Origin of the sequence: Rhodopila sp. (assembly GCF_035548095.1) — a bacterium.
Lineage (GTDB): Bacteria > Pseudomonadota > Alphaproteobacteria > Acetobacterales > Acetobacteraceae > Rhodopila.
Genome location: NZ_DASZUV010000004.1, coordinates 115344 through 228016 on the forward strand (window position 1 = coordinate 115344; position 112673 = coordinate 228016).

Genomic DNA, 112673 nt, shown 5'->3' on the forward strand with positions numbered 1-112673 from the left:
GTTTGTGAAATGGAGCGTTTTCAGCATGGCGGTCGCCTATAGCAACTCCATCTGGCTTAGAGAGGACTGGCTGCCCGGCAATGCCTGGGACGCCGCCGCCAGTTCTTCCAGCTTTGGCCATTCTTGCGCGAGTTCATTGTAGACGAGCGCCTCGGCGGCCCATCCTTTCTGGGTGGCGATCTCGAACAGGCGATAGGCGAGCGCACGCGCATCGGCTGCCTTCGGTCCCATTACAGAAACGATCCGCGCGGCCGCCTCCTCGCCCAGGCCCCAGGCGACCGAGCGCGCGATCTCCCAACGCGCCTCATTCAGGATCGCCTCGTTGTTCGACGCCTCCCAGGGAACCATTCGCTCGATCACCTTGTGCATGCGCTTACGCTCGGCATCCTGCGCCTCATACCGGCACCGCCACCGTGCGACGGCACTTCCAGCACTCGATGCGAAACTGCCACCCAGCAACCTCATAGAGAAGCACCGGGAGACCGCACGCCGGTCATGACACCTGCTTCCACGAGCCGCCCGCAACCTTGCACCACGTGAACCGGTAATTCTGCGGCACCGGCTGACCTCGGAATGAGATCGCATAATCCAGCGCGTGGCACGGCATGCCATCCCGCCGGCTCATGCCCTGGATCGCCACTGTCCCGGCATTGCCGGATGCGGGATTGGTCCAGGACCGGGTGTCACCGACCGTCGCCCTGGGCGAGTGGTTCAACGCCGAGATGGCCTTTCCCAGCAAGGCATAGTCGCGATCGGTCAGCCGAGCATTGTTGGGCCCCCAGCCAAATGCGCCGGTCTGAGCAAACACCGCTCCCCCCGGCACAGCCAAAGCCAACACCACAGCGGTTACACACAGAATACGCATCAATGCATCCTACACCGTCAGCAACGCCTGCGCACAGGCGTCCAGGATTGCGTCCGTGTCCAGACCGTAGGCCCGGTACAGGTCGGGGATGTTGCCGCTCTGCCCGAACCGGTCGGGACCCAGCGGCATGACCCGATGCCCGCGCACCCCGCCCATCCAGGCATGCGTCGCCGGGTGGCCGTCCAGCACGGTGACCAGCGCGGCCCCCGGGGCCAGCGGCGCCAGCACGGTCTCGATGTGCGCCCGCGCCGCGCGGTCACCCGCCCGCCGGGCCCGCTGCGCCGCCAGCCAGCCGGCATGCAGGCGGTCGGGGGACGTGATGGCCAGCAGTCCGGCCCCCGGTTCCTCGGCACGCAGTTCCTCGAATGCCGCCTCGGCCTCCGGAGCGATCGGTCCCTGGTAGCCGAGGGCTATCGGAGCACCCTCGGCCGGCGGGACGACCCAGTGGGCGCCGGCGATGACGGCATCGGCGTCCAGGGTTCGCACCTTCTGTTCCAGGCCGCGTGTCGACAGGCGCAACCAGACGGCCGACCCGTCCGGCCGCTGCATGAAGTCGAAGGCGTGCCGCAACAGGATTGCCAGCTCATCGACATAGGCGGGTTCAAAGCTCGCCAGGCGATCAGCGGCCATGCCGATCAGCGGCGTGTTGACCGACTGGTGCTGCCCGCCTTCGGGCGCCAGCGTCAGGCCCGAGGGCGTGGACACCAGCAGGAAGCGCGCGTCCTGGTAACAGGCGTAGATCAGCGCATCCAGACCGCGATTGACGAACGGGTCATAGACCGTGCCCACCGGCAGCACCCGCGCGCCGGTCATCGCCGGGGCCAGGCCGGCCGCGCCCAGCAGCAGGAACAGGTTCTGCTCCGCGATGCCCAGCTCGATATGCTGGCCCTTGGGCGACATGCCCCAGCGCTGGGCCGATGCCAGCTTGGCGTCGCGGAACACGTCGTTGCGGGTATGCCGGTCGAAGATCCCACGCCGATTGACCCACGGACCCAGGTTGGTCGACACGGTCACATCCGGGGATGTCGTCATGATGTGGGCGGCGAGGTCCTTCAACTCCCCCTGCCCGCGCCCGATCTCGGCCAGGATGTCGCCGAAGCCGCCCTGCGTGGACATCTTGCGCCCGGCGAGCTTCGGCGTCGGCAGCGCGGCCGGCACCGACACCACCGGCGCGGTCAGCGCCCGCCCTTCCGGCGTCAGCTTCGTGCCGAACGGGCAGTCGCGCAGGAAGATGCGCAGCTCGTCCTCGGGTACGTCCAGCCCCTCGAACATGTCCCATTCGTGGTCTGGGCGGATGTTCATGCCGTGCCGGAACTGCTCCATCTGCTCCTTCGTCATCAGCCCGGCATGGTTGTCCTTGTGGCCGGCGAAGGGCAGACCCATGCCCTTGATCGTGTAGGCGATGAAGCAGGTGGGCTGATCGCCCTCGGCCGCCGCCGTGCGGAACGTTTCGATCAACGTCTCGATATCGTGGCCTCCCAAGTTCGTCATCAGGGCCGCAAGCTCGGCGTCATCCAACTCATCGACGATGGCGCGCGCCTTGGAGCGGCCGAGATCGGCCAACAGCGCCTGCCGCCAGGCCGCGCCACCCTGGAAGGTCAGCGCCGAATACAGGCTGTTGGGGCAGTCATCGATCCAGGCCCGCAGCTTGTCGCCGCCTTCGCGCGCGAACGCGGCCTGCAGCTTGCGGCCGTATTTGATGGTGATGCAGTTCCAGCCCATGTCGCGGAACAGGCCTTCGATGCGGCCGAACAGCCGGTCGGGCACCACCGAATCCAGGCTCTGGCGGTTGTAGTCCACCACCCACCAGACGTTGCGGACATCGTGCTTCCAGCCCTCCAGCAGAGCTTCGTAAATGTTGCCTTCGTCCAGTTCCGCATCGCCGGCGATGGCGATGTGCCGGCCTGGCGGCAGGTCCACGCGGCCCATGTCATGCAAGCGCGTATAATCCGCCATCAGCGCGGAAAAGCTGGTCATCGCCACACCCAGGCCGACGGAGCCGGTCGAGAAATCAACTTCCGGCCCGTCCTTGACGCGCGACGGGTAGGGCTGGATCCCACCGAACTGGCGCAGCCCTTCCATCTTTTCCCGCGTCTGCCGCCCGAACAGGTAGTTGATCGCGTGGAACACCGGTCCCGCATGCGGCTTGACGGCAATGCGGTCCTGCGGCCGAGCGATCTCAAAATACAGGGCCGCGAGGATGGAGATGCAGGAGGCGCAGGACGCCTGGTGGCCACCGACCTTCAGCCCGTCCAGGTTCGGGCGGATATGATTGGCGTTGTGGATCATCCACGCGGACAACCACAGGAGCTTGCGTTCGAGCTGATTCAGGATATGCGTGTGACGAACGTCGGAGGCGACCTGCGTCTTCAGTTCGGTCAGCGGCGCGTTCATGGATCCTCCCGCGATCAGCCGGATGGTTCGGCTTCGAAAACCGGGTTTTGCCACCGTTCGGCCCGCAAGTCACCGCTGCCGTGCCGCCTGGGCGGCGGCCACTCTCCTCGACGACGGGCGGCCGGACCCGGCGCATGACGGGTGTGCGTCGGGGCCGGCCGTTATGCTGGTTTGCGCCGGACGGCGGTCGCCCGGACCGGGAACCCCGGGCCGCCGCGTCAGAAAAGCGCGTTCAAGTTCCGGCGCTAGTTCTCCAATGCCCTGTCGATCTTCCGGCCGGCCGCCTGGGCGGGGCCTTGCGGCGGGTTCAGCGTATCGGCAATCGACTGGCCGGCCTTGTCGATACTCTGTCCGGCCTGTTCAGCCGGTCCCGGCTGGTGGCAGGCCGACAGCCCGAGCAGCGGGCAACCCAGCAAGGCGATCGTAAGCGGCAGACGCATAGACAAATCCTCTTGTTGCGAAGTCAGCCCGACCATAACGGCTGATCAACGCCAGGGTCCCGGCACCGCGTGACCATTGTTGCACTGACGGACGCGTGATGCGATCCGTTTCATTAGCGCATGATCCTCGCAGCCGATCGGACCCGTCATCCAACAGTAGCTCCACGATCATGGCCATCCGCCTGACGTGCCACACGTGTGAATACGTGAAAGGTGTGAATACGTGAAAGGCTGGGCCAGCTTCGCCTCCAGCACATGCGTGCGGATATCGACGATTTTCAGGCGCCCGCCTTCCGGCGCAGTGCCTCGGGTGCCGAATGGCGGATGGGCCGGACAGCGCGGGGTAGCGGTACTTCCACTTCCCTGCCCGGCCGTGCATGGTCCGTCCGGCTTCCTTGTCCTTGCCGGAAGGTTAGCGCATTGTGGAGACCTCGCAACAGGATCCGCGATGCTGCTGACCGCTGATGATCCCACGCCCGTGCGCGTGCTGCGCCCAGATGGCGCCTCCGATCTGTTTCTGACCGCGGACCATGCCGGGCAGGCGATCCCGAGACTGCTGGGCGATCTGGGGGTGCCGGCGCCGGAGCGTGCCCGGCACATCGGCTGGGACATTGGCATCGCCGGCGTTACGGAGCGGCTGTCGGCCCTGCTGGACGCGACGGCGGTGCTGCAGGCCTATTCGCGGCTGGTGATCGACTGCAACCGCGATCCATCCTGGGCCAGCGCGATGCCGGCTGTCAGCGAGCACACCCCCATCCCCGGCAATGTCGGCCTGACATCAGCGCAGCGCCAGGCTCGCGTGGACGCGATCTTCACCCCCTATCACGACCGTATCCGGACGCTGCTGGACGCTCGGGCCAGCCGGCGCACCGTGCTGGTGGCGATGCACAGCTTCACGCCGCGGTTCAAGGGCGAAAGCCGCGCGATGCATGTCGGCGTGCTGTTCTACCAGAAGACCCAGCTGGCGGAGATCATGCTGGACCTGCTGCGGCAGGAAGGCGACCTCGTGGTCGGGGAGAACGCGCCGTACGCGATCACCGAGAACAGCGACTATTCCATCCCCACGCACGGCTCCGGCCGCGGCCTGCCGCATGTGGAGATCGAGATCCGCCAGGACCTGATCGAAACGGCCGCCGGGCAGGCCGCCTGGGCCGATCGTTTCGCCCGACTCCTGACCGAGGCGAACGCTCGGCTGCCGGCATGAAGGACCAGGCCGCCATCGGCGCCAAGCCGGCCCTCAAGGCGTCGCCTACAGCGCCGCTGATGACGCGGGCGCAGGTGCGTGGCTTCCTTGAGGCGCTGGCGGCGGCAAACCCCCATCCGCGCACGGAGCTGGAATACCAGAATCCGTTCACCCTGCTGGTGGCGGTGGTACTGTCGGCGCAGGCGACCGACGTATCGGTGAACAAGGCGGGCAAGACCCTGTTCGCGGACGCGCCCACCCCGCAGGCCATGATCCGGCTGGGGGTGGACGGTGTCGCCAGGCACATCCGCAGCATCGGCCTGTGGCAGACCAAGGCGCGCAATGTCATCGCTCTATGCGAGGCGCTGGTGGAGAAATACGGCGGCCAGGTGCCGCATGATCGCGAGGCACTGGAATCGCTCCCGGGCGTCGGCCGCAAGACCGCAAATGTTGTGCTGAACGTCGCGTTCGGCGAACCGACCATGGCGGTGGACACGCATATCTTCCGCCTGGGCAACCGCACCGGACTGGCCCCGGGAAGAACCCCGCGCGAGGTCGAGGACGGATTGGTCAAGCGCATCCCGAAGGAGCTCCTGCGGGACGCGCATCACTGGCTGATCCTGCACGGGCGCTATGTCTGCAAGGCCCGCCAGCCGGAATGCTGGCATTGCGTTGCGGCGGAATGGTGCCGCTATCCGGCGAAGACCCTGGTCGCGCCGCTGGCGTTGAGGGCCGTGCCGGCCTGACCTGTTCACGCGCGACCCTGGGTTCGTGCCCTTCGTCCGCGCCGCGATATCGGTCACGCGTCCGGCTTCGGCGTCAAGCAGCGGCGCGCCACGGCCTGAATGTCCTGGCGGCGGACCTTGCCCGTTCCGGTGCGCGGAAACGAAGGCAGCACCAGCAGATCGTGACGCGGCACATGGCGGCGCAGGATCGCGGTGACGTGTCGCGCCGTCGTCTCCGGCAGCACACCGGGCGGGTATTCGACAGCGGCGAGCAGCATGTCCTGGCCCGTCTCATCGCGCAGGCTCAGGATGGCCGCGTCGGTGAGACCGTCCAGCAGCCTGATCTCATCCTCCAGCGGCTGCGGCGGTATCTTGATGCCGCCGATATTCAACATGTCGTCTGCCCGGCCCAGCACGACGAGCCTGCCGGGCCCGGGCATGAACCCGATATCGTTGCTTTGGTACCATCCGCCGATGAACGCGGCCCGGGTCTGTTCCGGATCGTTATGATAGCCCTCCGCCATGGTGTCGGTCTTGATCCGGATGCGCCCGGTTTGCCCCGCCGGCACGGGACGCCCGGCATCGTCCACGATCGTCACGCTGACACCGGGGAACAATGTCCCGACATCATCATCGCCAACGTCGGAAATGCTGTTGGTCTCGTTGGATGCATAGGGCGTGCTGATCCGCGCGCCGAGCCGGCCGCGGACGAGACCGCGAAGGCGGGCGTCGGCGCGGGCGCCGATCATTTCGATCACCGGTGACAGGGCCGGAGCCGTCGCCACCCGCGCGACGCGTGCCGCATCGCCAACCAGCAGAAGAGCAAAATTGACCAGGCCGGTGCTTAAAAGTTGCGCGGCATGCTCCTCCTTGGCCAGCACGGCGATGCCGCCGCAGCGCAGCGTGCCGAGGACGCGCGTATAGGCGGCGCGCATGCCAAAGTTGTAGATACAGAGGAACCGTACGTGTGCCAGAACGTCAGGCGGCAGTCGTGCTACCAGGTTGGTGGCAATGCGCGCGAGAATCCGCGCAGTGACGGGCACTGCCTTGCGGCGGCCGGTGGTGCCGGAGGTGCGGGAGATCAGCGCGACCGCATCCGGATCATGCCGTCGTTCGAGTAAACCGAGGGCATCCGCCGGCAAGGTGACCCCGGCCAGAACGTCGAGAAAATCCGCCGGTATGATACTCGCCCGGCGAGCCGGGTGCGGCGCGGCCAGCAGCAGCACCTGGCAATCGGACAGCACCGGGTCATCCGTATCCAGATCCGGCCGCTGCACCAGGGTGATCGCAGCCCCCAGCGCGTGACAGGCAAGCGCCAGCAGCAGCACGAGATAGCGCCGCGGCTGGGTTTCGATGGCAACCAGGCCGCCGGCTCTGACGCCCATTCCTTCCAGGGCGACGACGCACCGGGCAATGTCCTCGGCGACTGTCTGATAGCTGAAGGACTGTCCGTCCTCCACCACCGCGGTTGCCGCCGGATGCCGCCGGGCCTGCCCGGCGATCAGGGCCGGGGTGGGCACGGCCGCCGCAGGCGGGAGGCGATCATCACCGTTCATCGGCAGCAGCCGTGCAGGCGTCAGCGACGCGCGCTCAACCAGCCGAGCATGATGCGGTTGAAGACGTCGGGATGTTCGACATTCGGGAAGTGGCGGGCATCGGCGATCTCCTCATAACGGGCGCCAGGCACCAGGCTGGCGATGCGCTTGTTCTCGGCCGGCGGCGTGCCGGCATCGCCGTCGCCGCAGACGACCAGTACCGGCAGGCGCAGCGATGGCAGACGCGGCACGAAGTCGTAATGCATGATCGCCTGGGCACAGCCCAGATAGCCCGCCGCCGGTGTTGTAATGATAGTGTCATGAATTTGCTGCCAACGGCGCGGATTGCGTGGCTTGAACGCGTCGGTGAACCAGCGCTCCATCGTCGGCCCGCCCAGCGCGGTCAGCGCGCCCGACTCGCGCACCATCCGCATCCGCGGACCCCAGACCTCGGCCGCGCCGGGCGGGCTGCAGGGCATCGTGTCACACCACATCGCCGAAGCCAGTCGGCCCGTGTGGTTCAGCGCGAATGCCTGCCCCAGCATGCCGCCAATGGAGAGGCCGATGTAATGGACGCGGGCGATGCCCAGGGCATCCAGCACGGTGGCGACATCGTCGCCCAACCCCTCCATCGTATAGGCATCACCATCCGGATCACTGCCGCCATGACCGCGCATGTCCAGCCGCAGCACGCGGAAGCCGGCATCGAGCAAGGGGGGCACCTGTTCCGCCCACATCCCCATGTCGGAAGCCAGTGAGTGACAAAAACAGACGACCGGTGCGTCCTGGGCGGAGGCGTCCCCTGGCCCGATCAGGTCATAGGAAATCGCGCGTCCTGGTAACGGCAGGCGCATGGCTGGGGCCCCCCGAGTATGGTTTCAAGGGATGTAGCATGCCCGCAACCGGCCAGCGTGTCACACCAATCGGCGTGTCACACCAATCGGCGTGTCACACCAGCCGGCGTGTCACACCAGGCAGCATCAATGCCGGCCGCCCCGCCATGGCCCCGGCCATGACCAACCGGTTCGGGAGGAGGCGAACGCGGCGGCGGCCGGTGTCAGCCCCGGGAGACCGCAAGCCGGCCCGCCCCGTTGGCGACAAGCTGAAGCAGCCCGCCGGCCATGCAGAGATTTTTCAGGAAGTGGATCATCTGCTGCTGGTCGCCTGGATGGTAGTGCACCTTCAGCGCCGTGATCGCACACCAGGCGGCCAGGATCAGCGCCACCAGCCGGGTCCGGTAACCGGCCAGCAGCGCCAGGCCGCCGGCCAGTTCCACGACGACGGTCAGGGCATAGGCTGCCCCGACCAGCGGAATACCCCATTTCGACAGCAGGGCCATCGTCGCCGCCGGCGTGGTGGCCTTGAGGAAGCCGGCCTGGATGAAGATGGCGCTCATGAGCAGGCGGCCGGTCAGGCTCACCCAGTCCATCGCGCCGGCCTTCATCCGACGATATCGGTGCCGGCGAAGAAATAGGCAATCTCGGTCGCCGCATTCTCGGGGCTGTCCGAGCCGTGAACGGAATTCGCCTCGATGCTTTCGGCGAACAGCTTTCGGATGGTGCCCTCGGCGGCATTGGCCGGATTGGTGGCGCCCATCACCTCGCGGTTGCGCGCGACGGCGTTTTCACCCTCCAGCACCTGCACGACGACGGGGCCCGACGTCATGAAGGTCACCAGGTCGCGAAAAAACGGCCGTTCCCTGTGCACGCCATAAAAAGTCTCGGCCTGCTGCGTGGTCATCCAGATACGGCGCTGGGCGACGATGCGCAGGCCGGCGCCTTCCAGCACGGCATTGATCTTGCCGGTCAGGTTGCGGCGCGTGGCGTCGGGCTTGATGATGGAGAAGGTGCGTTCGATGGCCATGGGTCTGTCCTTGTCACAGATACGGGATCACACATACGGAGTCACGGATACGGGGTCGCAGGCGCGGGTCGAAGGCGTCGCAACGCAACGGGCCGCGATGAGCGGCCCGGTGTCGGCGCGCTGGGTAACGGTTCGGCGCGGCAAGGGCAAGGTGCCGTGGCTGGTCGCCGCGTTCAGCGGGTCAGCGCGAAGGTGATGGGCACGGTGACGGTGATCCGCTCGCCCGCCATGTCGCTAGTGAAGGCTGGCGCACGGGCGCCGCGGAGGATTGCCAGCGCCGCCTGGTTCAGGATCGGTGCATCGCTGCCGCGCGCCACCATCACATCGCCGATCGTGCCATCCCGCGCGATGCTGAAACGAACGACGACGCGGCCCTGAATCCCCTGGCGGCGCGCCTCCTCCGGATAGATCGTGCGGCCATGCAGCCAGGCGAGCAAGGCAGCTTGCCAGTCCGGACTGGCCCGGACCGTTTGCTGCCGGCCTTCAGCCGCCGCCGGGTGCGCCGTCCCGGCATCCGACGCGAGCGCCGCCGCGCCGGGGGGGATCGCCGGGGGAACGGCGGAGGAGACGGCCACCGGGGCCGCAACGGCCCGCCGGGGCTGCGCGGCCGGTGGCTTCGGTGCCGGCCGCGCAGCACGCGCGGGTGGTGGCGGCGGAAGCGGCAGCGCCCCCTCCTCGGCTGGCGCCGGCACCCGCTCGGATGCCGGTTCCGGCGGCGTCGGCCGCTGCTCCACGGCCGGTGGCGAGGGCTCGGCCAGCGGTGGTCCGGCCGGCGGCGGTTCGGCTGCTGGCGGCGCGGGCGGCGGAGGATGCGGGATCAGGGCCTGCACCGGGTCCGGCGGTTGCGCGGCATCGGCCTGAAGCGGCATGGGCGGCGGCCCTGCATCGGCCGCCGCCGCGTCCGCGGATGCCGCCGGCTCCGCGACGGCCGCTTCAGGAGCGAACACCAGCTCGATACCGGCCTCGGCCGGTTCGGGAACCGGCGTCGCCGGCAGGTAGGCGGCCACGGCGACAGCCAGCAGGCCGAGCAGCAGATGGAATAGCGCGGAGCCAAGCAGCGCGGCCGGAAACCGGGAGCCGGCACCGCCGCCACGCTCACGCGGCGGCGGCGAGCGTTCCGCCGCACTGATGGGCACCAGGCGGGACGCAGGCACCTCGGGGGGCGCATCCCTGCGCGCCACGATCCCGTGCCGGTCGGCTATTGCGGCGTCTCCGCCGGTATCAGCAGCAGCGACGGCGCGGGATAGCGCACGTCGCGGCTGTTTTTGCCAGCAGGCGGCACCTGATCCCACCGGGTCTCCCCTTGCTCACACACCTGCCGCACCGGGAAATACAGCCGGCCAGGCGTCTCCGGCAGCCGCAACATCATGGTGAAGGTATCATACTCGTCCGCCGGCAGCTTGCCTCCCTGCCACGTGACCTGGCTGACCCGCCGGGTGATCTCATGCCCCTCGTTCAGCAACGGCCGGGTCAAGGCCTCTTTCTGGATATCGAGCGTCCAGCCCGGCTTGGGCATCGGCCTGGCGATGACGATCCCAGGCGGCAGCTCCACCGCCAAGGCCGTGGTGGCGGCCTCGTCGCACCCATGCGGCACGACGAATACTGCCTTGAAGTAGGTGCCGGCCGTGGCCTGCTGCAGTTCCAGCACGACATGCGCGCTCGCAGCTGGGACGCGGCCGAACAGGCCGCCGGCCAGCAGGGTCATGATGACCCCGGATCGGATGATGGTTCGCATGGATCAGGATCTCCGTGTCAGAAGCGGGCGCGCATGCCGGCGAACACGCCGGGGCCGTCGCCGGGATAGAAAACCGCCGTGCTGACCGTCCTGGCATCCGTGATGGTGCTGAGGTCGCTGACATAGCGTGCATTGTTGATGTTTCGCGCGTCGACGAACACCGCCAGGCCGTTGCGGAATTCCCAGCCCGTCTGAAGGCTGACGACCACGTAGCCCGGCGTCTTCAGCGTGTTCGCGTAGTCGGCGAAGGCACCGTCCGGCACCCAGTCGACGATCGGCGTGAAGTAGAACCCGGACGGATGGTTATAGGACACCGTTGTCCGCAACACGTTCACCGGCGTACCGGCAATGCGGTTGTTGCCGTACTGGGGATCGTTCTGGAAGTGATAATTGCTGAGGTTCCAGACCTGCGCGATCGTCAGCGTGTCGCCGACACCCCGGCCGATCACGTCTTTCAGGACGCGGACGCGGGCACCGAATTCAATGCCCTGATGGATCGTCGCGTTTGCGTTGAAGGTCGAGGCCGGGATCGAGGCATTCGTCGTGTATTGCAGCAACTCCCCGTTCAGCCAGGACTGGTAGGCCGTGACGTCCCAGTCGAACACGCCATGGCTGCCGCGGGTTCCTATTTCCAGCGTCCATGCCCGGGATGCCGCCAGCGGCACGAAGCTGGTCGTCGCCGCCGTCGTCTGGGTCAGGTCGCCGAAATCCGGCACATCCTGGCTGCCCGTGAAGTCAATGAAGGCCTGGATGTTCTTCGCCGGTTCCCACAGCAGCCCCACCTTCGGGTTCAATCCGGTATAGGTCTTCTTGTCGGAGAAGAAGCCCGGACCGCCGGAATACCCGCCCTCATTGATGTAGTCACGCTGGTCGATGAAGCCTTTTGCCCCCAGCATGAACGCCCATTGCGGCAGGAAGTAGAACCGGTTCTCGGCAAAGACTTCATAGTTGTAGGCGTTCTGCCGGGAATTCAGCGTCTGCGCGCCACGCGAGCCGCCGATATTGAGGAATTGCAGGGCCCGGTTATTGCCGGTGATGATGCGCGCGCCGGCCAGCACATCGTTGCGATAGCCACCAAGGTCCAATGACGCCGTGTAGCGCGGCGCGACGCCGAAGGTGAACCCGTCCTGATCGATGACCTGGAAGATAGGATGGAACAGGGATTTGTAGATGATCCACGTGGATACATCGACCTGCCCGACCTCCAGTTTCGCGGTCGTCTTGTTGGCGAGCCGCTGGACCGACACGTCACGTGCCTGGTTGCCCGACAGCGCCGCGGGGTTGGCCTTGCGGGGATCGTGCAACGCGTCATAGAGGCTGAGCGCGCCCGGCAGTTTCTGGGCAACGAGGTAGGACCCGACATAGAATCGCGTCTCCACATCCGGCGTGACACGATAGCCGAGGTTGACGTTGAATTGGCCGTACTGACCGCTCATGTGGTCGCGATACCCCTGGCTGGTGCTGCCGGTCGCATTGATCATGAAGTCGGCGCCGCCCAGCACGCGGGAGAGCTGGGCATTGAGCCGAGCGGTGCCGAAGCTGCCGCCAAGGGCGGTGACGCTGTTCGGGGTAACGGCAGTGAAGGCGGTGGGCGAAACGAAGTTGACCGCCCCGCCCAGGGTGGAGGACCCGTAAAACAGCCCGTTGCCGCCGCGATAGATTTCGACGGCGCGCGCCGCCAGCGGGTCGATCTGATAGAAGTCGCCGCTGCCATCGGCCATGTTGACGGGGATGCCGTCCATCAACACTTCGATCCCGCGCAGGTGATAGCCCCGCGCGATACCGGACCCGCGGATCGACAGGCGCAATTCCTGGCCATAGCGGTTCTGCACATAGACGCCGGGCGTATCCGCCAGCGTGTCGCGCAGGTTGAAGGCGGCGCGGTCCTTATAGGCCTCGCTGTCGATGAACCCGACGGAACCGACGGTCTGCATCAGCGTATCGCGCTGCTGTTCCACGCTGGGAACGGTCAGCGATCCGTCCGGACGGGCCGTGACCGAGACCGGCGGCAGGACGGTATCGCCGGGTGACGAGGTGACGGCCTCTTCCGAGACCGCCGTGGTTTGCGCTCGGATACCCGGCGCGGCAAGAACGGCGGCGAGCGCAACGGCGCTGACGCCTGCCAGGGCAGGACTTTTCATGGCACGGCTTTCCTGAGGCCAAGCCCGCGATCACGGGCCGGCAGGCTTCGCGTATCGACGAATCGGGAGACGCCCATGCGCGGACGCATGGCTCGGCGGCCCGATCAGGCGGAGGCTTGGTTCAGGAAAGCGATGGCGGCCCGCGAGCCCGGGATGTCAGGGCCGGCGGCCCGCGTGGCGCCGCGATCTCGGCATGCGGGTGCCGCAGCGGGACGCTGAGCGACGATGGGATCGGAATGGACTGCTCCGGCAACAGCGCGTGCTGGCCGACCGCGGCGATGTGGCAGATCGGGCAGACGAGGTGCTTCGTCTTCGCCGGAGCGGAATCGTCCCGCGGCGCGTGATCGACGCTGCAGATCGCGATGCCGTCCACCGTGACCGCCTGGCGCGCCATCGCCACCGCCGCCCAGCCCGGTGCAAACACCTGCAGCAGGATGGCGATCAGACCGCCAAACAGGAACGATGGCCGGGCCAGCCGACGCATGACGGGACAGGAGCCTTGAATCAATGAGACGATGCCGTCAGTAGCCCGCATCGTTGTGAACGGCAACGGTTCGGCCGGCTGACGCCGGCGCCGGCGGCTTGTTTGCGATTTGCCAAAACCGCCCGCCGGCAAGGATCGTTTCGAAATGAAGCCGGGCGGCTGAACGCGCGCGGTGGCCGCGGCGCGGCCACCCGCATTGTCCGGCCCGCATTGTCCGGATTGCGCGGCCAAACAGCGGCGATTAACATACCAATCAGTAGGAGGAGCCGATCCGATGGATCTTCGATTTACCCCGGAAGAACTCGCATTCCGCCAGGAAGTGCGTGCCTTCATTCAGGAAAACCTGCCCGCGGACATCCGCGACCACATGAAGCTGGGCCATCCGCCCCGCAAGGAAGATACGGTGCGCTGGCAGCGCATCCTCAACCAGAAGGGCTGGGCGGCCTATTCCTGGCCGAAGGAATGGGGCGGCCCCGGCTGGACCGCGATCCAGCGCATGATCTTCCTGGAGGAGAATCTCAGCGCCCCGGCGCCCGAGCTGCTTTCGTTCAACATCACCATGCTGGGGCCGGTATTGATCCAGTTCGGGACGGAGGAGCAGAAGAAGCGCTTCCTGCCGCGGCTCGCCAACCTGGATGACTGGTTCTGCCAGGGCTTCTCGGAACCCGGCGCCGGATCGGACCTTGCCTCGTTGAAGACGGCGGCGAAGCTGGAAGGCGATCATTACGTCGTCAACGGCTCGAAGATCTGGACCTCCACCGCGCACAACGCCGACTGGTGCTTCCTGCTGGTGCGCACCGATCCGAATGCCCGCAAGCGGCAGGAGGGCATCTCCTTCCTGCTGGTCGACATGAAGACGCCCGGCATCACCGTGCGGCCGATCATTTCGATCGACAACAGCCACCACCTGAACGAGGTCTTCTTCGACGACGTGAAGGTGCCGCTGAACATGCGCGTCCATCAGGAGAACAAGGGCTGGGACGTGGCGAAGTTCCTGCTGGGCAACGAACGCACCGGCATCGCCCGCCTGGGCAAGTCGAAGGAACGGGTCCGGTCCGCCGTGGCGATGGCGCATCAGGTCAACATGCATGGCCGTCCGCTGATCGAGGACCAGACGTTCCGCCAGCGCGTCGCGCAGCTTCAGGTCGATATCAAGGCGCTGGAGATCACGCAGTTCCGCGTCGTGTCCGCCTATGACAAGGCGAAGGGCGCCGGCAAGCCGGACCCGCTGTCCTCGGTGCTGAAGGTGAAGGGCACGGAACTGCTGCAGGGCACCAGTGAGCTGGCGATGGATGTCGCCGGCCCGATGTCGACGCCGATCTGGGCGCAGGAACTCGCCGCGATGAATGAGCCGGACGACATGCTGGAAGCCAGCAGCGCCGCCACCGCGAGCTATCTGATGCTGCGGGCCGCCTCGATCTACGGCGGCACCAATGAGATCCAGAAGAATATTCTCACGAAAGCCGTGTTGGGGCTGTAATGGACTTCGAACCATCGGAAGACCAGCGCCTGCTGGTCGAAAGCGTTACGCGCATGCTGGGCGACACCTACAGCTTCGCCCAGCGGAAGGGTTATATGGCCCTGCCCGGGGGCTACTCGCCCGACATGTGGTCGAAGTTCGCCGAGCTTGGACTTCTGGGCCTGCCGTTCGCCGAGGAGTACGGCGGTTTCGGCGGCGGACCGCAAGAGGTCATGCTGGTGATGCAGGCCTTTGGCCGCGTGCTGGTGCTGGAGCCCTATCTGCCGACCGTGGTGCTGTGCGGCACCGCGATCAACGCGGCGGGGACGGCGGCGCAGAAGCAGGAATTGCTGACGGCGATCGCCGAAGGCAGCCTGAAGATGGCGTTCGCCCATGGCGAGCGCCAGGCCCGCTACGATCTGAACGATGTCGTGACGACCGCGAAGAAGAACGCGTCGGGCTGGGTGCTGGACGGATCGAAGACGGTCGTCTCACATGGCGAGGCGGCCGACAAGATCATCGTCAGCGCCCGTACCAGTGGCGACCGGCATGATGAGGATGGGATCACCCTGTTCATCGTCGATGCCAAGGCCACCGGGCTGGCCCGTCGCGGCTACCAGAGCCGCGACGACTCGCGGGCGGCCGACATCGCGCTGTCGAACGTGTCGGTGCCGGCGGACGCGGTGCTGGGGGAGGTCGGCAAGGGCTTCCCGATCATCAAGAAGGTCGTCGAGGCCGGCATCGCCGCCACCGCCGCCGAAACGGTCGGCGCGATGGAGGCGATGAACGAAATGACGCTGGAATACAGCAAGACCCGCGTCCAGTTCGGCAACCCGATCGGCTCCTACCAGGTCGTGCAGCATCGCATGGCCGACATGTTCATGACCCAGGAGCAGGGCCGCAGCATGGCGATGCTCGCGACCATCGCGCTGGAGAATGAGGACGAGGCGGAACGCACCCGCGACATTGCCATGGCCAAGGTAGGCATCGGCCAGGCCGGGCGCTACGTCTCACAGAGCGCGGTGCAGATGCACGGCGGTATCGGCATGACCGAGGAATACGCGGTCGGCCACTACTTCCGCCGTTGCCTGGTGATCGAACGGCTGTGGGGCGACCCGGCCTATTACCTGAACAAGCTGGCCGAAGACGTGGGCTGAAAAAACGCCTGTTCCGGAAGCGAAGCCCGGCTGCCGCGCAGGCGGTGGCCGGGTTTTTCATTGTCTCCCGGCAAGGTGTCTGCCGGCAAGGTGTCTGCCCGCGTGGTGCCGCCCGACACGGTGTCTCCCCGCATGGTCCTGACCGCGGCGGCGACCATCCGCGGCAACCAGGCGGAGGAGAGTCATGCCCGGACTTGCGTTGACACCGGCCGTTCCGCCACCCCCTTTCGCCATGACGACGGGGGCGCATGACGGGTCACACGCCGCACCGCCGGGATATCACACCACGTGATCCGGCCGCAGATCACACAGCACAGCGGTCTCATCCGTCTCCAGCTGGACGGTGACATGCCCGATTCCGAAACGGTCCCGCACCTCGCAGTTGATCCGCTGCAGCAGCGCGACGTCGCCAGCGACATCGGCGCGCACCAGATGGGCGGTCATCGCCGTCTCGGTCGTACTCATGGCCCAGATGTGCAGGTCATGCACTTCCGTCACGCCCGGCAGGCCGCGCAGATAGCCGCCCACCGCCGCCGGGTCGACACCGCGCGGCACACCGTCCAGTGCGAGGCTCACCGAGTCCCGCAGCAACGACCAGGTGCCGACAACGATCACCACGCTGATCGCCAGGCTGACCACGGGATCGACCCATAGCCAGCCGGTCAGCATGATCAGGCCGCCCGCGATCGCCACGCCCAGCGACAGCGACGCGTCGGCGGCCATGTGCATGAAGGCGCCACGGATGTTCAGGTCGCTCTTGCGCCCGGCCATGAACATCCAGGCGGTGATGCCGTTGACCGCGACGCCGGTCAGCGAGACGATGACAATGGTCAAGCCGGCCGATGCCTCGGGCGCGAACAGGCGGCGTACCGCCTCCCATGCGATGCCGCCGGTGACGAGCAGCAGGATCAGCGCATTCGCCAACGCCGCCAGGATGGAGGAGCGGCGCAGTCCATACGTGTATTGGCCGCTGGGTTGGCGCTTGCTGAGCGAGGCCGCCAGCCACGCCGCCAGCAGGCTGATCACGTCCCCCAGATTATGCCCGGCATCCGCCAGCAGCGCCATGGACTGCGCGGCAAAGCCGTAGAACACTTCCGCAACAATATAGGCGCTGTTCAGCGCCACACCGATGGCGAAGGCACGGCCGAAATCCGCCGGCACATGGTGATGGCCGCCTGGACCATGGCTGTGATCATGGTGATGGCCGTGCCCGCCGGCGGGATCGTGATCATGCGCATGCGTGTGGGGGAGATCATGCGCATGTGAATGGTCATGGTCGTGCTGATGATTGTCGGCCATGCGGCGACCATGACGGGCCACGTTGCACCGCGTCAATCGCGTTCTGGGTGACGGGCGTGGGGCTTCGCGTCGGCGCCTTGATGACGCATCATGGCGACGGCACGCCAAGGCGTGACCCGTTGAGTCCAAGGAGCAGAGACATCATGATCCACGTTGTTGCGGTCATCACCGCCAAGCCCGGCAAGCGGGCCGAGATTCTGGCGGCCTTCAAGGCCAACATGCCGGCGGTCCATGCCGAGGCCGGCTGCATCGAGTACGGTCCGGTGGTCGACGCCGAGGGCGTCGGCCCATTCCAGACCAAGTACGGGGAGGACACGTTCCTGGTGCTGGAGAAATGGGAGAGCCTGAAGCATCTTGCCGACCACGCCGCCTCTCCGCACATGAAAGCCTATGGCGCGAAGACGAAGGACCTGATCGCGAATCGCGTCATCCACGTGCTGTCGCCGGTGGCCTGATCCGGTGGCCGGGCCGGGGTCATGCCCCGGCCCTTCCGGTCTCCCCCAACAGCCGCTCGTGCGACCGGGGCCGTTCCCAGGGCTGTTCCTCCTTGGCGCGGGGCGCGGACCTTAACCCCTGGCCCTCGCCCATCGCCTGCGGCTAAATACGCGGGCCGATCGGATTTGAGAGGAAGACGTCCATGGCCAAGGTCATCATCAGCTGCGCCGTCACGGGGGCCATCCACACCCCCAGCATGTCGCCTTATCTGCCGATCACGCCGGAGGAGATCGCGAAATCCTCGATCGAGGCCGCGGAGGCCGGCGCCGCCATCATCCATCTGCACGCGCGCAACCCGGTGGACGGATCGCCGACGCCGGACCCGGCGGTGTTCATGCAGTTCCTGCCGCGGATCAAGCAGAACACCGACGCGGTGATCAACATCACCACCGGCGGCGGCCTGACCATGACACTGGATGAGCGGCTGGAGGCGCCATTGCTGGCAAAGCCGGAGATGTGCAGCCTGAACATGGGCAGCATGAACTTCAACATCTCCCGCGCCGGCGACCGGATCAAGGAGTGGAAGTTCCCCTGGGAAAAGCCCTACCTCGACAACACCGACAACTTCATCTTCCGCAACACGTTCAAGGACATCGAGGGCATCGTGGAGCGGCTGGGCAAGGGCCACGGCACCCGCTTCGAGTTCGAATGCTACGATATCGGCCACTTGTACAACCTGGCCTACATGCTGGACCGCAAGGTGGTGGAAGGCCCGCTGTTCGTGCAGTCCATCTTCGGCATCCTGGGCGGCATCGGCGCGGAGCCGCGCAACCTTCTGTTCGCCAAGGAAACGGCCGACAGGCTGTTCGGTGACCAGTATGTGTGGTCCGTGCTGGCCGCCGGCCGTCACCAGATGGCATTCACCACGATGGCCGGCATCAATGGCGGCAATGTTCGCGTGGGGCTGGAGGACAGCCTGTATATCGGCAAGGGCCAGCTGGCGAAGTCCAACGCCGAGCAGGTGGCGAAGATCCGCCGCATCCTGGAGGATCTGAGCCTGGAGATCGCCACCCCGGCCGAGGCGCGGGAGATCCTGAAGCTGAAGGGCGGTGACCGGGTCGGGTTCTGACAAGGAGTGCCGGCGCCTGGACCGTCCACGCCTGCGCGCTGGGCGCCGAGACCGGCGAAGCGGAGATCAACGTCATGGCGGCGTCGGTGTTCAATTCATTCCGCAAGCCGGCCAGTGGTGGCGATGCCGGCTTCAGCGACATGAACAGGGTGGTCAGGACTGTCACCGCGCCGGTCCGGCGGCTGGATGACATGGTGCCGAACGACACCGGTCTGCGCCGAGGACAGGCACCATGTCGCCATGGAGTTCGACTGCATCATGGTCCGGTACACTGAATCGCCGGCACACTGAATCGCCGCACGCTGAATCGGAGGAAGCGCATGTATGACATGCACGAACTGAAGAACAAGGTCGCCGTCATCGGGGTCGGCAACACGAAATACGGCAACTTCCCGCAGTTCGACGAGTATGGCCTGGCCGCCCAGGCCTTCAAGAACGCGGTGGCCGATTGCGGTATCGACAAGAACCGGATCGACGGCCTCCTGGTCTCCCGCATCCCCTATTACGCTCGGATGGGTGAGGTCCTGGGGCTGAACCCCGGGTGGACGATCACGCTGCCGGCGCATGGCCGGATGTCCGGCATGGGCATCATCGAGGCAGCCTCCGCCGTCGCCTCCGGCCTGTGCACCACTGCCGTGCTGCTCTACGCCAATATCGGCCGGTCCCGCCGGGTGAACTACGGCGGCGACGAAAGCCCCGGCACCTGGGACCCGTGGGGGTTCACCTCTCCCGGCGCGGCGCACGCCATGGCTTTCCGCCGACACATGGAGATGTACGGGACCACCACCCGCCAGCTCGCCGAGGTTTCGGTGGCGATCCGCCATCATGCATCGCTGAACCCGGACGCCGTCATGCGCACGCCGATCAGCATCGACGACCATGAGAATGCCCGTTTCATCACCGCGCCGCTGCGGCTGCTGGATTACTGCCTGATCAACGATGGCGCGGTCTGCCTGATCCTGACATCGGCCGAGCGGGCGAGGGATTTCAAGAAACCGCCTGTGCTGATCTCGGGTTTTGGCGGCATGGATACATTCGCGCCATCCTCTATCGCCAATTTCGACATGGATTTCTGGTACCCAGCGATCGATACGTCCGGGAAACAGGCTCGCGCCATGGCCGGCGTTTCCCACCAGGATATCGATGCGCTGATGTGCTACGACAATTTCTCCCCCACCGTGTTGTTCAGCCTGGAGGGCCTGGGCTTCTGCGGCCGCGGCGAGTCGGGCGCCTTCGTCCAGGACGGCGCCCTCAAGCTCGGCGGCAAGCTGCCGGTGAACACCGATGGCGGGCACCTGTCCAACTCCTACATGCAGGGCTGGGCGCTGAACGTGGAGGCGGTCCGCCAGTTGCGCGGCGAATGCGGCGCGCGGCAGGTACCGGACTGCGAGGTGGTGCAATACGTGCAGTCCACGCCGTGCACCCGGTCCATCATCTATACGCGCGGCTGAGGGAGGCCGGTCATGAGCTACAACAAGCCGCTGCCCAAGCTGGACACGCTGAACGGCCCGTTCTGGGAAGGCGCCAGACAGGGCAGGCTGATGCTGCAGAAATGTCCGGCCTGCGGCGATATCCGTTTCCCGCCCGGCCCGGTCTGCCCGAAATGCCTGGCCGACGGGCAGGTATGGGTGGAATCCTCCGGCAAGGGCACGCTGGAATCCTGGGTGGATATGCACCGCGCCTACTGGGACGGCTACAAGACTGACCTGCCCTATCGCGTCTGCCTGGTGAAGCTGGCGGAAGGGCCTGTGCTGGTCAGCAACCTGGTCGACAAGACGGATAATCTGCGCATGGGCCAGCCAGTGAAGGTGGTCTTCGATGCCGTCACGGATGACGTGACGCTGCCGAAATTCTCGCTCGAATAACCGGTCATGGACAGCGGCAACGCCGTCGGCTGGTTCGTCGACCGCCATGTCCAGGCAGGCGGCGGGGACCGCCTGGCGTTCCGTGACCCGTGGCGAGACCTGACCTACGCCGCCCTGCAAGCCGGGACCCGCTGCTTCGCCGCGGCCTTGCGCCGCGCGGGGATCGGGCAGGAAAGGCGGGTGGTGCTGCTGCTGCAGGATACGATCGATTTTCCGGTCGCGTTCTGGGGCGCGATCCGGGCCGGTGTCGTTCCGGTGCCGATCAATACGCTGCTGACGGCGGAGACGGTTGGCTACATCCTGGACGACAGCCGAGCGGCGGCGGTCATCGCGTCCGCGCCGGTGGCCGCGTCGCTGACAGCGGTGTTGGCGGCGGCGGGTTCCGACCGGCTGCTGGTGATTGCGCAGCCGGACGGATCGGCCGGCGCGCCTGCCCTGCCCGGCGCGATCGATCTGCAGTCCTTCCTGGTCGGCGCCGACGCGGCCTGCGCCACCACGCCGGCATCGGCGGATGAAGTTGCCTTCTGGCTGTATTCCTCGGGTTCGACCGGCGCGCCGAAGGGTGTGCGCCACGTCCACGGCAGCCTGCGCGTCACCGCCGAGACCTACGGTGCCCGGGTATTGGGAATCCGACCGGACGACGTGATGTTTTCTGTTGCGAAGGCGTTCCATGCGTACGGACTGGGAAACAGCCTGACGTTCCCGCAATCGGTCGGCGCGGCGACGGTGCTGCTGCCCGACCGGCCAACGCCGGACGCGGTCATCGCCATGATGGCCCGGCACCAGCCGACGCTGTTCGCCGGCGTCCCGACGCTCTACGCGGCAATGCTCGCCAACCCGATGCTGATGCCCGGTGCCGGATCACAACGCCTGCGCCGCTGCATCTCGGCCGGGGAGGCACTGCCCGCGGATATCGGCCGGCGCTGGAAATCCATCGTCGGCGTCGACATCCTCGATGGCATAGGCTCGACGGAGATGCTGCACATCTTCATCAGCAACGCGCCCGATGACATCTGTTATGGCACGTCCGGCAAGCCGGTGCCGGGCTATGAGGCGCGGATCGTCGACGAGCACGACCGGCCGGTGCCGCATGGCGAACCGGGCGAACTGGTGGTGCGCGGCGACAGCGCCGCCGAGGGCTATTGGAATCAGCGCGCCAAGTCCCGGCGTACATTCCAGGGGGAATGGACCTATACCGGCGATACCTATACGCGCGACGAGCACGGCTATTTCCGCTTCAACGGCCGCCGCGACGAAATGCTGAAGGTCAGCGGCATCTGGGTCTCGCCGTTCGAGGTCGAGGAAGCGCTGATCTCCCACGCCGCCGTGCTGGAAGCTGCGGTGATCGGCAAGCGCGATGAGGCCGGGCTTGTGAAGCCGAAGGCGTTCGTCGTCCTGACACCGGAAGGCGCCGCGCGCGATCCATCGGATCTTGTGCCGGAATTGCAGGAACACGTGAAGGCGCGGGTCGGCGTGTGGAAATATCCGCGCTGGATCGAGATGACGGAAAACTTGCCGAAGACTGCCACCGGCAAGATCCAGCGCTTCCGGCTGCGAGACGCGGAATGACGCCCGGCGTCATCACGCTCCCGGACGGCACGCTGGAGATGGCCTGGTGGGGCGATCGTTCTTCCGCTGCGCCTGCGCTGGTGCTGCTGCACGAGGGGCTGGGATGCGTCGAGCTATGGCGCGACGTGCCAGCCCGCCTGCACGACCTGACCGGTTGTCCGGTCTTCGCCTATTCCCGTTTCGGTTACGGCCGCTCCGACCCGGTGCCCCTGCCCCGGCCGCTGGATTACATGCAGCGTGAGGCCGCCGAGACGCTGCCGCGCGTGCTGCGCGCCGCCGACATCAAGCGCCTGGTGCTGATCGGCCATTCCGATGGCGGCTCGATCGCCGCCGCCTATGCCGGCCGCGCGCCGGCGGAGCCGCGTCTGCTCGGCCTTGTCACCATCGCCGCGCATTTCTTCGTCGAGGATCTGAACATCCGCTCCATCGAGCAGATCGGCCGCGACTATGACACCACCGACCTGCGCGCCCGGCTCGGCCGATACCACACCCATGTCGACGTGGCGTTCCAAGGCTGGCACGGCGCCTGGCTGGACCCGGGATTTCGTGCCTTCGATCTGACCGAAGAGCTGAGGGGGATCCGGGTGCCGGTACTTGGCCTGCAAGGCGCCGACGATCCGTACGGGTCGGAGGCGCAACTGACCTGCATGCGCACCCATGTGGCCGCGCCGGTCGAGACGCGGCTGATACCCGGCGCGAAGCACGCGCCACACCTGGAGGCGAAGCCGGCCACGCTGGCCGCCATCGCCGATTTCGTGGCTGCCATCAACCCGCGAGTCTGAAAGGACCCTGCCATGCCGGACGGCACCCAGATCGACTATGATGGCTTGATCCCCAACAACGTCGGCCTGAATGAGGATCTCCGCCTGCGCAAGGCGCTGGAGACCTGGCATCCCGGCTATATCGACTGGTGGAAGCAGATGGGGCCGGACGGGTTCCAGGACTGCCCGGTCTATCTGCGCACCGCGGTCGGCGTCGGCGCCGAAGGCTGGGCGAAGTTCGACTTCGTCCGCATGCCGGAGTACCGCTGGGGCATCCTGCTCGCCCCACAGGTCGAGGGCCGTACCATTCCGTTCGGCGAACACAAGGGCGAGCCCGCCTGGCAGGAAGTCCCCGGCGAGTATCGCGCCATGCTGCGCCGGCTGCTGGTGATCCAGGGCGACACCGAACCCGCCAGCGTCGAGCAGCAGCGTCACCTCGGCGCCACCGCGCCGTCGTTGTACGATCTGCGCAACCTGTTCCAGGTGAATGTGGAGGAAGGCCGCCATCTGTGGGCGATGGTCTATCTGCTGCAGAAATATTTCGGGCGCGACGGGCGGGAGGAAGCCGCAGACCTGCTGCATCGCCGCTCCGGCGACCAGGACTCGCCGCGCATGCTGGGCGCGTTCAACGAACAGACGCCGGACTGGCTGTCCTTCTTCATGTTCACCTTCTTCACCGACCGCGACGGTAAGATGCAGCTCGCCGCCCTGGCCCAGTCCGGCTTCGATCCATTGTCACGCACCTGCCGCTTCATGCTGACCGAGGAAGCGCACCATATGTTCGTCGGTGAGACCGGGGTGCAGCGGGTGATCCAGCGCACCTGCGAGGCGATGCGGGAGGCCGGGATCAGCGATCCGTATGACATCGACGCGGTCCGGGCGCTGGGCGTGATCGACCTGCCGACGATCCAGAAGAAGGCGAACCTGCATTTCTCGCTGACCCTGGACCTGTTCGGCAACGAAATCAGCAGCAACGCGGCGAACGCATTCAACGCCGGGCTGAAAGGCCGGTACCGGGAGGACAAGCTGACCGACGATCACCGGTTGACGAACGACACCTATCCGGTCCTGCGGCTGAAGGATGGCGCGATCATCCAAGAGGACGTGCCGGCGCTGGCAGCCCTGAACATGCGCCTGCGGGATGATTTCGTCGTCGATACGCAAGCCGGCATCAACCGATGGAATCGCGTTCTGGAACGGTCCGGTATCGAATTCCGCATGGCGCTGCCGCATGTCGCGTTCAACCGCCGGATCGGCGAGTTCGCCGCGATCCGCGCCGACACCAAAGGCCGGCTGCTGGACAATGCGGCGTGGGAGGCACGCAAGGAAACCATGCTGCCGTCGACCGACGACAACCTGTTCGTCACCGGCCTGATGAAGCCGTCGCTGGAAAAAGGCACGTTCGCACGCTGGATCGCCCCACCGCGCCACGGCATCGACAACAAGCCGGGAGATTTCGAATACGTCCACATCGCGCGGTAGTGTTCTTCCCCCGGCATCCGTCCCCCGGCATTCGGCCCTGCCCGCAACGGTCGGGACACGGCAGGGCCTGGCGGAAAGTGGAGAATGAAAGTTTCCCGCACGGCTGGTATCAGCCGGCATGGAGTTTGACTGATCTCGGTCCCGCCTTGTCACGAGCACCCATCGTTACGAGCTCCTATCGCCGCAAGTCCCCCTTCGCTACGCCCCCCTCGTCACCAGTCCCTCTCGTCATGGCGGTCTCGGTCTCCACCGCCAGCGGCACGCTGCCCTGGCTGCCCGACCGCGTACAGCACAGCGCCGCCGCGGCGCTGGCGCGATCGACCGCCTGACGCAACGTTTCGCCGCGGTCCAGCCGGTGCGCCAGCACGCCGGCGAAACAATCGCCGGCCGCCGTCGTATCGGCCGCCTCCACCGGCCAGGCCGGCGCGTGCCAGGCCGCATGCGATGCCGCGACCTCGGCCCCGTCGCCACCGCGCGTCAGCACCACGGCGACGCCCCCCAGCCGATCACGCAGCGCCCCGGCTGTCGCGGCGCAGCCCAGATCGGCCGCCAGCCACGCGCCCTCGGTTTCGTTCACCACCAGAACGTCCACCGCCCGCAACGTCGCTTCCGGCAGCGGCGCGGCCGGGGCCAGGTTCAGCACGATCCGCGCCGCCGCCGCCCGGGCGCGCGCAACCAGGGCCACCGTCTGATCCGCCGGCACTTCCATCTGCAGCACCAGCGTGGTCGCCGGCCCCAGCAACGCATCCTCCACCTGGTCGGCCCGCGCCAACAGGTTGGCGCCGGACCCGACACAGATCGCGTTCTCACCGCCGGGATCCACCGCGATGGCGGCGCAACCGGTGCTGGCCTCGACAGCGGCGACGCGGGACAGATCGACCCCCGCCTCACGCAGCAGACGCAGCGCGCCATCCGCGAGCGCATCGCGCCCCACCGCGCCGGCCATCACCACCCGAGCCCCGTCCCGTGCCGCGGCCACCGCCTGGTTAGCCCCCTTGCCGCCCGGCTCGATCCGTGTGGTGGGCCCCAGCACCGTTTCGCCCGGCGCCGGAAGGCGCGGCAACGCGAAGATCAGGTCCAGGTTGATCGATCCGAACACCACGACGGCCATGGCCGTTTCCCTCCTCGCCTCAGCCGCGTCACGGCTCCGCGAGGAAGGAGCGCACCTCCCGCAGGAACAGGTCAAGCCGGTCATGGTGCACCCAATGGCCGGCCCCCTCGACGGCCAGCACCCTGGCATTCTGGAAATAGCCCAGCCTGCCGTCGGTTTCCGGATTGGTGGCCCAGCTTTCCTTGCCCCAGACCAGCATCGTCTTGCAGGTGATGCGGCCCCACAGCCCGGCGATCTCCTCCCGCGTCATGTCATAGGGCGGCCATAACCGGACATAGTGGTCGAACTTCCAGCTATAGGTGCCGTCTTCGTTCTGGTTGGCGCCGTGCTGGGTCAGGTGCCGCGCCTGCTCCGCGGTCAGATGCGCATTCGCCTCCTGCATTCGGGCGTACGCGTCTTCCAGGGTCGGATAGCGGCGCGGCTGCTGACCGGCGAGTGCCCGCTGCTCATCGATCCACCAGCGCATGCGGTCCGGCATCGCCATCTTGTCGGCCTTGGCGTGAGAGCGCGGGCCCGGCCCCAGACCCTCGATCGCCACCAGGCGGTGGACATTGTCCGGATAGATGCCGCTGTAGCGCAGCGCGATGTTGCCCCCGAGCGAGTGGGCGACGATCGCCACCGGCGCCAGTTTCTGCTGATGGATCAGTTGCGCGAGGTCGTAGATGTAGTTGGACATCGCGTAGCTGCCCGACGCCGCCCAGGCGGAATCCCCGTGGCCGCGCAGGTCCGGCGCGATCACGTGGTAGTCCCGGCGCAGGTCCGCCGCCACCCAGTCCCAGTTGCGGCAATGGTCCCGTCCGCCATGCAGCAGGATCAATGGCGGCGCGTCCGGATTGCCCCAGTCCACATAGTGCAGCCGCATCCGCTGAGAGAAGAAGTGACGGGAGACCGGCCCCCCCTCCATGGCGCTCATCCGATCGGTGGCTTTTTCGCTGACCATTTCGTCGCCCTCTCATAGCCGGCGGCGACACGCAAGACCGTGGCGTCGTCGAAGTAGCGCCCGACGAACTGGACGGAGACGGGAAGCCCATTGCTGGCCAGCCCCGCCATCATCGCCAGCGCCGGATGGCCGGTGACGTTGAACGGCGTGCGCGCCTGGCGCGGATAGGTGCGCGCCGTCTCCTCGGCGTCATCGATCCGGCTGGCCGGGTCCATGGAGCTGGCACACATCAGCACGTCGCAATCGCGCAGCCGGTCCTCGACCGCCGCGATCACCTGCAAGCGCCGCCGCTGTGCGCCGACATAGTCGCCGGCAGTCATGAAGGCACCCGGCAGCAGGCGGCGGCGGGCGAGCTGCCCGTAGTCACCCGGCCGCTCGCGCAGCCAGGGCGCGTGGATCGACCACGCCTCGGAGCACAGGATCACCCGGTTGATCGCCGCGAATTCCGTCAGGGAGGGCAGCGTCACCGTGCGTATCTGCGCACCCTCGGCTTCCAGCACCCGGGCGACGTCGTCCAGGGCAGCCGAGACTTCCGGGTGGGCGGGGAGGTCGCGTTCGTGGAAATGGCGGATAAACCCGATGCGCAGGTCACGCACACCGCGATCCAGCAGGCGGCCAAAATACCGGGCCTGGGTGGCGGCGCTGCCGGGGTCGCCGGGGTCGTGGCCGGCGATCGCGTCCAGCAGCAGCGCGTTATCGGCGACCGTTCGGGTCAGCGGACCGACATGGTCCAAGGTGAAGGACAGCGGAAACACGCCGCGGCGGGACACCAGCCCATAGGTCGGCTTCAGTCCGACGATGCCGCAGGCGCTGGCCGGGTTGCGCACCGATCCGCCGGTGTCGGTACCCAGCGCCAGCGGGAAGAGCCCGGCCGCCACACCGGCGCCGGACCCGGATGAGGAGCCGCCCGGATGATGGTCCGGATTCCACGGATTGCGCGCCGGCGGAAACGGCAGATCGAAGCTCGGTCCGCCGATCGCGAATTCGTGCGTCGACAGCTTGCCGATGATGATCGCCCCGGCCTCGCGCAGTTTCTCCACCACCACCGCGTCCGCCTTGGCGATGGTGTCGAGCAGAATTTTAGAGTGGCAGGTGGTCGGCAGCCCGACCACGTCGATGATGTCCTTGATGCCGACCGGCACGCCGTGCAGCGGACCGCGGATGCGGCCAGCGGCGATCTCGGCCTCGGCGGCTTTGGCGGCTGCCATCGCGGCGTCCGCGTCCAGGCGGATGAAGGCGTTCAGCCGCTTGTCCAGCGTCCCGATACGCTCGAGCAGGGCCGTCATCAGCTCGGCCGGAGACAGCGTCCTGGCCGCGAACGCCCTTGCAGCCTCGGCGGCGCTGAGCCAATGCAGAGCGGTCATAGGCCGGTCCCCGCGCGCATCGGCGGCCAGGGTTCCGCGGCCGGGTCGGTCGGGACCTGCACGCCATGCGCATTGTTCAGCGCCTGCGCCGCCGCCGCCTTCACATCGTCCGGAAACGCGGCCAGCGCCTTGTCCAGACCAGCCGCCTTCGCCAATGCCTCGATGATCGCGTCCATGCACCCACCCTTCTGCCAGGGGCCGGCGCGGCCGCCCGAAGCCTTGGGCGAAGCACGCCTGACCAGGAACGGATCATGCTGCGCGCGCGAGAAGAGCGAAAGAGGCACGGCCACGCGGCGCGGCAAAAGCGCGACCGCCCGCCGTGGTAAAAAAAGCGGTACGACCCGGGGGGATGGGCCGTACCGCTGAAGGTGTCGCGGGCATTGCCGCGATTGCGGGGAGGAAACAGGACACCGCCTGAGCGGCTCCGGGCTCGTTTATATGGGCGAATCCTTTATGAGAGGTTAACGGCGCCCGCCGCGATCGGATATTTGGGCGAAATTTTCTGTCTTTCTTCTACCGGAAGTAGTGTCGCATGAGCACACCCCCGTTGACCGGCCTGAAAGTGCTGGAGATCGGCCACTATATCGCCGCGCCGTTCTGCACCCGCATTCTCGCCGACCTCGGCGCCGAGGTGATCAAGGTGGAACCGCCCGGCGGTGACCCGTTCCGCGGGTGGGGCGCGGCGAAGGACGGACACTCGGTCTGGTTCAGCATCCATGGCCGCAACAAGCTGTCGGTCGAGCTTGACCTGAAGTCGCAACGCGACATCCTGCTGAAACTGGTGGAACGCGCCGATGTGCTGGTGGAGAATTTGCGGGCCGGCCAGCTGGAACGGCTGAAGATTGGCCCCGACGTGCTGCGGCAAGCCAACCCGCGGCTGGTGATCGCCCGGATCTCGGGTTACGGCCAGGACGGCCCGTATCGCGACAAGCCTGCCTTCGGCGCGATCGGCGAAGCCATGGGCGGGCTGCGTCACTTGACCGGGCATCCCAGCGGCAGCTCCGAGCTGCCGCCGCCGCGCTGCGGGATTTCGATCAGCGACGATCTGGCGGGGATGTACGCGGCGATCGGCCTGCTGGCCGCGGTGTGGCAGCGCGACGCTGCCGGTACCGGCGTCGGGCGGGTCATCGACGTGAACCTGGTGGATTCGGTGTTCAGCCTGATGGAGGGCATGCTGCCGGAATATGCGCTGGACGGGCGGGTGCGGCAGCCCATCGGCGCCGCGATCGAGACGGCCGCGCCGACCAATACCTATCCCTGTGCCGACGGACGCTGGCTGTGCATCGCCGGCAACTCCGATCTGATCTTCCGCCGTCTGATGGCGGCCATCGGCCGGCCGGAACTCGCCGACGCCCCCGAATACGCCACCAACGGGCTGCGCTGCGCGAACCGGAAGGCACTGGATGCCGCCATCGCCACCTGGACAAGGACCCTGCCGGCCAAGCAGGCCGAGGCGATCCTGGAGGCGGCCGAAGTACCCTGCTCGCGCTTGTACGACATCGCGGATTGCGCAACCGACCCGCATTTTCTGGCCCGCAAGGCGGTGCAGGCGGTCGATGATCCGCTGACCGGCAGGACGCTGCACCCAGGCCCGGCGATCCGCCTGGACGGTGAGAGGCCGGAGGACGTGGTGCGTTGGACCGGCCCGGCGGTCGGGGCGCACACGGACTACGTGCTGCACACGCTGTTGGGGCTACCCAAGGCAGGGTAGCGGCGAGGACACTGGCCGCGAATCGGCTTTGCGCGTGCATGATGCCGACAAGATCGCGCATGCACCGATGAGCCGCCGCCATGTCTTGTCTCGCCGCCCGCCTGCTGCCACTGCTCTGCCTGGTGCTTGCGGCCTGCGGGTCGACCCGCCCTTCCCCGGAGTCGGGGAGCTATGTCGGCGGCAGCGTCGCCATCGAGTGCGCGCCATTCGCACGCGCCCTGACCGGTGTGAACCTGACCGGCGACGCGGCTGATTGGTGGCCGCAAGCCGCCGGGCGCTATCAACGGTCCGCCAATCCGGATGTCGGCAGCCTGTTGGTATTCAGACGCTCATCCCGTTTGCCCTCGGGCCATGTCGCCGTCGTGTCGCAGGTGCTGTCCGCTCGGCAGATTCGCGTCAGCCAGGCGAACTGGGTGCATCATCGGGTCACCAGGGACCAGTCGATCGTCGATGTTTCGCCGGCCGGCGACTGGACGCAGGTGCGGGTGTTCTGGCCGCCCACCGGCCAGTTGGGCACCACCGTCTATCCGACATTCGGGTTCATCCATCCCGATCGGCCGCCAAGCAGCGGCGCCATCGCACAGCGGACACCCGAGGCGATCCGGACCGCCCAGGCCGGGTGGTGAGCCGGCCTTGGCCTATCCCTCCGTCCGGCCCTTGAATCCCAGCGCCACAACGTAAAGTTCGCTGGATTCCTTGCGGCTGGCCGGGGGCTTGGCATGCTTTACCTGGGCGAAATGACGCTTCAGGTTGTCCAGCATCTGCCGTTCCGATCCACCCTGGAACACCTTGGCCACGAAGCCGCCGCCGGGGGTCAGGACCCGGATGGCGAAATCCACCGCCATTTCGGCAAGCGCCACGATGCGGATGTGATCCGTGGCGGCATGGCCGGTGGTGTTGGGCGCCATATCGGACAACACCAGATCGGCTTCCCCGCCAAGCAGTGCCACCAGCCGCTCCGGCATGTCGGCATCCGTGAAATCCGCCTGCAGGATGGTCGCGCCCGGCAGCGGATCGACTTGCAGCAAATCCACCGCCAGCACCGATGACGCCCCGCGACGCACCGCCACCTGTGTCCAGCCGCCCGGCGCCGCGCCCAGGTCCAGCACGCGCGCACCGCGCTTGATCAAGTGAAACCGGTCGTCCAATTCCAGCAGCTTGAATGCCGCGCGCGATCGCCATCCCTGCTGTTTCGCAGCCGTGACATAGGGATCGTTCAACTGGCGCGCCAGCCACCGAGCCGAGGCGGCAGAGCGGCGTTTCGCCGTCTTCACCGAAACCGACAGCCCGCGCGAGGACGGGATGGACGGGCGCTTCATGGCAGGCGTTTCATTGACGGCAGGAATCCCGCCGCCGCCCGTCGTGACGGCCCTGCTTCTGGCGGTCCGCGCGCATCAACCGAAGCAGCACGCCTTCCCGCAATCCCCGATCCGCGACGATGATGCTGGGTGCCGGCCAGAGCCGCGTAATCGCGGAGAACACGGCGCAACCCGGCAGCACGAAGTCGACACGATCCGGCCCGACACAGGGATGCTGCAGCAGGCCCTCGCGGCCGAGTGCACGGAGCGCGGTGAGGGCGTTGTCGGCCTCGTGGTCGGCGAGCTCCACACCGTCCACCGCCGGGCGGCGATATCGCTCGAGATTCAGCGCGACGCCGGCCAGCGTCGTCACCGTCCCGCTGGTTCCCAGCAGCCGCACGCCGCCGGCGGCGATCTCTCGCCCGATGCAATGCACACGCTCAAATGGCAGGAGTCGCTGGACCACGTCGTCGACCATCGCTTCAAACCCGACGGCGCAATACCCGGCGTCGCCCCAGCGCTCCGCCAGGTTCACCACGCCGACCGGCAGCGAATCGAAGCCAATCAGCTCCGGCCGGCCGCCAGTCAGCCGCACCCAGGCAAGCTCCGTCGAGCCGCCGCCGATGTCGAACAGCAAGGCACGCCTGCCATCCGTCGGCAGCAGCGGGGCACAGGATTCCAGGGCGAGTTCCGCTTCCTCCCGTCCCGAGATCACACCGAAATCGAACCCTGTCTCCTGCTTGACCCGCAGCAGGAATTCACGGCCGTTGACGGCCTTGCGGCATGCCTCGGTCGCGATCGCCCGCACCTGCCGCACCGGGCGCCTGGCCAGACGGGTCGCACAGGCTTCCAGGGCGCCGATCGCGCGGTCCATCGCTTCGGGACACAGGCGGCCGGTCGCCTGCAGCCCCTCCCCCAGACGGACGATGCGAGAGAAGCTGTCGAGGACGCGAAAACCCTCGGCATGCGGCGTCGCCACCAGCATGCGGCAATTGTTCGTCCCCAGATCCAGGGCCGCAAAAGCCGGACCGTGATTGCGGCGCGCCATCGGGTAACGCGGCAACGTGGTCTGCGGCAGCACGGCCTGGCCGACGGGCTCTACCTCGGACGTGTCGTGCAACAGCGTCATTGCTGGATTGTCAACCGACTATCATCCGTCGGCAAGCGCCGAATCGGCCGTGCACACACTCTGACTACGATTTCATATCGTCAGGCCGCCTGGGGAGCAGGGGGACACCGCGCGAAACCCGCCAGCCGCCGGCTTCCTGCCGCCGCAGTTCGGCAACCTCGGCGATGGCCCGCTGCAACAGGGCGCGCACGTCCTCGGCACTGTCCGCCGCGCGTGCCGCGATCCCGATCGCCAACCGCGGTACCATGCCGGAGGGCATATCCGGCGGCGGCGGCTCCGTACACAGTTCATGGGCCCGCTCCGCCGCCGTCAGATGGTCCATCGCCGGTTGCCATAGCCCGAACTGGGCGGTGTCGACGCGCGCCACGGCGTCGCCCGGCCGGACCCTTGCACGCAGCTGGGCGGCGAGGCGAACAAGGAAGGTCTGCGCGACGTCGCGTCCCGATGCGGCGCGGATCTGGGCGAAATTGGCCACCTCGATGACGGTCAGTGTGCCGATGCCGCCGCCAAACAACATCCGGTCCAGGTGCCGGTCAACCTCATCGAGAAACCATCGCCGGTTCGGCAGGCCGGTCAGCCGGTCGATGCCGACCTGGCCGTTGCCCGTCGCCAGAAACGTGCGCAACAGCACGGCCAGGCCGCCCGCCAACGCATGATCGCTCTCTCGCCACCGCGCGCCCCGCGGCGCGCGCCACAAAACGGCCCCGCCTGCCCGCGCGGGCGGCGTCGTCCAGGGACAAACCAGGATCGGCCGCCGGTCCGACGCGACGCCATGGGCCGGGGCATCCGGGTTCAGCATCAGCAGCGTCCGCCCCTCATCCATGACGCTGGGGCTGCCGAATCCGCTGCGATGCACGACCACGGGCGCGCCGCCGCTGCCCCCCAAGTCCAGGACCACCAGACCTTCGAGTCCCGCGGCGGCACAAAACTCCTCCAGAACCGGATCCACCGTTCCATCAAACTCGAACTCGTGCGGCACCACGTCACTCAATTGTCTGCTCTCAGGAGAACCTTACAACCTTACGGGCGTGAATGATGGCAATTTTTCGCCACCGAGGCGAAATTGCACCACTGCCTCGTCCCGCTAGACTGGCCTGAATAGGTCTCTGGAGGAACGAGCGATGCGGGCAGTCTGGTACGATCGGCAAGGGCCGGCGGACGAGGTTCTCATGACCGGCGAACTGCCGACGCCGGACCCGAAGCGGCGCGAAGTGAGGGTCCGACTGGAAGCATCGGGCGTCAATCCGTCGGACACCTATCGCCGCCGTGGCGCCGTGCCGGCGGAACATCCCAGGGTCATTCCGAATAGTGACGGTGCCGGGATCGTCGACGCGGTGGGAGACGAGGTGGACCCTGCCTGGGTCGGCAAGCGTGTCTGGCTGTACAACGGCCAGCGAAACGGCCGCTGGATGGGAACCGCCGCGGAATACATCGCACTGGATGTCGACCTCGTGCGCGCGTTGCCCGGCCACGTCTCCTTCGCCGAGGCGGCAACGCTGGGGATTCCCGGCATGACCGCGCATGGGTGCGTCTTCGCGTTCGGATCGGTCCAGGGCCGGACGATCCTGGTAACCGGCGGCGCCGGCGCCGTGGGACACTATGCCGTGCAGCTTGCCGCCTGGGCCGGCGCCCGGGTGATCGCCACCGTCAGCTCCGACGAAAAAGCGGAACGCGCACGCCAGGGCGGCGCCGAATGGATCATCAACTACCGCACGGAAGACGTGGCCGCCCGTGTCGCCGACATAACCACGGGTGTTGGCGTGGACCATGTCGTGGACGTGGACCTGGGCGGCAATCTGCACCCGGTTCTCGCCTCCGTCCGGCATGGCGGCACCATTGCCTATTACGCGACCAATGGAAACCAGGAGCCACAGATCGATCTGCGCGCGCTGATGTTTCGCAACGTCGCCATCCGCGCCTTCGTGCTGCCGACCAGTCCGGTCGCCGACCGGGTCCGCGCCCAGGATGACCTGACCGCGTTCATCCGGACACCCGGCCGCATCCTGTCGGTGGCGGAGCGGTTCCCCCTGTTGCAGACCGCCGCCGCCCATAAGAGCGTGGAGGCTGGTGGCAAGGTCGGCACGGTGGTGGTCGAGTGCAGCCGATAGGCCACCCCGGAAGCCCGCCGATGGCGCTCGACAGCGCGGCGGGCGCGCGAACGTTCGATCCCGGCTCCAGCGGGCCGGCCCGATGAAAAGGAACTGACATGGCGGAACACAGGCTGGCGCTCGTCGTGGGTGCCAATCGCGGCATCGGCCTGGGCGTGGTCAAGGCGTTCCTCGCCCGTGGCTGGGATGTCATTGCCACTGCCCGCAAACCGGCCGAGGCAATCGCGTTGAACGCGCTGGCTTCCGGCTCGCCGGGCCGCGTCACGGTCGCGGCCCTGGAGCTGAACGACCCGGCGTCCCTGGACGGCTTCGCCGCCGCCTTCGACAATGGGGCACTTGCCGGCAAGGTGCTGGATATCGCCCTGATCAATGCCGGCGTGGCGGGCCCGGCCCATCGCAGCGCCAGCCAGGCGACCGAGGCCGAGACCGGTGCGTTGATGATGACCAATGCGATCGCCCCGATCCGGCTTGCCCGGGCGGTGGCGCCGCGCGTGCGTGCCGGAACCGGTGTGATCGCCTTCACCTCCTCGGTCATGGGCAGCGTTGCGCTCAACCCGGGCGGGCATGAGCTGTATCGCGCCAGCAAGGCCGCGCTGAATTCGCTCACCCGTGGGCTGTATGCCGAGGTGAGCGGTCGCAAGCTGACCGTGTTGTCACTACATCCCGGCTGGGTCCGGACGGACATGGGCGGGCCCGGCGCCGCGGTCTCGGTCGAGGACAGCGCCCGCGGCATGGTGGACGTCATGCTGGCGCAGCAGGGCAGGCACCATCATGTCTACCTGGATTACCAGGGGAAAGAGATCGCCTGGTAGCGGCGGCAGAAGATCGCCGCGCCCGGCCCCACCGGCGCGGCCTTCGCCTGACCGAGCACTCGGCTGGATCGAACGGTCAGCCGACCGGGCGCTCGGCTGGGTCGAGCATTCGCCTGAGCGGGTGTGCGACTGAGCGGGTTGCGGCTGACCGCGAGCGAGTCCCGAGTCGTGGCGGGCGCCGACCCTTGGGGTCGGCGTTCCCGTATCAGACCTCGACTTCCTGCTCCCGATCGGCGGCGCCATCGTCGTCGCCCTCGGGCTTCGGCAGAGCCGGAAGGGTCGCCTCGGTGATCTCGAACTCGAGCTTGTTGTCCTTCAGCGTGACCTTCACGGCGCCGCCCTTCACCAGCTTGCCGAACAGCAGCTCCTCGGCCAGGGCCTTCTTGATGTGCTCCTGGATCACGCGGCCCAGCGGACGCGCGCCATACAGCTTGTCATAGCCACGCTCCGCCAGCCATTCCTTCGCCGCCGACGACAGCTCGATCGTCACGTTGCGGTCGGCGAGCTGGGCTTCCAGCTGCATGACGAACTTCTCCACCACGCGCCCGACGATTTCCGGCGTCAGGTTGGCGAATGGGATCACCGCGTCCAGCCGGTTGCGGAACTCCGGCGTGAACAGGCGCTTCACCGCGTCCTCGTCCTCGCCCACGCGCGCCTCGCGGCCGAAGCCGATGGCTTCCTTGGCCATGTCGGAGGCACCGGCGTTGGTGGTCATGATCAGCACCACGTTGCGGAAATCGACCGTCTTGCCGTTGTGGTCGGTCAGCTTCCCGTGGTCCATCACCTGCAGCAGGATGTTGAACAGGTCGGGATGCGCCTTCTCGATCTCATCCAGCAGCAGCACGCAGTGCGGGTGCTGGTCGATCGCGTCGGTCAGCATGCCGCCCTGGTCGAAGCCGACATAGCCGGGCGGGGCGCCGATCAGGCGGGAGACGCTGTGCCGCTCCATGTACTCGGACATATCGAAGCGGATCAGCTCGATCCCCATGGTGGCGGCAAGCTGGCGCGCGACCTCGGTCTTGCCGACGCCGGTCGGGCCGCTGAACAGGTAGTTTCCGATCGGCTTCTCCGGCTCGCGCAGACCGGCGCGGGCCAGCTTGATCGCCGCCGCCAGCGCCTCGATCGCCTTGTCCTGGCCGAACACCATCGCCTTCAGGTCGCGTTCCAGGTTCTTCAGCGTCTCCTTGTCGTCGGCGCTGACGGATTTGGGAGGGATGCGGGCGATCTTTGCCACGATCTCCTCGACATCCTTCAAGGTGACGGTCTTCCGGCGCTTGTTCTCGGGCAGCAGCATGCGTGAGGCGCCGACTTCATCGATCACGTCGATCGCCTTGTCCGGCAGCTTGCGGTCGTGGATGTACTTGGCCGACAGCTCCACCGCCGCCCGGATCGCCTCATCCGTATAGCGGACCTTGTGGTGCTTCTCGTAGTTCAGCTTCAGCCCGCGCAGGATCTTCACGCTGTCTTCCAGCGACGGCTCATTCACGTCGATCTTCTGGAAGCGCCGGACCAGCGCCCGGTCCTTCTCGAAGTAGTTGCGGAATTCCTTGTAGGTGGTGCTGCCGATGCAGCGCAGCGTGCCCGACGCCAGCGCCGGCTTCAGCAGGTTGGACGCATCCATCGCGCCGCCCGAGGTGGCGCCGGCGCCGATCACGGTGTGGATTTCGTCGATGAACAGGATGGCGCCCGGCTGGTTCTCCAGCTCGCTGACCACGGCCTTCAGCCGCTCCTCGAAGTCGCCGCGGTAGCGGGTGCCGGCCAGCAGCGAGCCCATGTCGAGCGCGTAGATCGTCGACTTGGTCAGCACTTCCGGCACGTCGCCCTCGACGATGCGCTTGGCCAGGCCTTCGGCGATCGCGGTCTTGCCGACGCCGGGATCGCCCACGTACAGCGGATTGTTCTTGGTGCGGCGGCACAGGATCTGGATGGTCCGCTCGATCTCCAGGTCGCGGCCGATCAGCGGGTCGATCTTCCCGGCCATCGCCTTCTTGTTCAGGTTCACGCAGTAATTCGACAGCGCGTCCTGGTTGCGGCGGTTCGGCTTCTCCTCCCGCTCCTGCTCCGGCTGGCTTTCCGGCTGCGGCGCGTTGGCGCCGGTCACCGGCCGCTGGGCGGAGCGGCCGGGCGCCTTGGCGATGCCGTGGCTGATGAAGTTGACGGCGTCCAGCCGGGTCATGTCCTGCAATTGCAGGAAGTAGACCGCGTGGCTCTCCCGCTCCGAGAACAGCGCCACCAGCACGTTGGCGCCGCTGACCTCATCGCGGCCGGATGACTGGACATGGATCGCGGCGCGCTGCACCACCCGCTGGAAGCCGGCGGTCGGCTTCGGGTCGCCCGGCCGCTCCGTCGCCAGGCCGGCCAGATCCTTATCGAGAAACTCGGTCAGGTCGGCACGCAGCTTGTCCAGGTCGACACCGCAGGCCCGCAGAACCGTGGCGGCATCCGTGTCGTCGGCCAGGCCGAGAAGCAGGTGTTCCAGCGTCGCGTATTCATGCTTGCGCTCGCTGGCGAGGGACAAGGCGCGGTGAAGCGTCTGTTCGAGGTTCCGTGACAGCATATCCGACGCTCCTACACGCTACTGCGGAATCGCCCCGGGAAACCGCTTGCGGGAGGATCGCACGAAGGAGACCTTCCCTGGGCGGCACGCCGACGCGGCGCGAATTCCGCGATTAACCATTCGTATCAGCCGCCTTCATCCCGATAGAACCGGATGAAACCAGCCCGGCGCCCGCTCGGACGCCACTATCGCCACCGCCAGCGATGTGCCCCTGCCAGAGACGTACTCCTGAGAGACATACCCCTGAGAGACGTACCCCTGGCGGTGATTCCGCAGAGTGATCCCGCCCCTGGAAGTGATCCCGGCCGCTCCGCCGGGTCTGCCGCATCTGCCAGGACAACGGCCTACACACCGCGACGTTCATTCCTTCTCGATCGTGCACTGTAGAGGATGCTGGTTCTGCCGAGCCAAGTCCATCACCTGGGTCACTTTTGTTTCAGCGACTTCATAGGTGTAGACCCCGCAGACGCCAACGCCACGGCGATGGACGTGCAGCATGATCCGGGTCGCCTCCTCGCGCGACTTCTGGAAGAACCGCTCCAGCACGTGGACCACGAACTCCATCGGCGTGTAGTCGTCATTCAGCATCAATACCTTGTACATCGCCGGCTTGCGGGTCTTCGGACGTGCCTTGACGACGACGCCGGTGTTTGGCCCCTCTGTCGTCCCGCCGCCTCTCTTGTCGTCGTCACTCATCGCAATCGCATTCCATCACACAAGCCGCTGACCGCCTCGCCTGCCATCCGCCCTGTCGAAGCAGTGCCGACCGGATTTCCCCGCCCGACGGTCCCCGCGGGAGACCCGCCTCCATCACCGAGCAGCCGCCGCAAGGCCGGCCGCCATTATCAGGCAACCATATCGGATGGCCGCGCTCGGATGAAAGGGCCTTGCGCCACCTGAACCGGACCCCGACGATTGCGCCGACTCGCCGCGACCGCAAGAGGCGCTCCGTCCAGCGCAGCGCCTTTCCAGCCGGCGCGACGGGGTCCGGCGCGCGCCCCCGATCGGTTCCAGCAGATCGGTTCCAGCAGATGGGCAAACAAAAAGGCCCGGACAAGGTCCGGGCCCACTTGAAATGCGTCGCCGTGAAAAATGCTTACGCGGCCTTGGCGAACTTCTCGACCGCGATGGTTACGCGGGCGGTCAGCGGCGCCAGCGCCTGCTCCGTGAGCTTGAACGAGGCGTCGGTCAGCTTGCTGGACTCGGCCATCGTCTTCTCCAGCGTCGCGCGGGCGAACGAGCTCTGGATGTCGAGGGCATCCTTGAAGGACTTCACCGTGGAGAGCGCCTTGAAGGTCGAGAACGTCTCATCGAACGCACCCTGCGCCGTGGCGGCAACCTGCTTCGACAGATCCTGAACGCCGGCGGCCCAGATCTGGCCCGCCTTCATGATGGCTTCCAGGTTGCCCTGGCCGAACGCAACGAACTCTTCCGCGGTCTTCATCGCTTTTTCCATTCCTTCCTTCATTGTCTTGCCGGTCGCTTCAAATCCGGCGGTAGCCTTCGTCATGCCGTCCTTCAGGCCGGACATGGTCGTTTCAAACGCTTTGCCGGGGGCCGTGCCGGGGACCGTCTCTTCCGTGACAGCGGTCGATTCAGTGGGTTTCTTCATTTACATCCTCTCCTGCCAAGGCGGGCCCGTTATCAACCGCTCATTCGGCCCGCTGCCCAAATCATCCCTGCGACGCACGATGCTGCACCGCAACAACGCGGCATATAGACAGGCCGACCACCCGGATCAAGCGATTTTTGTGCAGCGCACAAACAATCATGGAGGGTAATCCGGGAGAGGTTTTTCGCCACTTTCCGCGGGGTCTTGGCGACATGTGAGAGTCGCCGTCTAACACATTAAGACTCGGAGGTTTTCATCCGCGTTAGGGCTGGACAATCACCCATGTCCGGCCGTACACTCCCCGCCGTTACGCAGAAGGAGACCCATGGAGATGGCAGGCAATGCATGCCTTCCGCGCAAGCGATCACTGCGCTGGCTGCCATCGGTCGCGACCTGCGTCGGCCTGATATGGGCCGCGTCCGCCCATGCCCAGATCGGGTCGGCCCGCTACAGCTCCATCGTGGTCGATGCCGCCACCGGCAATGTGCTGGAGGACGTGAACGCGGACCAGCCGCGCCACCCGGCCAGCCTCACCAAGATGATGACGCTGTACATGACGTTCGAGGCGTTGCGTGACCGGCGCATCTCGCTGGACGACACGGTCCCGGTAACCGGCCATGCGGCCTCGATGGAACCCACCAAGCTCGGCCTCGTTCCGGGGACGCGGCTGACCGTGGAAGAGGCGATTCTGGGCCTGATCACGAAGTCGGCCAATGATGCCGCCGCCGCGCTGGGGGAGTTCCTGGGCGGAAGCGAGGACCGGTTCGCCCAAATGATGACATTGCGGGCGCGTGCCTTGGGCATGAGCCGCACGACGTTCGGGAACGCGTCCGGCCTGCCCGATCCCGATCAATGGACGACGGCGCGTGACCTGGCGATCCTGGCGCGGCACCTGATCAACGACTTCCCAAGCTATTACAGGTATTTTTCGGTGCCCAGCTTCACCTGGCACCGGCGCGTCATCTTCAACCACGACAACATGCTGCGCACCTATCCCGGCGCGGACGGCCTCAAGACAGGCTACACGGTCGCCTCGGGCCACAACCTGGTGACCAGCGCGGTGCGCGGCGGGGTGCGGTTGATCGGCGTCGTTCTGGGTGCCGGCTCGAACAGCGAGCGCGACATCCATATGGCGGCCCTGCTGGACCAGAGCTTCACGCAGATGGATGTGCCGATCGGCCGGCGGACGGCGCCACAGCCGCGGATGATGCTGATCGCATCGGCGCGGGCCGCCGAGGCACCGGCGCGGCCGCAGGCGCTGCCTCAGCCGCCGGCGCAGGCCGCCCGGCTGCACCAGGCGGCATGGACGATCCAGGTCGGGGCCTTCGGGACGCAGGCTGCCGCCCGCACGGCCGCGGCCAATGCCCGCCGCCTGGCGGATGGCGGGGATATCCGCGTCGAACCGGTGACGGTCAAGCGGAAGCCGGTGTATCGCGCGCAGGTCGTTGGCCTGCGCCCGTCGGACGCACAGGAAGCCTGCACCGCCCTCAATCGCCGCAAAACGCCTTGCGTCATCATCAAGCCCGTACTGCGCGACGTGGCCAGCCGCTGACAGCGGGGGGCACGCCATGGACCGCGCCCGGCTGCCGAGCGGCATGATCGGACACCCCGTTTCGCGTGATGCCCCGTTTTGCCCGACATCCCGCTTTGCCCGACATCCCGCTTTGCCCGACGCCCCGTTTTGCCCGACGCCCTGTTTCCATGATGCCCGCCTCTTGCCAACCACGCCGATAGGTCCGATGTAGCCGTTGTCGTGTCCGGACCTTTGCGGTCCAGATTGAAGAAGCAAGCAGGACAAGCCAGCATGTTCATCGAGACCGAGAGCACCCCCAACCCGGCAACCCTGAAATTCCTGCCAGGCCGCACGGTGATGGAGGTCTCGACCGCCGATTTCGCCGCCGCCGAGTCCGCGGCCCGCAGCCCGCTGGCGCGCGCGCTGTTTGCGCTGCCAGGCGTCGGGCGCGTCTTCCTCGGCGGTGATTTCGTCAGCGTGACGAGGACCGATGCGGTCAGCTGGCAGGCCCTGAAGCCGCAGGTACTGGCAACGATCATGGACCATTTCGTCGCCGGGCTGCCGGTGATCGAGGGCGACGCCGACGATCTGGATGAGGATGTCGATCCCGCCGACCAGGAGATCGTCGACCAGATCAAGGAGCTGCTGGATACCCGGGTCCGCCCGGCCGTCGCCGGTGATGGCGGCGATATCGTCTTCCGCGGCTATCGCGAAGGGATCGTCCGCCTTCACATGCAGGGGTCCTGCTCCGGCTGCCCCTCATCGAGCGCGACCCTCAAGCACGGCATCGAGAACATGCTGCGGCACTACGTGCCGGAGGTGATCGCGGTCGAGCAGGTCGAGTTCTGACGCGCGGCGCCGGAACGAGCGGCGCCATCCCGCTTCGCCTCTCAACCCGGCTCTCTGGCGACCCCGCCCGGTTGACGCTGCGGCGCGCATCCAGGATGCTGCGGCGCAACATCCCTGTTGCATCACGGAGACTCTCATGGCGCTCGACCCTGCCCATCTTGACCTGGTGTTCCGCGAGGCGCGCACCCACAACAAGTGGCAGGACCGCCCGGTGTCAGACGAGACACTGCATGCGCTTTATGAGCTGCTGAAGTTCGGCCCGACCTCGGCGAACAGCTCCCCTGCCCGGTTTGTCTTCATCCGAACCAGGGAAGGGAAGGAGAAACTGGCTCCTGCCCTGTCCTCCGGCAATACCGCCAAGACGATGTCGGCGCCGGTGACGGCGATCGTGGCATATGATCCAAAATTCTATGAGAAACTGCCGAAGCTGTTCCCGCACAATCCAGACGCGGCCGGGTGGTTCACCAGCAATGACTCGCTTGCCGCGACCACGGCCTTCCGGAACGGAACCCTTCAGGGGGCCTACCTGATGCTCGCGGCGCGCATGCTCGGACTGGACATCGGTGCCATGTCGGGCTTCGACAACGCGAAAGTCGATGAAGCGTTCTTCTCGTTCAATGGCTGGCGCTCCAACTTCCTGGTGAATATCGGCTATGGCGACCCTGAGGGGCTGTTCAACCGCTCGCCGCGCCTGGACTTCGACGAAGCCTGCCTTCTCGCCTGACGCGCAGGGAGGTCGCTTGACGCGGACCGGACCGTTCAGCGCATGCGCGTCCTGGCGATAGATTCCGCGATTGGCCGCTGCGCGGTCGCAGCCCTGGTGGACGGCACCGCCGTGCAGGAGCACCAGGACGCGACGCGTGGCCAGCCCGGGGTGCTGGCCGAGATGGCCCGGCGGATTCTGGCAGCCATCGGCATCCCGGTGGCCGGGTTCGACGCTGTCGCCGTCACCATCGGCCCCGGCAGTTTCACCGGCATCCGCGGCGCCTTGGCCTTGGCGCACGGTCTCGGCCTTGCCGGCGGCATTCCCGTGATCGGCGTCACCGTCGGTGAGGCATTGCGGGAGGCGCTGCCGCTGCTGGGTCAGCGAATGCTATGGACGGCTGTGCCAAGCCGTACCGGCCGCGTGTTCATCGAGCAGGATGAGCGCGTCCTGTCCGCCTCGTTGACCGATCTGCCATATCCCGCTGGACCGATCGCCGTGGCCGGCACCGCCGCGCATGAAGTTGCCAGCCGTCTTGCGGCGCGCGGTGCCAATGTGATGCTGACGGACGCCCGCTTCCCCAGCGGATCTCACATCGCCGAGGCGGCGATTCGCCGCCTGCGCGGCAGCATGCCGCCGCGCCGGGCGGAACCGCTATACGTCGACGCCCCGGAAGCCCGCCTTCCGTCACATCCCGTGCCCACGCTGCCGGCCGCGGAGTGATGACGGCATTCGGGATCGAAAGAGTTGGGCGGGAGAGGGCTGCGCTTCTGGCGGATATCCATGCCGCCGCCTTCCCCCCCTCCGACGCGTGGAGCGCCGATATCTTCGGTCTGCAATTGGCCCTTCCCAACGTCATCGGGCTGAGCGACTCGAGGAACGGATTGATCCTGCTTCGGGTCGCCGGCGACGAAGCGGAGATCCTGACGCTTGCGGTACGGCCGGAATCACGGCGGCTGGGCGTGGGGTCAAGATTACTGCAAGAAGCGGTCAGTTACGCCGGCCACCTCGGAGTCACGGTCATATTTCTGGAAGTATCGACGAAAAATACTCCGGCGTTAGAGCTTTACCGACAATCTGGATTCATCCAGGCCGGACTGCGACGCCGTTATTACTCGGATGGGTCGGATGCGCTCGTGCAGCGCCTGGACCTTCCGGCACCAGCGGGCGGAGCGCCAGCCAGCGGTTCAGGGGCCGCGGCGAATCGATAAATGGCTGATTCCCTGGGCATCGGTATCGATCGAGAGCAGTTGATGTCCGAGGGACACAGCGGACCGTGGTACATTCTCCAACGGTTCCTTCCCCTTCAGATGGACAAGAAGAACCTCACCGGGGGCCAGGCGATCCAAGGCCAGCCTCGTGCGGACGAAGGTCATGGGACAGACCTCGGCTGTAATATCGAGTTCATGGGCGACATCTTGCGTGTTCGTCATGAGTCTCTTTCTACTGGATGAATTCAGTCGCAGTTGCGAAACAGCCGGCAAGAATTCATATATAGAGTCGATTCTATCACCCCGAAAGGTTACCGGCATGTCCGAGAAGGAGGCAGACAGCAACCTGCTGGCCCTCACAGCACAGATTGTCGCGGCACACCTCGCCAACAATCCGGTCGAGATCGAGCGGGTGCCGACCGTGATCCGTGAAGTCTACAGAACGCTGTCCGGCATCGGACAGCCTGGGTCGGAGCCTGTGGCCGAACGGGCACAACCCGCGGTGCCGATCAAGAAGTCGGTGTTTCCGGACTATATCGTCTGCCTGGAGGACGGGAAGCGCCTGAAGATGCTGAAGCGCCACCTGGCAACCGCGTTCAACATGACGCCGGAGCAGTACCGCGCGAAATGGGGCCTCGATCCCAGCTATCCGATGGTGGCGCCCAATTACGCCGAGAAGCGGTCATCCCTGGCCAAGCAGATCGGGCTGGGCACGCGGCGAGTCGCGGCCGAGTAACCCTGCGGTCTTTCACGCGGGATCAGGTCGCGTGGAGTCGGGCCGCGCTGAAATCGGGTTCCCTGCCCGACCTCGCCTGCCCCACCTCGCCTGCCCCACCTCGCCTGCCCGGCCTCGCCTATCCTGCCTCGCCTATCCTTGCCTGGGCGGGAATCATCGCGTCCCGCCGGGTATCCGCTTCACGGACGGCGCCGCGTTTGGCCTCTGCCCAGGTCGGGCAGCCGGGACACCCTTGGCAGAGATTGGTCTCCGATCCCTCGCACTTCCCTGTGAGGCTCCCACATTGTATTCCGTGATCGCCTGTCCCCGCGCCGGGATGCTGATGAGCAAGGAGCCGAATGGAATCGCGCATTGAGCGCCTATGCGTCGAGCGCGGCCTGAAAATGACAGGCCAGCGACGCGTCGTCGCACGCGTGCTGTCCGACGCCAGCGACCATCCGGACGTGGAGGAGCTTTATCGGCGCGCCTCGGCGCTGGATCAGCATATCTCCATCGCCACCGTCTACCGCACCGTCCGGCTGTTCGAGGAGCAGGGTATCCTGGAACGGCGCGATTTCGGCGGCGGACGGGCCCGCTATGAGCCAACCGAAGACCACCACCACTACCACCTGATCGACGTGGACACGGGCAAGGTCATCGAATTCCAGGACGCCGATCACGAGGAGCTTTTGCGGGTCATCGCCGCGCGGCTTGGATTTGACCTGGTGTCCATCAAGCTGGAACTGTTCGGGCGGCGGCGCGAAAAAGGTGCCAATGATGTCTCCGACAGGGCATACGATCAGGACGAACCCAACAGCGGCTGATATGCGGTCATCACCAGCCGCGGGGTGCCCAGCCCCCCTGCCTGTCGGTGGAAGCCGGGTATTTCAGACCAAACGCGCCCTCTTGCGTGTCGACGACGCGCTGTAGTCGCGCAGGGAGCATCCAACCATGGCAGGCGCTGTCTCGACCGGAGCCTTTCCCGAACTGACGGCCGGCAATCTGGGGGTCCGCCTGGCGTTATCCGGCGCGGATATCGATGCGGTCCAGGCGCTGCGCTACCGCGTGTTCTACGGCGAGCTCGGCGCGCGCCAGAGCGCCGAAACCAGGGCGACCCAGCGGGACCGCGACCTGTTCGATGCGGTCGCCGACCATCTGGTGGTGGTCGACCACTCTCTGGGCGACGGTGCCGACAGCGTCGTCGGAACCTATCGGCTGATCCGCCGCGATGGGGCACGCCGTGCCGGGCAGTTCTATTCAGCCGGAGAATACGACATCAGCCGCATCGAGGCGCATCCCGGCGCCATCCTGGAGCTGGGCCGTTCCTGCGTGGATGCGGGCTACCGCAATCGGGCGGTGATGCAGCTTCTGTGGCGCGGCATCGCGGCCTATGTCTTCCATCACCAGATCGACCTGATGTTCGGCTGCGCCAGCCTGCCGGGCACCGATCCGGACGCGTTGGCCGAGGAGCTGAGCTACCTCTATTATCACCACCTCGCCCCGCCCGAGATCCGCCCTCGCGCACTGGCGTCCCGCTACGTGCCGATGCAGCGGCTCGACCGCGCGGCCATCCACCCGCCATCCGCGCTCAACCGGTTGCCACCGCTGATCAAGGGCTATCTTCGCCTCGGCGGTTTCGTCGGCGATGGGGCGGTCATCGACGCCGACTTCAACACGATAGACGTGGCCGTCGTGGTGCAGACCGATCTCGTGACCGAGAAATACTATCGCCATTATGAGCGTCAGACGCGCGAGATCGCGGACTGAGCCGACCCGATGGCGCATGGCCTCGTCGCTCGGCTGATCGAGCGGTTCGATGGGTTGCGTGGCTGGCGGGCCGATCTGGTCAGCCTGCTGGGCGGTACGGTTTCGGCCCTGGCACTGCCGCCGGTGCACGCGGTGCCGGTGCTGTTGCTGACGATCCCGGCGCTGCTGCGCCAGATCGGCCTCGCCGCCGGACCGCGCGCGGCGGCACGGCGGGGCTGGTGGTTCGGCCTGGGCTTGTACGTGGCTTCCCTGTACTGGGTGACCGAGGCCATCCTGTTCGAGGCCGCGCGGTTCTGGTGGGTCGTCCCGTTCGCGGTTCCCGGGCTGTCGGCCTTCCTGGCGGTGTTCATCGCGGCGGCCTGTGCGGTGACGCGGCTGGCGCGGTTCGGCTGGCCCCGTCTGCTGACATTCGCCGGCGCCTGGACCTTGGCCGATCTCGCCCGGCAGTTCGCGCTTTCGGGATTCCCATGGAATCCGCTGGGCAGCGTGTGGGCCATGCCGAACCGCATCGGCGACGTCATGATTCAGCCGGCCGCGCTGATTGGCGTGCATGGGCTAACGTTCGCGACCATGTTCGTTGCCGGATTGCCGCTGCTGAGATGGCGATGGCGCGCCGCCGGGATCGGGCTGCTCGCGGCCTGGGCGCTTTTCGGTCTGGTGCGCCTCGATCAGCCGCAGCCCCCAGCCACCGGCGTTACCGTCCTGGTCATCCAGGGCAACGTGGCCCAGGACATGAAGTGGGACCGTTCGCGGATGGTCGCGATCTTCCGGCATTACCTGGCCATGACGCAACAGGCGGTCGCCGGCGTAACCGGTCCCGCGGTGGTGATCTGGCCGGAAACCGCCAGCCCGGCGCTGCTGGAAACGGACGCGCCCGCCCGGACGCTGATTGCCGAGGCAGCCGGGGGTCTTCCCGCCCTGATCGGCGGCATCCGCTTCGACCGCTCCGACCGCCCGCGCAACAGCCTGTTCGTCCTTGGGCCGGGTGGGGCGATCGCGGATCTGTATGACAAATGGCATCTGGTGCCGTTTGGGGAATACCAGCCGGGCTGGTGGCCGTCCTGGTTCGAAATCTTTCCCGGCGGTGGCTTTCGAGCCGGCGATGGTCCTCGCACCCTGGCCATTCCCGGCTTGCCGCCGGCGGGCGCGCTGATCTGCTATGAAGCGATCTTTTCCGGCCAGATCGTCGATCCGTCGATGCGGCCGAGCTGGCTGGTCAACGTGACGAATGATGCCTGGTTCGGCAACTCGTCAGGCCCCCGGCAGCACCTGGCGGCGGCGCGCTTGCGAGCGGTCGAGGAAGGGCTGCCGCTGGTTCGTGCTGCAAACACCGGAATTTCCGCGGTTTTCGATGCCAGGGGCCATGAGGTCGCGCGGCTCGCCCTCAATCAGACCGGGATTTTATCTGTAGTATTACCTCCTGCGATTGTAAGTACGCTCTATGCACGGCTAGGACTTACATTACCGTTGGCACTAGGCGTGATAGCAGTGGCGGTCGGCTTGGTTACACGCTTTCGTATGTTTAACTTGTAAAATCGTCCAAAACAAAATTCCGTTCACGCGTTAATAGCCTGAGCCCTCCCGGTTTTCTAAGTATTAACAATTTTTGGTTGCAACTTTTCGAAAATAGCGTAGAGTTTCGCGCGTCCGCCAGAGGCGGTTGTGCCCAGAGGCGGTTGTGTCCGGGGACCGGACCGAACGATTTGGGCGATGGTGGATATGGAGGGGAATCATCATGGTGGTGGGGGCCGAACAGCTCATGAATAATGAAAAGGAAAGCCGCCCCAGCCCGATCGATGTCCATGTCGGTTCGCGCATACGCCTTCGCAGGACACTGCTGGGCATGTCGCAGGAACGGTTGGGTGATTCCCTCGGCCTGACATTCCAGCAGGTACAGAAATACGAACGCGGCGTGAACCGGGTCGGCGCATCGCGCCTGTTCGATCTCTCGCGGGTTCTGGATGTCCCGATCAGCTTCTTTTTCGATGATATGCCGGACAGCCTGGCGGCGACGTTCGGCGGCACGCCGCAACGCCGGGGCGGGAACAGTCAGGATGCGGCGGACCCGTTCGGCGATGATACCCTCAGCCGGCGCGAAACGCTTGAGCTGGTACGCGCCTATTATCGGATCACCGATCCTTCGGTACGGAAGCGGATATTCGACCTGATCAAGTCGATGGGACCGCCGGAAGCCTGAACGTTACCCCGTCACGCACCGGTCCACATGGCGTTACCGTTCGATGAGCTGCGCATTGTGAAAAGTGGGATGACGCAGGTCATGGACAGCGTCCCTCAACGCCTGACACAACGACTCGCGTTCCGGTTCATGCAGGAACGCGCCTATCTCGAACCCCCTGCCGCTGCTTCGCAGCCATAGCCGCCGGCCACCGGCCGCTGACGTCTCTTCCAAATGCACCTGCAGCCAGGCCACGGGCAGCGTCACGCTGCGATCCCGGCCTTGCGGGTCCGTGCGCACCACCGTGATCTCTGCTTCATTCAGCCGGATGATTTCCCGCCGCCGCGCCTGCCGGCGATGCAGCAGAAGCAGGCCGATCGCCGCGCCGATCTCGACCCCGGAGAACGCCATGACCGGCCAGGCGCCAACCAGAAGGCAGCGCATGGACACGACGAGGCTGACCAGAACCAGTGCCGCGCCCAGCATCATGATGCCACGACGGTTCAGGCTTTGGTACGGCGCGATCACCGCCTCGAACACGGTCTCGGGCTGGTCATCGCAGTTGTGCCGCGCGCTGGAAGCGCGCAGCCCGTCACGCATCGTGGTAGCCGACATCAGGTGCCCTCGACACTGAACGGCCGCCCCACCGCATCATGTCCGAGCAGATCGAAGGCGTCTCGCGGATGCCCGCCGCATCCGGCGGTCCGCGGCTGGATCACGGCCCGCGACTGGATCATAGCGAGGAGTGGACCATGTCAATGATCCTGGACAATAACAGATGGCGGTTTATCAAGCCAGATGCGACCGGCGTACGCCCGCCGCGGCCGGGAAAAAGACCGTGACCGGCGCCGCGGCTATGGCGTGACGCCCTTGTTGCCGACCCCAAAGCCGCCCGCCGCATTCGCCAGCCGCTGTAGATCGGTCCGGGTCACATCCAGCGACGCCGACGTGCCGCAATCCGTGCCCCCCTGCGCCGTATGCTCGCCGGCCCAACGGACCCGGTACAACAAAGTCGGCTGGTCCTGCCGCGCCTCCACGACAAGGCTGCCACCTTTCGCCGCGATGACGTTCGGATCAAGCGTACAGGTCGCCGTCGCCTGCCCGTCCGGTGAGACGACAGTGGCCGGGATCGTCACTTGCCAGCCATCAGCATCCTGGCTGCCGGCCCTGAACACCACCATGTCGCCGACCTTGGGCCGGAACTCATCCAGTTGAAGGACGAGGAACGTGCTCAGGCATCCCGTGGCCATGATGGCGGCCGCTGCCAGCACCGGCAGCCAGGCCGTGAGCGAAGTCCCGGAAGACTTATGCCCGTGCTGATCGGATTGTCTCATGCTGCCCAATCATCCCGTCTTAAAACACGTAAGACACTCAGAGCAGAGTATTGTGCAGCGCAACATCGAATCAAGATTATCGTTCAACAAAAGAAGCAGCCCTGCCCTGTGCCGAGGCCAACGCTGCCGTCGCGGCCGGCCGCGAAAACCGGTGGACTCATCGCCGAAGCCCGACATCGCCCCGAGCACATTGATCGGGCACATTGGTCGGGCACAAAGGTTGAGCACAAAGGTTGAGCACAAAGGTTGAGCACACTGGCCCGCTGCCGGCGAACCGCGTATGAACCGGCCGTGCTGCGATCGCTGCTCATCGGTCTGACACTGGCTGCCTGCTGGACGGTGAACCCGGCCCTGAGCCAAGGCGGCGCGTCGTCGTTGGGCGCCCCCTTGCCCCAGGGCGCCTTCAGCCCGTTGCCTGTCGGGACGCCTGACGCGGCCTTCGCCGGCAGTCCGCTGCGGCTGTCGCCGAACGATCACCGCCTTCTGGCCAGCCGCTTTCGAAACGACAAGGTGCCGGTCATCCCGCAGCCTTTCGCCGGCCAGCTCGACGCGGCTTTGCAGGCCGGCAACTGGACCCGCGTGATGGCCCGCAAGGCGGATCTGGGCGCCTCGCGCGGCGAGCTGGCCATGCTGATGTGGGAACAGACGCGCTTCCTGGTCACCGGCAGCCTGTGGCTGGCGGAACTGCAGGCCCGCGACCTTGCGGCTTCCAGCCTGCCCGGCGCGCGCCAGACGGCGGTGCTGATGTGGCTTTACGCGCTGGCAACCACCATGACCGATGGCCACCAATGCGCCGGTAGCGGGGCGCGCGACGCGCATCTCGCCAGCTTGAGGGGACCCGCCTTTGCCGCGGTTCTTGCCGGTGTGCGGTCCCTGCCGGACGAGGAGCTCGCGGCACAGCGGGATATGGCGATCAAACTGGAAGCCTTGCTGGCGCCGGAGCGGCGCGACGATACCGTCTGCCACACCGGCGGCCGCAGCCTCGCGACCAGGCCGCCGGATGCCTGGCAAACCGCGGCCGCGCGCACCCGGGACATGCTGCCCAGCCACCTGAACGCGTTCTGTGCCCTGGTGCGCGGCAGGCCGATGCCAAAACCGCAACCACCCGCCCCATCCGGGCCAGCGCCGGCGCGGCCTTCCGCCCCGGTGACCCGCGGCTGAACCTCGGCTGGCCGTCGCCAACGCGGCGCTTGCAGACTCGCGTTCGCAGACTCGCGCTTGCAGACTGGCGCTTGCAGACTGGCGCTTGCAGACTCTGGCCCACCCGCCTATGTGGAACCGCCAACAGCGGAAAGGCCACCGCCCATGGCACTCGACTCCCCCCTTCCAGCCGCCTCGGACACACCCCTCACGGATATACCGGCGCAATCAATACATGGTCGTATTGAGGAAGCGCTGGCATTTGACGATGTCCTGCTGGTGCCGGCCTATTCACAGGTCCTGCCGTCCGGCGTATCGACCGTAACCCGTCTGACGAGACAGATTGCACTGAACATACCGCTGATATCCGCCGCCATGGACACGGTGACGGAGGCGGAGATGGCCATCGCCATGGCGCAATTGGGCGGCATGGGCGTGATTCACAAGAACCTTTCGCCCGAGGAACAGGCCGCCCAGGTGCGGCGGGTGAAGAAGTTCGAATCCGGCATGGTGGTGAACCCGCTGACCATCTACCCGGACCAGACCCTGGCCGACGTGAAGGCGCTAATGGCGTCGCATCACATCAGCGGCATCCCGGTAGTCGAGCGTGAAACGAACCGCCTCGTCGGTATCGTCACGAACCGCGACGTTCGCTTCGCCAGCGAACCGAGCCTGAAGGTCTATGAGCTGATGACGCGGGAGAACCTGGTGACGGTGACCGCCGATGTCGGTCCGGACCAGGCACGGCGCCTGCTGCACAAGCACCGGATCGAGAAACTGCTGGTGGTCGACGATGCCTATCGGTGCATCGGCCTGATCACCGTCAAGGACATGGACAAGGCGGAATCCCACCCGCTGTCCAACAAGGACGAGCTTGGACGCCTCCGCGTCGCCGCCGCCACTGGTGTCGGCCCGGACGGGGAGGCGCGGGCGAAGGCGCTGATCGCCGCCGAGGCGGACGTGATCGTCGTCGACACCGCGCACGGCCATTCCGAGGGCGTGCTGCGCGCGGTCGAGGCCATCAAGCGCACCTCCAACGCCACCCAGGTGATCGCCGGCAACGTCGCCACGCCGGAAGGCGCGCTGGCCCTCATATCGGCGGGCGTGGACGCGGTGAAGATCGGCATCGGCCCAGGCAGCATCTGCACCACGCGCGTCGTGGCGGGCGTCGGCGTGCCGCAGTTCACCGCGGTGATGGAAACCGCCGCCGCCTGCCGGGCGAACGGGGTTCCCGCCATCGCCGATGGCGGCATGCGGACCAGCGGCGACATCGTGAAGGCGATCGCGGCCGGCGCCGACGCCGTGATGATCGGCAGCCTGCTGGCCGGCACCGATGAAGCGCCCGGCGAGGTGTTCCTCTACCAGGGCCGCTCCTACAAATCCTATCGCGGCATGGGCAGCCTGGGCGCCATGGCGCGCGGGTCCGCCGATCGATACTTCCAGCAGGACATCAAGGACCAGCTGAAGCTGGTGCCCGAAGGCGTCGAAGGCCGGGTGGGCTACAAGGGTCCGGTGGGCAACGTGGTGCACCAGCTTGTCGGCGGGTTGCGCGCCGGCATGGGCTATACCGGCAGTCCGGACATCGCGTCCCTGCAGACCACGGCACGCTTCCGCCGGGTGACGGGCGCCGGTCTGCGGGAAAGCCATGTCCACGACGTCTCGATCGATCGCGAGGCGCCGAACTACGCCACCCGCCAGGAATGACCGGCCACGCGCCATCCGGCGCCGGTCGCTGATCCATGACCCCCGCGGCCCGGATTGCCGCGGCGATCGACCTTCTGATCGAGATCGACGCCGCCCCGACGCGTCCCGCCGACGCTGTCGCCAATGACTTCTTTCGCGCCCGGCGGTACATCGGTTCGCACGACCGCCGCGCGGTGTCGGAGCGGGTCTGGCACGTACTGCGCGGGCGGCGCCGCCTGAGCTGGTGGCTGCGCGACACGGCGCGGACCGGACGCCTGCTGATCGCCGCCTCGCTGCTCCTCGATGGCTGGTCGCTCGACAGCGTGGCGGAGGTGTTTTCCGGCGGCCGCTTCGCCGCCGCGTCCCTCGACCAGACGGAACGCGCCGCGTTGCGGCCGATCGCAGGCCATGGTTGGGACCATCCGGCGATGCCGGACGCGGTGCGGCTGGAGATCCCGGACTGGTTGCTGCCGCGCCTGCAAGCCCGGTTCGGCGCCTCACTGGCAACCGAAATGGCGGCGCTCGCCGAACCCGCGCCGCTCGACCTGCGCGTCAACCTGTTGAAGACCACGCGTGAGCAGGCTCGCGCCGCCCTGTCCGGCGAAGGCTGGGATGCTCGGCCAACCCGTTTCTCCCCCTGGGGGCTCCGCATCGAAGGTCGCCGGCCGGTGACCAGCGGTCCCGCCTTCCAGCATGGCCTGGTGGAAATCCAGGACGAGGGCAGCCAGCTGGTCGCCCTGATCGCTGGCGCCAGGCCCGGCATGCGGGTAGTCGATCTGTGCGCCGGCGCCGGCGGCAAGACCCTGGCCCTGGCCGCTATGATGGAAAACCGCGGCCAGATCGTTGCCTGTGACGTGTCCGCTGCGCGGCTGGACGGCGCCGTGCGGCGCTTGCGCCGCGCCGGCGCGCACAACGTCGAGAGGCATCTGCTGGTCCCGGGCGATAAATGGGCGAAGCGCCGCGCGGGCGGCTTCGACCGGGTGCTGGTCGACGCACCCTGCACCGGTACCGGTACCTGGCGCCGCAATCCCGATGCGCGGCTGCGGCTGACCGAGACCGACCTCATGGAGCTTCTGACAAAACAGTCGGAGATTCTCGACCTCGCGCAATCGCTGGTTCGCAAGGGCGGCAGACTGGTCTACGCTACCTGCTCGCTGCTCCAAGAGGAGAATGAGGCTCAGGTGTCTGCCTTTCTTGCGCGCCATCCCGACTTTCGGGTCATTCCCCTGGGCGAAGCATGGCCCCTCGCGACGCCCGCCCCGAATCAGGGGGACTACCTGTCGCTGACGCCGGCCGGTCACGGCACCGACGGTTTTTTCACTGCGGTGCTGGAGCGGGCAGCATGATTTCGTTGCGCAAGGCGCGCGTCGCGGATGCGATCGCCATCGGCGCGGTGCATGTCGCGACCTGGCGCAGCACGTACCCCGGCATTCTGCCCGACCTGTTCCTGGCGCGCCTGTCCGTCTCCCGCCAGGCCGCGCATTATGACGCTGCGATCCGGGGCGGCACCGGCGTACTGGTCGCCACCGCCTCCGGCTCCGACGTTCCCTCGGGCAGCGGGCCGCGCATCATCGGCTTTGCCACGGCCGGCCGCGCGCGACATGTCGAGATCGGGGGCAAGCGCCTGGCCGAAGGCGAGGTGGAGACCTTGTACGTGCTGGATGACTGGCGCGACCGTGGCATTGGCCGGCGGCTGATGCGGGCAGCGGGGTCGCATCTGGCCGATATCGGCTGCAGATCGGCCTTCTGCTGGGTGTTGCGCGAGAACCCGAGCCGCTGGTTCTACCAGCGCCTGGGCGGCCGGCCGATCGCCGAGGCGTCGATCCGCATTGGCGGGGAAAAAGTGGCACAGACCGCGTTTGTCTGGGACCCGATCGAGCAGTTGCTGGCGGCGTCGCCCCAGGCGTCCTGAACGAGCGGAATGGGCGCCCATGGCATCAAGCGCACAGCGCCGGCGCATCGACGAAGCGGAGAGCGGCATTCAGAATCCTAAACCATGACAGGGTCGGGCTGACCCTGTCATGGTTCGCCAGCTCCTTGATTCAAAAGATCGATTCACACCTTCTGAGCACCGGCTTCAGACGATCGCGCCCTAAATCCCGAACAGCGCCCGTGCATTGCCGCCGGCGATGGCTGCCCGGTCGGCGTCGGAGAATGCGGTGACCGACGCGATGTGATCCAGCGGGTCATATTCGCCCATGTCGTAGGGATAGTCCGTGCCCAGCAGCACCTTGTCGACCCCGAGCAGGGCGACCAGTGCCGCCAGTTGGTGCGGCGTAAATACGATCGTATCGACGTATATCTTCTTCAGGTAGAAGCTGGGCGGTTTGGGCAGGCTGCCATGCGCGTCGCTGCGCGCGCCCCAGCCATGGTCCATCCGGCCGGAATAGGCGGGCAGATAGCCGCCGCCATGCGCGGCGAGGATCTTCAGCTTCGGATACCGCTCCAGCACCCCGTCAAAGATCAGGTGGTGCAGAGCCACGGCGGTATCCAGCGGATTGCCGATGATGTTGCTGAAATAGAAGCGCCGGAACCTCCGCGTATCCGGAAAGCCGGCCGGATGGATGAAAACCACGGCGCCGAGTTCCTCCGCCCGCGCCCAGAAGGGCTCGAACAGCGGATCGGACAATTCGCGGTCGCCGACATGCGCCAGGACTTCCACGCCCTTCAGCTTCAGGTCTGTCATGCAGTAGGTGAGCTCCGCCGCCGCGGCCTCACCGCCGGCGCCGAGCGGAACAGAACCGAGTGCGGCGGGGATGCGCTGCGGACGCTCCCTGGCGATCGCCGCGATGCCGTCGTTGACCAGCCGCGCGGCCTCGATCCCGACGGCATCAGGGACGTCGTAATAGCATTGCACCGGCGCCGGGCTGATGACCTGGGCGTCCAGCGCCATCGCCTCGAAGTCCCGCATCCGCAGGCTCAGAGTCACCAGGTTCGGCATCCGGTCCTCGGCCTGCCGGCGGGTCAGGATTCGGGTGTCCTCGCTGAGCTCGGCCGCTCGGGGATCAGGCCGCTGATGCGCGCGCACCGCCTCGACCGCCGCCGGCACCATGACATGCGCATGCGCATCCACGGTACGGCTCCGCGGCCTCACCTCCCGGCCCGGCCGCCCGTGGGTCCGGGCAGCCGTCAGGTCGTAGCGGTTGCTGGGTTCGGGCATGGCGATGGTCCTTGGCTTGAATGAGCCCGTCTTATCACTACCTTGCGCGCTGCGCATGCTATCCCCCTCTGGCGGCCCGGTTGCCGTCGCTGCAACGGCAAGGGTTGCAGGCCCTCCGGTGCCGAACCGGTTGCCGCGGGCATGCGCAGGTCCTATGGAGGCGCGACGATGGACCAGACCATCCAATCAATCGACGTCCCCCATAGCCATGTCACCTTCAACGAGGACCTGCCGTTGGAGTGCGGCGCGGTCCTGCACGGGCATACGGTTGCCTATCGCACGTACGGGACGCTGAACGCCGATCGCGGCAACGCCGTCCTGGTCTGCCATGCGCTGACCGGCGACCAGTATGTGGCGGAACGCCATCCGGTCACCGGCAAGCCCGGCTGGTGGGAGGCCGTGGTCGGGCCCGGCAGGCCGATCGATACCGACCGCTTCTTCGTCATCTGCCCGAACGTGCTGGGCGGCTGCATGGGCAGCACCGGGCCGATATCGCCGCGAACCGATACCGGTGAGCGCTGGGGCACGGATTTCCCGCCGGTCACCATCCGCGACATGGTCCGCGCGCAGAAATGCCTGATCGACCATTTCGGGATAGAGCGCCTGTTCGCCGTGATCGGCGGCTCGATGGGCGGGATGCAGGCCCTGCAATGGGCCGCGCTTTACCCTGAGGCCGTTTTCGCCGCCCTGCCGATCGCCACCGCCGCCTACCACTCGGCGCAGAACATCGCCTTCCATGAAGTCGGCCGGCAAGCGATCTTCGCCGATCCCGACTGGCGGAATGGCCGCTACTGGCAGGCCGGCCGCATCCCCGCCCGCGGCCTCGCCGTGGCGCGCATGTGCGCCCACATCACCTATCTGTCGGAGGAAGCCCTTACCCGCAAGTTCGGCCGCCGGCTGCAGAACGCGCCGAAGGCGCCGGCCGAAGCGATCTCCCTGTTCGGGGAGATGTTCGAGGTGGAAAGCTACCTGCGCCACCAGGGCAGCACCTTCGTGCAGCGCTTCGACGCCAATTCCTATCTGACCATCACCCGCGCGATGGACTATTTCGACCTGGCGGCGGATTGCGGCGGCGACCTGGCGGCGGCGTTCAAGGGCACCCGGACGCGCTTCCTGCTGGCCTCGTTTACCTCCGACTGGCTGTTCCCGACGACCGAGAGCCGGGCCATCGCGCGCGCGCTGAACCGCGCCGGCGCCAACGTGTCCTTCGTGGAATTTCCCACCGACAAGGGGCACGATGCCTTCCTGCTGGACGAGCCCGATTTTCATCGCGCCTTGGCCGGTTTCGTGAACGGCTGCGCGATGCATGCCGGCCTGCCGCCCGCGAGGCCGGCGGCGTGACCACGATGGATCCGGTCCGGTTCCTGGCGAAGAATCTCCGCGTCGACCTGGCTCTGATCGCCGGCATGATCGAGCCCGGCTCGCGGGTGCTGGATATCGGCTGCGGCGATGGCACGCTGATCGATCACCTGTTCCAGACCAAGGGCTGCGATGCGCGCGGGATCGAGATCGACATGGCGCAGGTCACCAGCGCCGTTGCCCATGGCTTGCCCGTGATGCACGGGGACGCCGATATCGACCTCGCGCACTATCCGGACGGCGCGTTCGACTATGTGGTCCTGTCGCGGGCGTTGCAGGCGGTCGAGAAACCGCGCGAGGTGCTGGCCCAGATGCTGCGCATCGGCACCCACGCCGTCGTCAGCTTTCCAAATTTTGGCCATTGGCAAGTTCGATGGCAGTTGCTTTCCTCCGGGCGCATGCCGATGACTGCCACCTGGGACCGCCCCTGGTACGAGACGCCCAACATTCACCCCTGCACCATCCGCGATTTCTTCGCCCTGTGCGAACAGGAGGGTTACGCGGTGGAGACCTGGCTGGCCGCCAACGAGCGTGGCCGCCGGGGCCCCTGGCGCCGCTTCCCCTGGCTGGCGAACCTGTTCGGGGAGCAGGGCGTGTTCCTGCTGCGCCGCCGCTGACGCGGACCATGCCCCGGTGACCACGCGACGGCCGCGCACGGAGCCGACGTTCGGACGCGCACAAAAGCAAGCGCCAGAGCAGATCGACGCCACGGCCCACCAGGATGATTTATCGACGGGCACCCGTTCGGCAGGGTCCCTTCCCTCCATCCCTGCACCAGCGGACCGTCCCATGCCGGGACGTTCCCCGCGTCTGCGCCACATCCTGCGAACCCGCATCAGGCGGCGTGGCCGCCAGGCGCTGGAAGCGGGACGGCGCCTGCGCCGGAGCGCCGGTGTGTCGGCCGCGATCCACCTGCTTGTTCTGGTGCTTCTGCTTGTGGTGATCGACCGCCAGGACCGGGAGGAATTTGTCCCGCCAGCTTCTCCGGTACAGATGGTGTTCGAGCGCGGTAGCCGCAGCGGACCATCGGCACCGGAACCCGGCTTGGCCCCGTCGGAGGCTGGCCCGCCGCTGCCCGTGCCCCCGATAGAACCCCCACCGGCAGGACCGGTGCAAGCCGCCCCACCGACACCACCGCCCACTCCGGCAACGCCACCCGAACCGGAAAAGCCGGCGGTCGCGGAGCAGCATCCTCCACAGCCCGCCGAACCGCCGCGTCCCCCTGCGCCATCCGAACAGGCCGAGAGGCCACGGCCGCCAACGCCAATGCCCTCCCCACCCGCGGCCGCGCCGGTGGCACCTGCGCCGTCTCCGTCGCCCGAAATGGTGTCGCCGCAGCCGGAACCCCTGCCGGTACCGCAACCCCTGCCGGTACCGCCGCCGCCGGCACCCATGCCGCCTCGGGAGGCGGCAAAGCCCGCCGCGCCACTTAGACGGCCGCCTACCAAGCCTGCCGCCCAGCCCCGGCCTCGGCCGCCCATGCTGGCGCAACCGGAATCGCGGCCCTCACGGTCGTCCGACTTCCCGATGCCGGAGAACTTCAGCCTCGGCGGCCCCAAGGGGTTGCGGTCGAAGCAGGCCTCGTCAGGCGCTTCTGCGTTCAGCTACGGACCCGTGCGAAAGGGCAGGGACAACCCGTCACCGTTCGGTGACATCGACGATGACAATGGTGGGCCCGATTGGCGGAACATGTTGATCCGGTGGGTCGAACAGCACGCCTATTATCCGCCGGAAGCGCGCGCCAACCTGGAGGAAGGCACCGCCAGGGTGCACGTCGAGGCCAGATCGGACGGCAAAGTCACGAGCGTGGAACTGATTGGCCGTTCCGGCTCTGTCTGGCTCGACATGGCATTGCAGGCGATTTTCCGCGATGCCCGGATTCCGCCCATTCCGGGCGGATCGGATGCCATCCGGTTCAATTTCACGATGCACTATATCATCGTGCGGCGGTAACCGGCGGCCACGGACCGCGCCGGGGCCATCAGCGCCCCGCAGTGTTCTCCACGAGACCTGGCATCCCCACCGCGAAGGCGCGGCAGAAGGTGTCGGTGGCGGCATCGATCTGGCGGTCGACCGCCAGCGGATCGGGGCGCGGCTCCAGCCCCAGCGTCGCGCGCAGGATCAGGTCGCCGGTGAACAATGCCACGAACTGCTCCGCCGCGCATTCCGGATCCTTGCAGGTCAGGCGTCCCCGCGCCGTCTCGGCGGCGATCCAGTCCGCCAGCCATGCCCGGCTGACCCGCGGCCCGTTCTCGTAGAAGGCATGGGCCAGCTCCGGGAACTTCGGCCCCTCCGCCACCACCATCCGACGGACCGCCACGGCGGGCTCGCTCAGCATGAATTCCAGCCAATGGCGGCCGACCAGCCGCACGGTCTCCCGGATCGTCAGCCCGGCGGATTCCAGTGCGCCGCAATGCTCGCGCTCCATCCGCTCACAGGCGCCGGTGATGATGGCGGCAAACAACCGGTCCTTGGCACCAAAATGAGCATACAGCGTCGCCTTGGACACGGAGGCGGCCCGAGCGATGGCGTCCATCGACACGGCGCCGTAGCCCTCGGCCATGAACAGCCGGCTGGCGGCTTCAAGGATGGCCTTCCGCTTTGGCGATTCGGCCTCGGCGGTGCCTGGGCGTTCCGCGATCATCACGACAGCCATCCTGCATCCTTCCCGGCGGAAGTCCACTCCGCCCTTTTTTCGGAGGCCAAACTGAACTGAACCGTTCAGTTCCCCCTTGACGCCGCAGGAGGTATGCGCATCTATCGCGTCACGCAAGACTGAACTGAACGGTTCAGTCCTTTATTTCTCCGGCCATCGAATCACAGGCATGACCGCGATCTCCGACATCAAGCCCGCCCAGCCGCAGGTTTCCGAAGCTCCGGCCACGCCGCCGCCCGCGCGCCGCCGGAAGACCATCCGCCTTGCCCTGCTCCTGGCAGCCGGCATCGGCCTCGTCGTCGGCGGCTCCTGGTACTGGACTGTCGGCCGCTTCCTGGAAAGCACCGACAATGCCTATGTCCAGGGGGATATCGCCGTGCTGTCGGCCCAGGTCGACGGCCATGTCGCCGCGATCAAGGTGACGGACAACCAGCTGGTTCGTGCCGGCGACACGCTGATCGAGCTGGAGGGCACGACATGGCGCGCCGCGCTGGCGCAGGCCGAGGCATCGCTGGCCGAGGCCACCGCCGCACAGGGCACGCTGCATGAGCAGATCGGCGCCCAGGATGCCCAGATCGAGCTGGCACGCGCGCATATCGCGCAGGCGCAGGCGGAGCAGGACCGCGCGACATCCGACGCACAGCGCTACAGCACCTTGTCCGGCCAGGGCTTTGCCAGCCGTCAGACCTATGAGCGGGCGGTGGCCGACCAGCGAAAGGCGGCCGCAAGCCTGGCTGCCGCGGTCGCCGAGGAACAGGCCGCCCGCCGCCAGCGCGCGGTGTTGCAGGCGCAGCTGCTTCAGGCAGCCGCGCGCCAATCCGAGGCCAGCGCGGCCGTGGATCGCGCCAGGGCCGATCTGGACCACACGGTGATCCGCGCACCGTTCGACGGCATCGTCGGCAACCGCGCCGCGCAGCTGGGCCAGTATGTCCGGCCGGGGCAGCAGCTGATCGCCGTCGCCCCGCCGCCCAACCGGCTATGGGTGGTCGCGAACTTCAAGGAGACCCAGTTGCACCGGGTGCGTGACGGTCAGCCGGTCTCGATCACCGTCGACGCGCTGCCGGGCCTGGCGCTCAACGGCAAGGTGGAGAGCCTGGCGCCGGCGACCGGTTCCCTCTTCAGCTTGCTGCCGCCCGAAAACGCGACCGGCAACTTCACCAAGATCGTGCAGCGCGTTCCCGTGCGGGTCGCCCTGGACGGCGATGCCGCGACCCTGGCCCTCCTGCGGCCCGGCCTGTCGGTGGAGGCCGAGATCGACACGCGGACCGATCCGACCCGCCCGCGCGGCTTTCTGCTGGGCGCGCTGGACGGCCTGGCATCGACGTTCACCGCCAGCGCCCACACCGTCGGCCTGCGCCCGGCCAGCCTCCACAACCTCAGCGCACCGGCCGAATAGCCTGCCCGACCACGGCCTTCCCGATCACGGTCTTACAGTGAGTGCCGCTTCATGAGCGCGACCCTGACCGCCGGCTCCTTCGCCCCACCCGCGGTCGGAAGGCGGGAATTCATCGGCTTCATGGCCATGGTGCTGGGGATGTTCATGGCGATCCTGGACATCCAGATCGTCAGCGCCTCCATCTCCGAGATCCAGGCCGGGCTCGCCGCCGGACCCGACGAGGCAAGCTGGGTCCAGACCAGCTACCTGATCGCCGAGATCGTCATGATCCCGCTTTCGGGCTTCCTGTCGCGCCTGCTGTCGACGCGGGTCCTGTTCACCGCCTCGGCCACCGGGTTCACCCTGTTCTCCCTGCTGTGCGCCACCGCCACGACGCTGCCGGCCATGGTCTCCTTCCGGGCGATGCAGGGCTTCATCGGCGGCGCGATGATCCCGACGGTCTTCGCCACCTCCTTCCTGTTGTTCACCGGCGCGCAGCGTGTGCGCATGAGCGTGCTGATCGGCCTGACCGCGACGATGGCGCCGACGATCGGGCCGACCCTCGGCGGTTGGCTGACGGAGCAGATGTCGTGGCACTGGCTGTTCCTGATCAACGTGCCGGTCGGCGCGCTGATCGCGGTCACGGTCTGGAGCTGCATCGATATCGACCGTCCGGACCGCAGCCTGATGCAGCGTTTCGACTGGATGGCGCTGGGCGCCCTGGCCGGGTTCCTGGGCGGCCTGGAATATGTGATGGAGGAAGGGCCGAGATGGCAGTGGTTCGAGGATGACGGCATCCGCCTTGCCGCCTTCGCGTCGGCGGTCTGCGCGATCGTATTCTTCCACCGGACCTTGACGCGGCCCAACCCGTTGGTCGAGCTGCGTGCGTTCCGCAACCGGAACTTCGCGGTGGGTTGCCTGTCCAGCTTCGCGGTCGGCGTCTGCCTGTACGGGTCGGTCTACCTTATCCCGCTGTTTCTCGGCCGTGTCCGTGGCTACGACAGCCTGCAGATCGGCGAGACGATGTTCATCACCGGCCTGGCCATGTTCGGCACCGCACCGGTCATCGGCCGCCTGACCCAGCGGATGGATGTGCGCCTGCTGATGATGGGCGGGTTCCTGATCATGGCCTGGGCGATGTGGCTGACAGCCGGGCTGACCAACCAGTCGTCTTTCGCCGAGATGGCCTTTCCGCTGGGTCTGCGCGGCGTCGGCACCATGTGCGCGATGATCCCCGTCAACCAGATCGCGCTCGGCACCCTGCCGCCCTCGATGCTGAAGAACGCATCCGGCCTCTACAACCTGATGCGCAACCTGGGCGGCGCGATAGGCCTGGCGCTGATCAACACGATGGCGCAGGACCGTGGCTTCCTGCACCGCGTGCAACTGAATGAAGCCGTCACCTGGGCCCGCGCCGGCGCGATGCAGACGGTGGACCAGATCGCCGCGGCGCTGGACGGGCGAATTCCCGGCGACGCGGAGCTGGCGGCGCTGAAGCAGGTCTACGCCATGGTGCAGCGCGAGGCGCTGGTCATGGCCTATAACGACATCCTGGTGGCCATGGCGGTGCTGTTCGTCCTGGTCGCGCCGCTGGCGTTCCTGCTAAAACGGCCGCCGACCGGAGGCGGCGGCGACGCTCATTAACCGCAGAGCATCGGGCATCGACTATCGGGCATCGACCGTGGGGCATTGGCCGATAGGGCATTGGCCGGCAGGGCGGGCCAAGGACCTTGTGCCGCCCTGCCGCTCGCGCTGCGGCCGGCTCAGCCCTTCCGTGCCGCGGCCACCGCTTCCTTCAGGTCATTGAGGTCGACGGCCCCCGGAATCAGCTGCTTGCCGACCACCAGGGCCGGGGTGCCCTGGATCTCCAGGGCGCGCGCCAATGCCAGGTTGTGATCGATGCGCGCCTTTACCGACGGATCCTCCATGTCGCGCGACAGTTTCGGCCAATCGAGCCCGGCCTGTTCCGCGGCGGACTGAATCTGCGCCATGGTGGTGTCGGGCGGCAACGTCATCACCCGCTCGCGGAGCTTTTCATATCCATCCTGCTTCTGCGCCGCGAGCAGGGCCTTGGACCCGAGGACGCTGGCCGGACCCAGGATCGGCAGGTCCTTGTAGACCAGCCTGACGTTGCGGTCCTGCCGGAGGAACGCCTCCATCACCGGCTCGATCCGGCGGCAATAGGGACAGCGCGTATCGAAGAACTCGACGATCGTCACATCGCCCTTCGGGTTGCCGGCGACCGGATCGTCCGCCGATACCAGCTTGTCCTGCAGCCGTCCGATCGCCGCCTGGGTGCTGGCCTGAGTCTTGGCGGCCTCATCCGCCTGCAGCGCCGTCACGGCGTCACGCAGGATCGACGGATCCTGTTTCAAGGCATCCCGGACGATGGCGATGATCTCGGCCCGTTGCTTCGGTGTGAAACCATCGGCCCTGGCATCCGCCCCAGGCAGCAGCGGCACTGCAAGCAGGCCGAGCAGGACCGATGCTTGGCTGACGCGGGTGATGAACATGGGTCGGAAATCCCTTTGCGATCGGCACAGAATAGCCCGCCGCCCAACCATGGCGAAAGGCTTCCCGCGCCCCGGCGGCCGATCATCCAAGCGAACATCCGGGTGACCATCCGGGTGACCATCGGGCGAACATCCGGTTGCCGCTTCTGCCGAACGCGTTTATGGCACGCGACCTGACCACACGGCACCACCAAGCCGCGCGGATGCCGGATTCGGGCGAAGGGACGACGGGACCATTGATGCTTCCTGGCTGGCTGAGTAGAGCGCGATCGCGCCAGTCCGACCCGATCCTGATGGAGGGTCCGATGCCCGTTCCCGAAAGGAACAGGCCCGCGATCTCCCGCCTGGCGCGCGGCCGGCGCCTCAAGGCCCGGGCGATGCTGGCGATGCTGGCGGTGCTGCCGGGCTGTTCGACGCTCAGCAACGTCAGCGACAGCCTGCTGGGTACCGGCGGCCCGCAGCCAGGGACGCCCGGCTACATAAAGGGATTCCTGGGCGGCGTGGCGGCCGATGAGCCGAGGGCCGCGCTGATCGGGCGCGAAGTCCTGTCGGCGGGCGGCAACGCCGCGGATGCCGCGGTGGCGATGGGCTTCGCCCTGGCGGTGACCCTGCCCTCCCGCGCCGGCCTGGGTGGCGGCGGGGCGTGCCTGGCATATGCGGCCGGTTCGAAGTCCATCAACGGCGGCAAACCCGAGGCGATCGTGTTCGTTCCGCCCGCCGCGACGGCATCGGGCGCCAGCATCGACCGGCCGGCGGCCACGCCGATGCTGGCGCGTGGGCTGTTCCTGCTGCATGCACGTTATGGCCATGCACAGTTCGAGGGACTCATCGCCCGCGCGGAGCAGTTGGCCCGCTTCGGCACGCCGGCATCCCGCGCGCTGGTGCGGGACATCGCCACGGTGTCCGGCCCACTGCTGGCGGATCCCGGGGCACGCGCCGTATTCAGCCAGAACGGCGTGCCGCTGACCGAGGGGCAGACCCTGCTGCAGCCGGATCTTGGCGCGACCCTTTCCCGTCTGCGCGTCAGCGGCGTGGGCGACATGTATACCGGCGCCATGGCGAACACGATCCAGCAGCAGATGCCGCTGATCGGCGCCGCGGTCTCCGTCGCGGATCTCCGCGCGGCGCTGCCCAGGCTGGAGACGCCGCTGGTCACGCCCTATCGCAACGACGAGGTGGCCTTCCTGCCGCCGCCGGCGGATGGCGGCCTGGCGGCTCAGGCGGCATTCAACGTCCTGGTGCGCCATCCCGACGACGTGACCACGGCGGCGACCACCGCTCTGGCCGTCGCCGCACGGTATCGGATGGGCGGCATTGACGCGCAGCAGGTGCTGGCGGCCAGCAACCTGCCCGCGGCCACCCTGCCGCCGCTGCCCGCCTCCACCGCGTTTGCCACGCTGGACCGCGACGGCAATGCCGTTGTCTGCGCGCTGACCATGAACAACCTGTTTGGCACCGGGCGCCTCGTGCCGACCATGGGCTTCCTGGCGGCCGCGTCACCGGCCGTCGTATCGCCGCCGCTGCTGGCCGCTGCCCTGGCCTGGAACGACAATCTGAAGGCCTTCCGGGCCGAGGTCGGCGGCTCGGGCCAGGACGGCGCGGCTCTCGCGGCCGCCTACGGGATGATGAACACCTTGCGCAGCGGCCAGCCAATGGCTGTCGAGGTGCCTGAACCCGGTCGGGCGACGGTGATCGGCTGCGGCCGCTACCTGCCCGGCGAGCAGACGGAATGTGGCTGGGCCATCGATCCGCGCGAATATGGCCTGGCCCTGGGCGCCAACTGAGCCGGAGTCCGGAGCGTGACAGGGTCTTGACGACCCATGACCGGCAGATCGTTGTTCGGGTGCGGAGTTCGCGCCGCCTGGCCGCCGGTACCTGGGGTTGCCGGTACCTGGGGTTGCCGGTACCTGGAGTTGCCGGTACCTGGGGTTGCCGGTACCTGGGGTTGCCGGTACCCGGAGGCCGCCGGTACCGGGGGCTCGCGCCCTGCGGGAAAACCGGCTTCGTAAGGAGTTGAGTGCATGGTCCTGAAAGTCGGCAAAGGTGCCAGCGCGCCGCCCTTCATGGTCATGGACGTCATCGCCGCCGCCAACGCGCGGCAGGCCGCCCTGGCGCCGGGGGCGCCGCATGTCATCCGGATGGAAGTCGGACAGCCCGGCACCGGCGCACCGGCCGGCGCCGTCGCGGCGGCGCAGGAAGCCCTGCGTTCCGGCCATCCGCTGGGCTACACCGAGGCTTTCGGCATCCGTTCCCTGCGCGAACGCATCGCCGCGCACGGCAGGGATTGGTATGAGTTCGGGCTGTCCGCCGACCGCGTGGCGGTGACGGTGGGCGCGTCGGGAGCGTTTCCGCTGGCATTCCTGGCGGCGTTCGACCGGGGCGACCGCATCGCCATGGCGGCCCCGTTCTATCCGCCCTATGTCAATATCCTGACTGCCCTGGGCATGCACCCGGTGATCCTGGAAGCCGGCCCCGAGACGCGGTTCCAGCCAAGTATTGCCATGCTGGAGAAGCTGGACCCGCTGCCGGACGGGCTGATCGTCGCCAGCCCCTGCAATCCGGCGGGGACGATGCTCCACGCGGAGGAACTCGCTGCCATCGCCCGCTGGTGCGACCGGAACGGCGTGCGGCTGATCAGCGATGAAATCTATCATGGCCTGGCCTATGACCAGCCGGTCGCCTCGGCGGCCCAGTTCAGCGATAGCGCCGTCGTGGTGAACAGCTTCTCCAAATATTTCTCGATGACCGGCTGGCGGATCGGCTGGCTGGTGCTGCCGCCGGATCTGCTGCGCCCGGTCGAGTGCCTGGCGCAGAATATGTTCATCAGCGCACCCTATATCTCCCAGGTCGCGGCCGAGGCGGCGTTTGACTGCCATGACGAACTGCAGGCGAATATCGCGCGCTACCGCCGCTCCCGCGCGCGTCTGCTGCAGGCGCTGCCGGAGGCCGGGTTCACCCGCCTGTCACCGGCCGAGGGCGCGTTCTACATCTTCGCCGATATCAGCGACCGCTCCAACGACAGCATGGCGTTCTGCGCTCGGATGCTGCGGGAAGCGGGGATCGCCGCGACGCCGGGCCTGGACTTCGACCATGCCCGCGGCAACCGCTTCGTCCGCTTCAGCTATTGCGGGCCGGAAGCAGACATGCTGGCCGCCGCGGACCGGCTGAAAGCGTGGCGATAGGGGAGGACGGTCCCCCTGCCCGTGCCAGCACATCCCGTGTCAGCGCATCCCGTGTCAGCGCATGGGGAAGATCGCGATCCGGTCTGATCGGAAGGAACTCACCCACAGCTCGTTGCCGACCTGGATTGCCCCGGTCCCGGCACCGAAGACACCGTGCACCCCGCTCTTGACCAGAGTGGTCAGCTTCAGCGTATGCGGGTCCACGGCGTAGATCCGCACCGGGATGTCGCAGTTGATGGCCGTCGATTCGAAGCATTCCAGCACCTGCTTCACCGTGGCATCCTGGCCGCCGGCAAAGATGCGCTTGTCGTCAGGCGCCCAGCGCAGGTTATCCGTCAGGATCTCGGTCGGCACGCGATCGACCCTCGGCTTGCCGGGACCACGGCTGATACGGGCGATCTCCTTCCCGGACCACACGGCCACGTAGACCTGCTTGCCATCCGGCGAGACGATCACGCCATTCGGGCCCGACAGCCCCTCGGAACCCGGCACCGCGGTCCACCCCTTTTTCGGATGCCACTCCGACAAGCCGCCGACAGGCTGGCCGTTGGAGAGTTTGTTGACGCGGTCCGGATCGGTCGGATCCCACAGGCTGGTCGCCACGATGCCGCCATCCGGCAGCGACGCGACGGCATCCGGCCAGAAGCCGGTCGGCGCCAGCACGCACCCTTTCCAGACCAGCGTCGGGAACGATTTGGTCAGGTCGACGGTGAAGGCCTCGATCGACTCGCGGCCGCCATGGTTGACCGCGTACAGCGTCGGATGTGAGCCATAGCCGCGGGTCAGGTCCAGGCCATGCGGCGCGAATACATTGAAGTCGGGGGCGCCTGGGCAATCGGGAAAGGCGGCGGTGTCCGGCTTGATGGCGATGGTGGCCGGATCGATCGGTTTCGCCGTGTGGACACTGGTGTCGAACAGGAAGAACGGACCTGGGGTGTTCGGCACGGCCAGGTTGCTGCCGATGACGAAGCGCGTGTGCGAGATCGGCGCGAAATCCTCGACATTATTGACGCCGCAGATGAAACGCGCGCCCCCCGCCGGCGTGCAGGGCGGCGGCTTGGCAGCGACGGCAGCCGGCGACGCGGTCTTGTCCTGCGCCGTCTGGCCTTGGGCGGCATGGCTCGGGACGGCCTGACCTTGGCCGGACTGGCCTGGGACGGTCTGACCCTGGGCAGCCTGGCCTGGGACGGCCTGACCTTGGGCCGTCTGACCTTGAGCGTGGGCCGGTCCGCCATCGAGCATCGCGAAGCCCAGCAGCCCGGCGATGGCGGCCACGGCGCCGCGCCGAATCCATGCGGGAGTGGCAATGGAATGGGACTGAATCATGTTTCCTCCTTTCGCCACGGCTGACCCCGGGCCATGGCGGCGCCAAGCGTCGTCCTGCCCGGCTGCCGCTGTCAATGCGAGGCGCCCTGCGCAACGGGTTTGCACGGGCAGGCACATCCGCTAAGTCTGCCTGCCCTCAACGGATCGCCGATGCCCAACCACGACCGCACCACAGACATGCCCCAGCCCGTTGCCGGGGCCGAGGAGACCGTCACCGAAGATGGCTGGCGCGGCTCCGCGCCACCGCACACCGATCTGGCCGCGCTGCGCGCTGCGCTGGACCGGATCGACGATACGATCCACGACCTGCTGATGGAACGGGCGGGCATTGTGGAACAGGTCGCCAGATCGGGTAAGCCCGCGGCTTTCCGGCCCGGGCGGGAAGCGTCGATCGTCCGCCGCCTGGTCGGACGGCACCGGGGTGCCCTGCCCCGCCTGACGCTGTTTCGGATCTGGCGGGAACTGCTGGCTGGCACGACCGGCATGCAGGCCGGGTTTTCAGTCGCCATCTGCGATCCGGGAAAAGACGCCGCGTTCACCCAGCTCGCGCGGGAGCATTTCGGCGCGATGACGCCTTCCCGGCAGCATCCGAGTGCGGCGCAGGCCCTGGCGGATGTCAGCCATCATCGCGCATCGGTCGCCGTGATGCCGTTTCCGTCTGACACCGAAACATGGTGGACCACGCTGCGCCATCATGAGCCGCGGCTGCATGTGATCGGGCGCCTGCCGTTCTGGCGCCGTCGTCCGGAAGGCACCCCGACGGTCCAGGCGCTGGTGGTCGCCGCCACCGCGCCGGATGCCAGCGGCGATGACCGCACCTTGATCGCCCTGGAATGTGACAGTGAGGCCAGCAGCACGCGCGTGGCGAATGCGCTGGCCGGTGGCGGACTGGGGCTGGAATCGCTGCTGTTGCTGCGCGATCCGCGCGGCGGACCGTCCCAGGCCCTGATCGAGGTCGGCGGGTTCCTGACCGATGGCGATGCAAGGCTGCATCACCTGGATTCGGTCTTGCGCCGCCCTGCCGTCCTTGGCAGCTACGCGGTCCCGTTTCCGGAAGATCTTCGATGACCTCCCCTTCACCCCGGCCCGAGATCCTCGGCATCCACCCCTATGTCGCCGGCGAGTCGGACATACCGGGCGTCAACCGCGTGGTGAAGCTGTCGTCGAACGAAGGCGCATTCGGCGTGCCGCCCTCGGCGAAGAAGGCGATCATCGAGGCGACGGATGAGGTGTTCCGCTACCCGGATGGCAGCGCACGCCATCTGCGCGCGGCGCTGGGCAAGCGCTGGGGCCTGGACCCGGAGCGGATCGTCTGCGGGGCCGGATCGGATGACCTGCTGTACCAGCTCGCGCTCTCCTATGGCGGGCCGGACCGCGAGATCATCATGTCGGCACACGGTTTTTCAATTTACAAGATCGCCGGCGACTATGCCGGCAGCCGCGTGGTGAAGGTGCCGGAGCGGCACATGACCGCCGACCTGGATGCCATGCTGGGCGCGGTGTCGCCGGCGACGCGGCTGGTATTCCTGGCGAACCCGAACAATCCCACCGGCTCGATGATCTCCGGCGACGCGGTTGCCCGCTTCCGCGCCGCGCTGCCGGAGCATGTGCTGCTGGTGCTGGACTCCGCCTATGCGGAATACGTCACCAATCCGGCCTATGAGGTCGGGGTCAAACTGGTCGACGCGACCGGCAACACGGTCATGACCCGGACGTTTTCCAAGATTTTCGGCCTGGGCGGCATGCGGATCGGCTGGTGCTACGCGCCGCCCGCGGTCGTCGATGTGCTGAACCGGGTGCGCGGGCCGTTCAACGTGTCGGTCGCCGCGCAGGCGGCGGCAATCGCCGCCTTGTCCGAACCTGGCTGGGTCGAGGCCGGGCGTGAGCACAACGCCCGATATCGGCCCGTGCTCGCCGCCGGGATCAAGGCGACGGGCGTAAAGGTCTGGCCGTCCGAAGGCAATTTCGTGATGGCCGATTTCGGCACGACCGAAAAAGCCGACGCCGCCGACGCATTCCTGCGCGCGCGTGGCATCATCGTGCGCAAGATCGGCGGTTACGGCCTGCCCCACTGCCTGCGCATCACGGTCGGCACGGCCGAGGAGGTCGGATTGGTGATCGAGGGCTTCCAGAATCTGGCGCGCAGTCAGGCGCGTGCGTCGTCCCATGGCTGAGCCGCTGTTCCGCCGTCTGGCGTTGCTGGGGGTTGGCCTGATCGGTTCCTCCGTTGCGCGTATTGCCCGCCAGCGCGGCGACCTGGCGGCCGAAATCGTGGTCAATGCCCGTACCCAGAAGACATTGGACCGGGTGCTGGAACTGGGCATCGCGGACCGGGTGGAAATCGATCCGGCGAAGACGGTGGAAGGGGCGGACTGTGTCATGCTGTGCGCCCCCGTCGGCGCCTTCGCCGACCTGGCGGCGCGTATCGCCCCGCATCTGATGCCAGGGGCGATCCTGACCGATGTTGGATCCACCAAGCAGTCGGTCATCCGCGATGTCGGCCCGCTGGTTCCGGAAGCCGTGCACTTCGTCCCCGCCCATCCGATCGCCGGCACCGAGCATTCCGGACCGGATGCCGGCTTCACGGAGCTGTTCCAGGGACGCTGGGCGCTGGTGACCCCGCCGCCGGGCACCGATGAGGCGGCGGTGGCGAAGATCGAGGAGCTATGGCGCCGGTGCGGTTCCATGGTCGAGCGGATGGAGCCCAATCACCATGACCGGGTGCTGGCGATCGTCTCTCACCTGCCGCACCTGATCGCCTTTACCATCTGCGGCACCGCCGACGACCTGGCGGATGAAAGCCGTCAGGAGGTGGTGAATTTCGCCGCCTCCGGCTTCCGGGATTTTACCCGCATCGCCGCCTCGGATCCGGTGATGTGGCGGGACATCTTCCTGAACAACCGTGAGGCGCTGCTGGAGATGCTGCAGCGCTTCATGGAGGACGCGCAGGCGATGGCTCGGGCCGTACGCTGGGGCGACGCGAACTATATCGAGGACAAGGTCGAGCGCGGGCGACGAATCCGCCGCAGCCTGATCGAGCGCAAGCAGGCCTGACCCTGTCGGCCCGATCGTGCCGAATCGTGCCGATTACGTCCGCCTATGCCGGCGCGGCCGATGCCGTTTCCGCCACCTGTCCGCGCGGTGCGTGCACCACCCGGTGAACGAAGCCGAGTTTCTCGATCACCGGCGGAGACAGGACAAAAGGATAGAGGTCCCCCTGCCCCATCGTGCGCCCAAGGCTGTTCATGGCGAAGCATAACGGCAACCACGGCGTCACCAGGTCCTCCACGCGCGCGGCCCGATAGGGATCGGCCACCACCTCGGCCGTCAGGCCCGGGTCGTCCGCCACCACCGGATCGACACGCAGTCCAAAGGATTGCGCCATCTCCAGCGTGTCCACCATGTGCAGGTAGTGCGCCCAGGTTTCCGCGAAATCCTCCCAGGGATGGGCGGCCGCGTAGGAGCTGACGAAACTGCCCTGCCAGCCGGCCGGCGGCCCTTCGGCATAATGCCGCTGCAACGCCTCACCGTAGTCCTGCCGTTCGTCACCGAACAGGGAGCGGAATTCGTCCAGCCGGTTTTCGTCGCGGACCAGCAGGTCCCAGTAATGGTGCCCGACCTCGTGACGGAAGTGGCCGAGCAAGGTGCGATAGGGCTCGCCCATGGACACCCGGCGGCTCTCTCGCTCCGCATCGTCGGCCTCGGCCAACGCGATCGTGATCAATCCGTTGTCGTGGCCGGTCATGACCCTCGGTCCCTGCTCGACCGGCGGCGGGTCCGCCAGGAAATCGAATGCCAGGCCATGCTCCGCGTCTTCCATGCGTGTCTGCATTGGCAGATCGAGGCGCAGCAGGGAATAGATCAGCCGGTGCTTGGCCCCCTCCAGCCTGCCCCAGGCCCTGACATTGTCGGGGTTGTCCAAAGGCGGGATGGTCTGGTTGTGACGGCATGCCAGGCATAGCTGGTCGGCCGAGCCGGCCGGAATGACCCAGTTGCAGACACCGTGCTGCATATTGTCGCAAAAGCGGACGGCCTCGAAGGTGGCGGCCTCAGAGGGCTGGCCAAGCGGCCGCCACACGTCACCGTCCGGAGCCAGGGCGTTCAACACGCCAATCTGCGGGATGTAGCCCAGCCGGCTGCCGCAACGCTCGCATTGCGTGTTCTCGAAGTACAGCATCTGACCGCATTTCTGGCACCGGTACAGCTTCATGACCCATCTCTTTCGGTTCGGCCGGCACGGATGCGACTGCGGTGCGGCCCGCCTCCGACCCTCCTGGAGTCCGGCGGGCGCTTGCGGCCTGGCCGGGAGTCGTATAACCCGCCGGGCGCCGATGCCTGCAAGGAAGCTCCGGTCACAATTATGAAAGCGGTATCGCTCGTCGCCCTGTTGCTCGTCGTCGCCATCAGCGCGCTGGCTATGCTGCTGGCGCTTCACGTCATGGCGCTCCCCGCAGGTCTGCAGCCGGTTGCCGGTCCGTTGCAGCTCAGCGCCGCCGCCCTGGGCCTGGCCATCATCGCCCTGGTCGCGGTGGCCGCGCTGCAGCGTGGGCCGACCTCCGTTCAGGCGCCGGTGGCCGAGGCCGTGCGGCCGGCGCCGCCGGAGCCAGCCACGGCGACGAAGCAGGCGGACGCCGAGATCGTTGCCTTTCTGGGCCTGCTGCAGGCCAAGGGCCGGCTGGTGGATTTCCTGATGGACAACATCAACGCCTACAACGATGCCCAGGTCGGGGCCGCGGCCCGTGTCGTCCATGCCGGCTGCCGAGCGGTTCTGGACGAGCATTTCCAGATCGTGCCGATCCGCACCGAGAAAGAGCAATCGCGGATCGAGGTGCCGACCGGTTATGCCGCCGACGAATACCGCCTGCTGGGCAAGCTCACCGGTCAGCCGCCCTTCACGGGCGCCCTTGTGCATCACGGCTGGCGGACCGATGTGGTCAAGCTGCCGGCGATCCTGCGCGGACCAGCGGACCGCCTGCCAGCGATCGCACCAGCGGAAGTCGAGCTCAAATAGCCGGCACCGGGAACAAGCCACCCCGGCCCTGGTTCGCCAGCCGCGCCGGGGCCGCCCAACCAGGATTCTGACCCATGACCGCCCGTTTCAGTCTCGGCATCGACCTCGGCACCAGCAACAGTGCCATCGCGGTGTCGGACCTCGACAGCGACCAGACACGGGTCATCGATGTCGCGCAGATTGTCGGCGTCAACCAGATCGGCACACGGCAGACGCTGGCCTCGGCGCTGTATCTGCCGCATCCGGATGAGTTCCCCGGCGGGCTGGCAACGCCGTGGGCGGACCCGGGCGAGGCCGGCTTTGTCGGGCAGTTTGCCCGCGACCATGGCGCCCTGGTGCCGGACCGGCTGGTCACGTCGGCGAAATCCTGGCTGTCCCATCCGCACATCGACGCCCGCCAGCCTCTCCTGCCCTGGGGGTCGGAGATCGAGACGAAGCTGTCGCCGTTCGACTGCTCCCGCCGCTATCTGACGCATCTGAGGCAGGCCTTTCTGCAGGCGGAACGCGACCAGGGTCGCGAGCGTGACCTGGCGGATGGACAGATCGTGCTGACCGTTCCCGCATCCTTCGACGAGGTGGCCCGCAGCCTGACCGCCGAGGCCGCGCGCGCCGCCGGCCTGGGCGACGTCGTTCTGTTGGAGGAGCCGCAGGCCGCCTTCTATGCCTGGACGGCACAGACCGGCCGCGCCTGGCACGACCTCGTGTCGCCGGGCGATATCATCCTGGTCTGCGATATCGGCGGGGGCACCGCGGATTTCAGCCTGATCGCCGTCACCGACCGGCAGGGCACGCTGGAGCTGGAGCGCATCAGCGTCGGCGAGCACATCTTGCTGGGCGGCGACAACATGGACCTCGCCCTGGCGTACACGGTGCAGTCGAGGCTGGAGGACGCGGGCAAGCCGCTCGACTCCTGGCAGTTCCTGTCACTCGTCCATGCCGCCAGCCGTGCCAAGATCACGCTGTTCGAGGACGCGAGCCTCTCGTCCGCCCCCATTGCGATCCCTTCGCGCGGATCGTCGCTGTTCGCTTCCACGATCGCCACAGAGCTGGATCGGGCGACATTGGATCAGGTGGTGCTGGACGGGTTCCTGGCGCGCACCGGGCTGGAGGACCTGCCGCAGGAAGGCCGCCGAGGCGGTCTGCAGGAGTTCGGCCTGCCCTATGCGTCGGATCCGGTCATCAGCAAGCACCTCGCCCGCTTCCTGACCCGCAGCCTGCAGAACGTGCGGGCCAGCGAGGCATTGTCCGCCCTCGTCGGCGACCGCGCCAACGGCGCGGCATTGATGCCGACCGCCGTGTTGTTCAATGGCGGCGTGTTCAAGGCCGAACCGGTGCGTGCCCGTGTGCTCGACCTGCTGGCGAGCTGGAACAGCGGCCAGCCGATCCGCGAATTGCTGGGCGCCGAACCGGACCTCGCCGTCGCCCGCGGCGCCGCCATCTATGGACGCCACCGCGCCACCGGCACCGGCATGCGCATCAAGGCCGGCGCGGCCCGGTCCTATTATGTCGGCCTGGAAAGTGCCGGCCTGGCGGTGCCTGGCATGAAACCCAAGGTGAAGGCGCTGTGCGTCGTGCCGCAAGGCATGCAGGAAGGGTCGGAACTGCTGATCGAGGGGCGTGACTTTGGCCTCGTCACCGGCCGCCCGGCGGAGTTCCGCTTCTTTTCCTCCGCCATCCGCAGCGGTGATACGCCCGGCCTGATCCTGCCGGACGCTGAGCGCGAACTGGAGGAAACCAGCCTGCTGGAGATCGAAATCCCCGCCCTGGATGACATGCCGGCTGGCCAGGTGGTGCCGGTCCGCATCGACGCGGCGGTCACCGAACTGGGCGTGTTGGAGCTGTGGATGAAGCACGTGAACTCCGACCGGCGGTGGAAGATCGAGTTCCAGGTGCGCACCGAGTGATGGCTCCGCCAGCCACCGCGGCAGGGATGGCGCCCGCCATGGAGCCCGCCGCCATGGAGGCCGCCATGAAGAACCCCCTCGGTTGCGGATCGGCTGCTTCGCGGGGCCTCCCGGTAGCGGCCGGGACCGGCGATCGCTGACCATGGCCGCGCCCCGTTTCTCCATCGGCATCGACCTGGGCACGACCAACTCGGCGTTATCCTACGTGGCCTTGGACGGCGATGCGCTGCCCACCGTCCTGCCGGTCCCGCAATGGGAGAGCCTGGCCGGACTGGCCGAGGCGTCCACGCTTCCATCCTTCCTCTATTTGCCGGAGGACGCGGTCGCCGCGCAGTTGCAAGGCCGCGCCCAGGGGACGGGAGACTGGATCGTCGGCCGCTTCGCGCGGGCAAAGGTGGGGGAAACGCCGGACCGCGTGGTTCATTCGGCGAAATCCTGGCTGATCCACCACGCTGCCGATCGCCTATCGCCGTTTCTGCCCTGGGGCTCCTCGGAGCTGTCACGCGACCGGAAGATCTCGCCGGTGCGAGCCTCGGCCCTCATCCTGAATTACCTGCGGGGCGCCTGGAACGACAGGTTCGCGGCCGCAGGCGCGCCCTTCAACGAGCAGCTGATAACCGTCACCGTCCCAGCCTCCTTCGACGCCGCCGCCCAGCGGCTGACGCTGACAGCCGCCGAGGAAGCCGGATTTCCCGACGGCGTCCGCCTGCTGGAGGAGCCGCAGGCCGCCTTCTACTGCTGGCTGCAGCATCATGACCCGGCCCGGGACGTGTGGCCTGAGCCGGCCGCCATGCAGCCGCGCCACGTCCTGGTGGTGGATATCGGCGGCGGCACGTCCGACTTCAGCCTGTTCGAGCTGCGGCGCGCTTCGGGCTTCCCGATACCGGCGATCAGCCGGATCGCGGTCAGCGACCACATCCTGCTGGGTGGCGACAATATCGACCTCGCGCTGGCCCATTTCGTGGAACGGCAGTTCACCGGCGGCGCCACCGGCCAGTTATCCGGTGGAGAGTGGGACCAGCTCGTCGCCGCCTGCCGCACTCTCAAGGAACGGGCGCTCGCCACGCCTGGCGGGCCGGAAGAAGCCTTCCCGGTGGCGATCGCGGGACGGGGCGCCGGCCTGCTGGCTGCCGCCCGGACCGCGACGGTGACCCGTGCGGACATCGAGCGGGTGCTGCTGGCGGGTTTCTTTCCCGATTGCGATCGGTCCGCCCGTCCGTCGCAGCTTCAGGGAGGGTTGCGCGAATGGGGACTGCCCTACGCCAGTGACACCGCCGTCACCCGCCATCTGGCGGATTTCCTGCGTGACCGCCCACGCGTCGACGCCGTGCTGTTCAATGGCGGATCGGTCACGCCCGCGTCGCTGCGGCAGCGGATCACCGCGCAGATCGGGCTCTGGCAGGATGGTGCAGTGCCGCTGGAACTCGCCAATGCCGAACCGGCCCTCGCGGTCGCCCACGGCGCCGCACGGTTCGGCGCGCTGCTGCATCGCCACACCGCCCATATCGCCGCCGGCGCGGCCCGCGCGATCTTCCTTGATGTGCAGGTCCGGCCGGGAGAGACGGCCCTGGTCTGCGTGCTGCCCCGCGGCGCGGCGCCCGAAGCCGCCTTCGAGATCAGCGTGCCGGACCTGTCCGTTCGCATCGACCAGCCAGTGCGATTCCGCGCCTTCTCCTCGGCACGGCACGGGCGGGCAAAGGCGGGGGACCTGCTGGACTGGCGGGAAGGCGATTTTCATCCCCTGCCACCATTGCAGACCGTGGTGCGGACCGAAGGGGGGAACCGCCGGAAGGACACCGGCAGCATCCCGGTGCGGCTGACCGCGAAGATCAATGCGCTGGGCCTCCTGCAGGTCTCCTGTGAGAGCACCGACAAGAGCACCGGGCCGGCACATCCGCGGTCCTGGCCGCTGGAGTTCAACCTCCGCGCGGTGGAGCAGGCGAATCCCGCTGCCTCGGCCCCGCCTGTCGAACCCAACACCGACGCCGAGGCATTGAACGCCGCCAAGGCTCGCCTTACCGCGATTTTCTCCCGCCCCGCGGGCGCGACCAAATTGGCCGCGGGTCCGATCCTGCAGCAGATCGAGCGCCTGACCGGCCAGCCGCGCGCCGGATGGAATGCCCCGACGCTTCGCGCCTTGTGGCCATCACTCGCGGCGCAATCCGACGGCCGCAAACGCTCCGTCGAGCATGAGGAGGCCTGGCTGTCCCTCGCCGGCTTCCTGCTGCGCCCCGGCTTCGGGGTCATCGGCGACGAACTGCGCATGGACAGCCTGTGGCGCGTTCAGCAGGAGGGGGCCGCGCATCCCGGCAAACGCATCCGGACGCAGGAATACCTGATGTGGCGGCGCGTGGCCGGCGGCCTGTCCGCCGACCGCCAGTCGGCGCTGCTGGCCGGAGAAATGGACAGGCTGCGTGGTGGCAAGGCGCCGGATGAGTTGGTGCGGCTGGTCGGTGCGCTGGAGTTCCTGCCGCTCGAGGCCAAGACGGAACTGGCCGAGGCGTTCATCACGGTCGCCAGTACGCTGCTGGCCGAGAAGCGCCAGTGCGCCCCCTATTTCAACGCGCTCGGCCGGCTGCTCAGCCGTGCACCGCTGCGGGCCGGCCCCGAGACCGTGCTGCCCGCCGGCCTGGTCGAGCGCGCGTTTGACGCCTTCGACAACTATGACTGGTCCGAGGCAGCATTCTCGGAACTGCAACCCATGTTCCTGCGTGCCGCGCGCGTCACCGGTGACCGCACGCTGGATGTGCCGGCGAAGGTGCGGACCGCCATTGCCGCCAAGCTGGAAAAGGCCGGCGTGCCGGAGCGGAGGACGGGCCGCATCCGCGGCTTCGTGGCAATCGACAGGACGGAACGTGCCAGCCTGTATGACGAGTCCCTGCCGGCCGGCCTCGTGCTGGGCGGCGACGCCAGCGGCGCGTGACAGAATCGAGCCCGGTCAGGGAGCCCCGACCGGCGAGCACCAGTCGCGGCGAGTCCCGGTCGGCAATCTGAGGCGGCAAGCCCCGGTCGGCGCACCGGGCCGGTATCCGCCCGGGTGCGGTCACTCCCGCCTATCGGACCCGGCTCGGCAGCAATTCTCCCTTGCTCTCCAGCACCGGATAGGCTGCCGCGGCCACCAGGTGACCATTGACCTGCTTGAGGTCCCGCAGCGTATCCAGATGGAGCGCACCGGCATCGACCCTTCCTTCACGGAGCGCCTCCACATGCGCCGCGGTGGCATCGGCCTCGATCGCGCGAAAGGCCTCCTTTTCCGCCACCAGCAATCGAGCCGCCCGGTCATCGCCGGTGACCAGCAGGGAGGCGGCGGCGCGCAGATTGGCGATCAGCCGGTCCATGATCGCCATCAGTATTTCGGTTTCCTCGGCGGTGAAGCCGACGCCGCGCTTCACCCGCTTGTTCATCAGGCTGAGCAGGCTGCGATCCACCACGTCGCCCGCCTGCTCCAGGTTGGTGGAGAAGGCCAGGATGTCCACCACGCGGCGGTGGTCATCCGCGCTCATGGCTTCGGTGGGCAAGGAGGTAATATAGGCCTTGATGGCCGTGTTCAGCTTGTCCAGGACATCGTCCTGCCCCTTCAGGGCCCCTAGCTGGCGGCGATCCGGGCGCTGGATCACGTCGCGCAGGCCCTGCAGCATGGCCTCCAGGGCATCGGCCATGCGCAGCGCTTCCCGCGTCGCGGCGCCCAGCGCCACCATTGGCACCTCGGTCGCCGCCGCGTCCAGATAGGCGGGACGGCTCGGATCGGCCGGATCGATGCGCGCCGGCAGCAGCCGGCGGAGCAGTGCGGCGAACGGCGTCAGCAAGGGGAAGAAGACCAGAGCCAGCACGATGTTGAAGCCGGTATGGAAATCGGCGACCACCCGGGCATTGTCGGGATCCACCCTGACCAGCCAGGACGCCAGCGGCTGCAGCACCGCAAGGATCGCCGCGACCCCGATCACGCGGTTCAGCAGGTTGCCCACGGGCAAGCGGCGGGCCGCCGGGTCATCGCCCGCTCCACCCTCCAGAACCGGGTTGATCGCGGTTCCCAGATTCGCGCCAAGCACCAGCGCGAAGGCGGCGATCGGCGGCACCACGCCCTTGGCCGAGAACGACATCACCAGCAGCACGACAGCCACCGAGGAATGTGCCGCCCAGGTCAGGCCGGCGCCGAGGATCACGTCCAGAAGCGGCTGCGAGGACACCGCGCCCAGCAGTATCCGCAGGCTGGGCACGTCCTCATACGGGTCGAGCAGGAAGATGAACTGCCGGAGCGCCATCAGCATCAGGCCGAGACCGATCAGCACGCGGCCAAAGTCGCGCGGCCCGGCCGACGCACGGCGGAACATCAGCACGCCGATCAGGATCAGCGCCGGCGCCACTTCGGCGACGTTGAACGACAACACCTGCACGATCAGGGTTGTGCCGACATTCGCGCCCAGCATGACCGCCAGCGCGGGCACGAGGTCTACCAGGCCGCCGGCGGCGAATCCGGTCACCATCAACCCCGTGGCGGTGCTGCTTTGCAGGATCGCCGTCACGCCCATGCCGGCCAGAAAGGCCTGGAACCGGTTGCGCAGCGCCACCGCGAGGACACCGCGCAGCCGCGCCCCCAGGGCGCGCTGAACGCCCGTCTGCACCATGTGCACGCCCCACAGCAGCAGGGCGATCGAACCCGCCAGGTTCACCAGAGTGATGGACAGTTCCATCCGCGTCTCCCGCACAAGGTCATGGACCTGGGCGAACTTCGCCGCCGCCGCAAAGCCTAAAGCCCGCAGGCGATGTCCAATGCCATCCGAATCAGCTTGTCACTTGCCTCCGGGGTGCGGAAGGCGCTGTGCGCGGACAGCGTTACGTTCGGCAGCGTGGCCAACACGTGCCCTGATGGCAATGGCTCGGTCTCGAAGACGTCCAGCGCGGCATGGCGCAGCCTGCCACCGCGCAGAGCCTCCACCATCGCCGCCTCATCGACGAGCGCACCGCGCGCGGTATTCACCAGGATCGCCCCCGGCCGCAGCCTGGCAAGCCGCTCGGCGCCGAGAAAGCCGCGGGTTTCGTCATTCAGCAGCAGGTGGACGGACAGAACCTGACTTTCCGCCAGCAAGGTGTCGAGATCGACAAACGTGACGTTGCGTGCGGTCTTCGGTGAGCGGTTCCAGGCCAGCACGCGCATCCCCGATCCGGTGGCGATTCGCGCAACCTCGGCCGCGATGCCACCGAAACCCAGCAGGCCCAGCGTCTTGCCGGTCAGCTCCATTCCCTCGGTGCGCAGCCAGTTGCCCTGGCGCATGCCACGGTCCATCGCCGCGATGCCGCGCGCGGCCGCCCACATTAGGGCGATGGTATGCTCCGCCACCGCGGTATCGCCATACCCCTTGATGATGTGGACCTTGATGCCGGCCGCGGCCAGTTCCTCGGGGTTCATGTAGCTGCGCGCGCCGGTGCCCAGGAAAATGACGTGCTTCAGGTCCCGGCACTGCCGCATCATGGCGGTGGGCAGCTGGGTATGATCGTCCAGAATGAAATCATACCCGGCGCACATGGCCGGCAGCGCGTCGGCGGGAATCTCCCCACGCTCCTGCACCGTCACCGGCGGATCGGTCGGACGGGAAACGCGATGGAAGACCGAGGCCAGATCGTCCACGGCATCCAGAAACAAGCCCTTCATCGGATCCCTCCTGCAGCAGATCGGCCACAACTCTGCGCAACGTTGGCTTCAACCACAAGCGGGACCTGCCTGCGGCAAGGGGGATTCTGCTAGTGTTGCCAGACACATGGCGCCCCCCACCACCTCGATTTCGCGGGCGCGCGCGCCGGCGGCCGGCTCTGCGCCCCGCCCCGGTGGGGCGCCGCCCCCGCAGCCACGCGCGCTGTCCGGCCGCGCCAGGGAGGCACAGCGGGCACGCCCGGTACGGTCGTGGCGATGGCGGACGATGCTCTGGCTGCTCCGCTGGGGCTTCATCGGCACCGTCTGGGGCAGTTTGGCGGCGGTTATCCTGGTGCTGTGGTTCGCGCGCGACCTGCCGCGGCCCGAGGACGCCACCGATCCGGCCCGCCGCCCCAGCCTGGTGCTGCAGGACCGCAACGGCCGAACCATCGCCAACTATGGCGACCTGGTCGGCGAGCCACTGCGCCTGAACGAGCTGCCGCCCGCGCTTCCCGCCGCCATCGTCGCCGTGGAGGACCGGCGCTTCTGGCATCATCCCGGCATCGACCCGATCGGCCTGGCGCGTGCCGCCTGGGTGAACCTGACCTCGGGCCGGGTGGTCCAGGGCGGCTCCACGCTGACGCAGCAGGTGGCCAAGACGCTGTTCCTGAGCAATGCACGCACCGTCCGCCGCAAGGTGCAGGAGCTGCTGCTGACGCTGTGGCTGGAGGAACACTTCACCAAGAGGGAGATTCTCGAAATCTACCTGAACCGCGTCTATCTCGGTGCCGGAGCCTGGGGCGTGGATGCCGGTGCCCGCACCTATTTCGGCGTGTCCGCGCGGAAAGTCACCGTGGCGCAAGCAGCGGTTCTGGCCGGCCTGCCGCGCGCGCCGTCGCGCTTCAACCCGCGCAGCAACCCGGCCGCCGCCGCCGCCAGGGCCAGGGAGGTGCTGGCTGCCATGGTGGAGGCCGGCGCGATCACCGCCGCCCAGGCGCAGGAGGCCGCGGCGCAGATTGCGTTCCCGCCGAGCCCGGTCGCACCCGGCTGGTTCGCGGATTGGGTGGCGGAGCGGTCCCAGGCCCTGGTTGAGCCGGGACACGACGCGGTGCTGCGCACCACGTTGGACAGCCGGTATCAGACCGTCGTGGAAAAGCGCCTCTCCGCCCTGCTGGCCGGTCCCGCGGCGGCGGCCGGCGTCACCCAAGGGGCGGCAGTGATTCTGGACGCCGGCACGGGTGCGGTCCGGGCGATGGTGGGCGGCAGGGATTATCGCGACAGCCCGTTCAACCGCGCGGTGCTGGCACGGCGGCAACCGGGGTCCGCGTTCAAGCCTTTCGTCTGGCTGGCGGCCCTGCAGAAGGGCCTGACCCCGGATGACACCGTCCTGGATTCCCCCCTGCGCATCGGCACCTGGAGCCCGGTCAACTTCGAACGCCGCTACCTGGGTGAGATCACCCTGGAGGAGGCCCTGGCGCAATCCATCAATACGGCCGCGGTTCGTCTGTTGATCAAGGCAGGCGGTCCCAAGGCGGTCGCCAGCGTCGCCGCGCGCATGGGCATCGCCGACCGTCTGCCGAACGATGCCTCCCTGGCGTTGGGTACCGGCGAGGTCGGGTTGCTGGAGCTGACCGCCGCTTATGCGCCGTTCTTCAATGGCGGCGACCGCATCGTGCCGCACGGGCTGGAGCAGACACCGCACGGGCGGGTCCAGGTCATGACGCCGGAGGAAGCCGCCATGATGCAGCGGATGCTGACAGCCGTTGTCACGCGCGGCACCGGGCGCTCCGCCTTCATCGCCGGCCGCGATATCGCCGGCAAGACCGGTACTACGCAGGATTCCCGGGATGCCTGGTTCATCGGCCACCTGGCGGCGAAGGGCGCGGGAAGCGGCAACGGATTGCTGATCGGAGTCTGGCTTGGCAATGACGACAACGCGCCGACCCGCAACGTGCAGGGCGGCACACTGCCCGCCCGGCTCTTTCATGACATCGCGCTCGGTCTTGATTAGGCCGGCAATCGCCAGGCGGAAAAGATCACCAGCCTGTCAGCAGCACCGATTTGCAACCTGAGATTGCGCATTGTAACCGAGCGGTAACCGCGCGCCATCAATGCACTTCAAGTACCGGTCAAGAAAAGCCGGGCCGCTGCGTCGGAATATTTTACACCTGGTTTCGCAGCTCGATTCATCGAGTTTCCCAAACCCTTGTCCCATCTTAACTTTAGGTTGTGGCATGGCTCGTGCATGGTCCAATCTGAAGTCACACAGATGTGATTCCAAAAACGGCTGCCACGTCCCTTGAGACTCGCTCTCATCCGGACCGGCGTATGGATGAGAGGCTTTCGGTGCAACAAACCCCGCACCCAGGGGGACGGTTGATGGCGTGGAGAAGGCGCGTTGCCGATGTCGCAATACCCCCACTGGTCGCATTCGCGAGCGTCGTTCTGACGCAGACGCTGCCCGAACCGGTGCTGATGTTCTTCAGTGCGTGGCTGCTGCTCTCGGTACCGGTTGGCATTCTGATCGGTCACTGCATCCTTAACGGGGATGATCCGCCACTCTGATCCCAGAGCGCGGCGCCTCCGGACACCGTTTCGGCGTGAGCGTCGTGCCGGCCGGACCGACGCAAGCGGGACCACGGAAAGATCGCGGGAGCCGGCCGCTTTGCGCAGACCGGCTCCTGGCCCGGCTCAGTATCCCATGAGCATCAATATCCCATGAGCCGCGCATAGCGGTCCTGGTGGAAACCGGTGTCTCCGAAGGTCGCGATAGCAGCCCGAGCGCGCTTGGTGAAAAACCCGATCTCATGTTCATCCGTCATGCCGATGCCGCCATGCATCTGCACGCCTTCATTGCCGCACCGAAAGAATGTCTGGTTGGCCTTCGCCTTGGCCAGGCTGACCAGCGCCGCGGCATCATTGCCGCCCTGATCCAGCGCCGCCGTGGCGGCCATGACGGCGGAGCGTGTCACCTCCACCTCGCAGAACATCTGGGCGGCGCGGTGTTTCAAGGCCTGGAAGCTGCCGATGGCGACCCCGAACTGCTTGCGGTCCTTGAGGTACTGCACCGTCCGCTCGAACGCCTCGCTGGCGCTGCCCAGCATCTCGGCGGCCAGCCCCGCCCTGGCAAAGTCCAGCGCCGCTTCCAGGATGGCGGCACCGCCGCCGACCGGTCCCAGGACGGAGTCGGCCTCGATCCGGACCCCGTCGAAAGCGACGTTGGCGGCGTTACGGCTATCGACCAGCGTCAGCCGCGCGCGGGTGACGCCGGGCGTGCCGCCGGGTACCAGGAACAGCGTGGTCCCATTCCCCGTATTACCCGCGACGATCAGCGTATCCGCGACATGGCCGTCCAGCACGAACGTCTTCCGGCCGGTCAGCCGGTAGCCGGTGCCGTCCGTCTCGGCCTTCAGCGCGATGCGGTCGGGCGCGTGGCGGCTGCCTTCCTCCAGCGCCAGAGCCAGAATGTGCTCCCCGGCCACCAGCGCGGGCAGGATGGCCGCCTTCTGATCCTCGGTCCCCGCCGCGGCGACCAGGGATGCGCCCAGCAACGCGGTGGACAGGAGCGGCGAGGCGGTCAGCGTGCGTCCGGCCGCCTCCATCACCTGGGCCAGTCCGGCGATGCCGAAAGCGGATCCGCCGTATTCCTCGGGCACCAGGAAGCCGGTCCAGCCCAGCTCCGCCATCTGTCGCCACAGCGCGCGGGAGAATCCGTCCGGATCCTGCGTGTCCCGCAGCCGCCGCAATTCGGTGATCGGACTGCGCTCGTTGAAGAAGCCCAGCGCAGTCTCCCGCACCATGCGGGCTTCTTCGGTCAGGATGATGCTCATGCTTGCTCAGTCCGGCAGGCCAAGCACGCGCTTGGCAATGATGTTCAACTGCACCTCGGAGGTACCGCCCTCGATCGTGTTCGCCTTGGCGCGCAGCCATTCCCGGGTCAGCCGGATCTCGTCATCGGTGAACCCCTCGCCTTCCCAGCCCAGGCCCTGGAACCCCTCGGCATCCAGAATGGTTTCGTAGCGGCGCTTGTTCAGTTCCGTTGCGTAATACTTGAACATGGCCGACAGCGGTCCCGGCGGCTGCCCGGCTTCGGCTTCCTCGGCGGCGCGGCGGCGGGTGAGCTGGAACGCCTGATAGTCCATGTTGTAGCCGGCCACCTTGGCACGCAGCGCCGGATCGGCGATGCGGCCGCCGACTTCTCCCACATAGTGCTTGGCGCGGTCCTCGACCGGCGTCTCGAACTTCGCCGCCTGGCGGGCGCCGATGCCGCCTATGCCCTTGCGTTCATGTTCCAGCAGGCGCTTGGCGATGGTCCAGCCCTTGTTCAGCTCGCCCACAAGGTTGGCGGCGGGTACGCGCACATTCTCGATGAACGTCTCGCAGAACACCGAAGCGCCGCTGATCAGCCGGATCGGCCGCGGGCGCACCCCGGGATCGCTCATGTCGATCAGCAGAAAGCTGATGCCGTCATGCTTCTTCACCGTGGGATCGGTACGCACCAGGCAGAAGATCCAGTCGGAATGATGCGCGTTGGACGTCCAGATCTTGTGGCCGTTGACCAGGAAGTGGTCACCTTGCAGCACGGCGCGGGTGCGCAGGCTGGCGAGGTCGGATCCAGCTTCCGGTTCAGAGTAGCCCTGGCACCAGCGGATCTCGCCCTTGATGATCGGTGGCAGGTGGGTCATGCGCTGTTCCTCGGTGCCGTATTCCAGCAGCACCGGTCCCAGCATCGACAACCCCATGCCGCGCAATGGCGGCCGACAGCCGAGATCCTGCATCTCCTCATCGAGGATGAGGGCCTGCTCATTGGAGAGTCCGCCGCCGCCGTATTTCTTCGGCCAGGTCGGCGCGGTCCAGCCTTTCCCGGCCATGCGGTCGAGCCAGACCTTCTGCTCCGGGCGCTTCCAGACGGCTTTCCTGCCGCCGGCGACCTGCTCATCCTCCGGCATCCAGGTGCGCATCGCCGGGGGACAGTTCGCCTCCAGCCAGGCGCGTGTCTCCGCGCGGAACGCGGCGAGATCGCTCATGAATCGGGTTCCTGTCGTTGCCTCACGTCAACGGCAGGCAACCATCATCCGGCGCGTTCGGCAACCGGGATCAACCGCGCCGGTTCAATGAGCCGTTGCGGCCGCGGCAGGGTGCCTTGCGCGATCACATGCAGGAGAGCGGGACATGCAGGAGAGCGGGACGTGCTGGAGAGTGAACTTGCAGGAGGGTGGCATCGTTTCCTGCTCGGAACACCATTTCCGGAACACATACCCTTTCTTCCGGCCACGCAACCGGAGCCGCATGCCCGGCTCATCTCCGATTTCTGCGCATCTTCCTGAAAACCGATCTGCCCGTCATTCGGGCGGAGACAGCCCGGCGGTCATGATGGAACCGCGGGTCGATGCGCGATTTGGGCGGATGACCATGCTGGTCTAGGCTGGGCCGCCGTTCGTCAAGGGGAAACACACCGATGGCTCGGATCATCATCGCCGACAATCCACTGAACGAGCTCGATATCGCGCGGGAATTGCTGCCACCCGACCTCGACGCGGTCATCGCTCGCCATGGCACCCCCGAGTTCCGGACGGCGCTGCAAGATGCGGTCTGCCTCGTGGGTTTCGGCGACGGCACCATGGATGACGCCTTCTACAAGGCTGCCCCGAAGCTGAAGCTCGTGCAGCTTCTGTCCGCCGGCTACGACCGTTGCGACATCGAGGCCGCGCGGCGCGCCGGCGTGCCGATCTGCAATAACGGCGGCGCCAACTCCACCGCCGTGGCGGAACATGCGATGCTGCTGATGCTGGCGGTCTGCCGCCGCCTTGTCTGGCAGCATGCCAGCGTCGCCGCCGGGCGCTGGCGCGGGAACGCCGTGCAGGACGTCAAGCTGTTCGAGCTGAGAGGCCGCACCCTGGGCATCGTCGGCCTGGGGGCAATCGGCAAGAAGGTCGCCCGCATGGCGCAGGCTTTCGGCATGACCGTGCAATACTACGACATCATCCGCCTGAGCGAGGAACGCGCCGACGATCTGAACGTACGCTTCGCGCTTCTGAATGAGCTGCTGAAGACCTCCGATATCGTTTCGCTTCACGTGCCGCTGAGCCCCGACACGAAACATATGATCGGGACATCCCAGTTGGCGATGATGAAGCCCTCCGCCTACCTGATCAACACGTGCCGGGGGCCGGTGGTGGATGAGAAAGCGCTGATCGCAGCGCTCATCAACGGCACGATCGCCGGCGCCGGGCTGGACGTGTTCGACCAGGAACCGCCACCGGCCGACAACCCGCTGTTCACCTTGCCGAACGTCACGCTGTCGGCACATTTCGCCGGCCCCACCTGGGACAACCAGTACTCGCGCTTCCGCAATGCGTTCGATAACTGTCAGCGCGTCATCCGCGGCGAAAAGCCGCTGTGGATCATTCCGGAGCTGCAGGGATAGCGCCGGAGCCGCGCGACGGTGCCGCCGCCACGCCGGCCGGGCGGCGCAACCTGACCGATGCCAGCAGGATGCCGCCCGCGATCAGCACGATGCCGATCAGGTGATAGAAGCGGAACGCCTCATGCAGGAACACCACCGCCAGGATGGAGCCGAACAACGGCATCAGATGCATCGACTGGCCGGCCGGTCCGCCACCGATCAGCTCGATGCCGCGGTTGAAGCACAGATAGGCGATGAAGGACGGCATCAGCGCCATGTAGGCGACACTGAGCCAGGTGGCGGCGTGAGCATGGAACGCGGCACCGCCGGCCAGCTCGCCCAGCATGAACGGCAGGATCATCAGGCTGCCCAGGCCCATGCAGGCGACCAGGAAACTCAACGGATGCACAGCAGGCCGCCGGCGCAGGATCACGCAGTAGACCGCGTAGATTGCCAGCGCCACCAGCACCCACACGTCGCCCGGGTTCAAGGTCAGCGTGGCCAGGGTCGCCAGCGATCCATGCGCCGCGATCGCCGCCACACCCGCCAGCGACAGCAGCACGCCGCCGACCTGGCGCGGCGTCGGCACGTCCCTGAACAGCAGAAACGCCCAGACGATGATGATCAGCGGGGTAGCCGACTGCAGCAACAGCACGTTCAGCGCCGTTGTTTCGGTCAAGCCGATATACGACATCGTGTTATAGGACGCGATGCCGGTCGCTGCCAGCAACAGCATGATCTTCCAATGGCGCAGCATCACCGGCAGATCGCGCCGCAGCGACGGGACGGCGAAGCCGATCGCCACCAGGAACGCACCGGTCCAGCGCAACCAGGCCAGCGTAATCGGGGGCACCTCTCCCGCGATGCCGCGAGCCAGCACGATATTGCCGGCCCAGAACAGGTTCGCCGCGGCCAGCAGCAGCCACGCGGAGTTCCACACTTTGCGCATGGCGGGGTCTTACCATGCACACCAACGTGCGCTCCCCTTGGAAATGCAAGGCGGATCGCCTTTTCTTGCAGGGATGCACAAGATCGCCCTGAACTCGGAAAGCGACTGGTCCGGCTGGCGCCAGGCCGCGCGGCAGCTCGCTTTGGCCGGTATCGAGCCGGCCGAGGTCAGATGGACCGTCGGCGGAAAGGGAGATGCCCTGCCGGACGCCTCCGGCGGCTTCCATCTGTCTCGCTCGCTGGTGGAGCTGATGGCCGTAGCCTTCCAGGTTCGGCAGCCGGACCGGTTCGGATTGCTCTACAGCCTGGTCTGGCGCGTTCAAGCCGGCGAGACCCCGCCGCCGGATGACCCGGACCTGGCGCTGGCCCGCCGGTGGGCGCTGTCGGTACGGGCTGATGCCCACCGCATGCGCACCAATACGCGCTTCCTTCGGATACAGGAGGCGGCCGGCGCGTGCCGTTATCTAGGCTGGTTCGCGCCGCGGCATTTCGTGTTGCCGGCCAATGCGCAACTGGTCGCCAGGCGGTTCCCCGATCTGACCTGGTCCATCATCACACCGGACGGCAGCGCTCATTGGGATCGGGCCAGCCTGCGGTTCGGCGCCGGCCTGCGGCACACCGCCGACGACGAGACGCTGCTGGCCTGGTGGGAGGCGCACCAGGCGGCCATCCTGGACGACGCCACTGAAGGCACGTCCATTCCGGCCGCCGAGGCGGTCGATGAGTCGCCGCGCCCGCCCGATCTGGCACCGGTCGGTCCGGTGGTCGTACCATCAGAGCTTGACCCGTCGCTTGCCCAGCCGGCGCGTGACATCTGGGCTTGCCGCCGCTGTCACCTCTACGAGCCGGCGACGCAGCCGGTCTTCGGCGAGGGTCCCGACGGCGCTGCGGTGATGTTCGTGGGCGAGCAGCCGGGCGATCAAGAGGATGTGATCGGCCGCCCCTTTGTCGGGCCAGCCGGCCAGCTGATGGACCGCGCAATGGAGGAGGCCGGGATCGACCGGCGGCTGGTCTACATCACCAACGCGGTGAAGCACTTCAAGTTCACCCGCCGCGGCAAGCGGCGTATCCACCAGACGCCAGAAACGCCGGAAATCAAGGCTTGCAGCTTCTGGCTGGACATCGAGCGCGCGCAGGTCCGGCCCCGGCTGCTGGTGGCGATGGGCGGCAGCGCGGCACGCGCGGTGCTGGGCCGGCCTGTCTCGATCACCCGGGAGCGCGGCCGTGCGCTGACGCTGGAGGACGGGCAGGCGGTCTTCGTGACCGTTCATCCGTCCTATCTGCTGCGCATACCGGACGCGGCCGGCAAGGCGGCAGCCTACCGGGAATTCGTCACCGACCTGATCGCCATCCGAGCGATGATGTCGGCCGGTTAGGGCGCGATCGCCTGAAGCCGTGGTTGGAAGGCGTGCATCGCGCTCCTGAATCAAAGGGTTGATGAAGCATGACAGGGCCGGCCTGCCCTTGCCATGCTTTGGCGGGCACGTGGGGCGGGGCGGCCTATCCGCGCTGGATCAGCTCGATCGACACATTCTCGGGCGCGGTCAGAAACGCGATCGTCACGCCGGGACGGATGGTGGTCGGCTCCATGCTGAAAGCCACGCCCTTCGCCTTCAGGTCTCGTACCGCGGCCTGGATGTCGTCCACCGTCATGCCGAAATGATCCAGGCCCAGATATGGAGATTGCGGCGCCCCGGCCGCCTTGCCGGGCTCCGCCTTGGCCAGGAAGACCTTTTGTCCGCTCAGGTTCAGGTCGATCCGCGTCCCGCCATCGGCCTGCTTCGTGCGGATGACCTCGGCTCCCAGCTTGTCCTGATACCAGTTGGCGGTGGCCTCGGGATCAGGTGAGCGCAGATGGATGTGTTCCCACGTGTAAGTCGGCATGGTGTCCCCCTGGTCGATTTCTATCGCGCATCCCGCGCCATGACGCGGTCTGGCCGCATCTGCCCGATCCGCATGGAGGCGCGGTCACGACTGGCCACGGCGCCTGGGCGACCGGGTTGCGGCATGGCATTCAAACGCGGGGGGCGCCGTCCTCGCAAGAGGCGCGGCGGCGACGGAGCGCGGCCAGTGCGGCGACCGCGCTGCCCAGCACGGTCAGGCTGGCCGGTTCCGGCAGATCCTGCACCCGCAAGGGATGTGTGGGAACCTCGGTTCGCGGCGGGCCGGACGGACCGTGAGGCGCATGCGGAACCACGTAGGGCCGCAACACCGCCTCGGGCGTCGGTTCCGGCTTGGGTTGCTCAACCGGAAAGAACAGGACGACCGATCCGGTCGGGCTCGGAGCGGAGGCATCGTGTGCGGCCGGATCCGTTGCCGGGGTTCCGATGCCGACATCCGATCCGTTTTCGGAAACGCTCCGCCCGCCCCCGGGCCAACCGCCAAAGTCCGCGGTGAGCCCGATCGGCACGCCAGAGGCTAAGGCCGGCGCCGGCAGGGTCGTATTGGTCGGAACGATCGGCGGGTTGATCACTGTCGGCGCCAACAGCATGCCCAGCATCGCGCCCACCTTGGCCCCGGCCTGGCACGCGCTGTCGGCCGCCGGCGGCAGGACGTGCGCGACGTGCCCGAGACGCGCGGGAAGATGCGCCACATGCCGGACCGCATGACGCCATGCCCGACCGGGGGCATGGTGGATCGCATGGGCGGCCCGATGCACCCACGGGACGGCTGGTGTCGCCTTCGGGGCGGCAGATCCAAGATTGACAAAAGGAGCACACGGGTTGGGCATGGATCGAAGGCTTTTCTACTACCTCGGGTCGTCAGCGGCCCTTCGGATAATATGTTCCGGACATGTTCGCCATTTCAATGAAACCGAAGCCAGGCATAGCAGAGTTCTGCTCACCGCATAGTTTTGACTATGACGTTATCTTCGAATTACATCTCATCGTATTTATACCGCAATAGCATGCAAAGCGGCACGCGTGAGTCGTCGATAGCACAGACATTTGTCTGTCATTTCTCATCCCTATCGCCACGGAGTGACTCTGAGGAGAAGCAGCGCCCGGCTTGGCGCGTGATCAGACGACCTTGGATATTGGTTCTACGATCGCAATCACATCTGTCCCGGCTACGGCGGTGACGTGCAGCGATCTGTTCGTTTCATATAGTACCCAATATCCCTTTCATCTTCCAAGACCTCCTCCTGCCGGACGTCCGCTTGCATTGCGCCCGAACCGAACGGTCCGGCCGGCATGCGCGGGCATCTACATCCGTCGAAGCAGACACAGGCCACTGCTGATCAGCCCCGATGTCCTCCAGCGATGGACGAAGCACGTGATACCGCCGACGCTCCCGCCGGCCGATCCGCCGATCGGCAGTCCGCGTTTCGCGTAAGGCGTGCGTCTATCATCCGATTTCGCCGCAAACAAGTAAAAATAATGATATTATATCTTATTTATAGTACTATTTAGCGCTTTTGCGACCGGATGGCCGCGTGATGAGGCTTTTCTGGCAGGCCGGTTACCACCGTAGCGTGTGGCGTTCCGGCGGCGGCACAACCCGTACGGCATCGTTGCGTCAGCGTAGCATCGGCCGTCGGCCAGGCGACGGTGGTTGAACAAACCGGCCGGCCCGGCTAGGTCAGGTCCCATGATCCGCACCTGGTCCCGGACCGCAGGGCTGCTGGCGGCGCTGTTCGCGCTGACCGTGCAGCTTGCCCTGGGCGCCGTGGTGCCGCGGATCGATCCGATCAAAGCCGCCTGGGATATCGGCTCCGCACCGATCTGCCATGGCGATGACGGCGGGTCGCCCTCCACACCGGATAGCCACCACCATCTGGCGGACTGCCTGGTGTGCCCGCTTTGCGCGGCCTTGCACGCACCGGCGCCGCCCTTGCCCGATGTCGCCACGCGCCTGCCGGCTCCGCCGCCCGAGCTGGCCTTACGGCCAGAGCTGCCTCCGCCGGCCACCGCGGGCCCGCTCCTCGGGTGGACTCCCAACCAGGCCAGGGCACCACCCGTCTTCTCCTGAACCCCGCCTCCGCCCGCCATGGCTGGCGCCGTGACGGGCCGTTTTGCGTCCGATTCAGGAGAGTTTCATGCGTCCCCTTACCAGGTACCGCGTTCCCGGGCCGGGATTCCCCGCCCTGGGGATCCCCGCTTTGGAAATCCTCGTCCTGGGCATTCCCCTGCTCTGCGCACAGAGCCGGCCCGCCCAGGCCCACGGTTTCGCCGGAGACCATATGTTCATCAGCACCATGCTGATCGACGATCCGAACGTGGCCGATGAGGCTAGTCTGCCCACCTTCCAATTCCTGCCGAACCCGACCGATGACGGCGGCAGCACCAGCAACCTGTCGTTCGAGCTCGACAAGCGGATCACGGAGAATGTCGGCTTCGCGATCAGCAACGGCTACTCCTGGCTCACCCGGCCCGGCGACAAGACCGCGAATGGCTGGAACAACCTGTCCATCTCGCTGAAATACAAACCGTACGTGAACGCGGAACACGAGTTCATGATATCGGTCGGGGTGGAGCAGGAGATCGCGCGCACCGGCGCCACGGGCGCCAATGGCGCGCTTTTGGACAACGCCGATACCGGCATCACCACGCCCAGCCTGTATTTCGGGAAAGGCTTTGGCGACCTGCCGGTCGACGCGCTGAAGCCGCTGGCGCTGACCGGCCAGTTGTCCTACGGCATCGCCGATACGAAGCTGAAATATGACGCGGCCAGCGGCACTTATAACAACGGCAATCCCAACAGCTGGTCCGGCGGCCTGTCGCTGCAGTACAGCCTGCGCTACCTGTCCAGCCATGTGAGGGATTACGGCTTTCCCGAGTTCATCAACCGGCTGACACCGGTGGTGGAGATGACCTGGTCGTCATCGGCCAGCAAGCCGAACGATATGGCGACCACGTTCCTATGGGGCGTCGGGGTCAACTACACCGCCGATACCTACGCGGTGTCCGTCGAGGCGCTGATCCCCGGCAACCGCAATACCGGATCGCACGCCGGCGTCATCGCGCAATTCCACCTGTATTTCGACGACCTGTTCCCGCATTCCCTCGGTCGACCCATCATGGAGTGGTTCCGCACGTGAAACGCACCGCAATCCTGACCGCCGCCGGCCTGCTGGCCGCCATCGGCTTCACCGCGTCCGGCTTTGCCGACCAGGCATCCATGACGCTGGAAAACGCCTGGGCCCGACCCAGCATCGGCAACGCAACGAATAGCGCCGCTTACTTCACACTGACCGACAATGGCACGCCGGACCGGCTGGTGGGCGTCAGTACGCCGATCGGGAAAGCCTCGGTGCATGAAACAATCGACGACAACGGCGTGATGAAGATGCGCGGCGTCTCCGGCGTCGCGCTGGGACCGGGCAAGCCGGTGACTTTCAAGCCGGGCGGCTATCACGTGATGTTGATGGACCTGAAGGCGCCACTGAAGGCCGGCGACAGCTTCCCGCTCACTCTGACCTTCGAGCATGCCGCGCCGATCACCACCCAGGTCAAGGTCGAGGCTCGGACGATGCCGAGCGGCATGCAAGGCATGCAGGGGGGCATGCAGGAGATGGGGGGTATGCATGACCAGAAGCCCCATTAGCACCGTGCGCGCGGCGGTCTTCGCTGGCCTGTCCGGCCTGGCGGTCCTGCCCGCGGCCGCCTGGGCGCACGCGATGCTGCAACGCGCGTCTCCGGCGGTCGGCTCGACGGTGCGGGACGCGCCCGCCGCCTTGACCTTGACCTATTCCGAAGCGGTCGAACCCAGGTTCAGCACGGTGGCTGTCAAGGACCCGTCCGGCGCGCGTGTCGATCAGGGCAGGTTGGACACGCAACAGGACGGGCATGTCCTGGTAGCCCCTCTGAAGCCGCTGGCGCCCGGCGTCTACACGGTCGAGTGGCACGTCACGTCGGTCGATACCCACAAGACCTCGGGCCATTTCAGCTTCACGGTCGAACCATGATCCGTGTCGCCTGAATGACCGCGGTGGCGGTCCTCCGGGGCCTGCATCTGGCGGCCCTGCTGTCGGGGTTGGGCGCGGCGGGCTTCCTGCTGTGGGTGATGCCGGCCGCGGGCGATGCGCGGCCGGCCACGTCCGCTGTGGTGACGCTGTGCCGTGCCAGCCTGGGGCTGGCGCTGCTGCTGGGAACGGTCTGGTTTGCGCTGCTGGCGGGCGCGATCGCCGATGCCGATACGGCCGGCGCGGCCCTTGCGGCCCTGCCGGTCGTGGCATCGCAGACATGGGTGGGCCATGCCCTGCTGGTCCGTTTTGCCCTGGTTCTGCTTGCCCTGGTGCTGGCGGTCCTGCTTCCCGTCCGGCCCAAGCCGGCTTCGGCACGCACGGTCCAGACCGCTTCGGCAAAGCCGGGACTCCACGATCGGCATCCGCCGGCCATCGCCTTGTCTTGTATCCTCGTGATCATCGCAATCGGTCTCGGCATCCAGGGTATGATCGGTCACGCCGGCGCCGGCGGCAGCGCGGCGCTGGTCATCTCCGAATGGCTGCACCTTCTCGCCGCCGGGCTCTGGCTAGGCGGGCTGCTGCCGCTCTGGCTGGCGATCGCCCGCCTTGCCCCGGCCAACGCCGCTTCCGTGTGCGAACGCTTTTCCCCGATCGCGCTTGCCTGCGTGCTGGTCCTGGCTGCCACCGGCGTGGCCCAGGGCCTGGCTCTCATCGGCTCCCTCCCCGCCCTTCCCGACACACCCTACGGCCGGATCGCCTTGATCAAGATCGCGCTCTTCCTGATGGCCCTGGCACTGGCCGCGGTGAACCGGCTGTGGTTGACGGACCGGTTGGCGGCGCGGCATCCCTGCGCGCGTCCCGCGATGCGGGCTTCGGTGCTCGCCGAGACGGCGATTGGCCTTGGAATCGTCATGGCCGCGGCCTCCTTGGCGTCCCATGAGCCCGGCGTGGACCAGCAGCCGCCCGCGTCGCTTTCCTGGCTGTCGGAACGGGATTGCACGATCACGTGCCGCATCCCTCTGATCCATAACGCTCCCCCTCCTCCCAGCATTGGCAGATCGTCATGAGCACCAGCCCCAAATCCACACCGCCGGCCAACCGCATGATGTATGCCGTTATCGGTGTCCTGATGGCCGTGCTGCTGATTGGCGCCGGGTCCTTCATGTGGTTGAGCGGCCAGGAAGGTGGAGCGGGCGGGATCGGCGGCCCGTTCCAGCTGGTCAACGGCGACGGCAAGCCGGTGACCGATCAGGATTTCCGCGGCAAATACATGCTGGTCTATTTCGGCTACACTTATTGCCCGGATGTATGCCCGACGACACTGAATGCGGTCGCCGACGCCATGGACAAGCTGGGTTCGGCGGCCGCGAAGGTCCGGCCGGTCTTCATCACGGTCGACCCGAAGCGGGACACGCCCGCGGTGATAAAGCAATACGCGGCCGCGTTCACACCGTCACTCATCGGCCTGACAGGTACGCCGGAGGAGATCGCAAAGGTCGCGAAGGAGTACCGGGTCTACTATGCCGAACACCGTACGGGCCCGGGCCCCGACGACTACACGATGGATCACAGCTCGATCCTGTATCTCGTCGGGCCGGATGGCAGGTTCATCGCCCCGATCGCGGCCGACAAGAGCGGCGAGGAGATCGCGACGAGCCTGAAGAAACTGATCGGCTGATATCCGGCCGGCCGGCGCCCATCGTGATCACACGTCGCCGCTCCGGCGCGAACCGCGCTGGCCAGGCGGCGGATGCGACGGCGCTTTTTCAAATCCCGCGGCGGATGCCTCGGCTGGTATGAATCAGTGCCACCAGCCAGGTCCGCGCCAGCCCCAGCCGGGCCCGCGCCAGCCCCAACCTGGCCCGCCACGCCAACCCCAGCCGCCGCCCCAGCCCCAGCCGCCGCCAACGACGACGGTAGGCGCGACGACCGGAGCCGCCGCGACACCGAAACCGGGCCCGGCGACAGCGTAGCCGCCCGGCGGCGACTGCACCGAGTTACCGTAGGCATACATGCACTGGGTATAAGCGGTGTCGTAGCGCATCTGCGCATTGCCGCCCGCGGCCATCGCGTTGTTGGCTCCGACCGCCGTGCCGGTCAGCAGACCAGCCGCGGCCCCGACCGCGGCACCAGGTCCGGCCGCGCCGCTCGCCGCGCCGATCGCGGCGCCCAGTCCGGCGCCCAGCGCGGTGCCGACGGCGGCGCTGCCGATCTGCGCATTGGCCGCCGCTTGCTGGGCCGACAGGCCGCCCATCATCTGGTTGGCATAGCCACGGCAGTACATGTCTTCCTGCTGGAATTGCGAAAACGACTTGCCCTGCGGAGGGAGGGCCATCACGCTGGGGCCGTCGGGTGGCGGCACAGCGCAGGCACCCACGGCCAGCACCGGGGCGAGGGCAGCAACGGCAGCGACGCGGCGTTTCATGATCTTCCTCGAATCCTGCCACTCATGGACCCTCATCTAGGGAGGTCCGCGTGACTGGGAGGTAAAATAATGTGAAGCTGCGGCGAATTTGAGGCAGCGCCCCGCGTTTTATCCGACCCAGTCGCGAAACAGCGCCAGGTCAATGTTACCGCCACTGGCGATCAGCCCGACCTTGCGGCCGCGCATCCGATCCGCCTCCTGCCGCAAGGCAGCCAGGGGCGCGGCGCCAGCCCCTTCCACCAGGTTGTGGGTGTCGGTCCAATAGGCCTGGATTGCCGCCGCGATCGCCTCATCCGGCACGGTGACGATCCGCTCCGCGCCGCGCAGAATGATGCGCAGCGCTTCGGGATCCGGCTGCCGCACGGCGATTCCGTCCGCTTTCGTCTCGGCCTTGTTTCCGGCCACCAATGCCCCGGCAGCAAAGGATCGCGCGTAGCAATCGGCGCCGGCGCTCTGGACGCCGACGACCGCGGTGGACAGGCCCAGCAGGTCGCGAACCAGGATCGTGCCGCAGACCCCGGAACCCAGGCCGATCGGCACATAGACCGTGTCGAGATCGGGATGGGCGGTGAACAGCTCCAACGCATAGGTTGCGACGCCACGCACCAGGGCGGGTGCGAAGGACGGCACGAATGTCAGCGCCTGTTGGGCGGCGCGCCGGAAAGCGTCCTCCCGCGCCTCCTCGAAATCGGCGCCGTGCTCGATCAGCGTCGCGCCGTGGGCCATCATGGCGGCGTTCTTCTCCGGACTGTTCCCCCGGGGCACCACGATCGTCACCGGCACGCCAACTCGGCTGCCGGCAAACGCCAGAGACTGGCCATGGTTGCCGCGCGTAGCGGAAATCAGCCCAGGTGTAGCCGGCGGCAGCGCATCGGCCAGAACCAGTCCGCCCCGCACTTTGAATGCGCCGGTCGGCAGGTGATTTTCGTGCTTGACGACGACCTCGGCGCCGCATCGCCGCGAGAGCAGCGGCCATGCGATCTGCGCGGAGGGTGTAAGATGGCGTTGTATGACCGCGTGGGCGGCGTCCAATTCCGAGCGGCTGAACATATGGTTCAGCCTATCGCGCGTGCGCCCGTCCGCAAAGAACGGAAAGCAAAGCAGCCACCGGTCATCCGCTACAAAATGAAGTATAGCGGTTCATGACAGGGCCGGGCGGCCCTGTCATACGCCTGCGTTCAAGCAGGTTCTTCTTCGACCCCCTCTGGGGATCCCTCTGGGGATATCGCGATCAGGCCAGCTTCAGGTTCGTCGCCGCCGCCTTGCCGCGTTCCATCGCGATTTCGTAACTGACTTTCTGACCGTCATTCAGGCCCTTCAACCCCGCGGCCTGCACCGCGGTGATGTGGACGAAGACATCCTTGCCCCCGTCCTGCGGCATGATGAAACCGTATCCCTTGGTCGCGTTGAACCATTTAACCGTACCCACGGCCATGGCCTTTACCCTCCAGCTAGCCGGCCGGTTGAACCGACAACCGGCCAATCCATCAGCCTCCCCGGCCGGTCCTTATCTCAGACCGGCTTGAGATTTGTCGCGGATGTCTTCCCCCGCTCCATCGTCACGTCGAAGGACACGGCCTGCCCTTCGTCCAGACCACGCAGCCCGGCGGCCTGCACCGCCGTGATGTGGACGAAAACATCCTTTCCGCCTTCCTGCGGCATGATGAAACCGTATCCCTTGGTGGTGTTGAACCACTTGACCGTCCCTGTGGGCATTTGCGTTCTCCGTCCTGGCAGCGCGCTGAATTGCGACTGTTTGGACAACCGGGCCTTTGACATCCCCAGGCACCCGATCACGGAAGCGCAGACAGGCAAGCCAAAATACGATTGCACCAGTGTTATCTCACACCGAAAGCGCCGCGACTGTCAATGAAACTGGTGTCGCAACCGTCATTTCCCAAGGGACGGCTCCCAAGGACGGCATCGGCGAGGGCGCAATTCCCTCACCGCCAGGCCAACAGCGATCCTTTCGCGCCGCCAACCCGACGGGCGCCCCTGTTCTTTGCCCCGCCGTTCCGCTATCCGACGGGCGAAGGAGTGCCGCCATGACCTACCTCGTCGCCGACGACCTGCCGACCGCCCCTGCCGGAGAACGTCTGCGCGCCCTGCTGGCCCGTCCGGGCATCCTGCAGATGCCGGGCGCTCACAATGGCCAGGCCGCGCTCCAGGCGAAGCAAGCGGGGTTCGAGGCGTTGTATCTGTCGGGAGCGGCAATGACCGCGTCGATGGGCATTCCGGACCTGGGCATGATCACGGTCGACGAGGTCTGTTTCTTCGTTCGCCAGATCGCCCGCGCCACCGGGCTGCCGCTGCTGGTCGACGGCGATACCGGCTATGGCGAGGCGCTGAACGTGATGCACATGGTGCGGTCGTTTGAGGATGCCGGCGCCGCCGCGGTGCACATCGAGGATCAGTTGCTGCCGAAGAAATGCGGCCATCTGAACGACAAGAAACTGGCGGACCCGCACGACATGGCCGCCAAGATCGCGGCGGCGCGCAAGGCCCGCCGGCATCTGTTCATCATCGCCCGCACCGACGCGGCCGCATCCGAGGGAATCGACGGATCCGTTGGCCGCGCGAAACTGTTCCTCGAGGCCGGGGCGGATGCGATCTTCCCCGAGGCCCTGAATACCGCCGACATGTTCAAGGACGTCGCGCGCCGCCTGCCCGGCGTGCCCCTGCTGGCGAACATGACCGAGTTCGGGCGCACGCCGTTCTTCACGGCCTCCGAGTTCGAGGCGATGGGATACAAGATGGTGATCTGGCCGGTCAGCAGCCTGCGCGTCGCCAACAAGGCGCAGGAGAAGCTGTACGCCGCGATCCGCCGCGACGGGGGCACGCAGAACATGGTCGACGCCATGCAGACCCGCTCGGAACTGTACAAAACGATCGGCTATCACGATTATGAGGCGCTGGACGCATCGATCGTGAAGACGATCATTCCGGAAGCAATGCCACAGCGGGGATAGGGCTCCGGCGGCGCCGGATATGGCGGCGTGGCCATATCCCGCTGACTATATCCCGCTGACTATATCCCCCTGGCCGTATCCCCTTGCGCGGACGGCCCCCGGACCGTCATTTTCCCGCCGCCGCTCGGGAACGTGCCCGGCGCGGCCTGCCGCTTCCGGCTGCCGATCACCCATCCGCGCCCTCGCCTCCGGGCCAGGGCCGCTTTTCCGCGAAGGCCGCGGGTGGCCGTGCCAGGCGCGACCATGACGGGACGGCAACCATCGAAACGCAGCCCCGATGCCGGTGGCGCCATGGGGCACCGACGGATCGGTCTGGCCCCATCACACCGCTTGCCGCAGCGGCAGGATCAGGCGGGAGGGAAAGGACGGCCCGACATGGACCGTGTTGCGCGCCACCACCGGCGGCAACCGGCGGCCGGCGAACGGCTCACCGGTATTCGGGTTGACGTCGAAACGGGGGAAGTTGCTGCTGGACACGTCCAGCCGGATTCGGTGGCCGGCCCGCACCAGCACGCTGATCGCCCACAGGTCGATCGTCACCTCCACCACGACGCCGGGCTCCAGCGGCTCGTTCCGCTGGGCATATAACCGGCGATAGCCCGGCCCCGCCTGGGTGAAAGACCGCAGCCGAGCGCGGACGATGCCGTCCTGCAGGTTCATGGCGTAGCCATCCGGATAGTCCGGGCTGGGCGGGTACTCGTCGATCAGCTTTGCAGTGAAATCGGTATCCACCGCCGAGGATGACACGTGCAGCACCACGCTGATCATGCCGGACAGTTCGGTGTCCTCGGCCAGCGGCGCGGCACGGAACACCAGCACGTCCGGCCGTTCCGCCAGCGGACGCGTATCACGGCACTGCGACAACCGGCGGTCGCCGCGCTGGTCGTGCGGACCGGCCAGCACGATCTCCAATCCCGAACTGACATTGCCGCCCACCGTCGGCACCGGATCGGCCGGATCATGGGTATAGCTCAGCGATCCGGCCGGCGGGATGTCCCGATGCAGGCCGAGATCGGCGCCCAGGTGGAACGGGGTCGGCACCGCGTCGGGCGGCGGCCAGGCGGAAAAACACCGCCAGGAGCCGCCGGCCCGCAGATTGCCAGACGGCGTCCTGGACCCGTCGCCGCCCTCGATCCGGAAGGCATGGAACGCGCGCCCGGATGACAGGCCGCGGTCGACGCCTTTCACGTGCTGGTCGAACCAGCGCAGGATCGCCGCCGGCACATCGATCGGAAAATCCGGCCCGAAATCGACATCGCCCGCCACGCTGGACATCGAATAGACCGAGGAATGATAGCCGGCGCCGGCGATCATCTCCACCGGCGACGATTTTCCCTCCGCGTAGCCCTGGAACGCATCCAGCATTCCACCCAGGAACGCATCATACCAGGTCGCGATCAGCAGCACCGGCACGTCCGCCGCCGCCTTGTAGTCGAAACGGTATCCGTCCTGGTGCCAGAACGAATCGTACAGCTCATGACGCTGCCAGTCCTGGTACCAGGCATCGTAGCTGGGGGCGAGCGACAGCACCGACCCGCCTTCCGGCAACACGCCTCGCCGCATCAGCGCAAACGCATTGGCCGGTTCCAATGCTTTCGCGATGGCGCGGGCGACATGCGAATCCGCCGCCGCCTCCTTGCCATTGGCGGCCAGCCCCAGCGTGTAGTTCACATTGTGCGTCAACTGGAACGCGCCGCCCGACCAGGCGCCGTCCTCGTGGTAGTCGCCGGCGCCGACGCGGATCACCGCGGCGACGAGCCCGCGCGGATTCCGGCACAGGATCGCCTGCGCCGTGGAGGCATAGTAGCTCGATCCGGTGACCGCGACACGCCCGTCGCACCAGGGCTGCGCCCGGATCCATTCAAAAGTGTCGATGCCGTCGTCACCCTCGGACGGGTAGGAGATGAATTCACCCTCGGATCCGAAGCGCCCACGGCAGTCCTGCTTGACGCAGGCATAGCCACGCCTGGCCCAGAACGCGCCGTCGGGGGTGTTGGTCTGGCTGCGCGCCTTGTCATAGGGCGTGCGCTCCAGCACCACCGGCCAGCGGCCGGGCCGGATCGCGCCGTCGGCGGCGGGCAGGTAAATGTCGGTCGCGAGGCGCGTGCCGTCACGCATCGTCACCATCACGTCGTGCAGTACGGCATGCGCGCATTCGGGCGCACGGAGCGGCGGACGGGCGGCGCTGCCCGCTGCAGGTTCGGTCATGGTTGTCCTTGTTCCTGGACGGCGGCGACAATCAGCCGACGTTTCGCCACCCAGTGCTATCGGGGTTCCCGGCCACCGGCAAATTCGGCCAGTGGGGTCGCATCCAGTGGGGTCGCATCCAGTGGGCTTGCATCCCGTGGGCTTGCCTGGGACGCTGGGGCCGGGCATGCGTAACAGCCCGCCGCCACGCCAGCCGGATGACACCGCTCTATATCAGCAACGACATCTATCGCCGCTCCAGCTACGGCGGGAAGCATCCGCTGGCGGTGCCGCGCGTCTCCGTCTGCACGGATCTGTGCCGCGCCCTGGGCTGGCTGCCGGACGACGTCTTTCGAAACGCGCCGATGGCGACCGAGGCACAGCTTACCCGTTTCCACGATCCCGCCTACGTCGCCGCGCTGCGCCAGGCGGAGCGCGACCAGGCGGTGACGCCGTCCGTCCGCGACCGCTTCCGCATCAATGCCGACGGCAACCCGGTCTATCGGGAGGTCTTCAGCCGCCCCGCCATCTCGGCCGGGGGCGTCATGCTCGCCGCACGCCTGACCGCCGAGCGCGGCATCGCCCACTGCCCCGGCGGCGGCACGCATCACGGCCGGGCGGACCGGGCCGCAGGGTTCTGCTTCCTCAATGATCCCGTGCTGGGCCTGCTCACCTGGCTGGATCATGGGTTCGACAACATCGTCTACCTGGACATCGACGCGCACCATGGCGACGGGGTGCAGGACGCGTTTCATGGCGATCGGCGCGTGCTGACGATCTCCTTGCATGAGGCCGGCCGCTGGCCCTTCACCGGTCTGGCGGCCGACACCGCCGGGGGCACTGCGCGTAATTTTCCGCTGCCCGCCGGCTGCAATGATTCCGAGTTCGCGCACGTGATCGACACGGCGGTCCTGCCGCTGATCCGCGCGCGCCGGCCCCAGGCGATCATGCTGCAGGCCGGTGCCGACGGGCTGGAGGAAGACCCGCTGGCGAAGCTGTCGCTGTCGAACAACGCCCATCGGGCCGTCGTGCAGGCGATCCGCCCGCTCGCGCCGCGTCTGGCCGTGCTGGGCGGCGGTGGCTATAACCCCTGGACGACCGGCCGGTGCTGGGCGCTGATCTGGGGCACCTTGAACGACCACCCGATTCCCGACCGCCTGCCGCCGGAAGCCGAGGCGGTCTTGCGCGGCTTGACCTATCCGCGTGCCGCCGGACGCAATCCGCCGGACCACTGGTTCACCACCCTTCAGGACGCGCCGCGCGACGGACCGATCCGCGATGCCGTCCGCCGCATGACCGAAGAGGCCCTGTCCGCATGAACCGCCGCTCCCTGCTGGCCCTGTTGCTGGCTGCTCCATTGGCCCTGCCTGCCGCCGCCAGCCGTGCCCAGGAACCGAAGGGCCCGCAGCCCACCTTGCCGAAGGAGAAACTCGTCATCGTAACGCGCGACGGCGCGAAACACGCCTTCGATGTCGAAATGGCCACCACCCCGGACCAGCAGACGATCGGGCTGATGTTCCGTAAAGACGTGCCGCCGGATAGCGGCATGCTGTTCGACTGGGGCGCCGCGCGCCCGTCCTCCATGTGGATGAAGAACACGCTGGTACCGCTGGACATGGTGTTCATCAACGCCGATGGGACGATCCGCTCCATCGCCGAGAACACCGTGCCGCACAGCCTGGCCCCGATCGACAGTCGCGGACCGGTACGCGCGACATTGGAACTGGCGGCGGGCACGACGGCGAAGTTGAATATCCGGGTCGGTGATGTGGTGCATCAGCGCATTTTCGGCAACGCACCCTAGCGGGTTGGTCCTTGCATCGCCGCGGTCCAGGCCATAGGGTCCGGCCGCATCGGTCGGGGCGTGGCGCAGCCTGGTAGCGCGCCTGTTTTGGGTACAGGAGGTCGTGGGTTCGAGTCCCGCCGCCCCGACCATTCAATCGGAGTAGTCGCCGCATGCGGGCCCGCATCTTCCAGCCCCCCAAGAACGCCATGCAGTCCGGCTGGGCCAAGACCCATCAATGGGTGCTGGAATTCGTCCCCAACAGCGCCAAGCGCCCGGACGCGCTGATGGGCTGGGCCGGCGGCGGCGACACCCAGACCCAGGTCCGCCTGACGTTCGACACACGCGAGGAAGCGATCAGCTACGCCGACACGGCCGGCCTGACCTATGAGGTCGAGATCCCGCACCACCGAAAGGTCAAGCCCAAGGCCTACGCCGATAATTTCCGCTATGGCCGGCTGGAAAACTGGACGCACTGACCCGTCCGCATGGCCGTCTATACGGAAGTCACCGACGACGCGCTGACGGCCTTCCTGGCTGACTACGACATCGGATCGGTCGTCGCCTTCCGCGGCATCGCCGAGGGCGTCGAGAACTCCAACTACTCGCTGCGTACAACGGCCGGCGATTTCATCCTGACGCTGTACGAAAAGCGTGTCGATCCGACGGAGCTGCCCTGGTTCCTGGGCCTGATGGACCACCTGGCCCGGCGCGGGATCGCCTGCCCCACACCGGTGCATGGCCGTGACGGCGCCGCACTGCGGCGGCTGGCCGGGCGGCACGCGGCGATCACCACCTTCCTGCCCGGCGTCTGGCCCCGCCGCGTGCGGATCGGGCATTGCGGTCCGGTCGGTGCCGCGCTGGCCGGGCTGCACCTCGCCGGGGCGGACTATGCGCCCACCCGGACCAACGCGCTGGGGCCGCATGGCTGGCGGCCGCTGCTGGACCGGTCGCGCGACCGCGGCGACGCGGTCCAACCCAACCTGATCGCCGACCTGGACACGGCACTGACGCATATCCTGGCCGCCTGGCCGGCCGAGCTGCCGCGCGGGCACATCCATGCCGACCTGTTTCCCGACAACGTGTTCTTTCTGAACGACCACCTGTCGGGCCTGATCGACTTCTATTTCGCCGCCACCGACCTTCTGGCCTACGATATTGCGGTCTGCCTGAACGCCTGGTGTTTCGAGCCCGATTTCTCGTTCAACGTCACCAAAAGCCGCGCGCTGCTGGCCGCCTATCAGACGGTGCGCCCGCTGACGGCGGCGGAGATGGCGGCGCTGCCGGTGCTGTGCCAGGGCGCGGCGATCCGGTTCCTGCTGACGCGGCTGTACGACTGGCTGAACACGCCCGACGGCGCCATGGTCACTCGCAAGGACCCGCTGGAATACTGGCGGCGCCTGCGCTTCCACCTGACTGCCAGGGACGCCGGCGCCTATGGCCTCTGATGACATCGTGGTGGCCGATCCGGATAAGGTCGTGGAGATCTGGACCGATGGCGGCTGCAATCCCAATCCGGGCCCCGGCGGCTGGGCGGCGGTGCTGCGCTTCCGCGGCGTGGAAAAGGAATTGTCCGGCGCCGAGGCCGCCACCACCAACAACCGCATGGAGCTGACCGCGGCGGCCATGGCGCTGGAAACGCTGAAACGCCCCTGCCATGTCATCCTGCACACCGACAGCCAGTATCTGAAAAACGGCATCACGCGCTGGAGCCATGGCTGGGTTCGCAAGGGCTGGCGCAGCGCCAGCGGCGATCCCGTCGCCAACATGGATCTGTGGCAACGCATCCTGGCGGGCAACGCGGCCCACACGGTGGATTGGCGCTGGGTGCGCGGCCATTCCGGTCATGACATGAACGAACGGGTGGACCGCCTGGCGACCGAGGCGCGCCGGAAGGCATTCGGGAGATGACCAGGCCCGACACGGACCCACGGCACGCGGCCCGACGGGGTGCGTCCCGTTACGGTCATTGCATGGTATCGCCTCCACATGGTTGCACACGAGGGGCAGCACACGGGGACCAGCACACGGGGACCGGTGCCGGACAGGGGTTTTCGTGCGGCCTTCCCTGCCGTACGCTACCGTTTCCGCGCCGTCTCCGACGCGAGGCTCTTGCGCAGCGCGTCCATGATATTGATGACATTGCTCGCCGGTTCCCCTTCCGGCTCCGCCGCCTTCGGCGTCGATGGCGAACGCGTCTTCTTCCGCCGTGACGCGATGATATCCAGCAGGCGCGCCTGCACCGGGTCGGAAACCATCTCCGTGTCCCAGGACCGCGTATTACGCTCGATCAACGTGGTCACCATCTTCAGCAATCCGGGCTCGGTCGGCACGGACTTGATATCAGCAAAGAAGGCCTGCGGGTCTCTCACTTCGTCGCCGTAACGCAGCGTCCACAGCACGATGCCGCGCCCGCGCGGCTCCAGCAGCACCGCCCGTTCGCGCCGATACATGACCAGGCGGGAGATGCCGACCATTCCGGTTGCCGCCATCGCCTGTCGGATGACGGAGAACGCTTCCTCCCCCACCGGATCGTCCGGTGTCAGGTAGTGCGGCCTGTCATAGAAGATCCAGCCGACAGACTCCGCCGGAACGAACATCTCGATATCGATCGTCCGCGTGGTTTCCAGTGCGACGGCCTCGATCTCCTCGTCCTCCAGCATGACATAGTCGTCGGCACCGCTCTGGTAGCCTTTGACCTGGTCGTCGTCGTCCACCGGCTGGCCGGTTTCGGCATCGACATAGTCACTGCGCACCCGATGGCCGGTCGCGCGGTTGAAGACGTGGAACCGCAGCTTTTCGCTGTCCGAGGTAGCCGGAGTCATCGCCACCGGACAGGTCACGAGCGAGAGCTTCAGATAGCCTTTCCAGAAGGAACGCGCGGCCATGGCTGCTCAACGCCGGCCGCGTGGTCGGGTTCCTGGTGCGCAGGCCCCCGGCTCGATAGCTGCCTCGATAGCCGCCTCGACAGCGCATGAGTTCATGATATGTTCCATGTCATGGCGGATTACGCGGAACTCCAGGTCACCTCCAACTACTCCTTCCTGCGCGGCGCGTCACATGTGGAGGAGCTGCTGGGCGAGGCCCGCCGCCTTGGCCTGCCGGCGATCGGGCTGACCGACCGCAATACGCTGGCCGGCATGGCACGTGCCCACCAGCGCGCCGAGGAAGCCGGTATCCGCCTGGTCGTCGGTTGCCGGCTGGACCTGCGCGATGACCTGCCGGTGCTTGTCTACCCCACCAACCGAGCCGCCTATGCTCGGCTCTGCGCATTGCTGAGTTTGGGAAAGCGACGCGCCGGCAAGGGCGGCTGCGATCTGACATGGGCCGACCTGGCGGAGCGGGCCGAGGGGTTGCTGGCCGTGCTGCTGCCCGAAGCCGCGGCCAGTCTCCTGCCCCCCGCCCTGCCCGACCGCCTGGCGCGGCTGGCGAAGGATTTTCCAGGCCGTGCCTATCTGGCGTTGACGATCCGGCGGCGGCCACGCGATGCCGAGAGGCTGCGGCGCCTGTCGATCCTGGCGCGGACGGCCGGCGTGCCGACCGTCGCTACCGGAGACGTGCTGTACCACGATCCGCACAGGCGCATCCTGCAGGACGTGCTGACTTGCATCCGCGAGGGCTGCACTATCGACGAGGTCGGCTTCCGCCGCGAGCGCAGCGTCGATCGGGCGCTGAAATCCCCCGCCGAGATGCGGCGACAGTTCGCCGCCTATCCGGACGCCGTCGCCCGCTCATTGGAAATCGTGGAGCGCTGTCGTTTCTCCCTGTCCGACCTGTGTTACCAGTATCCGCACGAAACCGTCGATCCATCCCGCACCGCGCAGCAGACGCTGGCGGAGCTGGTCCGGGACGGCGCGGCATGGCGTTATCCGCACGGCGTGCCGGACGTGGTCGAGCAGCAGTTGCGGAATGAACTGGCATTGATCGAACGGCTCGACTACGCGCCGTATTTCCTGACCGTGCACAGCATCGTCCGTTACGCGAGGTCGCAGCAGATCCTCTGCCAGGGGCGCGGCAGCGCGGCGAACAGCGCGGTCTGCTACGTGCTGGGCATCACCGCCATCGATCCCATCGAATCCGGCCTGCTGTTCGAACGTTTCGTGTCCGCGGAACGCAAGGAACCGCCGGACATCGATGTCGATTTCGACCATGAGAAGCGGGAGGATGTGATCCAGTGGATCTATGACCATTACGGCCGGGACAAGGCGGCGCTGTGCGCCACGGTGATCCGCTATCGCGCCCGCGGGGCGGTGCGGGATGTCGGCAAGGCGCTGGGGCTGACCGAGGATGTCACCAAGGCCATCGCCTCCCAGTTGTGGGAATGGTCACGGGATGGCGTGCATGAGGATCGGCTGACGGAGCTGAACCTGGATCCGCGCGACCTCCGGCTGCGCCTGACAATCGAGCTGGCGCAGACACTGATCGGGTTTCCCCGCCATCTCAGCCAGCACCCTGGCGGGTTCGTGCTGACCTGCGACCGGCTGGACGCGCTGGTGCCGGTGGAACCGGCGGCGATGAAGGACCGCCAGGTGATCGAGTGGGACAAGGACGATATCGACATCCTGCGCTGGGTGAAGGTGGATGTGCTGGGCCTGGGCATGCTGGGCTGCATGCGCCGCGCCTTCGACCTGCTGCGGACGCATCATGGCGTCCCGATGGATCTGGCCTCTGTCCCCAAGGCGGATTCCGCCACTTACGCCATGATCCAGAAGGCCGACACGCTGGGAGTGTTCCAGATCGAATCCCGCGCGCAGATGACCATGCTGCCACGGTTGAAGCCGGCCACCCTCTATGACCTGGTGATCGAGATCGCGATCGTCCGTCCCGGCCCGATCCAGGGTGACATGGTGCACCCCTACCTGCGCCGGCGCGAAGGCAAGGAGCCGGTTTTCTATCCCAAGCCGGAACTGGAGCATGTCCTGGGCAAGACCCTGGGCGTGCCGCTGTTCCAGGAACAGGCGATGCGGGTGGCGATGGTCTGTGCCGGGTTCTCGGCCACCGAGGCGGATCAACTGCGGCGTTCCATGGCCACGTTCAAGGTCACAGGCGGCGTCTCGCATTTTCGCGACCGGCTGATCGCCGGCATGGAGGCGAATGGCTACTCAAGAGACTTTGCCGAACAGACGATCACGCAGATCGAGGGCTTCGGCTCCTACGGTTTTCCGGAAAGCCATGCCGCCAGCTTCGCGCTGATCGCCTACGCCAGCTCCTGGATGAAGTGCCACTATCCGGATGTGTTCTGCTGCGCGCTGCTGAACGCGCAGCCGATGGGGTTCTATGCGCCGGCGCAGATCGTGCGCGATGCGCGCGAACATGGGGTGGTGGTCCGGCCGGTCTGCGTCAATCACAGCCAATGGGACTGCACGCTGGAACCGATCGCGGGAGGCCCGGGGGAACCGGTCGAGGAAAGCCTGGGCGTCGAGGAAGGCCTGGGCGAAGGCCGGTTGTTTGCGGTGCGGCTGGGCATGCGCATGGTCAAGGGGCTGTCAAAGGTGCAGGCCCAGGCGATCGTCGATGCCCGAGGGAATGAGCCCTACCGGTCCCCCGAGGTGCTGTGGCGCCGTGCCGGTGTGCCGCATGCCGCGCTGCAACGGCTGGCCGAGGCGGATGCGCTGCGTGCGCTGGAGGTGGACCGGCGGGCTGCTTTGTGGGCCGTGCGCGGCCTGCCCGACACGGTGCTGCCGCTGTTCGCCGCCGCCGATGCCGGACGGCCGCCGGAGCCGGAGCTGACGGAACCGACGGTCACGCTGACGCCGCTGACCGCCGGCCGCAGCGTGGTGCAGGATTATGCCAGTGTAGGCCTGTCGCTGCGCGGTCACCCGGTATCGTTCCTCCGCGCCGATCTGCGGGCGCGCGGCATCACCCCATGCGGCCTGCTGACGGACAGGCGCGATGGTCAGCACCTGACGGTGGCCGGGCTGGTGCTGGTGCGCCAGCGCCCTGGCACCGCGACCGGTGTCGTGTTCATCACTGTCGAGGATGAGACCGGGATCGCCAACCTCGTCGTCTGGTCCGATGTATTCGACCGGCAGCGCCGGACCATCCTGTCCGCCGGCATGTTGAGCTGCCGTGGCCGGCTGCAGCGGGAGGGCGATGTGATCCACGTGGTGGCGGAACAGCTTGAGGACCTGACACCACTGCTGCGCCAGGTCGGCCAACGGCATGAGGGTCGGGACCAGGCCTTTCCGCCGCCGCATGGGCGAGGCGACGAAACCGTCCATCCGAATGGTCCCGACCCGCGCCTGGCGGCCGCGCGGAAACCGGCCCTGCGGCAGCGGACCAGGGATTTCCGCTGACCCGCCCGAACTGGCGCCCGAATCCATATTGCCATCCAGCAAATTACAATCCATTCCCGACGGCCATGCCCCTTCTGACGACCATGTCCCCGACACCGGTCGCCCAGACCGCCCATCCCCGCCGCCTGCGCTGGAGCGACCTTTCCGATGCATCCGCGATGGCCCATCTCGGCCAACGCGTGCGGGTGGATGGCTGGCTGACCGCCCCGGACCTCACCGGCCATCGGCAATTGGTGGCGGAGCCGCCGTGCTGTCCGGGCTGCCTGCCCGGCTCCTCCGATGGTCGCATCCGTATTCCCGCTTCCCGTCATCTGGCCGGCGGTGCCGTCCGTCTTGAGGGCATCCTGCGGCGGGACCGGACTGCCTGGGTACTGAGCGACGCCCGCCCCGCCGCGCGCGGCATCGGCCGGCGCAGCGTGCTGGCCGCCCCACCATTGCTCTGCCTCGCCGCCGGCGCACCGCAGACCGATCCGCGCCAGGCCATTGCCGGGATGCCGACCGTCGACGTGCATTCGCACGCCGGCAAGCTGCTCTATGTCCGCACCCAGGCGCCCTTCACGCCGGTATCGGAACCGATGCGCCAGGGCGGCCTCGCCGTCGCCTGCCTCGCCATCGTCTCCGATGCGCCGACCCACCGCATCATGGCTGATCACCGGATTCACCCCTATCGGGATCCGGCCCCCGGCGAACTCCATGCTTACGCCCAGCGCGCCTTCGCCCGCCTGCACGCCCTGGCTGCTGACCAGGGTATGCCGATCATCGCCGACAGGGCCGCCCTGCTCGCTGCGCGGCCGGACCGCCCCAGCGCCGTGGTGGCCGCCGAGGGTGGCGATTTCCTGGAAGGCAATCCCGACCGGTTGGATGAAGCCTATGCGCGCTGGCAGCTCCGCCACCTGCAACTCACGCACTACAGGGTGAACGAGCTTGGCGACATCCAGACCGAGGAACCGGTGCATGGCGGCCTGACCGATCTGGGTGCCGAGGTGGTCCGCCGCTGCAACCGGCTGGGCATTGTCGTGGACGTCGCCCACGGCACGCTCGATCTGGTGCGCCGAGCAGCCACCGTGACCACGAAGCCGCTAGTGCTGTCGCACACGTCCCTGACAACCCGCCCCCGCCCGTTCACCCGGCTCATCACACCAGAGCATGCTCGGCTTATCGCCTCCACCGGCGGCATGGTCGGCATCTGGCCCGTCGCGGCGCTGTTTCCCGACATGGCGGCGCTGGCTGGCGGCATCGCCCGCATGGCGGCCATCGTCGGTGTCGACCATGTCGGGCTGGGCACGGATTCCATGGGTCTGGTCGGCCCGGCGACCTTCGATTCCTATGCTCAACTCCCCGACCTGGCGGCAGCGCTGCTGGCGACCGGGTTCTCGGTCGAGGACACGCGGAAGATCATGGGCGGTAACTACACGCGCGTGTTTGCAGCCAGCCTGGCCTGAACCCGCTTTTGATGCTCCGCCGGCCGGACGCCGGCCATGGCCACCGACAACGCCATGTTGCAGTGCAACTGCTTGCCGGGCCAATCTCGATGAGCTAGCTACGCCGCCACCGTCCGGACAGCTCCCATGCGGCGTTTCGGCTTGAGCAGCCGCCCGGCGGACGGAAATCACTCAGCAGGCGCAACGACGCGCCCTCGGAAGGATATGGCCATGGCCCGCAACAAGATCGCCCTGATTGGCGCCGGCAATATCGGCGGCACGCTCGCCCACCTGATCGGCCTGAAGGAGCTGGGCGACGTCGTCCTGTTCGATGTGTTCGGCGGCGTTGCGGCGGGCAAGGCCCTGGACATCATGCAGTCCGGTCCCGTCGACGGGTTCGATGCGCTGATGACCGGCGGCTCCGACTACAGCGCCATCAAGGATGCCGACGTGGTGATCGTGACGGCCGGTTTCCCCCGCACCCCCGGCATGAGCCGCGACGACCTGATCGGTAAGAACGCCGGCGTCATCGCCCAGGTGGCCGAGGGCATCAAGGCCAATTGTCCCAACGCCTTCGTCATCTGCATCACCAATCCGCTGGATGCGATGGTCTGGGTGATGAAGGAAAAATCGGGCCTGCCCGCGAACAAGGTCGTCGGCATGGCCGGCGTTCTGGACAGCTCCCGCTTCCGCCTGTTCCTGGCGCAGGAGTTCAATGTATCGGTCGAGGATGTCACGGCCTTCGTGCTGGGCGGTCACGGCGATACCATGGTGCCGCTGACCCGCTATTCCACCGTGGCCGGCATCCCGGTGCCGGACCTGGTGAAGATGGGCTGGTCGACCCAGGCCAAGATCGATGCGATCTGCGACCGCACCGCCAATGGCGGCGGAGAGATCGTGAAGCTGCTGGAGCGCGGTTCGGCTTTCTATGCCCCGGCCGCCTCGGCCATCGCCATGGCGGAGGCCTACCTGAAGGACAAGAAGCGCGTCCTGCCCTGCGCCGCGTACCTGACCGGCCAGTATGGCATCAAGGACCTGTATGTGGGCGTGCCGGTGGTGATCGGTGCCGGCGGTGTCGAGCGGATCGTCGAGATCGAGCTGAATGCGACCGAGAAGGCCGCGTTCGACAAGTCCTGCGCCGCCGTCAGGGAGCTGATCGAAGCGTCCCGCAAGCTGATCGGCTGAGGACCCGCACACACCCGGAACGGCTCCATACGCACTGCATCGCAGTCGCCCATGCGGTCGCCCGTGGAGCCGTTCGCAATCCCAGAGGTGCCCGAGCGATGAACATCCACGAATACCAGGGCAAGGAACTGCTCAAACGCCATGGCGTGACCGTGTTGGACGGTTACGTCGCCTGGACGCCGGAGGAGGCCGAGGCAGCCGCCGGCAAGCTGCCCGGCCCGGTCTACGTGGTGAAGTCGCAAATCCACGCGGGCGGCCGCGGTGCCGGACGCTTCGCCGACGACCCCAACGGCAAGGGCGGGGTGCGACTGGCGAGATCGCCCGCCGAGGTGAAGGCAGCAGCCGAGGCGATGATCGGACACACGCTGGTCACCAAGCAGACCGGCCCCGCCGGCAAGCGGGTCAGCCGGGTCTATGTCGAGGCTGGTTGCGATATCAAGCGGGAGCTGTACCTGTCGCTCCTGGTCGACCGCATCTCCGGCCGCGTCACCATCGTCGCCTCGACCGAGGGCGGGATGGAGATCGAGGACGTCGCCGCCAAGCACCCCGAGAAGATCCTCCGGGCCTCGGTCGACCCGGCGTCGGGCATTTCCGGCTTCCACGGCCGCAAGCTGGCTGCCGGGCTGGGACTGACGGGCAAGCAGGCCGCGGCGTTCAGCACGTTCGTCGCGGCGCTGTACAACGCCTTCCTGGCGCTGGACTGCGCGATCATCGAGATCAACCCGTTGGTCGTCACCGGTGCTGGCGACGTGGTCGCACTGGATGCCAAGGTCAGC

The 112673-nt window shown here is 67.2% G+C and carries 108 protein-coding genes and 1 tRNA gene (2 of these 109 cut by a window edge); 64 read left to right on the plus strand and 45 right to left on the minus strand.

Going from position 1 to position 112673, the window contains the following annotated elements:
* The 5 genes from VHC04_RS04775 to VHC04_RS04795 form a co-directional block, all read right to left on the minus strand.
* A protein-coding gene (locus VHC04_RS04775) for a DUF3696 domain-containing protein (protein WP_325678545.1) crosses the window boundary here: on the minus strand, positions 1 to 27 show its beginning. The gene continues 1341 nt to the left of window position 1, outside the view; 27 of the gene's 1368 nt are visible here — the first part of the coding sequence; the start codon lies at positions 25 to 27; the stop codon falls past the left edge of the window.
* 9 nt (positions 28 to 36) lie between these two features.
* On the minus strand, positions 37 to 369 hold the full coding sequence (locus VHC04_RS04780) for a hypothetical protein (protein ID WP_325678547.1): 333 nt from the start codon (positions 367 to 369) through the stop codon (positions 37 to 39).
* A 124-nt stretch (positions 370 to 493) separates the two neighbouring features.
* Positions 494 to 865 carry a hypothetical protein gene (locus VHC04_RS04785; RefSeq protein WP_325678549.1) on the minus strand — a complete coding sequence of 124 codons (372 nt, stop codon included), beginning with the start codon at positions 863 to 865 and terminating at the stop codon, positions 494 to 496.
* 9 nt (positions 866 to 874) lie between these two features.
* Entirely contained in the window at positions 875 to 3259 is a 2385-nt protein-coding gene (locus VHC04_RS04790) for a 1-deoxy-D-xylulose-5-phosphate synthase N-terminal domain-containing protein (protein WP_325678551.1), read from the minus strand.
* A gap of 245 nt (positions 3260 to 3504) precedes the next feature.
* On the minus strand, positions 3505 to 3699 hold the full coding sequence (locus VHC04_RS04795; RefSeq protein ID WP_325678553.1) for a hypothetical protein: 195 nt from the start codon (positions 3697 to 3699) through the stop codon (positions 3505 to 3507).
* A gap of 448 nt (positions 3700 to 4147) precedes the next feature.
* Here VHC04_RS04795 and VHC04_RS04800 point away from each other — a divergent pair, with 448 nt between their 5' ends.
* Together VHC04_RS04800 and nth are read left to right on the plus strand one after the other, a co-directional pair.
* On the plus strand, positions 4148 to 4903 hold the full coding sequence (locus VHC04_RS04800) for an N-formylglutamate amidohydrolase (RefSeq protein ID WP_325678555.1): 756 nt from the start codon (positions 4148 to 4150) through the stop codon (positions 4901 to 4903).
* A gap of 59 nt (positions 4904 to 4962) precedes the next feature.
* Positions 4963 to 5628: an endonuclease III gene (gene nth, locus VHC04_RS04805; RefSeq protein WP_325679050.1), complete on the plus strand. Its 666-nt coding sequence runs from the start codon at positions 4963 to 4965 to the stop codon at positions 5626 to 5628.
* 53 nt (positions 5629 to 5681) lie between these two features.
* Here nth and VHC04_RS04810 read toward each other — a convergent pair whose 3' ends face one another.
* From VHC04_RS04810 to VHC04_RS04845, 8 genes are all read right to left on the minus strand, one after another.
* The gene (locus VHC04_RS04810; protein ID WP_325678558.1) at positions 5682 to 7127 is read right to left on the minus strand and encodes a class I adenylate-forming enzyme family protein; all 1446 of its coding nucleotides are present in this window, start codon (positions 7125 to 7127) and stop codon (positions 5682 to 5684) included.
* Between the two features lie 56 nt (positions 7128 to 7183).
* Complete coding sequence (locus VHC04_RS04815; RefSeq protein WP_325678560.1) at positions 7184 to 7996, minus strand: alpha/beta fold hydrolase; 813 nt, start codon at positions 7994 to 7996, stop codon at positions 7184 to 7186.
* A gap of 203 nt (positions 7997 to 8199) precedes the next feature.
* A complete protein-coding gene (locus VHC04_RS04820; RefSeq protein ID WP_325678562.1) occupies positions 8200 to 8571 on the minus strand; it encodes a DoxX family protein in 372 nt (123 codons plus the stop codon).
* 11 nt (positions 8572 to 8582) lie between these two features.
* Positions 8583 to 9005, minus strand: coding sequence for a nucleoside-diphosphate kinase (gene ndk / locus VHC04_RS04825; RefSeq protein ID WP_325678564.1), 423 nt, complete (start codon positions 9003 to 9005; stop codon positions 8583 to 8585).
* Between the two features lie 173 nt (positions 9006 to 9178).
* Positions 9179 to 10159: an energy transducer TonB gene (locus VHC04_RS04830; protein WP_325678566.1), complete on the minus strand. Its 981-nt coding sequence runs from the start codon at positions 10157 to 10159 to the stop codon at positions 9179 to 9181.
* Positions 10160 to 10203: 44 nt separating this feature from the next.
* Complete coding sequence (locus tag VHC04_RS04835) at positions 10204 to 10740, minus strand: YcnI family protein (RefSeq protein WP_325678568.1); 537 nt, start codon at positions 10738 to 10740, stop codon at positions 10204 to 10206.
* Between the two features lie 17 nt (positions 10741 to 10757).
* Positions 10758 to 12881: a TonB-dependent receptor family protein gene (locus tag VHC04_RS04840; RefSeq protein ID WP_325678570.1), complete on the minus strand. Its 2124-nt coding sequence runs from the start codon at positions 12879 to 12881 to the stop codon at positions 10758 to 10760.
* Between the two features lie 121 nt (positions 12882 to 13002).
* Entirely contained in the window at positions 13003 to 13365 is a 363-nt protein-coding gene (locus tag VHC04_RS04845; RefSeq protein ID WP_325678571.1) for a DUF2946 family protein, read from the minus strand.
* A gap of 274 nt (positions 13366 to 13639) precedes the next feature.
* Here VHC04_RS04845 and VHC04_RS04850 point away from each other — a divergent pair, with 274 nt between their 5' ends.
* The gene (locus VHC04_RS04850) at positions 13640 to 14845 is read left to right on the plus strand and encodes an acyl-CoA dehydrogenase family protein (protein WP_325678573.1); all 1206 of its coding nucleotides are present in this window, start codon (positions 13640 to 13642) and stop codon (positions 14843 to 14845) included.
* Positions 14845 to 15981 (plus strand): acyl-CoA dehydrogenase family protein, encoded by a 1137-nt coding sequence (locus tag VHC04_RS04855; protein WP_325678576.1) that lies wholly within the window; start codon positions 14845 to 14847, stop codon positions 15979 to 15981. Before VHC04_RS04850 ends, VHC04_RS04855 begins: the two co-directional genes overlap by 1 nt.
* 279 nt (positions 15982 to 16260) lie before the next feature.
* Here VHC04_RS04855 and VHC04_RS04860 read toward each other — a convergent pair whose 3' ends face one another.
* Complete coding sequence (locus tag VHC04_RS04860; protein WP_325678578.1) at positions 16261 to 17142, minus strand: cation diffusion facilitator family transporter; 882 nt, start codon at positions 17140 to 17142, stop codon at positions 16261 to 16263.
* Between the two features lie 281 nt (positions 17143 to 17423).
* Between VHC04_RS04860 and VHC04_RS04865 the strand changes: the two genes are divergently transcribed.
* From VHC04_RS04865 to boxB, 8 genes are all read left to right on the plus strand, one after another.
* Complete coding sequence (locus tag VHC04_RS04865; protein WP_325678580.1) at positions 17424 to 17735, plus strand: putative quinol monooxygenase; 312 nt, start codon at positions 17424 to 17426, stop codon at positions 17733 to 17735.
* Between the two features lie 182 nt (positions 17736 to 17917).
* The gene (locus tag VHC04_RS04870) at positions 17918 to 18844 is read left to right on the plus strand and encodes a 3-keto-5-aminohexanoate cleavage protein (RefSeq protein ID WP_325678582.1); all 927 of its coding nucleotides are present in this window, start codon (positions 17918 to 17920) and stop codon (positions 18842 to 18844) included.
* 74 nt (positions 18845 to 18918) lie between these two features.
* A complete protein-coding gene (locus tag VHC04_RS04875) occupies positions 18919 to 19119 on the plus strand; it encodes a hypothetical protein (RefSeq protein WP_325678584.1) in 201 nt (66 codons plus the stop codon).
* Positions 19120 to 19164: 45 nt separating this feature from the next.
* Entirely contained in the window at positions 19165 to 20295 is a 1131-nt protein-coding gene (locus tag VHC04_RS04880; protein ID WP_325678586.1) for a thiolase family protein, read from the plus strand.
* Between the two features lie 12 nt (positions 20296 to 20307).
* Positions 20308 to 20709 carry a Zn-ribbon domain-containing OB-fold protein gene (locus VHC04_RS04885; protein ID WP_325678588.1) on the plus strand — a complete coding sequence of 134 codons (402 nt, stop codon included), beginning with the start codon at positions 20308 to 20310 and terminating at the stop codon, positions 20707 to 20709.
* Between the two features lie 6 nt (positions 20710 to 20715).
* A complete protein-coding gene (locus VHC04_RS04890; RefSeq protein ID WP_325678591.1) occupies positions 20716 to 22278 on the plus strand; it encodes a benzoate-CoA ligase family protein in 1563 nt (520 codons plus the stop codon).
* Positions 22275 to 23060: an alpha/beta fold hydrolase gene (locus VHC04_RS04895; protein ID WP_325678593.1), complete on the plus strand. Its 786-nt coding sequence runs from the start codon at positions 22275 to 22277 to the stop codon at positions 23058 to 23060. Before VHC04_RS04890 ends, VHC04_RS04895 begins: the two co-directional genes overlap by 4 nt.
* A gap of 12 nt (positions 23061 to 23072) precedes the next feature.
* Positions 23073 to 24521 (plus strand): benzoyl-CoA 2,3-epoxidase subunit BoxB, encoded by a 1449-nt coding sequence (gene boxB, locus VHC04_RS04900; RefSeq protein WP_325678595.1) that lies wholly within the window; start codon positions 23073 to 23075, stop codon positions 24519 to 24521.
* A gap of 175 nt (positions 24522 to 24696) precedes the next feature.
* Here the strand turns inward: boxB and VHC04_RS04905 are convergent, their stop codons facing one another.
* The 4 genes from VHC04_RS04905 to VHC04_RS04920 are packed head-to-tail and all read right to left on the minus strand — an operon-like array spanning position 24697 to position 28112.
* Entirely contained in the window at positions 24697 to 25632 is a 936-nt protein-coding gene (locus VHC04_RS04905) for a ribokinase (protein ID WP_325678600.1), read from the minus strand.
* A 28-nt stretch (positions 25633 to 25660) separates the two neighbouring features.
* Positions 25661 to 26572 (minus strand): alpha/beta fold hydrolase, encoded by a 912-nt coding sequence (locus tag VHC04_RS04910; protein ID WP_325678602.1) that lies wholly within the window; start codon positions 26570 to 26572, stop codon positions 25661 to 25663.
* Positions 26542 to 27936 (minus strand): amidase, encoded by a 1395-nt coding sequence (locus tag VHC04_RS04915; RefSeq protein ID WP_325678604.1) that lies wholly within the window; start codon positions 27934 to 27936, stop codon positions 26542 to 26544. Before VHC04_RS04915 ends, VHC04_RS04910 begins: the two co-directional genes overlap by 31 nt.
* Positions 27933 to 28112, minus strand: a complete 180-nt coding sequence (locus VHC04_RS04920) for a hypothetical protein (protein ID WP_325678606.1) — start codon at positions 28110 to 28112, stop codon at positions 27933 to 27935. The genes VHC04_RS04915 and VHC04_RS04920 overlap by 4 nt, the downstream gene beginning before the upstream one ends.
* A gap of 356 nt (positions 28113 to 28468) precedes the next feature.
* Between VHC04_RS04920 and VHC04_RS04925 the strand changes: the two genes are divergently transcribed.
* Together VHC04_RS04925 and VHC04_RS04930 are read left to right on the plus strand one after the other, a co-directional pair.
* Complete coding sequence (locus VHC04_RS04925) at positions 28469 to 29647, plus strand: CaiB/BaiF CoA transferase family protein (RefSeq protein WP_325678608.1); 1179 nt, start codon at positions 28469 to 28471, stop codon at positions 29645 to 29647.
* Between the two features lie 80 nt (positions 29648 to 29727).
* Complete coding sequence (locus VHC04_RS04930; RefSeq protein WP_325678611.1) at positions 29728 to 30273, plus strand: CHAP domain-containing protein; 546 nt, start codon at positions 29728 to 29730, stop codon at positions 30271 to 30273.
* 12 nt (positions 30274 to 30285) lie between these two features.
* Here VHC04_RS04930 and VHC04_RS04935 read toward each other — a convergent pair whose 3' ends face one another.
* The 3 genes from VHC04_RS04935 to VHC04_RS04945 all read right to left on the minus strand — a co-directional run bounded on the left by VHC04_RS04935 (position 30286) and on the right by VHC04_RS04945 (position 33056).
* Positions 30286 to 30966, minus strand: a complete 681-nt coding sequence (locus tag VHC04_RS04935; protein ID WP_325678613.1) for an RlmE family RNA methyltransferase — start codon at positions 30964 to 30966, stop codon at positions 30286 to 30288.
* A 10-nt stretch (positions 30967 to 30976) separates the two neighbouring features.
* The gene (locus VHC04_RS04940; protein ID WP_408903776.1) at positions 30977 to 32074 is read right to left on the minus strand and encodes a Ppx/GppA phosphatase family protein; all 1098 of its coding nucleotides are present in this window, start codon (positions 32072 to 32074) and stop codon (positions 30977 to 30979) included.
* Positions 32075 to 32138: 64 nt separating this feature from the next.
* On the minus strand, positions 32139 to 33056 hold the full coding sequence (locus VHC04_RS04945) for a GGDEF domain-containing protein (protein ID WP_325679055.1): 918 nt from the start codon (positions 33054 to 33056) through the stop codon (positions 32139 to 32141).
* Positions 33057 to 33243: 187 nt separating this feature from the next.
* Here VHC04_RS04945 and VHC04_RS04950 point away from each other — a divergent pair, with 187 nt between their 5' ends.
* Positions 33244 to 34182, plus strand: coding sequence for an NADPH:quinone reductase (locus VHC04_RS04950; RefSeq protein WP_325678615.1), 939 nt, complete (start codon positions 33244 to 33246; stop codon positions 34180 to 34182).
* A 98-nt stretch (positions 34183 to 34280) separates the two neighbouring features.
* A complete protein-coding gene (locus VHC04_RS04955; protein WP_325678617.1) occupies positions 34281 to 34994 on the plus strand; it encodes an SDR family oxidoreductase in 714 nt (237 codons plus the stop codon).
* Positions 34995 to 35199: 205 nt separating this feature from the next.
* On the opposite strand, the gene clpA is transcribed toward VHC04_RS04955, so the two are convergent.
* From clpA to VHC04_RS04970, 3 genes are all read right to left on the minus strand, one after another.
* On the minus strand, positions 35200 to 37551 hold the full coding sequence (clpA, locus tag VHC04_RS04960; protein WP_325678619.1) for an ATP-dependent Clp protease ATP-binding subunit ClpA: 2352 nt from the start codon (positions 37549 to 37551) through the stop codon (positions 35200 to 35202).
* A 360-nt stretch (positions 37552 to 37911) separates the two neighbouring features.
* Positions 37912 to 38247 carry an ATP-dependent Clp protease adapter ClpS gene (gene clpS, locus VHC04_RS04965; RefSeq protein WP_325678621.1) on the minus strand — a complete coding sequence of 112 codons (336 nt, stop codon included), beginning with the start codon at positions 38245 to 38247 and terminating at the stop codon, positions 37912 to 37914.
* Positions 38248 to 38647: 400 nt separating this feature from the next.
* On the minus strand, positions 38648 to 39163 hold the full coding sequence (locus VHC04_RS04970) for a phasin family protein (protein WP_325678623.1): 516 nt from the start codon (positions 39161 to 39163) through the stop codon (positions 38648 to 38650).
* Between the two features lie 331 nt (positions 39164 to 39494).
* On the opposite strand from VHC04_RS04970, the gene VHC04_RS04975 reads away from it, so the two are divergent.
* From VHC04_RS04975 to VHC04_RS04995, 5 genes are all read left to right on the plus strand, one after another.
* Positions 39495 to 40715: a D-alanyl-D-alanine carboxypeptidase family protein gene (locus VHC04_RS04975; protein WP_325678625.1), complete on the plus strand. Its 1221-nt coding sequence runs from the start codon at positions 39495 to 39497 to the stop codon at positions 40713 to 40715.
* 252 nt (positions 40716 to 40967) lie between these two features.
* Positions 40968 to 41525: a NifU family protein gene (locus tag VHC04_RS04980; protein WP_325678627.1), complete on the plus strand. Its 558-nt coding sequence runs from the start codon at positions 40968 to 40970 to the stop codon at positions 41523 to 41525.
* Between the two features lie 136 nt (positions 41526 to 41661).
* Positions 41662 to 42249 carry a malonic semialdehyde reductase gene (locus tag VHC04_RS04985; RefSeq protein ID WP_325678629.1) on the plus strand — a complete coding sequence of 196 codons (588 nt, stop codon included), beginning with the start codon at positions 41662 to 41664 and terminating at the stop codon, positions 42247 to 42249.
* A gap of 42 nt (positions 42250 to 42291) precedes the next feature.
* Entirely contained in the window at positions 42292 to 42951 is a 660-nt protein-coding gene (gene tsaB / locus VHC04_RS04990; RefSeq protein ID WP_325678631.1) for a tRNA (adenosine(37)-N6)-threonylcarbamoyltransferase complex dimerization subunit type 1 TsaB, read from the plus strand.
* Positions 42951 to 43439 (plus strand): GNAT family N-acetyltransferase, encoded by a 489-nt coding sequence (locus VHC04_RS04995; protein WP_325678633.1) that lies wholly within the window; start codon positions 42951 to 42953, stop codon positions 43437 to 43439. Before tsaB ends, VHC04_RS04995 begins: the two co-directional genes overlap by 1 nt.
* Here the strand turns inward: VHC04_RS04995 and VHC04_RS05000 are convergent.
* A complete protein-coding gene (locus tag VHC04_RS05000; RefSeq protein WP_325678635.1) occupies positions 43416 to 43661 on the minus strand; it encodes a sulfurtransferase TusA family protein in 246 nt (81 codons plus the stop codon). The genes VHC04_RS04995 and VHC04_RS05000 overlap by 24 nt on opposite strands.
* Before the next feature lie 97 nt (positions 43662 to 43758).
* Here VHC04_RS05000 and VHC04_RS05005 point away from each other — a divergent pair, with 97 nt between their 5' ends.
* From VHC04_RS05005 to VHC04_RS05025, 5 genes are all read left to right on the plus strand, one after another.
* A complete protein-coding gene (locus tag VHC04_RS05005; protein WP_325678637.1) occupies positions 43759 to 44175 on the plus strand; it encodes a MucR family transcriptional regulator in 417 nt (138 codons plus the stop codon).
* 338 nt (positions 44176 to 44513) lie between these two features.
* Positions 44514 to 44978: a Fur family transcriptional regulator gene (locus tag VHC04_RS05010; RefSeq protein WP_325678639.1), complete on the plus strand. Its 465-nt coding sequence runs from the start codon at positions 44514 to 44516 to the stop codon at positions 44976 to 44978.
* A gap of 127 nt (positions 44979 to 45105) precedes the next feature.
* On the plus strand, positions 45106 to 45921 hold the full coding sequence (locus tag VHC04_RS05015; protein ID WP_325678641.1) for a GNAT family N-acetyltransferase: 816 nt from the start codon (positions 45106 to 45108) through the stop codon (positions 45919 to 45921).
* Positions 45922 to 45930: 9 nt separating this feature from the next.
* Positions 45931 to 47454 (plus strand): apolipoprotein N-acyltransferase, encoded by a 1524-nt coding sequence (gene lnt / locus VHC04_RS05020; RefSeq protein ID WP_325678643.1) that lies wholly within the window; start codon positions 45931 to 45933, stop codon positions 47452 to 47454.
* 226 nt (positions 47455 to 47680) lie between these two features.
* Positions 47681 to 48118 (plus strand): helix-turn-helix domain-containing protein, encoded by a 438-nt coding sequence (locus tag VHC04_RS05025; RefSeq protein WP_325678645.1) that lies wholly within the window; start codon positions 47681 to 47683, stop codon positions 48116 to 48118.
* Between the two features lie 33 nt (positions 48119 to 48151).
* Here the strand turns inward: VHC04_RS05025 and VHC04_RS05030 are convergent, their stop codons facing one another.
* Positions 48152 to 48637: a DUF2244 domain-containing protein gene (locus tag VHC04_RS05030; protein ID WP_325678647.1), complete on the minus strand. Its 486-nt coding sequence runs from the start codon at positions 48635 to 48637 to the stop codon at positions 48152 to 48154.
* 314 nt (positions 48638 to 48951) lie between these two features.
* Positions 48952 to 49431, minus strand: coding sequence for a hypothetical protein (locus VHC04_RS05035; protein ID WP_325678649.1), 480 nt, complete (start codon positions 49429 to 49431; stop codon positions 48952 to 48954).
* A gap of 291 nt (positions 49432 to 49722) precedes the next feature.
* Here VHC04_RS05035 and VHC04_RS05040 point away from each other — a divergent pair, with 291 nt between their 5' ends.
* The 4 genes from VHC04_RS05040 (at position 49723) to VHC04_RS05055 (ending at position 54166) form a co-directional block, all read left to right on the plus strand.
* Positions 49723 to 50592, plus strand: a complete 870-nt coding sequence (locus VHC04_RS05040) for a hypothetical protein (protein ID WP_325678651.1) — start codon at positions 49723 to 49725, stop codon at positions 50590 to 50592.
* 144 nt (positions 50593 to 50736) lie between these two features.
* A complete protein-coding gene (gene guaB, locus VHC04_RS05045) occupies positions 50737 to 52275 on the plus strand; it encodes an IMP dehydrogenase (protein WP_325678653.1) in 1539 nt (512 codons plus the stop codon).
* 35 nt (positions 52276 to 52310) lie between these two features.
* Entirely contained in the window at positions 52311 to 53600 is a 1290-nt protein-coding gene (locus tag VHC04_RS05050; protein WP_325678655.1) for an RsmB/NOP family class I SAM-dependent RNA methyltransferase, read from the plus strand.
* Positions 53597 to 54166 (plus strand): GNAT family N-acetyltransferase, encoded by a 570-nt coding sequence (locus tag VHC04_RS05055; protein ID WP_325678657.1) that lies wholly within the window; start codon positions 53597 to 53599, stop codon positions 54164 to 54166. The genes VHC04_RS05050 and VHC04_RS05055 overlap by 4 nt, the downstream gene beginning before the upstream one ends.
* A gap of 180 nt (positions 54167 to 54346) precedes the next feature.
* Here the strand turns inward: VHC04_RS05055 and VHC04_RS05060 are convergent, their stop codons facing one another.
* Positions 54347 to 55414, minus strand: a complete 1068-nt coding sequence (locus tag VHC04_RS05060) for an amidohydrolase family protein (RefSeq protein WP_325678658.1) — start codon at positions 55412 to 55414, stop codon at positions 54347 to 54349.
* A 168-nt stretch (positions 55415 to 55582) separates the two neighbouring features.
* Here VHC04_RS05060 and metX point away from each other — a divergent pair, with 168 nt between their 5' ends.
* The 3 genes from metX to VHC04_RS05075 all read left to right on the plus strand — a co-directional run bounded on the left by metX (position 55583) and on the right by VHC04_RS05075 (position 58726).
* On the plus strand, positions 55583 to 56755 hold the full coding sequence (gene metX / locus VHC04_RS05065) for a homoserine O-acetyltransferase MetX (protein ID WP_325678660.1): 1173 nt from the start codon (positions 55583 to 55585) through the stop codon (positions 56753 to 56755).
* A 5-nt stretch (positions 56756 to 56760) separates the two neighbouring features.
* Positions 56761 to 57390, plus strand: coding sequence for a methionine biosynthesis protein MetW (gene metW / locus VHC04_RS05070; protein WP_325679057.1), 630 nt, complete (start codon positions 56761 to 56763; stop codon positions 57388 to 57390).
* 1072 nt (positions 57391 to 58462) lie between these two features.
* A complete protein-coding gene (locus VHC04_RS05075; protein ID WP_325678662.1) occupies positions 58463 to 58726 on the plus strand; it encodes a TonB family protein in 264 nt (87 codons plus the stop codon).
* Positions 58727 to 58754: 28 nt separating this feature from the next.
* Here VHC04_RS05075 and VHC04_RS05080 read toward each other — a convergent pair whose 3' ends face one another.
* Positions 58755 to 59417 (minus strand): TetR/AcrR family transcriptional regulator, encoded by a 663-nt coding sequence (locus tag VHC04_RS05080; protein WP_325678664.1) that lies wholly within the window; start codon positions 59415 to 59417, stop codon positions 58755 to 58757.
* 181 nt (positions 59418 to 59598) lie between these two features.
* Here VHC04_RS05080 and VHC04_RS05085 point away from each other — a divergent pair, with 181 nt between their 5' ends.
* Both VHC04_RS05085 and VHC04_RS05090 read left to right on the plus strand, forming a co-directional pair.
* Complete coding sequence (locus VHC04_RS05085) at positions 59599 to 60825, plus strand: HlyD family secretion protein (RefSeq protein ID WP_325678666.1); 1227 nt, start codon at positions 59599 to 59601, stop codon at positions 60823 to 60825.
* A gap of 51 nt (positions 60826 to 60876) precedes the next feature.
* Positions 60877 to 62448, plus strand: coding sequence for a DHA2 family efflux MFS transporter permease subunit (locus VHC04_RS05090; protein WP_325678668.1), 1572 nt, complete (start codon positions 60877 to 60879; stop codon positions 62446 to 62448).
* Positions 62449 to 62567: 119 nt separating this feature from the next.
* Here VHC04_RS05090 and VHC04_RS05095 read toward each other — a convergent pair whose 3' ends face one another.
* Positions 62568 to 63317, minus strand: a complete 750-nt coding sequence (locus tag VHC04_RS05095; RefSeq protein ID WP_325678670.1) for a DsbA family protein — start codon at positions 63315 to 63317, stop codon at positions 62568 to 62570.
* Positions 63318 to 63622: 305 nt separating this feature from the next.
* Here VHC04_RS05095 and VHC04_RS05100 point away from each other — a divergent pair, with 305 nt between their 5' ends.
* The gene (locus VHC04_RS05100) at positions 63623 to 65101 is read left to right on the plus strand and encodes a gamma-glutamyltransferase (RefSeq protein WP_325678672.1); all 1479 of its coding nucleotides are present in this window, start codon (positions 63623 to 63625) and stop codon (positions 65099 to 65101) included.
* Positions 65102 to 65338: 237 nt separating this feature from the next.
* Positions 65339 to 66499, plus strand: coding sequence for a pyridoxal phosphate-dependent aminotransferase (locus VHC04_RS05105; protein ID WP_325678674.1), 1161 nt, complete (start codon positions 65339 to 65341; stop codon positions 66497 to 66499).
* Between the two features lie 54 nt (positions 66500 to 66553).
* Here the strand turns inward: VHC04_RS05105 and VHC04_RS05110 are convergent, their stop codons facing one another.
* Positions 66554 to 67825 (minus strand): hypothetical protein, encoded by a 1272-nt coding sequence (locus tag VHC04_RS05110; RefSeq protein ID WP_325678676.1) that lies wholly within the window; start codon positions 67823 to 67825, stop codon positions 66554 to 66556.
* Positions 67826 to 67975: 150 nt separating this feature from the next.
* Between VHC04_RS05110 and VHC04_RS05115 the strand changes: the two genes are divergently transcribed.
* Genes VHC04_RS05115 through VHC04_RS05125 form a run of 3 tightly spaced genes read left to right on the plus strand, consistent with a single transcriptional unit; the run spans position 67976 to position 70879 of the window.
* Positions 67976 to 68893 (plus strand): chorismate mutase, encoded by a 918-nt coding sequence (locus tag VHC04_RS05115; RefSeq protein ID WP_325678678.1) that lies wholly within the window; start codon positions 67976 to 67978, stop codon positions 68891 to 68893.
* Entirely contained in the window at positions 68890 to 69999 is a 1110-nt protein-coding gene (hisC, locus tag VHC04_RS05120; protein WP_325678682.1) for a histidinol-phosphate transaminase, read from the plus strand. The genes VHC04_RS05115 and hisC overlap by 4 nt, the downstream gene beginning before the upstream one ends.
* Positions 69992 to 70879: a prephenate/arogenate dehydrogenase family protein gene (locus VHC04_RS05125; RefSeq protein ID WP_325678684.1), complete on the plus strand. Its 888-nt coding sequence runs from the start codon at positions 69992 to 69994 to the stop codon at positions 70877 to 70879. Before hisC ends, VHC04_RS05125 begins: the two co-directional genes overlap by 8 nt.
* Before the next feature lie 43 nt (positions 70880 to 70922).
* Here VHC04_RS05125 and VHC04_RS05130 read toward each other — a convergent pair whose 3' ends face one another.
* Positions 70923 to 72035, minus strand: a complete 1113-nt coding sequence (locus VHC04_RS05130) for a zinc-binding metallopeptidase family protein (RefSeq protein ID WP_325678686.1) — start codon at positions 72033 to 72035, stop codon at positions 70923 to 70925.
* A 150-nt stretch (positions 72036 to 72185) separates the two neighbouring features.
* Between VHC04_RS05130 and VHC04_RS05135 the strand changes: the two genes are divergently transcribed.
* The 3 genes from VHC04_RS05135 (at position 72186) to VHC04_RS05145 (ending at position 77663) form a co-directional block, all read left to right on the plus strand.
* A complete protein-coding gene (locus VHC04_RS05135; RefSeq protein WP_325678688.1) occupies positions 72186 to 72836 on the plus strand; it encodes a DUF2760 domain-containing protein in 651 nt (216 codons plus the stop codon).
* Between the two features lie 74 nt (positions 72837 to 72910).
* On the plus strand, positions 72911 to 74740 hold the full coding sequence (locus VHC04_RS05140; protein ID WP_325678690.1) for an Hsp70 family protein: 1830 nt from the start codon (positions 72911 to 72913) through the stop codon (positions 74738 to 74740).
* 142 nt (positions 74741 to 74882) lie between these two features.
* Entirely contained in the window at positions 74883 to 77663 is a 2781-nt protein-coding gene (locus VHC04_RS05145; protein WP_325678692.1) for a hsp70 family protein, read from the plus strand.
* Between the two features lie 130 nt (positions 77664 to 77793).
* On the opposite strand, the gene VHC04_RS05150 is transcribed toward VHC04_RS05145, so the two are convergent.
* Both VHC04_RS05150 and VHC04_RS05155 read right to left on the minus strand, forming a co-directional pair.
* The gene (locus tag VHC04_RS05150; RefSeq protein WP_325678694.1) at positions 77794 to 79431 is read right to left on the minus strand and encodes a Na/Pi cotransporter family protein; all 1638 of its coding nucleotides are present in this window, start codon (positions 79429 to 79431) and stop codon (positions 77794 to 77796) included.
* 56 nt (positions 79432 to 79487) lie between these two features.
* Positions 79488 to 80390 carry an NAD(P)-dependent oxidoreductase gene (locus VHC04_RS05155; RefSeq protein WP_325678696.1) on the minus strand — a complete coding sequence of 301 codons (903 nt, stop codon included), beginning with the start codon at positions 80388 to 80390 and terminating at the stop codon, positions 79488 to 79490.
* A 265-nt stretch (positions 80391 to 80655) separates the two neighbouring features.
* On the opposite strand from VHC04_RS05155, the gene VHC04_RS05160 reads away from it, so the two are divergent.
* Positions 80656 to 82380: a transglycosylase domain-containing protein gene (locus VHC04_RS05160; RefSeq protein WP_325678698.1), complete on the plus strand. Its 1725-nt coding sequence runs from the start codon at positions 80656 to 80658 to the stop codon at positions 82378 to 82380.
* A gap of 317 nt (positions 82381 to 82697) precedes the next feature.
* Positions 82698 to 82934: a hypothetical protein gene (locus VHC04_RS05165; RefSeq protein WP_325678700.1), complete on the plus strand. Its 237-nt coding sequence runs from the start codon at positions 82698 to 82700 to the stop codon at positions 82932 to 82934.
* Positions 82935 to 83077: 143 nt separating this feature from the next.
* On the opposite strand, the gene VHC04_RS05170 is transcribed toward VHC04_RS05165, so the two are convergent.
* Positions 83078 to 84199 (minus strand): acyl-CoA dehydrogenase family protein, encoded by a 1122-nt coding sequence (locus VHC04_RS05170; RefSeq protein ID WP_325678702.1) that lies wholly within the window; start codon positions 84197 to 84199, stop codon positions 83078 to 83080.
* A 6-nt stretch (positions 84200 to 84205) separates the two neighbouring features.
* Positions 84206 to 85396 carry an acyl-CoA dehydrogenase family protein gene (locus VHC04_RS05175; protein ID WP_325678704.1) on the minus strand — a complete coding sequence of 397 codons (1191 nt, stop codon included), beginning with the start codon at positions 85394 to 85396 and terminating at the stop codon, positions 84206 to 84208.
* Between the two features lie 431 nt (positions 85397 to 85827).
* Here VHC04_RS05175 and VHC04_RS05180 point away from each other — a divergent pair, with 431 nt between their 5' ends.
* Positions 85828 to 86796, plus strand: coding sequence for a 2-hydroxyacid dehydrogenase (locus VHC04_RS05180; protein ID WP_325678706.1), 969 nt, complete (start codon positions 85828 to 85830; stop codon positions 86794 to 86796).
* On the opposite strand, the gene VHC04_RS05185 is transcribed toward VHC04_RS05180, so the two are convergent.
* A complete protein-coding gene (locus tag VHC04_RS05185; RefSeq protein ID WP_325678708.1) occupies positions 86774 to 87724 on the minus strand; it encodes a DMT family transporter in 951 nt (316 codons plus the stop codon). The genes VHC04_RS05180 and VHC04_RS05185 overlap by 23 nt on opposite strands.
* 73 nt (positions 87725 to 87797) lie before the next feature.
* Here VHC04_RS05185 and VHC04_RS05190 point away from each other — a divergent pair, with 73 nt between their 5' ends.
* Positions 87798 to 89099, plus strand: coding sequence for a UdgX family uracil-DNA binding protein (locus VHC04_RS05190; RefSeq protein ID WP_325678710.1), 1302 nt, complete (start codon positions 87798 to 87800; stop codon positions 89097 to 89099).
* A gap of 124 nt (positions 89100 to 89223) precedes the next feature.
* Here VHC04_RS05190 and VHC04_RS05195 read toward each other — a convergent pair whose 3' ends face one another.
* Positions 89224 to 89607 (minus strand): VOC family protein, encoded by a 384-nt coding sequence (locus VHC04_RS05195; RefSeq protein ID WP_325678712.1) that lies wholly within the window; start codon positions 89605 to 89607, stop codon positions 89224 to 89226.
* A gap of 130 nt (positions 89608 to 89737) precedes the next feature.
* The gene (locus VHC04_RS05200) at positions 89738 to 90316 is read right to left on the minus strand and encodes a hypothetical protein (RefSeq protein WP_325678714.1); all 579 of its coding nucleotides are present in this window, start codon (positions 90314 to 90316) and stop codon (positions 89738 to 89740) included.
* 998 nt (positions 90317 to 91314) lie between these two features.
* Between VHC04_RS05200 and VHC04_RS05205 the strand changes: the two genes are divergently transcribed.
* From VHC04_RS05205 to VHC04_RS05230, 6 genes are all read left to right on the plus strand, one after another.
* Entirely contained in the window at positions 91315 to 91695 is a 381-nt protein-coding gene (locus VHC04_RS05205) for a DUF2946 family protein (protein WP_325678716.1), read from the plus strand.
* Positions 91696 to 91762: 67 nt separating this feature from the next.
* Positions 91763 to 92764 carry a hypothetical protein gene (locus VHC04_RS05210; RefSeq protein ID WP_325678718.1) on the plus strand — a complete coding sequence of 334 codons (1002 nt, stop codon included), beginning with the start codon at positions 91763 to 91765 and terminating at the stop codon, positions 92762 to 92764.
* Positions 92761 to 93270 (plus strand): copper chaperone PCu(A)C, encoded by a 510-nt coding sequence (locus VHC04_RS05215; protein ID WP_325678720.1) that lies wholly within the window; start codon positions 92761 to 92763, stop codon positions 93268 to 93270. The genes VHC04_RS05210 and VHC04_RS05215 overlap by 4 nt, the downstream gene beginning before the upstream one ends.
* Positions 93251 to 93631 (plus strand): copper homeostasis periplasmic binding protein CopC, encoded by a 381-nt coding sequence (gene copC, locus VHC04_RS05220; protein WP_325678722.1) that lies wholly within the window; start codon positions 93251 to 93253, stop codon positions 93629 to 93631. Before VHC04_RS05215 ends, copC begins: the two co-directional genes overlap by 20 nt.
* 14 nt (positions 93632 to 93645) lie before the next feature.
* On the plus strand, positions 93646 to 94698 hold the full coding sequence (locus VHC04_RS05225; protein ID WP_325678724.1) for a copper resistance D family protein: 1053 nt from the start codon (positions 93646 to 93648) through the stop codon (positions 94696 to 94698).
* On the plus strand, positions 94695 to 95309 hold the full coding sequence (locus VHC04_RS05230) for an SCO family protein (RefSeq protein ID WP_325678726.1): 615 nt from the start codon (positions 94695 to 94697) through the stop codon (positions 95307 to 95309). Before VHC04_RS05225 ends, VHC04_RS05230 begins: the two co-directional genes overlap by 4 nt.
* A gap of 123 nt (positions 95310 to 95432) precedes the next feature.
* Here the strand turns inward: VHC04_RS05230 and VHC04_RS05235 are convergent, their stop codons facing one another.
* The 4 genes from VHC04_RS05235 to VHC04_RS05250 form a co-directional block, all read right to left on the minus strand.
* On the minus strand, positions 95433 to 96056 hold the full coding sequence (locus VHC04_RS05235) for a glycine zipper family protein (protein ID WP_325678728.1): 624 nt from the start codon (positions 96054 to 96056) through the stop codon (positions 95433 to 95435).
* A 108-nt stretch (positions 96057 to 96164) separates the two neighbouring features.
* Positions 96165 to 97106 carry a threonine dehydratase gene (locus VHC04_RS05240; protein ID WP_325678730.1) on the minus strand — a complete coding sequence of 314 codons (942 nt, stop codon included), beginning with the start codon at positions 97104 to 97106 and terminating at the stop codon, positions 96165 to 96167.
* A 181-nt stretch (positions 97107 to 97287) separates the two neighbouring features.
* Entirely contained in the window at positions 97288 to 97491 is a 204-nt protein-coding gene (locus VHC04_RS05245; protein WP_325678732.1) for a cold-shock protein, read from the minus strand.
* Between the two features lie 77 nt (positions 97492 to 97568).
* Positions 97569 to 97772 (minus strand): cold-shock protein, encoded by a 204-nt coding sequence (locus VHC04_RS05250; RefSeq protein WP_325678734.1) that lies wholly within the window; start codon positions 97770 to 97772, stop codon positions 97569 to 97571.
* A 329-nt stretch (positions 97773 to 98101) separates the two neighbouring features.
* Here VHC04_RS05250 and prpB point away from each other — a divergent pair, with 329 nt between their 5' ends.
* A complete protein-coding gene (gene prpB, locus VHC04_RS05255) occupies positions 98102 to 99025 on the plus strand; it encodes a methylisocitrate lyase (protein WP_325678736.1) in 924 nt (307 codons plus the stop codon).
* A gap of 321 nt (positions 99026 to 99346) precedes the next feature.
* Here the strand turns inward: prpB and VHC04_RS05260 are convergent, their stop codons facing one another.
* Positions 99347 to 101233, minus strand: coding sequence for a CocE/NonD family hydrolase (locus VHC04_RS05260; protein WP_325678738.1), 1887 nt, complete (start codon positions 101231 to 101233; stop codon positions 99347 to 99349).
* Between the two features lie 197 nt (positions 101234 to 101430).
* Here VHC04_RS05260 and VHC04_RS05265 point away from each other — a divergent pair, with 197 nt between their 5' ends.
* From VHC04_RS05265 to rnhA, 6 genes are all read left to right on the plus strand, one after another.
* A complete protein-coding gene (locus tag VHC04_RS05265; protein ID WP_325678740.1) occupies positions 101431 to 102531 on the plus strand; it encodes an acetoin utilization protein AcuC in 1101 nt (366 codons plus the stop codon).
* On the plus strand, positions 102528 to 103016 hold the full coding sequence (locus VHC04_RS05270) for a DUF192 domain-containing protein (RefSeq protein ID WP_325678742.1): 489 nt from the start codon (positions 102528 to 102530) through the stop codon (positions 103014 to 103016). Before VHC04_RS05265 ends, VHC04_RS05270 begins: the two co-directional genes overlap by 4 nt.
* Positions 103017 to 103070: 54 nt before the next feature.
* Positions 103071 to 103147 (plus strand) — tRNA-Pro (locus VHC04_RS05275).
* 21 nt (positions 103148 to 103168) lie between these two features.
* Entirely contained in the window at positions 103169 to 103474 is a 306-nt protein-coding gene (locus tag VHC04_RS05280; RefSeq protein ID WP_325678744.1) for an ETC complex I subunit, read from the plus strand.
* 9 nt (positions 103475 to 103483) lie between these two features.
* A complete protein-coding gene (locus VHC04_RS05285; RefSeq protein ID WP_325678746.1) occupies positions 103484 to 104443 on the plus strand; it encodes a homoserine kinase in 960 nt (319 codons plus the stop codon).
* A complete protein-coding gene (rnhA, locus tag VHC04_RS05290) occupies positions 104433 to 104906 on the plus strand; it encodes a ribonuclease HI (protein WP_408903777.1) in 474 nt (157 codons plus the stop codon). Before VHC04_RS05285 ends, rnhA begins: the two co-directional genes overlap by 11 nt.
* A 167-nt stretch (positions 104907 to 105073) precedes the next feature.
* On the opposite strand, the gene VHC04_RS05295 is transcribed toward rnhA, so the two are convergent.
* Positions 105074 to 105883, minus strand: coding sequence for a Ku protein (locus tag VHC04_RS05295; protein WP_325678748.1), 810 nt, complete (start codon positions 105881 to 105883; stop codon positions 105074 to 105076).
* A gap of 99 nt (positions 105884 to 105982) precedes the next feature.
* On the opposite strand from VHC04_RS05295, the gene VHC04_RS05300 reads away from it, so the two are divergent.
* The 4 genes from VHC04_RS05300 to sucC form a co-directional block, all read left to right on the plus strand.
* Entirely contained in the window at positions 105983 to 109291 is a 3309-nt protein-coding gene (locus VHC04_RS05300) for an error-prone DNA polymerase (protein ID WP_325678750.1), read from the plus strand.
* A 158-nt stretch (positions 109292 to 109449) separates the two neighbouring features.
* Positions 109450 to 110733 (plus strand): dipeptidase, encoded by a 1284-nt coding sequence (locus VHC04_RS05305; RefSeq protein WP_325678752.1) that lies wholly within the window; start codon positions 109450 to 109452, stop codon positions 110731 to 110733.
* A gap of 210 nt (positions 110734 to 110943) precedes the next feature.
* Positions 110944 to 111897 carry a malate dehydrogenase gene (gene mdh / locus VHC04_RS05310; protein ID WP_325678754.1) on the plus strand — a complete coding sequence of 318 codons (954 nt, stop codon included), beginning with the start codon at positions 110944 to 110946 and terminating at the stop codon, positions 111895 to 111897.
* Positions 111898 to 111995: 98 nt separating this feature from the next.
* Positions 111996 to 112673 carry the 5' portion of an ADP-forming succinate--CoA ligase subunit beta gene (gene sucC, locus VHC04_RS05315; RefSeq protein WP_325678756.1) on the plus strand. 519 nt of this gene lie beyond the right edge of the window, so only the first 678 of its 1197 coding nucleotides appear in the window; its start codon is at positions 111996 to 111998; the stop codon falls past the right edge of the window.

Coding starts and splice junctions, on each gene's coding strand:
- VHC04_RS04780 (WP_325678547.1), bottom strand. CDS start 369: ATGCACAAGGTGATCGAGCGAATGGTTCCCTGGGAGGCGTCGAACAAC.
- VHC04_RS04785 (WP_325678549.1), bottom strand. CDS start 865: ATGCGTATTCTGTGTGTAACCGCTGTGGTGTTGGCTTTGGCTGTGCCG.
- VHC04_RS04790 (WP_325678551.1), bottom strand. CDS start 3,259: ATGAACGCGCCGCTGACCGAACTGAAGACGCAGGTCGCCTCCGACGTT.
- VHC04_RS04795 (WP_325678553.1), bottom strand. CDS start 3,699: ATGCGTCTGCCGCTTACGATCGCCTTGCTGGGTTGCCCGCTGCTCGGG.
- VHC04_RS04800 (WP_325678555.1), top strand. CDS start 4,148: ATGCTGCTGACCGCTGATGATCCCACGCCCGTGCGCGTGCTGCGCCCA.
- nth (WP_325679050.1), top strand. CDS start 4,963: ATGACGCGGGCGCAGGTGCGTGGCTTCCTTGAGGCGCTGGCGGCGGCA.
- VHC04_RS04815 (WP_325678560.1), bottom strand. CDS start 7,996: ATGCGCCTGCCGTTACCAGGACGCGCGATTTCCTATGACCTGATCGGG.
- VHC04_RS04820 (WP_325678562.1), bottom strand. CDS start 8,571: ATGGACTGGGTGAGCCTGACCGGCCGCCTGCTCATGAGCGCCATCTTC.
- ndk (WP_325678564.1), bottom strand. CDS start 9,005: ATGGCCATCGAACGCACCTTCTCCATCATCAAGCCCGACGCCACGCGC.
- VHC04_RS04835 (WP_325678568.1), bottom strand. CDS start 10,740: ATGCGAACCATCATCCGATCCGGGGTCATCATGACCCTGCTGGCCGGC.
- VHC04_RS04840 (WP_325678570.1), bottom strand. CDS start 12,881: ATGAAAAGTCCTGCCCTGGCAGGCGTCAGCGCCGTTGCGCTCGCCGCC.
- VHC04_RS04845 (WP_325678571.1), bottom strand. CDS start 13,365: ATGCGTCGGCTGGCCCGGCCATCGTTCCTGTTTGGCGGTCTGATCGCC.
- VHC04_RS04850 (WP_325678573.1), top strand. CDS start 13,640: ATGGATCTTCGATTTACCCCGGAAGAACTCGCATTCCGCCAGGAAGTG.
- VHC04_RS04855 (WP_325678576.1), top strand. CDS start 14,845: ATGGACTTCGAACCATCGGAAGACCAGCGCCTGCTGGTCGAAAGCGTT.
- VHC04_RS04865 (WP_325678580.1), top strand. CDS start 17,424: ATGATCCACGTTGTTGCGGTCATCACCGCCAAGCCCGGCAAGCGGGCC.
- VHC04_RS04870 (WP_325678582.1), top strand. CDS start 17,918: ATGGCCAAGGTCATCATCAGCTGCGCCGTCACGGGGGCCATCCACACC.
- VHC04_RS04875 (WP_325678584.1), top strand. CDS start 18,919: ATGGCGGCGTCGGTGTTCAATTCATTCCGCAAGCCGGCCAGTGGTGGC.
- VHC04_RS04880 (WP_325678586.1), top strand. CDS start 19,165: ATGTATGACATGCACGAACTGAAGAACAAGGTCGCCGTCATCGGGGTC.
- VHC04_RS04885 (WP_325678588.1), top strand. CDS start 20,308: ATGAGCTACAACAAGCCGCTGCCCAAGCTGGACACGCTGAACGGCCCG.
- VHC04_RS04890 (WP_325678591.1), top strand. CDS start 20,716: ATGGACAGCGGCAACGCCGTCGGCTGGTTCGTCGACCGCCATGTCCAG.
- VHC04_RS04895 (WP_325678593.1), top strand. CDS start 22,275: ATGACGCCCGGCGTCATCACGCTCCCGGACGGCACGCTGGAGATGGCC.
- boxB (WP_325678595.1), top strand. CDS start 23,073: ATGCCGGACGGCACCCAGATCGACTATGATGGCTTGATCCCCAACAAC.
- VHC04_RS04905 (WP_325678600.1), bottom strand. CDS start 25,632: ATGGCCGTCGTGGTGTTCGGATCGATCAACCTGGACCTGATCTTCGCG.
- VHC04_RS04910 (WP_325678602.1), bottom strand. CDS start 26,572: ATGGTCAGCGAAAAAGCCACCGATCGGATGAGCGCCATGGAGGGGGGG.
- VHC04_RS04915 (WP_325678604.1), bottom strand. CDS start 27,936: ATGACCGCTCTGCATTGGCTCAGCGCCGCCGAGGCTGCAAGGGCGTTC.
- VHC04_RS04920 (WP_325678606.1), bottom strand. CDS start 28,112: ATGGACGCGATCATCGAGGCATTGGCGAAGGCGGCTGGTCTGGACAAG.
- VHC04_RS04925 (WP_325678608.1), top strand. CDS start 28,469: ATGAGCACACCCCCGTTGACCGGCCTGAAAGTGCTGGAGATCGGCCAC.
- VHC04_RS04930 (WP_325678611.1), top strand. CDS start 29,728: ATGTCTTGTCTCGCCGCCCGCCTGCTGCCACTGCTCTGCCTGGTGCTT.
- VHC04_RS04935 (WP_325678613.1), bottom strand. CDS start 30,966: ATGAAGCGCCCGTCCATCCCGTCCTCGCGCGGGCTGTCGGTTTCGGTG.
- VHC04_RS04940 (WP_408903776.1), bottom strand. CDS start 32,074: ATGACGCTGTTGCACGACACGTCCGAGGTAGAGCCCGTCGGCCAGGCC.
- VHC04_RS04950 (WP_325678615.1), top strand. CDS start 33,244: ATGACCGGCGAACTGCCGACGCCGGACCCGAAGCGGCGCGAAGTGAGG.
- VHC04_RS04955 (WP_325678617.1), top strand. CDS start 34,281: ATGGCGGAACACAGGCTGGCGCTCGTCGTGGGTGCCAATCGCGGCATC.
- clpA (WP_325678619.1), bottom strand. CDS start 37,551: ATGCTGTCACGGAACCTCGAACAGACGCTTCACCGCGCCTTGTCCCTC.
- clpS (WP_325678621.1), bottom strand. CDS start 38,247: ATGAGTGACGACGACAAGAGAGGCGGCGGGACGACAGAGGGGCCAAAC.
- VHC04_RS04970 (WP_325678623.1), bottom strand. CDS start 39,163: ATGAAGAAACCCACTGAATCGACCGCTGTCACGGAAGAGACGGTCCCC.
- VHC04_RS04975 (WP_325678625.1), top strand. CDS start 39,495: ATGGCAGGCAATGCATGCCTTCCGCGCAAGCGATCACTGCGCTGGCTG.
- VHC04_RS04980 (WP_325678627.1), top strand. CDS start 40,968: ATGTTCATCGAGACCGAGAGCACCCCCAACCCGGCAACCCTGAAATTC.
- VHC04_RS04985 (WP_325678629.1), top strand. CDS start 41,662: ATGGCGCTCGACCCTGCCCATCTTGACCTGGTGTTCCGCGAGGCGCGC.
- tsaB (WP_325678631.1), top strand. CDS start 42,292: ATGCGCGTCCTGGCGATAGATTCCGCGATTGGCCGCTGCGCGGTCGCA.
- VHC04_RS04995 (WP_325678633.1), top strand. CDS start 42,951: ATGACGGCATTCGGGATCGAAAGAGTTGGGCGGGAGAGGGCTGCGCTT.
- VHC04_RS05000 (WP_325678635.1), bottom strand. CDS start 43,661: ATGACGAACACGCAAGATGTCGCCCATGAACTCGATATTACAGCCGAG.
- VHC04_RS05005 (WP_325678637.1), top strand. CDS start 43,759: ATGTCCGAGAAGGAGGCAGACAGCAACCTGCTGGCCCTCACAGCACAG.
- VHC04_RS05010 (WP_325678639.1), top strand. CDS start 44,514: ATGGAATCGCGCATTGAGCGCCTATGCGTCGAGCGCGGCCTGAAAATG.
- VHC04_RS05015 (WP_325678641.1), top strand. CDS start 45,106: ATGGCAGGCGCTGTCTCGACCGGAGCCTTTCCCGAACTGACGGCCGGC.
- lnt (WP_325678643.1), top strand. CDS start 45,931: ATGGCGCATGGCCTCGTCGCTCGGCTGATCGAGCGGTTCGATGGGTTG.
- VHC04_RS05025 (WP_325678645.1), top strand. CDS start 47,681: ATGAATAATGAAAAGGAAAGCCGCCCCAGCCCGATCGATGTCCATGTC.
- VHC04_RS05035 (WP_325678649.1), bottom strand. CDS start 49,431: ATGAGACAATCCGATCAGCACGGGCATAAGTCTTCCGGGACTTCGCTC.
- guaB (WP_325678653.1), top strand. CDS start 50,737: ATGGCACTCGACTCCCCCCTTCCAGCCGCCTCGGACACACCCCTCACG.
- VHC04_RS05050 (WP_325678655.1), top strand. CDS start 52,311: ATGACCCCCGCGGCCCGGATTGCCGCGGCGATCGACCTTCTGATCGAG.
- VHC04_RS05055 (WP_325678657.1), top strand. CDS start 53,597: ATGATTTCGTTGCGCAAGGCGCGCGTCGCGGATGCGATCGCCATCGGC.
- VHC04_RS05060 (WP_325678658.1), bottom strand. CDS start 55,414: ATGCCCGAACCCAGCAACCGCTACGACCTGACGGCTGCCCGGACCCAC.
- metX (WP_325678660.1), top strand. CDS start 55,583: ATGGACCAGACCATCCAATCAATCGACGTCCCCCATAGCCATGTCACC.
- metW (WP_325679057.1), top strand. CDS start 56,761: ATGGATCCGGTCCGGTTCCTGGCGAAGAATCTCCGCGTCGACCTGGCT.
- VHC04_RS05075 (WP_325678662.1), top strand. CDS start 58,463: ATGTTGATCCGGTGGGTCGAACAGCACGCCTATTATCCGCCGGAAGCG.
- VHC04_RS05080 (WP_325678664.1), bottom strand. CDS start 59,417: ATGATCGCGGAACGCCCAGGCACCGCCGAGGCCGAATCGCCAAAGCGG.
- VHC04_RS05085 (WP_325678666.1), top strand. CDS start 59,599: ATGACCGCGATCTCCGACATCAAGCCCGCCCAGCCGCAGGTTTCCGAA.
- VHC04_RS05090 (WP_325678668.1), top strand. CDS start 60,877: ATGAGCGCGACCCTGACCGCCGGCTCCTTCGCCCCACCCGCGGTCGGA.
- VHC04_RS05095 (WP_325678670.1), bottom strand. CDS start 63,317: ATGTTCATCACCCGCGTCAGCCAAGCATCGGTCCTGCTCGGCCTGCTT.
- VHC04_RS05100 (WP_325678672.1), top strand. CDS start 63,623: ATGCCCGTTCCCGAAAGGAACAGGCCCGCGATCTCCCGCCTGGCGCGC.
- VHC04_RS05105 (WP_325678674.1), top strand. CDS start 65,339: ATGGTCCTGAAAGTCGGCAAAGGTGCCAGCGCGCCGCCCTTCATGGTC.
- VHC04_RS05110 (WP_325678676.1), bottom strand. CDS start 67,825: ATGATTCAGTCCCATTCCATTGCCACTCCCGCATGGATTCGGCGCGGC.
- VHC04_RS05115 (WP_325678678.1), top strand. CDS start 67,976: ATGCCCAACCACGACCGCACCACAGACATGCCCCAGCCCGTTGCCGGG.
- hisC (WP_325678682.1), top strand. CDS start 68,890: ATGACCTCCCCTTCACCCCGGCCCGAGATCCTCGGCATCCACCCCTAT.
- VHC04_RS05125 (WP_325678684.1), top strand. CDS start 69,992: ATGGCTGAGCCGCTGTTCCGCCGTCTGGCGTTGCTGGGGGTTGGCCTG.
- VHC04_RS05130 (WP_325678686.1), bottom strand. CDS start 72,035: ATGAAGCTGTACCGGTGCCAGAAATGCGGTCAGATGCTGTACTTCGAG.
- VHC04_RS05135 (WP_325678688.1), top strand. CDS start 72,186: ATGAAAGCGGTATCGCTCGTCGCCCTGTTGCTCGTCGTCGCCATCAGC.
- VHC04_RS05140 (WP_325678690.1), top strand. CDS start 72,911: ATGACCGCCCGTTTCAGTCTCGGCATCGACCTCGGCACCAGCAACAGT.
- VHC04_RS05145 (WP_325678692.1), top strand. CDS start 74,883: ATGGCCGCGCCCCGTTTCTCCATCGGCATCGACCTGGGCACGACCAAC.
- VHC04_RS05150 (WP_325678694.1), bottom strand. CDS start 79,431: ATGGAACTGTCCATCACTCTGGTGAACCTGGCGGGTTCGATCGCCCTG.
- VHC04_RS05155 (WP_325678696.1), bottom strand. CDS start 80,390: ATGAAGGGCTTGTTTCTGGATGCCGTGGACGATCTGGCCTCGGTCTTC.
- VHC04_RS05160 (WP_325678698.1), top strand. CDS start 80,656: ATGCTCTGGCTGCTCCGCTGGGGCTTCATCGGCACCGTCTGGGGCAGT.
- VHC04_RS05165 (WP_325678700.1), top strand. CDS start 82,698: ATGGATGAGAGGCTTTCGGTGCAACAAACCCCGCACCCAGGGGGACGG.
- VHC04_RS05170 (WP_325678702.1), bottom strand. CDS start 84,199: ATGAGCATCATCCTGACCGAAGAAGCCCGCATGGTGCGGGAGACTGCG.
- VHC04_RS05175 (WP_325678704.1), bottom strand. CDS start 85,396: ATGAGCGATCTCGCCGCGTTCCGCGCGGAGACACGCGCCTGGCTGGAG.
- VHC04_RS05180 (WP_325678706.1), top strand. CDS start 85,828: ATGGCTCGGATCATCATCGCCGACAATCCACTGAACGAGCTCGATATC.
- VHC04_RS05185 (WP_325678708.1), bottom strand. CDS start 87,724: ATGCGCAAAGTGTGGAACTCCGCGTGGCTGCTGCTGGCCGCGGCGAAC.
- VHC04_RS05190 (WP_325678710.1), top strand. CDS start 87,798: ATGCACAAGATCGCCCTGAACTCGGAAAGCGACTGGTCCGGCTGGCGC.
- VHC04_RS05195 (WP_325678712.1), bottom strand. CDS start 89,607: ATGCCGACTTACACGTGGGAACACATCCATCTGCGCTCACCTGATCCC.
- VHC04_RS05205 (WP_325678716.1), top strand. CDS start 91,315: ATGATCCGCACCTGGTCCCGGACCGCAGGGCTGCTGGCGGCGCTGTTC.
- VHC04_RS05210 (WP_325678718.1), top strand. CDS start 91,763: ATGCGTCCCCTTACCAGGTACCGCGTTCCCGGGCCGGGATTCCCCGCC.
- copC (WP_325678722.1), top strand. CDS start 93,251: ATGACCAGAAGCCCCATTAGCACCGTGCGCGCGGCGGTCTTCGCTGGC.
- VHC04_RS05225 (WP_325678724.1), top strand. CDS start 93,646: ATGACCGCGGTGGCGGTCCTCCGGGGCCTGCATCTGGCGGCCCTGCTG.
- VHC04_RS05230 (WP_325678726.1), top strand. CDS start 94,695: ATGAGCACCAGCCCCAAATCCACACCGCCGGCCAACCGCATGATGTAT.
- VHC04_RS05235 (WP_325678728.1), bottom strand. CDS start 96,056: ATGAAACGCCGCGTCGCTGCCGTTGCTGCCCTCGCCCCGGTGCTGGCC.
- VHC04_RS05240 (WP_325678730.1), bottom strand. CDS start 97,106: ATGTTCAGCCGCTCGGAATTGGACGCCGCCCACGCGGTCATACAACGC.
- VHC04_RS05245 (WP_325678732.1), bottom strand. CDS start 97,491: ATGGCCGTGGGTACGGTTAAATGGTTCAACGCGACCAAGGGATACGGT.
- VHC04_RS05250 (WP_325678734.1), bottom strand. CDS start 97,772: ATGCCCACAGGGACGGTCAAGTGGTTCAACACCACCAAGGGATACGGT.
- prpB (WP_325678736.1), top strand. CDS start 98,102: ATGACCTACCTCGTCGCCGACGACCTGCCGACCGCCCCTGCCGGAGAA.
- VHC04_RS05260 (WP_325678738.1), bottom strand. CDS start 101,233: ATGACCGAACCTGCAGCGGGCAGCGCCGCCCGTCCGCCGCTCCGTGCG.
- VHC04_RS05265 (WP_325678740.1), top strand. CDS start 101,431: ATGACACCGCTCTATATCAGCAACGACATCTATCGCCGCTCCAGCTAC.
- VHC04_RS05270 (WP_325678742.1), top strand. CDS start 102,528: ATGAACCGCCGCTCCCTGCTGGCCCTGTTGCTGGCTGCTCCATTGGCC.
- VHC04_RS05280 (WP_325678744.1), top strand. CDS start 103,169: ATGCGGGCCCGCATCTTCCAGCCCCCCAAGAACGCCATGCAGTCCGGC.
- VHC04_RS05285 (WP_325678746.1), top strand. CDS start 103,484: ATGGCCGTCTATACGGAAGTCACCGACGACGCGCTGACGGCCTTCCTG.
- rnhA (WP_408903777.1), top strand. CDS start 104,433: ATGGCCTCTGATGACATCGTGGTGGCCGATCCGGATAAGGTCGTGGAG.
- VHC04_RS05295 (WP_325678748.1), bottom strand. CDS start 105,883: ATGGCCGCGCGTTCCTTCTGGAAAGGCTATCTGAAGCTCTCGCTCGTG.
- VHC04_RS05300 (WP_325678750.1), top strand. CDS start 105,983: ATGTTCCATGTCATGGCGGATTACGCGGAACTCCAGGTCACCTCCAAC.
- VHC04_RS05305 (WP_325678752.1), top strand. CDS start 109,450: ATGGCCCATCTCGGCCAACGCGTGCGGGTGGATGGCTGGCTGACCGCC.
- mdh (WP_325678754.1), top strand. CDS start 110,944: ATGGCCCGCAACAAGATCGCCCTGATTGGCGCCGGCAATATCGGCGGC.